This window comes from Bacillus sp. AK031, from assembly GCF_053903065.1.
Window position 1 is genome coordinate 2349648 of record NZ_CP096424.1, and the last position, 115343, is coordinate 2464990.

The 115343-nt window shown below is 38.8% G+C and carries 98 protein-coding genes and 2 pseudogenes (1 of these 100 only partly in view); 6 read left to right on the plus strand and 94 right to left on the minus strand.

Annotated features, from left to right (window positions below; translation table 11 throughout):
• Positions 1-1239: 1239 nt before the first annotated feature.
• The 23 genes and pseudogenes from M1E09_RS12160 to M1E09_RS12270 form a co-directional block, all read right to left on the minus strand.
• A complete protein-coding gene (locus tag M1E09_RS12160; protein WP_456271136.1) occupies positions 1240-1566 on the minus strand; it encodes an L-rhamnose mutarotase in 327 nt (108 codons plus the stop codon).
• A gap of 86 nt (positions 1567-1652) precedes the next feature.
• A complete protein-coding gene (rhaS, locus tag M1E09_RS12165; protein WP_456271137.1) occupies positions 1653-2699 on the minus strand; it encodes a rhamnose ABC transporter substrate-binding protein in 1047 nt (348 codons plus the stop codon).
• A 68-nt stretch (positions 2700-2767) separates the two neighbouring features.
• Positions 2768-3793, minus strand: coding sequence for an ABC transporter permease (locus M1E09_RS12170; RefSeq protein ID WP_456271138.1), 1026 nt, complete (start codon positions 3791-3793; stop codon positions 2768-2770).
• Positions 3794-3796: 3 nt separating this feature from the next.
• The gene (locus tag M1E09_RS12175) at positions 3797-4831 is read right to left on the minus strand and encodes an ABC transporter permease (protein ID WP_456271139.1); all 1035 of its coding nucleotides are present in this window, start codon (positions 4829-4831) and stop codon (positions 3797-3799) included.
• Positions 4832-4858: 27 nt separating this feature from the next.
• A complete protein-coding gene (locus M1E09_RS12180; protein ID WP_456271140.1) occupies positions 4859-6370 on the minus strand; it encodes a sugar ABC transporter ATP-binding protein in 1512 nt (503 codons plus the stop codon).
• A gap of 273 nt (positions 6371-6643) precedes the next feature.
• Complete coding sequence (locus tag M1E09_RS12185; protein WP_456271141.1) at positions 6644-8287, minus strand: response regulator transcription factor; 1644 nt, start codon at positions 8285-8287, stop codon at positions 6644-6646.
• Positions 8272-10059 carry a cache domain-containing sensor histidine kinase gene (locus tag M1E09_RS12190; protein ID WP_456271142.1) on the minus strand — a complete coding sequence of 596 codons (1788 nt, stop codon included), beginning with the start codon at positions 10057-10059 and terminating at the stop codon, positions 8272-8274. Before M1E09_RS12190 ends, M1E09_RS12185 begins: the two co-directional genes overlap by 16 nt.
• A 28-nt stretch (positions 10060-10087) precedes the next feature.
• Entirely contained in the window at positions 10088-11125 is a 1038-nt protein-coding gene (locus M1E09_RS12195; protein WP_456271143.1) for an autoinducer 2 ABC transporter substrate-binding protein, read from the minus strand.
• 189 nt (positions 11126-11314) lie between these two features.
• A complete protein-coding gene (locus M1E09_RS12200; RefSeq protein WP_456271144.1) occupies positions 11315-12820 on the minus strand; it encodes an L-arabinose isomerase family protein in 1506 nt (501 codons plus the stop codon).
• A 70-nt stretch (positions 12821-12890) separates the two neighbouring features.
• Positions 12891-14159 (minus strand): L-rhamnose isomerase, encoded by a 1269-nt coding sequence (gene rhaA, locus M1E09_RS12205; protein ID WP_456271145.1) that lies wholly within the window; start codon positions 14157-14159, stop codon positions 12891-12893.
• A 5-nt stretch (positions 14160-14164) separates the two neighbouring features.
• Positions 14165-15580 (minus strand): rhamnulokinase, encoded by a 1416-nt coding sequence (gene rhaB, locus M1E09_RS12210; RefSeq protein WP_456271146.1) that lies wholly within the window; start codon positions 15578-15580, stop codon positions 14165-14167.
• 160 nt (positions 15581-15740) lie between these two features.
• A complete protein-coding gene (locus M1E09_RS12215) occupies positions 15741-16703 on the minus strand; it encodes an AraC family transcriptional regulator (protein ID WP_456271147.1) in 963 nt (320 codons plus the stop codon).
• Between the two features lie 54 nt (positions 16704-16757).
• Positions 16758-17528, minus strand: a complete 771-nt coding sequence (locus M1E09_RS12220) for a DeoR/GlpR family DNA-binding transcription regulator (protein WP_456271148.1) — start codon at positions 17526-17528, stop codon at positions 16758-16760.
• A 171-nt stretch (positions 17529-17699) separates the two neighbouring features.
• Positions 17700-19769 (minus strand): bifunctional aldolase/short-chain dehydrogenase, encoded by a 2070-nt coding sequence (locus M1E09_RS12225; protein WP_456271149.1) that lies wholly within the window; start codon positions 19767-19769, stop codon positions 17700-17702.
• Positions 19770-19870: 101 nt separating this feature from the next.
• Positions 19871-20584: a LutC/YkgG family protein gene (locus M1E09_RS12230; RefSeq protein WP_456271150.1), complete on the minus strand. Its 714-nt coding sequence runs from the start codon at positions 20582-20584 to the stop codon at positions 19871-19873.
• Positions 20585-20587: 3 nt separating this feature from the next.
• Positions 20588-22003, minus strand: a complete 1416-nt coding sequence (locus M1E09_RS12235; protein ID WP_456271151.1) for a LutB/LldF family L-lactate oxidation iron-sulfur protein — start codon at positions 22001-22003, stop codon at positions 20588-20590.
• Positions 22004-22006: 3 nt separating this feature from the next.
• On the minus strand, positions 22007-22729 hold the full coding sequence (locus M1E09_RS12240) for a (Fe-S)-binding protein (protein WP_456271152.1): 723 nt from the start codon (positions 22727-22729) through the stop codon (positions 22007-22009).
• A 437-nt stretch (positions 22730-23166) separates the two neighbouring features.
• Positions 23167-23530 (minus strand): annotated as a pseudogene (gene mgsA / locus M1E09_RS12245) (methylglyoxal synthase).
• Between the two features lie 79 nt (positions 23531-23609).
• Positions 23610-25952, minus strand: a complete 2343-nt coding sequence (locus tag M1E09_RS12250; RefSeq protein ID WP_456271153.1) for a beta-glucosidase — start codon at positions 25950-25952, stop codon at positions 23610-23612.
• Positions 25953-26027: 75 nt separating this feature from the next.
• Positions 26028-28778, minus strand: a complete 2751-nt coding sequence (locus tag M1E09_RS12255; RefSeq protein WP_456271154.1) for a glycoside hydrolase family 3 N-terminal domain-containing protein — start codon at positions 28776-28778, stop codon at positions 26028-26030.
• Positions 28779-29238: 460 nt separating this feature from the next.
• Entirely contained in the window at positions 29239-31743 is a 2505-nt protein-coding gene (locus tag M1E09_RS12260) for a GH39 family glycosyl hydrolase (RefSeq protein WP_456271155.1), read from the minus strand.
• 165 nt (positions 31744-31908) lie between these two features.
• Complete coding sequence (locus M1E09_RS12265) at positions 31909-32304, minus strand: YbaN family protein (RefSeq protein ID WP_456271156.1); 396 nt, start codon at positions 32302-32304, stop codon at positions 31909-31911.
• A gap of 139 nt (positions 32305-32443) precedes the next feature.
• Positions 32444-33085: an NAD(P)-dependent oxidoreductase gene (locus M1E09_RS12270; protein WP_456271157.1), complete on the minus strand. Its 642-nt coding sequence runs from the start codon at positions 33083-33085 to the stop codon at positions 32444-32446.
• A 331-nt stretch (positions 33086-33416) separates the two neighbouring features.
• On the opposite strand from M1E09_RS12270, the gene M1E09_RS12275 reads away from it, so the two are divergent.
• Positions 33417-34046, plus strand: coding sequence for a helix-turn-helix transcriptional regulator (locus M1E09_RS12275; protein WP_456271158.1), 630 nt, complete (start codon positions 33417-33419; stop codon positions 34044-34046).
• A gap of 57 nt (positions 34047-34103) precedes the next feature.
• Here the strand turns inward: M1E09_RS12275 and M1E09_RS12280 are convergent, their stop codons facing one another.
• The 20 genes from M1E09_RS12280 to M1E09_RS12375 all read right to left on the minus strand — a co-directional run bounded on the left by M1E09_RS12280 (position 34104) and on the right by M1E09_RS12375 (position 52695).
• On the minus strand, positions 34104-34715 hold the full coding sequence (locus M1E09_RS12280) for a superoxide dismutase (RefSeq protein WP_456271159.1): 612 nt from the start codon (positions 34713-34715) through the stop codon (positions 34104-34106).
• 157 nt (positions 34716-34872) lie between these two features.
• On the minus strand, positions 34873-35145 hold the full coding sequence (locus tag M1E09_RS12285; protein ID WP_456271160.1) for a DUF1450 domain-containing protein: 273 nt from the start codon (positions 35143-35145) through the stop codon (positions 34873-34875).
• Positions 35146-35184: 39 nt separating this feature from the next.
• Positions 35185-35418, minus strand: coding sequence for an indolepyruvate ferredoxin oxidoreductase subunit alpha (locus M1E09_RS12290; protein WP_456271161.1), 234 nt, complete (start codon positions 35416-35418; stop codon positions 35185-35187).
• Positions 35419-35538: 120 nt separating this feature from the next.
• A complete protein-coding gene (locus M1E09_RS12295) occupies positions 35539-36057 on the minus strand; it encodes a YwhD family protein (protein WP_456271162.1) in 519 nt (172 codons plus the stop codon).
• A gap of 128 nt (positions 36058-36185) precedes the next feature.
• Positions 36186-37172, minus strand: a complete 987-nt coding sequence (locus M1E09_RS12300; protein WP_456271163.1) for an NAD(P)/FAD-dependent oxidoreductase — start codon at positions 37170-37172, stop codon at positions 36186-36188.
• Between the two features lie 166 nt (positions 37173-37338).
• Complete coding sequence (locus M1E09_RS12305; RefSeq protein WP_456271164.1) at positions 37339-37686, minus strand: hypothetical protein; 348 nt, start codon at positions 37684-37686, stop codon at positions 37339-37341.
• A 170-nt stretch (positions 37687-37856) separates the two neighbouring features.
• Positions 37857-38258 (minus strand): MarR family winged helix-turn-helix transcriptional regulator, encoded by a 402-nt coding sequence (locus M1E09_RS12310; protein WP_456274974.1) that lies wholly within the window; start codon positions 38256-38258, stop codon positions 37857-37859.
• A 113-nt stretch (positions 38259-38371) separates the two neighbouring features.
• Positions 38372-38671: a HesB/YadR/YfhF family protein gene (locus tag M1E09_RS12315; protein WP_456271165.1), complete on the minus strand. Its 300-nt coding sequence runs from the start codon at positions 38669-38671 to the stop codon at positions 38372-38374.
• A gap of 445 nt (positions 38672-39116) precedes the next feature.
• Positions 39117-40223 carry a glycosyltransferase family 2 protein gene (locus tag M1E09_RS12320; protein ID WP_456271166.1) on the minus strand — a complete coding sequence of 369 codons (1107 nt, stop codon included), beginning with the start codon at positions 40221-40223 and terminating at the stop codon, positions 39117-39119.
• Between the two features lie 87 nt (positions 40224-40310).
• A complete protein-coding gene (locus tag M1E09_RS12325; RefSeq protein ID WP_456271167.1) occupies positions 40311-41837 on the minus strand; it encodes a phytoene desaturase family protein in 1527 nt (508 codons plus the stop codon).
• A gap of 158 nt (positions 41838-41995) precedes the next feature.
• Positions 41996-43387 (minus strand): aldehyde dehydrogenase family protein, encoded by a 1392-nt coding sequence (locus tag M1E09_RS12330; protein ID WP_456271168.1) that lies wholly within the window; start codon positions 43385-43387, stop codon positions 41996-41998.
• Positions 43380-44876, minus strand: a complete 1497-nt coding sequence (locus M1E09_RS12335; RefSeq protein WP_456271169.1) for a phytoene desaturase family protein — start codon at positions 44874-44876, stop codon at positions 43380-43382. The genes M1E09_RS12330 and M1E09_RS12335 overlap by 8 nt, the downstream gene beginning before the upstream one ends.
• Positions 44866-45762: a phytoene/squalene synthase family protein gene (locus tag M1E09_RS12340; protein ID WP_456271170.1), complete on the minus strand. Its 897-nt coding sequence runs from the start codon at positions 45760-45762 to the stop codon at positions 44866-44868. The genes M1E09_RS12335 and M1E09_RS12340 overlap by 11 nt, the downstream gene beginning before the upstream one ends.
• Positions 45763-45953: 191 nt before the next feature.
• Positions 45954-46754: an alpha/beta hydrolase gene (locus M1E09_RS12345; protein ID WP_456271171.1), complete on the minus strand. Its 801-nt coding sequence runs from the start codon at positions 46752-46754 to the stop codon at positions 45954-45956.
• A gap of 1072 nt (positions 46755-47826) precedes the next feature.
• Complete coding sequence (locus tag M1E09_RS12350; RefSeq protein WP_456271172.1) at positions 47827-48693, minus strand: aldo/keto reductase; 867 nt, start codon at positions 48691-48693, stop codon at positions 47827-47829.
• A gap of 77 nt (positions 48694-48770) precedes the next feature.
• Positions 48771-49178 (minus strand): cupin domain-containing protein, encoded by a 408-nt coding sequence (locus M1E09_RS12355; RefSeq protein ID WP_456271173.1) that lies wholly within the window; start codon positions 49176-49178, stop codon positions 48771-48773.
• Between the two features lie 113 nt (positions 49179-49291).
• Positions 49292-50014, minus strand: coding sequence for an ATP-binding protein (locus M1E09_RS12360; RefSeq protein WP_456271174.1), 723 nt, complete (start codon positions 50012-50014; stop codon positions 49292-49294).
• Positions 50015-50057: 43 nt separating this feature from the next.
• Positions 50058-50807, minus strand: a complete 750-nt coding sequence (locus M1E09_RS12365; RefSeq protein WP_456271175.1) for a cytochrome P460 family protein — start codon at positions 50805-50807, stop codon at positions 50058-50060.
• Between the two features lie 122 nt (positions 50808-50929).
• Positions 50930-52093, minus strand: coding sequence for a PQQ-dependent sugar dehydrogenase (locus tag M1E09_RS12370; RefSeq protein ID WP_456271176.1), 1164 nt, complete (start codon positions 52091-52093; stop codon positions 50930-50932).
• A 227-nt stretch (positions 52094-52320) separates the two neighbouring features.
• Entirely contained in the window at positions 52321-52695 is a 375-nt protein-coding gene (locus M1E09_RS12375) for a cyclophilin-like fold protein (RefSeq protein ID WP_456271177.1), read from the minus strand.
• A 219-nt stretch (positions 52696-52914) separates the two neighbouring features.
• Here M1E09_RS12375 and M1E09_RS12380 point away from each other — a divergent pair, with 219 nt between their 5' ends.
• A complete protein-coding gene (locus tag M1E09_RS12380; RefSeq protein WP_456271178.1) occupies positions 52915-53295 on the plus strand; it encodes a DUF2255 family protein in 381 nt (126 codons plus the stop codon).
• A gap of 353 nt (positions 53296-53648) precedes the next feature.
• Here the strand turns inward: M1E09_RS12380 and M1E09_RS12385 are convergent, their stop codons facing one another.
• The 14 genes and pseudogenes from M1E09_RS12385 to M1E09_RS12450 all read right to left on the minus strand — a co-directional run bounded on the left by M1E09_RS12385 (position 53649) and on the right by M1E09_RS12450 (position 66350).
• A complete protein-coding gene (locus tag M1E09_RS12385) occupies positions 53649-54707 on the minus strand; it encodes an alpha/beta hydrolase (RefSeq protein ID WP_456271179.1) in 1059 nt (352 codons plus the stop codon).
• 23 nt (positions 54708-54730) lie between these two features.
• Positions 54731-55351 carry a LysE family translocator gene (locus M1E09_RS12390; RefSeq protein ID WP_456271180.1) on the minus strand — a complete coding sequence of 207 codons (621 nt, stop codon included), beginning with the start codon at positions 55349-55351 and terminating at the stop codon, positions 54731-54733.
• A gap of 33 nt (positions 55352-55384) precedes the next feature.
• On the minus strand, positions 55385-56803 hold the full coding sequence (locus tag M1E09_RS12395; RefSeq protein WP_456271181.1) for a phenylacetate--CoA ligase family protein: 1419 nt from the start codon (positions 56801-56803) through the stop codon (positions 55385-55387).
• Between the two features lie 247 nt (positions 56804-57050).
• Entirely contained in the window at positions 57051-57218 is a 168-nt protein-coding gene (locus M1E09_RS12400; RefSeq protein WP_456271182.1) for a hypothetical protein, read from the minus strand.
• A 156-nt stretch (positions 57219-57374) separates the two neighbouring features.
• Positions 57375-58523 carry a MalY/PatB family protein gene (locus M1E09_RS12405; RefSeq protein WP_456274975.1) on the minus strand — a complete coding sequence of 383 codons (1149 nt, stop codon included), beginning with the start codon at positions 58521-58523 and terminating at the stop codon, positions 57375-57377.
• 10 nt (positions 58524-58533) lie between these two features.
• Positions 58534-59282 (minus strand): annotated as a pseudogene (locus M1E09_RS12410) (DUF3737 family protein).
• A 220-nt stretch (positions 59283-59502) separates the two neighbouring features.
• Positions 59503-60222, minus strand: coding sequence for an alpha/beta hydrolase (locus M1E09_RS12415; RefSeq protein WP_456271183.1), 720 nt, complete (start codon positions 60220-60222; stop codon positions 59503-59505).
• 146 nt (positions 60223-60368) lie between these two features.
• On the minus strand, positions 60369-60827 hold the full coding sequence (locus M1E09_RS12420; RefSeq protein ID WP_456271184.1) for a MerR family transcriptional regulator: 459 nt from the start codon (positions 60825-60827) through the stop codon (positions 60369-60371).
• A 250-nt stretch (positions 60828-61077) separates the two neighbouring features.
• Positions 61078-62040 carry a cupin domain-containing protein gene (locus tag M1E09_RS12425; protein ID WP_456271185.1) on the minus strand — a complete coding sequence of 321 codons (963 nt, stop codon included), beginning with the start codon at positions 62038-62040 and terminating at the stop codon, positions 61078-61080.
• A 180-nt stretch (positions 62041-62220) separates the two neighbouring features.
• Positions 62221-63126 (minus strand): aldo/keto reductase, encoded by a 906-nt coding sequence (locus M1E09_RS12430; protein ID WP_456271186.1) that lies wholly within the window; start codon positions 63124-63126, stop codon positions 62221-62223.
• 231 nt (positions 63127-63357) lie between these two features.
• Positions 63358-64461 (minus strand): MBL fold metallo-hydrolase, encoded by a 1104-nt coding sequence (locus M1E09_RS12435; protein WP_456274976.1) that lies wholly within the window; start codon positions 64459-64461, stop codon positions 63358-63360.
• Between the two features lie 306 nt (positions 64462-64767).
• On the minus strand, positions 64768-65346 hold the full coding sequence (locus M1E09_RS12440) for a sugar O-acetyltransferase (RefSeq protein ID WP_456271187.1): 579 nt from the start codon (positions 65344-65346) through the stop codon (positions 64768-64770).
• Positions 65347-65390: 44 nt separating this feature from the next.
• Positions 65391-65810: a MerR family transcriptional regulator gene (locus M1E09_RS12445; protein ID WP_456271188.1), complete on the minus strand. Its 420-nt coding sequence runs from the start codon at positions 65808-65810 to the stop codon at positions 65391-65393.
• A 144-nt stretch (positions 65811-65954) separates the two neighbouring features.
• Positions 65955-66350 carry a MerR family transcriptional regulator gene (locus tag M1E09_RS12450; protein WP_456271189.1) on the minus strand — a complete coding sequence of 132 codons (396 nt, stop codon included), beginning with the start codon at positions 66348-66350 and terminating at the stop codon, positions 65955-65957.
• Between the two features lie 258 nt (positions 66351-66608).
• On the opposite strand from M1E09_RS12450, the gene M1E09_RS12455 reads away from it, so the two are divergent.
• A complete protein-coding gene (locus tag M1E09_RS12455; RefSeq protein WP_456271190.1) occupies positions 66609-66929 on the plus strand; it encodes a carboxymuconolactone decarboxylase family protein in 321 nt (106 codons plus the stop codon).
• A gap of 1163 nt (positions 66930-68092) precedes the next feature.
• Here M1E09_RS12455 and M1E09_RS12460 read toward each other — a convergent pair.
• The 27 genes from M1E09_RS12460 to ahpC form a co-directional block, all read right to left on the minus strand.
• Positions 68093-68731, minus strand: coding sequence for a YesL family protein (locus M1E09_RS12460; RefSeq protein WP_456271191.1), 639 nt, complete (start codon positions 68729-68731; stop codon positions 68093-68095).
• A gap of 96 nt (positions 68732-68827) precedes the next feature.
• On the minus strand, positions 68828-69469 hold the full coding sequence (locus M1E09_RS12465) for a bifunctional 2-keto-4-hydroxyglutarate aldolase/2-keto-3-deoxy-6-phosphogluconate aldolase (protein WP_456271192.1): 642 nt from the start codon (positions 69467-69469) through the stop codon (positions 68828-68830).
• A 6-nt stretch (positions 69470-69475) separates the two neighbouring features.
• Positions 69476-70426 (minus strand): sugar kinase, encoded by a 951-nt coding sequence (locus M1E09_RS12470; RefSeq protein WP_456271193.1) that lies wholly within the window; start codon positions 70424-70426, stop codon positions 69476-69478.
• Positions 70427-70525: 99 nt separating this feature from the next.
• Positions 70526-71572 carry a mannonate dehydratase gene (locus M1E09_RS12475; protein WP_456271194.1) on the minus strand — a complete coding sequence of 349 codons (1047 nt, stop codon included), beginning with the start codon at positions 71570-71572 and terminating at the stop codon, positions 70526-70528.
• Positions 71573-71703: 131 nt separating this feature from the next.
• A complete protein-coding gene (locus M1E09_RS12480; protein WP_456271195.1) occupies positions 71704-72021 on the minus strand; it encodes a cupin domain-containing protein in 318 nt (105 codons plus the stop codon).
• Positions 72022-72041: 20 nt separating this feature from the next.
• Positions 72042-74339 carry a DUF4962 domain-containing protein gene (locus tag M1E09_RS12485; RefSeq protein WP_456271196.1) on the minus strand — a complete coding sequence of 766 codons (2298 nt, stop codon included), beginning with the start codon at positions 74337-74339 and terminating at the stop codon, positions 72042-72044.
• Positions 74340-74392: 53 nt separating this feature from the next.
• On the minus strand, positions 74393-75157 hold the full coding sequence (locus M1E09_RS12490) for an SDR family NAD(P)-dependent oxidoreductase (protein WP_456271197.1): 765 nt from the start codon (positions 75155-75157) through the stop codon (positions 74393-74395).
• Positions 75158-75574: 417 nt separating this feature from the next.
• On the minus strand, positions 75575-77407 hold the full coding sequence (locus M1E09_RS12495) for a cache domain-containing sensor histidine kinase (protein ID WP_456271198.1): 1833 nt from the start codon (positions 77405-77407) through the stop codon (positions 75575-75577).
• Positions 77404-78444, minus strand: a complete 1041-nt coding sequence (locus M1E09_RS12500; protein WP_456271199.1) for a helix-turn-helix domain-containing protein — start codon at positions 78442-78444, stop codon at positions 77404-77406. Before M1E09_RS12500 ends, M1E09_RS12495 begins: the two co-directional genes overlap by 4 nt.
• Positions 78445-78794: 350 nt before the next feature.
• Positions 78795-80381, minus strand: a complete 1587-nt coding sequence (locus tag M1E09_RS12505) for an extracellular solute-binding protein (RefSeq protein ID WP_456271200.1) — start codon at positions 80379-80381, stop codon at positions 78795-78797.
• Positions 80382-80492: 111 nt separating this feature from the next.
• Complete coding sequence (locus tag M1E09_RS12510; protein WP_456271201.1) at positions 80493-81371, minus strand: carbohydrate ABC transporter permease; 879 nt, start codon at positions 81369-81371, stop codon at positions 80493-80495.
• A 12-nt stretch (positions 81372-81383) separates the two neighbouring features.
• The gene (locus tag M1E09_RS12515) at positions 81384-82355 is read right to left on the minus strand and encodes an ABC transporter permease (protein ID WP_456271202.1); all 972 of its coding nucleotides are present in this window, start codon (positions 82353-82355) and stop codon (positions 81384-81386) included.
• A 188-nt stretch (positions 82356-82543) separates the two neighbouring features.
• Positions 82544-83782 carry an MFS transporter gene (locus M1E09_RS12520; RefSeq protein ID WP_456271203.1) on the minus strand — a complete coding sequence of 413 codons (1239 nt, stop codon included), beginning with the start codon at positions 83780-83782 and terminating at the stop codon, positions 82544-82546.
• Positions 83783-84008: 226 nt separating this feature from the next.
• A complete protein-coding gene (kduI, locus tag M1E09_RS12525; protein WP_456271204.1) occupies positions 84009-84839 on the minus strand; it encodes a 5-dehydro-4-deoxy-D-glucuronate isomerase in 831 nt (276 codons plus the stop codon).
• A 47-nt stretch (positions 84840-84886) separates the two neighbouring features.
• Complete coding sequence (kduD, locus tag M1E09_RS12530; RefSeq protein WP_456271205.1) at positions 84887-85642, minus strand: 2-dehydro-3-deoxy-D-gluconate 5-dehydrogenase KduD; 756 nt, start codon at positions 85640-85642, stop codon at positions 84887-84889.
• A 126-nt stretch (positions 85643-85768) separates the two neighbouring features.
• Complete coding sequence (locus M1E09_RS12535; RefSeq protein WP_456271206.1) at positions 85769-86536, minus strand: DeoR/GlpR family DNA-binding transcription regulator; 768 nt, start codon at positions 86534-86536, stop codon at positions 85769-85771.
• Positions 86537-87195: 659 nt separating this feature from the next.
• Positions 87196-89820 carry a heavy metal translocating P-type ATPase gene (locus tag M1E09_RS12540; RefSeq protein WP_456271207.1) on the minus strand — a complete coding sequence of 875 codons (2625 nt, stop codon included), beginning with the start codon at positions 89818-89820 and terminating at the stop codon, positions 87196-87198.
• A gap of 12 nt (positions 89821-89832) precedes the next feature.
• Complete coding sequence (locus tag M1E09_RS12545) at positions 89833-90156, minus strand: ArsR/SmtB family transcription factor (protein ID WP_456271208.1); 324 nt, start codon at positions 90154-90156, stop codon at positions 89833-89835.
• A 199-nt stretch (positions 90157-90355) separates the two neighbouring features.
• Entirely contained in the window at positions 90356-90760 is a 405-nt protein-coding gene (locus M1E09_RS12550; protein WP_456271209.1) for a disulfide oxidoreductase, read from the minus strand.
• Positions 90760-91428 carry a thioredoxin domain-containing protein gene (locus M1E09_RS12555; RefSeq protein ID WP_456271210.1) on the minus strand — a complete coding sequence of 223 codons (669 nt, stop codon included), beginning with the start codon at positions 91426-91428 and terminating at the stop codon, positions 90760-90762. The genes M1E09_RS12550 and M1E09_RS12555 overlap by 1 nt, the downstream gene beginning before the upstream one ends.
• Before the next feature lie 648 nt (positions 91429-92076).
• Entirely contained in the window at positions 92077-93612 is a 1536-nt protein-coding gene (locus M1E09_RS12560) for a BCCT family transporter (RefSeq protein WP_456271211.1), read from the minus strand.
• A 496-nt stretch (positions 93613-94108) separates the two neighbouring features.
• Positions 94109-94456: a hypothetical protein gene (locus M1E09_RS12565; protein WP_456271212.1), complete on the minus strand. Its 348-nt coding sequence runs from the start codon at positions 94454-94456 to the stop codon at positions 94109-94111.
• A 188-nt stretch (positions 94457-94644) separates the two neighbouring features.
• Positions 94645-96594, minus strand: a complete 1950-nt coding sequence (locus M1E09_RS12570) for an LTA synthase family protein (RefSeq protein ID WP_456271213.1) — start codon at positions 96592-96594, stop codon at positions 94645-94647.
• Positions 96595-96817: 223 nt separating this feature from the next.
• Entirely contained in the window at positions 96818-97777 is a 960-nt protein-coding gene (locus M1E09_RS12575; protein WP_456271214.1) for a tRNA dihydrouridine synthase, read from the minus strand.
• A gap of 417 nt (positions 97778-98194) precedes the next feature.
• Positions 98195-99463 (minus strand): mechanosensitive ion channel family protein, encoded by a 1269-nt coding sequence (locus tag M1E09_RS12580; protein WP_456271215.1) that lies wholly within the window; start codon positions 99461-99463, stop codon positions 98195-98197.
• 358 nt (positions 99464-99821) lie between these two features.
• Complete coding sequence (gene ahpF / locus M1E09_RS12585) at positions 99822-101348, minus strand: alkyl hydroperoxide reductase subunit F (protein WP_456271216.1); 1527 nt, start codon at positions 101346-101348, stop codon at positions 99822-99824.
• A gap of 15 nt (positions 101349-101363) precedes the next feature.
• The gene (gene ahpC, locus M1E09_RS12590) at positions 101364-101927 is read right to left on the minus strand and encodes an alkyl hydroperoxide reductase subunit C (RefSeq protein WP_456271217.1); all 564 of its coding nucleotides are present in this window, start codon (positions 101925-101927) and stop codon (positions 101364-101366) included.
• 457 nt (positions 101928-102384) lie between these two features.
• Here ahpC and M1E09_RS12595 point away from each other — a divergent pair, with 457 nt between their 5' ends.
• Positions 102385-103686: an MFS transporter gene (locus M1E09_RS12595; protein ID WP_456271218.1), complete on the plus strand. Its 1302-nt coding sequence runs from the start codon at positions 102385-102387 to the stop codon at positions 103684-103686.
• Positions 103687-103780: 94 nt separating this feature from the next.
• Here the strand turns inward: M1E09_RS12595 and M1E09_RS12600 are convergent, their stop codons facing one another.
• Positions 103781-104077, minus strand: coding sequence for a multicopper oxidase domain-containing protein (locus M1E09_RS12600; RefSeq protein WP_456274977.1), 297 nt, complete (start codon positions 104075-104077; stop codon positions 103781-103783).
• Between the two features lie 351 nt (positions 104078-104428).
• On the opposite strand from M1E09_RS12600, the gene M1E09_RS12605 reads away from it, so the two are divergent.
• Together M1E09_RS12605 and M1E09_RS12610 are read left to right on the plus strand one after the other, a co-directional pair.
• Positions 104429-105955, plus strand: coding sequence for an FAD-dependent oxidoreductase (locus M1E09_RS12605; RefSeq protein ID WP_456271219.1), 1527 nt, complete (start codon positions 104429-104431; stop codon positions 105953-105955).
• A 246-nt stretch (positions 105956-106201) separates the two neighbouring features.
• On the plus strand, positions 106202-106756 hold the full coding sequence (locus tag M1E09_RS12610; RefSeq protein WP_456271220.1) for a TVP38/TMEM64 family protein: 555 nt from the start codon (positions 106202-106204) through the stop codon (positions 106754-106756).
• Positions 106757-106883: 127 nt separating this feature from the next.
• Here M1E09_RS12610 and M1E09_RS12615 read toward each other — a convergent pair whose 3' ends face one another.
• From M1E09_RS12615 to M1E09_RS12655, 9 genes are all read right to left on the minus strand, one after another.
• Entirely contained in the window at positions 106884-107081 is a 198-nt protein-coding gene (locus M1E09_RS12615; protein ID WP_456271221.1) for a hypothetical protein, read from the minus strand.
• Positions 107047-107514, minus strand: a complete 468-nt coding sequence (locus tag M1E09_RS12620; RefSeq protein WP_456271222.1) for a PH domain-containing protein — start codon at positions 107512-107514, stop codon at positions 107047-107049. The genes M1E09_RS12615 and M1E09_RS12620 overlap by 35 nt, the downstream gene beginning before the upstream one ends.
• A gap of 82 nt (positions 107515-107596) precedes the next feature.
• Entirely contained in the window at positions 107597-108061 is a 465-nt protein-coding gene (locus tag M1E09_RS12625) for a staygreen family protein (protein ID WP_456271223.1), read from the minus strand.
• 79 nt (positions 108062-108140) lie between these two features.
• Positions 108141-108896 carry a hypothetical protein gene (locus M1E09_RS12630; RefSeq protein WP_456271224.1) on the minus strand — a complete coding sequence of 252 codons (756 nt, stop codon included), beginning with the start codon at positions 108894-108896 and terminating at the stop codon, positions 108141-108143.
• A 174-nt stretch (positions 108897-109070) separates the two neighbouring features.
• Positions 109071-111500 (minus strand): DNA topoisomerase IV subunit A, encoded by a 2430-nt coding sequence (gene parC, locus M1E09_RS12635; protein WP_456271225.1) that lies wholly within the window; start codon positions 111498-111500, stop codon positions 109071-109073.
• The gene (gene parE, locus M1E09_RS12640) at positions 111497-113452 is read right to left on the minus strand and encodes a DNA topoisomerase IV subunit B (protein ID WP_456274978.1); all 1956 of its coding nucleotides are present in this window, start codon (positions 113450-113452) and stop codon (positions 111497-111499) included. The genes parC and parE overlap by 4 nt, the downstream gene beginning before the upstream one ends.
• 268 nt (positions 113453-113720) lie before the next feature.
• Positions 113721-114128: a CoA-binding protein gene (locus M1E09_RS12645; RefSeq protein ID WP_456271226.1), complete on the minus strand. Its 408-nt coding sequence runs from the start codon at positions 114126-114128 to the stop codon at positions 113721-113723.
• 109 nt (positions 114129-114237) lie between these two features.
• On the minus strand, positions 114238-115131 hold the full coding sequence (locus M1E09_RS12650; protein WP_456271227.1) for a glycine betaine ABC transporter substrate-binding protein: 894 nt from the start codon (positions 115129-115131) through the stop codon (positions 114238-114240).
• A gap of 17 nt (positions 115132-115148) precedes the next feature.
• Positions 115149-115343, minus strand: the 3' end of a protein-coding gene (locus M1E09_RS12655; RefSeq protein WP_456271228.1) for an ABC transporter permease. It continues 465 nt past the right edge of the window; only the last 195 of its 660 coding nucleotides appear in the window; its start codon lies beyond the right edge, outside the window; the stop codon is at positions 115149-115151.

Consider the following 115343-nt stretch of genomic DNA (forward strand, 5'->3'; position numbering starts at 1 on the left):
AGACATAACATATATTATAGGAAGTTATATAAAAATCGTTAACATTATCTCATAACCAAAGAATACTATTAATATTGAGACGTAATAAAGATTTTTATCTCATTATATAACAATCCCCCAAATTACTTTGTTTGTGACTTCTCATGAATATTTTTATATTCCTGTGATCTTTAAACAATTAAATTATGCTAACCCTCCAAATCCATAATGTTTATATTGATTTAAAATGAGTTCTTCAACTAAGCTCACTCCAATAAATTTAACACAGCTATTTTTACATTACTGCCTCTCTTTTAATTCCTCACTTGAAGTTTACATAATATCATTATGAAACTTTACACTTAACCACTTTAACTAACAGCATACGAAAAAAATCTAAAAACTCTCTTTCCTATTTTTATTTTTTAGGTTGATTTCCGCTTATATAGGCTTAATTATCTTTAAAACAATTACTCCCCCCCTCTTTTCGTTACGAAGTACCTTCCAAGTTTCCATTGAATCTTTTTATCTTCTTACATTTCTCAGTGTCTTCATCACTTTGAGTCTTTTCTTGTCTTGATGTTCTCATTTATAACTTCTGAGAACCGGTTTTATAAAATCTGGAATATGATGTGGAACTGGTGAATTTTGGTGAATCTGGTTACACATCCAATAATCTTTTAAAAGATGTCTTAAACAATTCAAGTGTCCAATTAGAAATCAAAGAAGCATAAATAATACCACTAGATATAGGTGCCAATGATGTGTTAGGCCGGACTTAGATTAGGCCCAGAGCAGGCTCAATTGCTGCGGTAGCTTTGAATTTATCCGGTATATTAGCAAAAAGCCGCTCACGGGGACGTTTTGTTCCAACTGCTGATGTAATCGCTAAAAATCCGACTTTATACATCCCAAATCCAAATGATATTCATTTAAGTCATGAAGGTGACAAGAGAATAGAAAAAGAGTTCTGGAAGCACTTAGATAAATCAAACGATTAATTCACATTATTCACACAAAATAAAATCGAAAAGACACAGATGCATTAGTTATGCTTCTGTGTCTTCAATAACTAATTTAGGAACCAATGAGGATTTCCTATTTTTATTTTCATAAGTAAATACATAATAAACCCCTGAAACTTCATACCATTCTAGAGTTTTACTATCTTTTATAATTAATTTAATTATTTTCGTTTATAACATAAAGAATGTCCTTCTTTAATAATCCTTCCTCATATAATAATTGGGTTATATTTTATTACTTAAGATAAAAAATTTCACCCATAGGACTAATTGGTTCTTCTTCATTAAAATCAAACGACCCTTCAACCATCTTTGATGTTATTAAATTCCATCTATTGCAAATATCACTTTGTGCAATATAATCAAATGCAGCCTCGACATCTTCGCATTCGAAACAATAAAAAAATTGATTCCCATTTTGAAAGATGGAATAGTTTTTGATTCCAGCATTACTATGCTCTTCCATGATTTCCGGCCATGGTTCCATATGCATTTTAACATATTCCTCTAACTTTTCCTCTTTGATTTTCCAAGTCCATGCAAACTTATTGCTGTTGTTCATTTTTTCACCCTCCAAAATGATGATTATCAAAAACCGAGCCGCTCATAGATTATGAAAGGCCCGGTTTCTATTAGGTCATCGTATTCTTAATAAACATCTTTCCATTCACCGATATTTTCAGCATCAAATTTGAATGGATCGCCAAGCATAATTTGTGTTCCGTCACCATCTTCAACAACTTCTTGAGCGCCAAGCTCTCCCGCTTCAAAAGTTTCGCCGATTTCTCCGGAAATTTCACCTTCTACTAGTGCATGGGCAGTGTACCCAGCCGCTTTACCTACGTCAATTGGATTCCATAAATACATCCAAGGAGATACTCCGCTTTCAATATAACTTGCCATTTCACTTGGTAAACCTAAACCAGTAAGGGCTACTTTCCCTTTAAGGCCTTTATCCGTTAACACTTTACCTGCAGCAGCAATTCCTACAGTAGTTGGAGCTATGATTGCTTTAAGGTCTGGATAAGATTTCAACAATGCTTCCGTTTCAGACACACTCTTATCTCTTAAGTCATCACCGTAAGCTACTTTTACAAGTTCAACGTTTGCATATTCAGGTTTTTCAAGTTCTTTTTTCATCCATTCGATCCAAAGGTTTTGGTTTGTGGCTTGTGAAGTTGCACTTAGTACAGCAATCTGGCCTTCTCCGCCAATCATTTCAGAAGCCGCTTCGATTTGCACGCGCCCGATTCTTTCAGGATTCGCCTGGTTAACATGGAGGATACGGCTGTCAGCATTAACAGCAGAGTCCACCGAGATGACTTTGATTCCTTGATCCATTGCTTTCTTTAATACAGGTTCCAATGCATCCTGATCGTTGGCAGCGATAGCGATTGCAGCTACCTTTTGTGTAATAAGCTGTTCAATGATTTGAATTTGCCCTTCAGCAGTCGGCTGATCAGGAGAACGCAAAATGACTTCTCCGCCAAGTTCTTCTACCGCTGTTTGAAAACCATCCATCATTTTTTCCCCATATGGATTTCCTGTGTTTTTAAAGACGAATGCATACTTGTTAGAACCGCCCTCATCTCCCTCACTTGCACTTCCGCTTGTCTCTGGAGCCCCTTGACTGCAGGCTGCTAACAATGAAGAGATTAAAGCAACTGTTAACAATAATGATAAGAACTTTTTCATCTTTCTTTTCTCCCCTTTGATTTTAAATTTTTATACATAACAGTTTTGATAAACTGAAGTATACAAAATCATGATTTCCTCTTAATAAAATTCGGCAGTTTTACCTTTGGAACAGCAACAGCGAGGATGAGCAATGCTCCCACAATGATAAGAAGTGTCTGAGCAGGGATATTGATAAGCCCAAGTCCATACTGTAGATAACCGATGATAAAGACTGCAATCACTGTTCCGATGATCTTTCCTTTTCCTCCCGCTGTGCTTACTCCCCCCAAGGCTGCCATTGCAATGACATCCAATTCATACATATTGGCAACATTCGGTCTCGTACTACCCATTCTGGAAGCCAAGAAGATCGCTGTAACCGCTGCCATAATTCCAGCCAGGGTAAAAACAATAATTCTGATCTTATCTACCTTTACTCCAGAGAAACGGCTTGCTGTAGGGTTTTTGCCCATTGCGAAAATTTGGCGGCCAAACGTTGTTTTATGAAGAACTACACCAAAAACCAGTGCTGCCGCTATAAACAGAATCAGAATAAAAGGGATTCCAAAGACATAACCCCATCCGAAGAATCCAAACCATTCAGGAAAATTACCAGAGGATTGATTCTCCAATATTACGTAAGCAATACCGCGATATAAAATCATCGTTCCCAAAGTTACGATTACAGCCGATAATTCCTTAAACTTTACAATCAATAACCCATTGATCAATCCACAGGCCGCTCCAACTACCAGGCAGATGACAATAGCAAGGCCCATGGGTATTCCCATGCTGTTATACATTGTCGCCATCACGACAGATGATAGCGCAACGGTCGAGCCAACAGAGATATCAATATCCCGCAGGATCATGATCATGGCCATTGGGAAAACAATAAAGGCTTTATCTAAGAAAATCATCGTTCCATCTCTCAAACTCGGATAATTGAAGAAGTAAGGAGATAAGCTGGCGTTGATGATCATGACAGCAATTAGAATCAGAACCAGCATCCATTCCCATTGAAGAAAGAAACCTTTATAGGTAAAGTCTCTCTTATCATGGAGTGTTCGTTGTATATAACCATTATCATTAAGTACCGGTCTTTGTTCCATGGCTTATATTTTCCTCCTCATGAGATTGTTTCTGTCTACACCTCTTTTAACTAAGGTATTGATTATAACGGCAACAAGGATAATGAGGCCTTGAATTGCTGTTTGCCAAAACGGTGAAACATTCAGCAGAGGAAGTGCATTATTTAATAGTCCAAGTAGAACCGCTCCAAGAATTACTCCGGATATCTTTCCGGACCCTCCGGCAATGCTGACACCACCCAGGATACATGCAGCTATTACGGTTAATTCATAGCCGGATGCAGTATCTCCTTGAGCAGAGGCGAATTTAGATACCCAGAGGACTCCTGAAAGACCTGCAAATCCCCCCATAATTGTATAAACAAGCATTAGGATCCTTCCTTCTTTAATCCCACTTACTTTAGCTGATTCTGGATTACTTCCGACTGCATAAATTTGCCGTCCTGTTCTTGTATGGTTGATGATATAGAAAAACAATAGATAGATGACAATAGCAATCATAATAAGGTTATTGATACCAAGCGTCGTACCAGTTGCGATTGAAACAAAACTCTCCGGCATTTGATAAGAACTGATCCATTCACCGCCGCTGACCCTAAAAGTTAATCCCCTGAAAATGTTCATCATTGCAAGTGTTGCGATGATTGGTAAAATACCAATTTTAGAGATTAATACTCCGTTTATGGCTCCACAGGCCATCCCGATAACAATCCCAAGGAGTATAACAAGTAGGGGATTCAATCCTTGGTAAGTACTTACCACCTGTGCAGATACCATACCTGACAGCGCTATAATCGATCCGATTGATAAATCAATTCCTCTGGTAACTAAAACAAGCATCATTCCTAAAGCTAAAATACTTAAGATTGCTGTGTTCGTTATCATGTCATTGATATTTTCCCCGCTCAGGAAGCTAGGGTTTCGCATCTGAACAACAGTTGATAGAATGACGATGAAACCCAGTAAACCCAGTTCTCTGAATTTGTAGATATTTGCTAACTTGGAAGCTTTTTTTTCTTTAGCTGGCAAGTCATTGGTCTGCAAGACATTCTCGGGCATGCTTTTCACCTCGTTTATAAAAATCTGTTAAACTGCTTCTTTTCCCTTTGTTTCACTCATCGCTGCTTCCAAGATTAATTCTTGAGTAGCTTCTTCTCTACTCAAAACCTTTGTTACCCTTCCTTCCCTCATCACAACGATTCTGTCACTCATTCCGAGAATCTCCGGCATTTCTGATGAAATCATAATGACTCCATACCCTTGAGAAGCCAGATCATTGATAATTTCATAGATAGCCGATTTAGCGCCTACATCTACACCCTTTGTAGGTTCATCCAGGATGATAATATCAAGGTCTTTTGTAAGCAGCTTTGCTACTGCCACTTTTTGCTGATTACCTCCTGAAAGAGAACTGACAAGGTCATAAATACTGTTTGCTTTTACATGCACCTTTTCTGCCAGTTTTTTTGCCATCGAAGCTTCTTTTTTATTATTCAGCCACCCCTTAGTTGATAGTTCATTTATTGTGGGGAGGGTGATATTTCTGCCTATTCCCCAATCTAATACCAGTCCTTGTAACTGGCGGTCTTCAGGCAAGTAGCCGATCCCCAGATTCATCGCATCTTTGGGATTCCTGATTGAAACCTTCTCAGCATTTAGGTGTATTTCTCCTTCATCGAATGAGGTAATGCCAAATAGAGACTGACAAACTTCTGTTCTCCCGGCACCAACAAGTCCGGTTAATCCCAGAATTTCTCCTCTCTTCAAGGTGAAAGAAATGTCTGAGTAATAACCCATTTTTCCGAGGTTTTTCACCTCTAATAATGTCTCTCCAATCTTATTATGTTTATCAGGATAGACTTGGGTGATTTCACGGCCCACCATTGCCACTATCAGTTTCTCGTTCGTAATCTCGCTGACTCCCCATGAGCCAATGTATTTGGAATCACGAAAAACGGTAACCTCGCTTGCCAAGCGATACATATCCTCAAATCTGTGTGAAATGAAAATGATGGATGCGCCTTGGTCTCTTAACTGATCAGTAATCTTATATAAATCTTCACTCTCTCTGGCTGTTAGAGCAGCTGTGGGCTCATCCATGATAATGATTTTTGCGTTGGTTGAAATTGCTTTGGCAATTTCTACAATCTGCTGCTGTGCTACACTTAAAGCACCCATCTCTGTTTTAGGATCTATAGAAGACCCTAACTCTCTTAATATCCTTTCAGCCTCTGAATGCATCTCTTTCCATAACAATCTTTTTGTTCTTTTTTGAACTTTTTCATGACCCATAAAGATATTTTCTGTAACACTTAAATCAGGATAATTTGTAACATGTTGATATATGGCAGCAATCCCCATCTTTTGAGCATCTTTAGGATTATCAAACTCCACTTTTTCTCCATTCAGATACATTTCTCCAGCATTAGGGGAATGAACACCGGTAATAACTTTTATAAAGGTAGATTTTCCTGCACCATTTTCTCCCATTAGTGCATGGATTTCTCCTTTTCTCAGTTTAAAATGAACATTATCAAGTGCGGTAACTCCTGGGAATTCTTTTGTGATCCCTCTCAATTCAAGAACATATTCGGACAATAATCTCACTCCTTACCCCTGCTTTTTAACATCCAATACGGTTTATATATAAATAACAATATGATCTACTTCCAATAAGTGAATGCGCTTACATATATCTTAAGTAATAGGAGTTTACGGGAGTAGGAGACAAATCTCGGATTAGGGTGATAATTTTCTGATGTTTCTAAAAATAATGCGATTTCCGCTATTAGAACAGAGTATTTTGCTTTCAAATCCAAAAAAATAACTCCCTCGATGGGAGTTATGATCTGACCGATCTCTATATTAATTTTATAAACCTTTATATTTCATCCTTTCCTTATATTTTGAGGGAACCTCACCGTAATGCTTTTTAAATAATCTGCTGAAATACTTGGTATCTGAATATCCAACTTTTACCGAGATATCATAAATTTTAAAATCGGTGGTCAAGAGAAGCCCTTTCGCTTTTTCGATGCGGATACGTGTAACATAATCTAATACCGTTTCTCCTGTATGACTTTTGAAATATTCACTGAAATATGTAGGATTCATGTAGACTTGTTCTGCGATTTTGTGAATGGTTATATTCTGATCAACATTTTCACTTATCCAATTCTTCGCACTTTGGATATGATCGATATTTTGGGAATTGTGTTTTTTTTCTACCATAAATAATACCTTCTTGACCCAATCATATACTTCGTTTCTAAGTTCACTTAAATTAGCGGTCCTCCTGGTTGTGTCGAAAATTTCTTTTAATAATGGAAAGCCGTCTTTCTCCTTGGTTTTACCAACAAGATGATTAACAACTCGAATTCCCAATAAATGTATTGCTCGCTCAATCTCCACAGGAGAATGCAAGGAACCTATGGTAGAAAAAAAGCTTGTAATCTCTCTTTTAGTCGCATTAGGGTTATGGTTGTTTAAATAAAATATTACTTTATCGATTTTATGATTTATTTCCGGATGTTCTTTTCGATCTATATTCGCTTCCACATTTTCGATGGCCTCATTGGAAAAGATTTTATCCCCCCCATACAATAACCGGAATTGAAGGCAGGTATTTAACTCTTGAATTAAATTTGGCAATAGTGAAAGGTCTTTAATCAGCTTACTCAAAGCGATTGAACAGGTGAACGGCGTGAATTTCTTAATGTTCGATTTTATTCCCTCCGCATGGAGAAACCCTTCTTCCTCTATGGAATCACTATTTTCATTATGAACATTCAGTAAGATCCAAAATGATAAATCCTGTCCTTTCCATTTCCATACCTTGAAGGAAGAGCTTAAAAAACCGCTTATCATTTCATCTAAGATATTTTCGATTGCAAATGTCCATGCTTTCCAATCCACTTTCTCGAATGATTTAGATTTACTAACGAGATTATCCGGACTTACATACATCAATAAATAATTGCCTTCAGGAAATTCTTTCGTCCATTCGAGAAGTGATAAATCAACATCCTGTTTCCATATCATTTCACTGAGAAGTTGGGTTTGCTTAATATGTGGGACTAGAGCTGCTCTCGATTCAATTTCATCAAAATGCTTCTCTTTATGCCGTCTCTTTACAATGTCCTCTTTGATTTTTCCTATTCTTTCCTGAAACTCTTCCCGGTCAATTGGTTTAATCAAATAGTCACTTGCCCCTTCACGGATGGCCGTCTGTAAGAACTGAAAGTCATCGAACCCGCTGATAACGATGGCATGAAAGTGTGTTTCTTTCTTTAACTCTTTTATCAATGACAAGCCGTCTATCCCAGGCATCTTTACATCTGTAATTAATAAGTCAAAGGGAAAGGGAGACTGCTGATAAGCTTCCAGGCATTCTGTGCCGCTGCCATAACTCCCAACCACTTCCCATTCCTCTCCGCATGCTGCCAACAACCTTTCGATTCCCCGCCTGAGCCTCGCTTCATCATCTACAATCAATGCTTTTATTTTCCCTGCCATGTTGAGTTCACCCCCCTTATCAAATCTTCTTGGATAGGAGTTGTTAACATAGGTATTCTAATGATTACTTCTGTACCTTTATGATTTTCACTTTTCAATTGCAGGCCATATTCTTCACCGAAGATCATGGCAATTCTTGCATTCACATTGACCAGACCAAACTTTGCATCTCTTTTTGCCATTGGATTTGTTTTAAAGGTTTCATTCAGCTCTATTAATTTCTTTTCTTTAATCCCCGGGCCATTGTCCTTTAGAGTTAAGATAATTTCACCATCAGCACTCCTGTTGATGAAAATTTCTATCAATGTTTTATTATGTTGCTCAAGACCATACTTGATAGCATTTTCTATAATCGGTTGTAAAATGAATTTTGGAGTATAGTAGAGTCGTGTTTCGATTTCTTCATGGATCTCAAAGTCAATCCGGTCTTCAAACCTGAACTTTTGAATTGTTAAATAATCCTTAACATGAGTGACTTCTAGAGAAATTGGAACTACTTTGTCCTTATTATTAAGTGAGTAGCGAAGCATTCTCCCAAGCAGTGTGACGGTCTTGACAACTGTATCTTTTTCCCCTTCTTCCACAGCATAGCCGATCGTTTCTAAAGTATTATACATAAAATGAGGGTTTATTTGTGATTGCAAAGCATACAACTCTGCATCTTTCTGTCTAAGCTCTATTTGATAATTTTTTTTGATTAAATGGTTTATTTGCTGAATCATTGAATTAAAGCTGTTTGTCAGCATACCTACTTCATCTTTAGAATTTACAGGAAGATCCACATTGAAATTACCCTTTTCAACTTGCTTCATCAATTTAGTAAGTTTATTCAGGGGGCTTGAAACATTCCATGCGAGAATAATGGAGAAAATAGTACTGAGCAGCACCAGTATAATAAATGCAGCAATGGTACCGATTCGAACAGCATCTGTTTCTTTTGTGAGAAAACTGACTGGAATGCTGTGAAACAAATACCAATCAGAGTTTTGAAACTTGTCTGTACTGATTAACAAATTATTTTCTAGTCCGTTTGTCTTGAAACTGCCGTTAATTCTAGGATACCCCCCAAACTTCTTGTCGACAGAACCTATCCTCCCGGGGGCGGTATGATAAATAATTCTTCCTTCAGAGTCAGTCATCCAGATGGTTGAATTGTCTCTTTGTAATAAACTTTGAAGCGATTTCTCAAAGAAATTTAAATCTACTGCTATAAATATGGTCCCGATATTTTCCTGGTTTTCATAATCCCTTAGTTGTCTCATTAACAATATAAATGGCGGGTTATCTTTAAACTTCAGATTGGTTTCATACGGAAGAATGATTTCCTCTTCTCCCTGCAGTTCCAGATCTTGACCATATGGGAGGGAAGAAGTTTCTATGTCAAAACCTGAATATGTTGTTTTAGTACTGCTGAACAGTCTGTTTTTGGAGTGCAGAAACACTCCCAAAATATCCGGATCGCCTCCATTAGTATAAGTTCTAGATAAATAACTGTTTACCATGAACTTATCTTGCAACATGTTCGAATTACTTTGATAAGAATCTTTCCTTAACACTTCAATAACTTGTGAAGAATTATAGAGTGAATCGGGAAGACGCTTTAACTCTTTTATCTGGTTATCTATGTTTTCATTTGACTGCTCTAATAATTGAGGGATATATTCACCCGCTTGGTTTTCTATGGATTTTGCATACTGGCTGTAAGCAATATAGCCCAGCAGGGTAATTGGGATAACGGTAAGAATTAGATAGGTGATAATCAGTTTCGTCATTAAATTGTAGTTTCTGAATTTATTATTCCTAAAAATCATACTGATCAACATTTTCCTTTGTAAAATCGATGGGTTCCCCCATGATGACCATGTCATCAATAACGCGAACTTTCCCTACCCTGGGAACCTGCTGATTATCATATGGCAATGAGCTGTTAGTAATATTTTTGCTGAGTGCCACAGTTAGATATCCTAATTTTTTCGGGCTCCATAACGTAATTATCTGTGCAGTTCCCTCTTTTAAAAATTCATTCATGGGGTTGGGAGGGGATAATCCCACAACAACCACTTCCCCAGATTTCCCACTCTCCTTGACAGCGTGAGCTGCAGCGGGAGGGCCGACTGATGAATTTCCGAGAATCCCTATAAGATCAGGGTAATCCTTTAGGAGTTGCTGGGCAATTGTATAAGCTTTATGAGGATCATCATCAGTGGCAGCTACTTCCACAAGTTTCATATCGGGGTAATACTCCTTCTGATGAATTTTAATCCATTCCAGCCATTCATTTAAGTTCGAAGCAGATTTTGAGCCGGTCATAATAGCAAATTCACCTGTCTCTCCTACATTCCAGGCAAGTGTATCCATTAGGTGCCTTCCCAATGTTTCCGGATGTACCATATTAATAAAAAACTCCCTCGCATCCGGCAAGGTATCTGCGTCCCATGTGATGACCTTAATATGATTGTTGCGTGCCTTCTTTAAAACCGGAACCAGTTTTTCCGGATCGTTGGCAGAAACGGCTATAACATCGACTTCATTATCTTCTATCAGGTCATTGATAATTTCTATTTGCTGTACAGCACTGGCAACTGTCGGCCCTTTGAAGATGACATTAACATCCAAATCCTTTGCTGCCTCCATTGCACCTTCTTCTACTGCATTGAAATATGGGATATTTATTACTTTTGGCACTACAGCAATAGTGTACTCCATATTCTCACTTGTCTCATTCTCTGAGGGAAAAGCATCACTGGTATAAACAACCTCGTAAACATCGCTATTTTCCGCGCAACCGCTTACAATAATTGAGAGGAGCATATAGAAGTATAGTAATCTCTTGAACATACTTTACCACCTTAAACAGTTTCTCCAGATCATTGGATAACGATCAGGTTATTAAGTATTATTTTCACTTAGAATACCATACTTTCTAGTTATTAGAATACTCAATATTTTCTTAAAACCATTTTTCAGAAGTTGAACCATGGTAATGGATAAAAAGTTCCCCTGCAAACAATTGCAGGAGAACTAACCTTATTTTAAAGTAACAGTTTTTATGTTTAATAGCTTTCCGACTTTTTCAAAGAGTGAGGCATTATGCCCACTGGACATTGCGCAATGATGGGTAGGGGCTTGAGCAAACCATTGTGACATATAATCATCAGGATGCTTGTTGAATTTAACAGGTGTCATGGTATTGCCGATTTTCATCGTCGGACCGTCTGTTGATTCCGCTTCACTAATGATCAGCTTCAGTCTACCTTCTCCGGTTTGTGTGACATTCAATGTAGTAAGCGGTCCTGTTTTTACTTTTGCTTCTACAGATACACCGGTTCCCTGTTTTCCATGATATAACCCCATTCCGCGCAGAATTGGCTTCCCCTCTGATATGGCAATATGAAACGGTCCGTCATGTCCTAAGAGAATCGTTTCATCAATATAATCCACCACTACAATTTCAGAGAAACTGCCGCCAGTTCCTAAAATATCACAGATTTTCATAGCCAGAGCCGTTTTCAAATCACCCTCACCAGCACAAGGAATCCCTCTCGCAGTAAGAAGAGAATGTCCAACAATGAAGCCGCTTTGCAGTTTTTCATATTCTCCGCCTGAAGTACCATGGTAATAATAAGATAAAGCATCCAAGTCATATTCTCTTACAAGCTTTTCCTGTGCTGCCGCTACTCTGCAGGCCCATTCCATTTGTTCTGTTGTCGGCTGCTTAGCAATCGGATCAGAAGGAGAATCCCCGCTGATTTCAAACATCTCATAGACTTCAGCTAATTTTTCATTTACTTCTTCAGTAGTTACCTCTTTTAATAAACGATCTAGGTCACACATTTCCAATACCTCTAAGTGGATACCTGTCTGAGCTTGTACCATGGTAAAATCACTGTACATATCGAGCATTCCGCTATAAGTATTTCCAAGAAATCCAAATCTGCTGTATTGCAGTGTACGGGGGACAGATGCAGCTCGAATCCACTCTTCTATCTCTATCCATGCACGTTTGGCTTCTTTCTTTTTATCCGTCACTTCATTTGTCAACGAGATTTCAGGTGTATGATTCATTCCCAGGAGCCCATTGATAACTTCAAACTGAATATTGGCTCGATTAAAGGCATTTGCAAATTCGGGTACAGGGCATGCACCGCAATGAGCAAGCCACTCACCTGTAGTGGATTCACCATAATTGATACGCTCTGTCGGCTGTAAATTCAGGAAAACAACAGGCGCTTTGCAGATCTGATGGACCGGGAGGACAGTTGAGCTTGTAGAATATGTTGCCGCATGGCAGAAGACTAAATCAATGTTCTTTCCTTTCAGCCATTCACCTGCTTTTCTGCCTTCGCTCTCCGAATCTACTAATCCGTAATAAAAGATTTCTCCCCATCGACTCATTTTCTTTTCAATAAACCTTCCATATTCGGTCAATCGTCCTTTAAGACCGGGAAACTGATCCCAGTAAGCTTCCAACCCTACTGAATATAGACCGATTCGTGGTTTTTTGCTGTTTTTTATCGGTGTTAAAGATGGCATTGCCATCACCCCCTGAATGAGATAATGTTCATCTTTCCTATATCTTTTAAAAATTCTTGTTTTTACCTTATTAACCCAACATAGGTTCTCGCTGGGACAGTACTTCATTCTCATAATGATTTACCACTTCCAGCCAGCTTTCCTTAACTGGTACACCCATTTGTTCACAGTAAAAATCCCAAATTGCCCCGAATGGGTAAGTTTTAAATTCCTCCATGAGTGCTAACCTTTCTGTAAAGTTTCCTTCATCCTGAAGTTTTTTAAAATGATCACTTGGCATGAGCATGGCATACAATAGAGACTTAATCATATTTCTGGTTCCAATCGTCCATGCAGCAACGCGGTTAATACTGGCATCAAAGAAATCCAGACCAATCATAACTTTATCCAAAGCATCATTTCGCACAATTTCGAGAGCGATTTCTTTGAGTTCATCATCCAGAGTTACCACATGATCGCTGTCCCATCGTACTGGTCTTGATACATGTAAAGCAAGCTTATCACTATACAACAGCATGGAAGAAATTTTATTTGAAACCATTTCGGTTGGATGATAATGCCCCGTATCCAATAGGCACAACTTGTTATTCTTCAGTGCGTAACCCAAATAGAATTCATGTGAACCAACCACAAAGGATTCAGACCCTATACCGAATAACTTGCTTTCCACTGCATCAATATTGTATTTCTCATCAATATTTACAGCGAAGATCTTATCCAGAGAATCTTTCAGCCTTAATCGTGGGGTCAACCGATCACTTGGAGTATCTTTGTACCCATCTGGAATCCATATATTTGTTAAGGCAGGTGTGCCAAGTTCTTGACCAAAGTAGGCAGCAATTTTACGACTTGCGATACAATGGTTAATCCAATACTCTCTGATCTCTTCATCCGGATGGGATAGTGTCAATCCGTCTGCTGCATTCTCATGCGAGAATAAAGTTGGGTTAAAATCAAGTCCCAATCCACTTTCCTTCGCCCAATTTACCCAGTTTTCAAAGTGCTTTGGTTCCAATTGATCCCTCTCAACGACTTCATCATTTGTTTCGGCATAAATCGCGTGTAGATTAACCCGGTGTTTTCCAGGTATTAGCGAAAGTGCTTTTTCCAGGTCGCTTCTTAATTCTTGTGGTGTTCTTGCTTTTCCCGGATAATTTCCTGTTACATCAATTCCTCCCGAAAGCTCTCCTTTTTTCACTTCAAAACCACCGACATCATCTCCCTGCCAGCAATGGATTGAAATAGGAACCGTTTTTAACTTTTCAAGAACTGCCTCAACATCTATACCCCATCTTTCATATTCTTTCTTTGCCAGCCCGTAACTCTCTCTGATTGACATTTTTTTCATCCTTTCACGTAGGTTTGTTTAAATGACTTCACTTCAAAAGACTTCTTTATTATTGTTCTTGCTTCTGTGATATCCTTTATTTCTCCTAATGCTATTAACTGTGACACAATGTTCCCAATTGCTGTCGCTTCAACTGGACCAGCTGCAACCTCTTTATGTGTCTCATCGGCAATCAACTGGTTGAGCATTTCATTTTGACAGCCGCCGCCTATCACATTCACTTTAGGAAAAGTTTTCTCGAATATTTCTTCAATTTGACTAATGGCTATTTTATAGCTTTGTACTAAACTATCATAAACGCATTTCGCAACCTGCCCTGGTGTGTTCGGTACTTGCTGATTGGTTTCTTTACAGTACTCCTGGATTTCTTCAATCATATTTTCCGGTTTCAAAAACCTGTCATCATCTACATTTACGATGGATTGAAACTCTTTTTCGTTACGGGCAAGTTCCACTAAATCAGAGAATGAATATTTATCATTGTAATTTCTCTTCACTTCCTGAATCATCCACAGTCCCATGATGTTTTTTAAGAATCTGAATCTGTAATCGATGCCGCCTTCATTTGTAAAATTATATTGAAGGGCTTTCGGAACGCAAATCGGGAATGAATTTTCTACTCCGATTAATGACCAGGTACCTGAACTTATATAAATCGTATTTTCCAATTCTGGAACCGAGATGACTGCTGAACCCGTATCATGTGTAGCCGGCAATATTACTTTCATATCAAACCCAAACTCAGAAATAAGATCTTCCGACAGGGTTCCCAACACTGTATTAGGAGGTTTTATGTCCAGAAACATTTCCTTGTTGATTCCCAAACAATCTAAAATTTCTTCATCCCAATTCTTCGTAAATGCATTTACTAACTGGGTTGAAGTTGCATTCGTGTATTCGTTCACCTTTTTTCCTGTAAGCAGAAAATTTAAATAGTCCGGAATCATTAAGAATCCCCGAGCTTCGTGAATCACTTCGGGAGACTTTTGCTTCAATGAATATAACTGGTAAATGGTATTGAATTTTTGGAATTGAATGCCTGTTTCCAGATATAATTTTTCTTTTGGAATAATGCTGAAAACTTCATCCATTATTCCATCTGTTCTGGGATCACGATAGGAAACGGCATCTGTCAATGGTTTATCATTCTTATCCAGTAACACATAGTCGACCGCCCATGTATCAATTCCAATACTCTCTGGTTTGATACCTAAACCGTTACATTTCTGTATTCCTGCCTTTATCTCTTTAAAAAGCATTTCTGTATCCCAGCAATATTGACCATCTTTTTTCACAATATTATTTTCAAACCTATGAATTTCATTTAATGTGAACTTCCTGTTCTCGAGGTGCCCAAGAATCAACCTGCCGCTTGATGCACCAATATCTACAGCTAAAGTATACTTACCCATTTTTCCACCCCTCTCATGAAAACGCTTCCTTCCTTTTCTATCTTAAGATACATTTTCAGAATATTCTATATCGTGATTCACTAATTTATTGTCCTTATTTGCCAGTGAAAAAAACAAAAAAAGTCATGATTCTTTTTAATAAACCTAAGAACCATGACTTTCATTTGAATTTTTGTTCTCTAAATTGTTTCGGAGTATAACCATATTTGCTTTTAAACACTCGATAAAAGTAACTGATATTGTCATATCCAACTTCTTCAATAACAGATGTAACAGGCAGAGAGGTGTTTTCTAATAAATCTCTTGCAACATTCAACCTTTTTTCTTGCAGTAACTCTTTAAATGTAAAACTTGTCGCTCTTTTTATTTTCTTACTTATAAAGTAGTGCGGTTGATTTAACCTGCCGGCCAGTTCATATAAGGAGGCACACTTGTAATACTCATCTATATACTTTAAAGAATCGACAACAACCTGATGTTTTTCAAAATCCTCTTTGTATTTCACCTTATCTGAGTACTTGATAAGTTCTACAATTAACAAACCCATGTATAACTTAATCGTCGCCTCGGACATTAGGGCAGGTTTCATGATTTCGGAAATAATCTTCATTATCAGTTCTTGAATAGACTCTATTTCTGAAACAGCAAAATAAAGATACTGGCCATTTTGTGTCTGGTTAAACAAACTATTTACCAAAAAGTTACTTATCATATTTTCTGTTGTTAAATAGGAGAAAATAAAAGAGAAGAATTCAGGCTGGATGATAAAGTTGATGACGATATCCTCTTCCCCGCAAGCCTTAATCTCATGTTCAATATGCTGATTTAAAAACAATAATTCGCCCTTCTTTAACGTAAGCTGCTCTTTCCCTACTGTTTGATTAAGCTGTCCATTAAAGACATAGTTAAATTCGATATAGTTATGTTTGTGCTTGGGGAAATCTACGAAACGGGTATGTTTGCGGACCATAATCATTGTATTTTTCCTTAGGAACTTTTCACCTTCCACTACGAAATGTTCCTGGCTGGTATATATGTCCTTCTTTATCTCATTCTTTTGCTGCAACACCATTTCTTCTTCTTCGTTAAGTTGCAGCAATTCCTGCAAAAATTCAGAATGCATAATGTCACTCCTTTTCATCTGAAAAAATCGGAACAAATGCACCACTATTCCGACTTATGCCTTCTTGCTTACAAGAGAAACGGTAACACCTTTTTCTTCTAAGATTGAACTAAAGGTTTCTTCTATTTCAGAATCGGTTATTACATGACTAATATCAGTGATTTCTGCGATTTGAGCAAACGCTCTCATTCCGAATTTTGAAGAATCCGCCATCAAGATTGTCCTGTCAGCAATCCCCATCATTTGCCGTTTCAATAATGCCTGCCATTCATTAGAATCACTCAATCCCAAATCCACATGAACACCCTTACAAGAAATAAATGCTTTGCTGACATGATACATGTTTAATGACCTCTCAGCTAAAGGTCCGACAAATGATAAAGATTTAGGTAAAAGCATGCCGCCGGTAGAGACCACTTTGACTTGATCTTTTCTGCTTAACTCTACCGCAACCTTTATTGAATTGGTTATAACAGTTAACGGCAAATCCGGCATTTCTTTAGCCATATACCATGCCGTCGTACTCGCATCCAGAACAATTTGATCGCCGGGTTTAATCAACTTCACTGCTTCTAATGCGATCGCATTTTTTTTATAAGCATTTGTAATCTCTCTTTCTGCATAAGAAGTTTCTGCTTGTTCATCCTGGATACTAATTGCCCCTCCATGACTTCTTCGAATCAAATTTTCTTTTTCTAATTTCTCAAGATCTCTTCTAATAGTTTCTTCGGTTACATTGAAGAGCCTACTCAATTCTGTAACTCTTACACTTAATTTCTCATTTACAACTTCGACTATTTTTCGGTGTCTTTCTGCTACAAGCATTTATAAATACCCTCCGTTTGTCTTTGAGGAAAGATAAAATTGAAAAACATATCCTTTTATTAACTCTTCGAATCAAGAAATTAACAATTTATCCAATAAACTTTACTATATAGCTCCATTATACATGATAATTTAAGGTGCAGCAGATTCCCTCTCTGCTGCACCTTAATATTATCTAGTAAATGCTGCAGGCACACCGCCATCAACTGTCAGCATGCACCCAGTCGTTCTATCGGACTTCGATGAAGCGAAGAATAAAATGGACTGTGCAATATCCTTTGGGTAGATGTTCACTAACAAAGTAGTACGTTTACGATAATGATCTTCTAACTGATCAGGTTCAATTCCGTAAGCTTTAGCACGTTCTTCCCTCCAGCTGGAGCCCCAAATTGCCGATCCTTGAAGTACAGCATCAGGAAGTACTGAGTTTACACGGATTCCAAATTCCCCGCCTTCTGCAGCAATACATCTGGCAAGATGAGTTTCCATGGCTTTTACTGAACTATATGCCGCTGCATTTTTACCAGCATAAACAGAGTTTTTTGACCCGACGAAGACCATATTTCCACCAGTACCCTGGCTCTTCATCTGCTTGAATGCTTCCCTAGCAACAAGGAAATAGCCCGTGCCCAATACATTCATATTCAAGTTCCACTCTTTTAGGGTTGTTTCATCAAATGGGCTTGAAGTCGCCAATCCTGCATTATTAACGATGATGTCAACACCACCGTAAGTTAAAGCAGATTTTTCGAATGCTGCTCTTACTGCCTCTTCACTAGTTACATCCATTTTAACTGCGATGGCCCGTCCCTCACCGTATTGCTCGTTAATTTCAGCCGCTACCTTTTCTCCTCCTTCAAGATTTAGGTCAGCGATAACAACATGTGCTCCGTCTGCAACAAACTGTCGGCATGTTTCACTGCCAATCCCTCCTGCACCGCCTGTTACAAATGCTACATGTCTTGAGAATTCGGCTTCAGCAGGAGCTAATGATAACTTATAAAGTTCTAGCGGCCAGTACTCAATATTGAATGATTCATTCTCATTCAAAGACACGAAGTTCCCAAGAGTCGTTGCCCCTTTCATTACAGCAATTGCACGGTGATACAATGCCCCGCTTACATTAGCCATTGCAACATTTTTTCCTGTGTTAACCATTCCGATTCCAGGAATAAGAATGACTCGAGGTGCGGTTTCTGAGATTTGATCACCATCGTTTTTGTTACTCTCAAAATAGGCTTTGTATTCGTCCTTAAAGCTTGCTATTCCGGATTTCACTTTTTCTATTAAAATTTCAATATCATTAGACTCAGGATTCCAATCAATAAACAATGGTGTCATTTTTGTATGAACCAAGTGATCTGGACAAGCTGCGCCAATTTGCGATAATTCAGGTCCGTTATGGCTGTTCACAAATTGCAGAACATCCTCTGCATCATCATATGTAAGCAGCATTTTCTTTTCTGAACTAACAGAACCACGAATGACCGGCATCACTTGTGCCAAGGCATTCACACGGTTCTCCCTTGAAAGTGCCTCATATTTTTGGCCTCCAAAGAGCTCTACTTCATTAATTCTTTCCTTGATGTACTGTTCCGCTTCATTGATAACGGAAATGGTTTTTTCGTAGCTTTCTTCTGCTGTATCTCCCCAAACAACCAAGCCGTGCTTTTCCATTAATACCAAATCTGCTTCCGGGTTATTTTTAACTCCTTCTGCAATCATTTTGGATAGAGTAAACCCAGGGCGGACATATGGCACCCAAACAAAGCGGTCCCCGTAAATCTCTTCAGCAACCTGCCGGCCATTATCAGCAGTACAGATTGAAATAATAGCATCAGGATGCGTGTGATCCACATGTTTAAACGGCAAGAAAGCGTGTAGTAGAGTTTCAATGGATGGTCGCGGATCTTTGCTGTCAATCATGCAGTACCCAAGATATTCGACCATCTCTTCATCCGACATTTCTTCTCGTTCAATTAATGGTCTTATATCATCCATCTTTAATCCGGTAAAATTACTAGCCTTCATAGTAGCAAGATCTGAACCGCTTCCTTTTACATACATTACTTCAACATCACGGCCTCGAAAATCCTGTACCACGGTTTTCATGGAAGTGTTTCCTCCACCCCAGTTACATACTGAACGGTCAGAGCCAATCAGGTTTGACCTATATACAAGCTCATCTGAACCTGGAGCTAATTCTGCTGCCTTTTCTTTGTTCCATAAACTTTGAACCATTTTATTTTCTCCTCCATCGAATTCCTTTTTTGTTTGTTTTTGTTTGTTTTATAATAAAACGCATTATTTTATTTTGAATAGTGTTTGTTTATTTTTGTGCTTTATTTGTCGTTTACAAGTATATACGTTGCCTCTATTGGTCCATGCACTCCAACAACTAAATTCAACTCAATGTCTGCACTATTGCTTGGACCTGTAATAAAGTCTATACAAGAGGAAATATGTTTTCCTTCCTTTACTTCCTTGCTTATTAAAGCCGCTGCCTGTGTCATTCTTGGGACCAGTGTGCTCTTAGGAATAACCGCAATATAAGTCTTAGGCAGTAAGCTGACCGACCTGCCTTTATTTTTACCGCTGAACAAAACGACTGTACCCGATTCCGTAAGGGTGATATCACTGTAAGTAATGCCAACATCCGCTTTTTCCGCAGCTTCAATATTCTTTTCTTTCATATCCGGATCCCAAAAATGTATATCAATCTCTTGTTGAGGCCAATATCTTTTCAATGCATCATCCAACCCAAATGTGGAATGACGTTCATCTTTCCATGTCACAGCACTCTTGATTCCAGTTTGTTCAAAAATCCCCTGGATTGCCGGTACGAGCCCATCAGTATCCGTTTCAATATATCGGGTATGGATAGCCTTACATTGATTCTTCAGTACTCCAGCTAACTCATCTTGTGAAGCATCCTTAAAAACCTCCCATTGCGGAGTTGTGGTCCATTCCGGTTTTACGACATCTGTTTTTCTCGTGCGTCCAAGTTTGGAAGCGATATTTTCCAAAAAAGGTGCTTGATTATGAATCTCGCCCAATGATTATTCCTCCCTCTTGTTATACCAATCTCTGAACCTCTCTTTATTTGGTGCTGGAAAATCGCGCACATCTGTCCAAGGCTTCATTGGACCTGGGCCTTTTTGAATTTTATCCGAATGTGTAAACGGAGACATTACCGTTGATGCTGACTTTGTTCCCGCTTTATATAGTTTTGGGGAACTCGCTGCCATCTGAAACCCTTTCATGGCAAGCTTCTCGGCAAAAGGCGTTTTTTTCTCATCCTCTACAATTTTTCTGCGATGCTTGATAAGCAGTTCATGAAGGGGAATTTTGACTGGACATGCTTCCGTACAGGCTGCACATAAAGAAGATGCATACGGCAGTTCTTTATATTCCTCATAACCTCCAAGCAGGGGTGATAACACTGCTCCTATCGGTCCGGCATAAATTGACCCATATGAATGACCGCCTATATGGCGATAAACAGGGCAGACATTCACACAGGCGGCGCAGCGGATACAGTGTAGTGCACTTTGGAATTCTGTTCCCAATATATTGGAACGTCCGTTATCGACTATAACGAGGTGGAACTCTTCCGGTCCATCTACATCCCCATCATCTTTTGGGCCTGTCAGTCCAGTAATATAACTTGTAAGTTTTTGCCCCACAGAGCTTCTGCACAATAAACTTACTAGGATGTCTAATTCTTCCCAAGTCGGTACAATTCGTTCCATCCCCATAACCGTTATCTGAGTTTTTGGTAAAGCCGTTACAAGACCTGCATTTCCTTCGTTAGTCACCAGGCTGATAGAGCCAGATTCCGCTACAGCAAAATTGCAACCTGTTATTCCTAAATCTGCGCTAAGAAACTCTTGTCTAAGCTGCTCCCTTGCAAATAAAGCAAGTTCCTCAGGAATTTCCGACTTTACATACCCGCGTTTCTCCTTGAAGGTATCTCTTATTTGTTCTTTATTCTTATGAAGTGCCGGAACCACGATATGCGATGGAGGGTCATGGTCATCCAGTTGAAGAATATACTCACCAAGATCTGTTTCTACAACTTCACATCCCGCCTCTTCCAAGGCAGCATTCAAGTTGATTTCCTCCGTTACCATTGACTTTGACTTCACAACTTTCTTGGCATTCTTTTTCTTCGCAACATTCGAAATATATTCATTTGCTTCTTCTTTTGTAGTAGCAAAGAAAACGTTTCCGCCCCGCTTCTTTACGTTTTCACTTAGTTGCTCCAGATAATAATCTAGATATTCAAGAGTATGGGACCTGATTTCTTCTCCCAGGTTACGCCATTCCTCCCAGTTCCCCAGCTCTTCGGTTGCAGCCAGCCGTTTCCCTTGCATCCTTTCCTGTGCTGATGCGACGGCGTTTCGCATAAAACTGTTTTTGACACCTTTATCCACACGATCAAAAAACTTCTCTTCTCCAATCTTCATTGACATCTTTTACTTCACCTCACTATTAAGTACTTCTGCAATATGCATGACCCTGATTTGCTTTTCTTGTCTGTTGATCCTTCCACCGATATTCATCAAACATCCACAGTCAGCCCCAATAAGAGTATCAGCTCCTGTTTCCTCTACATGGCGTACTTTTTCATCCACCATTTGCTCTGAAATCGGTACCATTTTCACTGAGAAGGTACCCCCGAATCCACAGCAATCATGACTATTTGACAAAGGTTTCATTTCCAGATTTTCTACTTGATCCAATAGCTTTCCAGGTGCATCCTTTACTCCGAGCAGCCGGGTCATATGACAGGACTTATGATATGTGGCACATGCAGGGAGGCGGGCTTTTACCTTTTCCACTTTTAATACATCTACAATGAACTGGGTCAATTCAAACGATTTTCCAGCTAATTTTTCTGCTCTTGCTCTCCACTGTGGTTCCTTTTCGAACATATGGACATATTCATGAAGCATTGCAATACAAGAGCCTGAAGGTCCTACTACATAATCTGAATGTTCAAATGTGCGGATCATATGTTTTGCCACTTCTTTTGTTTCTTTGTGATAACCACTGTTATAAGCCGGTTGCCCGCAACAGGTCTGTTGTTCTGGGAATTCGACAACACAGCCCAGTTTTTCTAATAGCTCCACTGTATGTCTTCCCACGTTGGAGTAAAAAACATCCGCTAAACAGGTAATAAATAAAGAGACCTTCATATTAACCCTCCAAATATTCTTACAATTCTCTTTTTATTAGTATACTACTAATTTTTCAATTTTAACACCCGTTTATTTTTATTTATGTTTGTTTGTGTTTGTTTTATTATAAAAATAAGTGAAAAGTTAGTTTTGATTGCTAAAAGTTTTATGTGTTTGCTTAAAAAGACTAAATTTGTACAGATATGGTATTGATTAATTTTAAGGAATTTGTGTTTGATTAATTACTTTCTTCTAAATCACTTAATTGAATATTTTTAGCTCACTCTGTTTAAGGCATGCAATTCTCACTAAACTAGTTCTATTGTTTTTAAAGTTGGTTAAACAAAAAAAGTTATGTCATTTATAGATGAACATAACTCCAGGACGTTTCTCCATTGATCATATATCCCGATCTTATAATTATAGGAAGTAATCCAAGAAACACTAAATATGTATCATAACCAAAATTTACTATTTTTAAGTTCATGGATAAAAATTTCCGCTGTACCCATGTTCGTTGCCAGCTGTATGTTATAGACATCACATAACCTCAATAGCGCTATAATGTCCGGTTCATGAGGCTGTGCAGTCAGCGGATCTCGAAAAAAGATGACCATGTCCTTTTCGTTATTGGCGACTAATGCACCTATCTGCTGGTCGCCACCGAGAGGACCGGACTGAAAGCATCTTACCAACACCCCTGTTGCCTCGATAATCTTCTGTCCTGTCGTTCCAGTGGCAAATAGCTCATGTTTTTTTAATATTGGTTGGTATGCTTAAGTAAAATTTATTATCGTCCGCTATTAATGCAAGTTTCATTAGTTGAGCCCCGTTTTAAATAAAAATAGTGCGTGATTTATGTATTAAATCACGCACCTTTATACGTTAAAGCTTTTTCCTACCCAATATTAATAACCTTTAATATTCGGTCTAACATTTTGGGACTGATTTTCCCGTTAGTGAATCGAGGAATTTGTCGGAACGGCATGTTCATAACGAACATGACATTGTTTGCTTGTAACGGCTTATTGAGCAAGAAAAGAACCTTTTTTGTTGCCAATACAGTTAGATAAAGTAATTTACCCAGCCCCTTCTTATTCCTGCATTGGGCTATGGTATCATTGTAGCCAAGCTTATTCTCAGGGTTCCACAATGGACTTGGCGGCGTGTATCCCAGAAGGTTGTGGAACTCTTCATTTCCAATATGATGTACATCCGCTTGATAATAATGCTTAAGCAATTCTTTGTCATAGTGATGCTTACCGTTATCCCCTTCCACATTCAGGGTTTCTGCAATATGGATATCCTGAATTGAGCTTCCAACTTGCAGCTCGTACTGGCCGCTCTCGACGGACCATCCATTGGCAAATGTGTTGTAGTAAGCAAAGGCATGATCATCCAACTCTATAGTTACTTGTTTAGACTCTCCAGGTTCCAAGTATACTTTTGCAAAGCTCTTTAGTTCCTTGTTTGCTCGGAACACACTTGAAGATAGCGGCTTGATATAGACTTGAGCAACCTCTTCCCCCGCAACTTCGCCGATATTTTTAATAGAAAAGGAAACAGATTGTTTGCTAACTTGTAAGTCGTTATATTCAAACTCCGTATAAGACAGACCATGGCCGAATGGAAACAGAACAGGTATTTTTCTCGTATCAAAATACCGATATCCTATATAGATACTCTCTCTATGTTCCGCAGTAGCCTCCAAACCCGGATAATATGGTGCAGAAGATACATCTTCGTATTTCAGCGGATATGTCTCTGCAAGTTTTCCACTTGGATTATAGTCCCCAACTAAAATATCCCGGACAGCAGCAGCTCCACCTTGTCCACCTAAATAACCATGTAAAATTGCCTTCACATTACTCACAAAAGGCATTTCAATTACTGATCCACCAGATAAAACAACCACTATGTTGTCATGCACTTCCGATAATGCTCCCACAAGTTCCAATTGATTTTCTCTTAGTTTCATGTCTTCTCGATCGACACCTTCTGCTTCACTGCCTTCATCAAGGCCTAGAAATAATAGGACTACATCTGCTTGGGCCGCAAGTTTCATCGCGCTATTCTTTAATGACTCACTTTTACCCCCAAAACGTTTGAAACCTTGCTCGTATCCTACAATTGATAAGTCTGTCTCCTCAATTTGATTCAAGAAATTATCTACTTTAGTAGGATTAATAAGCGAACTCCCAGCACCTTGATAACGGGGATTTTTCGCAAAGTCACCAATAACAGCCACGCGCTGGCCTTTTTTTAACGGTAAAGTCTTTTCTTCATTTTTAAGCAGGACCATCGAGCGTCTTGCTGCATCAACAGCCTTTTTGTGATGTTCATTAAAATCAACCTCTACCGTTTGCTTCAAAGCCTCTTTTGTGTCAAAAATTAATGTAAGCATTCGTTCCACAGAATCATCCAGAACGGCTTCGTCCAACTTTCCTTCCTTGACAGCGTCTACGATTTCTTTATCTGTAATCCCGCCTGCTGAAGGCATTTCGAGTTGATTTCCCGCTTTTAGACCTTCAACACGGTCATTGTTACCGCCCCAGTCAGTTACGACAATCCCTTGATAGTTCCACTCCCCATATAAAATATCATTCATGAGGTGTTTGTTTTCATTGGCATATTCACCATTCACTCTATTATAGGAAGACATCAACGTTTTAGGCTGTCCTTCCTCTACCGCAAATCTGAAACCCTCAAGGTAGAGTTCTCTTAACGCCCGCTCGTCCACCACTTCATCAATGGTCATCCGCATATGCTCTTGGCTATTGACCGCATAGTGTTTTGGACATGCAGAAATCCCATGAGACTGAATCCCTTTAACCATATCAGCTGCCAGTTTTCCACTCAGATACGGGTCCTCCGAAAAATATTCAAAGTTCCTTCCGCAAAGCGGATTTCGTTTAATATTTAAACCAGGTCCAAGTAGTACACTGACTTCTTCATTAGCAGCTTCTTTTCCTAAATACCAACCTACTTCGTGGATTAATTCTAAGTCCCAGCTATTTGCCAAAGTTGCTGCCGGCGGAAAACAAGTAGCCGGAATACTTTTATTCAGTCCTAAATGATCCGCTTTCCCCCCTTGTTTACGCAGTCCATGCGGTCCGTCGGTCAGCATAATGGAAGGAATACCGAGACGTTCGATTGCCTTTGTATTCCAAAAATTTTGTCCGGACATAAGAGAAGCCTTTTCTTCCAATGTCATTTGTTCAATTATATTTTTATATTTCATTCTGCACCGCCTCAAAATTCTCAATTGATAAGAAGGCGGACATAGTCCGCCTTCTTACTCTATCAAGTAGTATTATTAGTTAAAAATGTGTGTTTTAAGTGTTGCATAGAGTGAATTATGCATGCTATTCCGCAGTGCATCTGTAATTGCTTCTGGATGCTCCTCATACGCTTCCTCTAAAAGCTCCTTTTGTTTTGGAACAGATAAAATATCTAACATTAAGTCATTACCAGATGTAATGGCTTGTGGTGCTTTCATAAATCCGAACACCGCATCTGAAGATACTACACCTTCGAATCCCCACTCATCTCTTAGCATTCCATTTAATAATTCCGGGTTTGCCCATTTTCCATCAATGTAAGAGAAACTGGACATTGCACCTGTTACACCAGCATTTTTTACAGTCATTTCAAAAGGACGCAGATGGATTTCCCTCATCGCTTGTTCATTAGACCATACCAGAAGCCCCGAGCGTGCGTTGGTCTCTTGCTCATTCATGATAAAGTGTTTCATGAATACAATAACACCTTGATCCGATGCACCTTTCGCCATTCCGGAACCAATCATGCCATTTAAAATGGGATCTTCTGACATATACTCAAAGTTTCTTCCACCAAGCGGCGAACGATGAATATTAAGAGCTGGTGCGTACCATCCGTGAATTCCGTAAGCTTGTGCTTCTTGACCGATCATTTCACCCATCTCATATGCTAAGTCTTTATTCCAAGTGGAGGCCACGACGATCTCTGTTGGGTAAGCGCCGGCTTCAAACTTTTTGAATCCGAAGAAACTAAATCCGGCAGGCCCATCCATTAAAACTGTATTTGGAATACCAAGTTCATCAATCTCTTTTGTATGGTAAGCAGCTTCTGTCACGTAATCAATCATTTGATCAGCAGTGAGCTGGTCTAAGAATTCATTCCATTTAGGATCATCATAATCCAACCCTTTCAGGTCTTCTAATTCAATCCCATTATCAGCACCTGTTACAGGCATTTCCATATTGTTATTGAACTCATGTCCCTGGACTCTTTTAATAACTTTGTCTGAAGCAATTTTTGAGTCATCTTCAGTTGAAGGGTATGTCCCTTCCCAATCGTTACGAGAAAGAACGGTTAATTCGTTTTCAGATTGAGTAAAACGATTTTTGTATTCTGTTCCTGTATCGGCATCTGTTTGATAAACAATATCTTCAGCTAATACTAGCTCTACTGTACTGTCGGTCTCATGGACATTCTTACCCAGTTTGATTTCGTATGTTCCATTTTCTAAAGTATAATTTTCATTTTTCATATCATACGATGCCATTACTCTTGTATCATAATTGATTGTTAAAACTTCAGACTCGCCTGGTTCCAATGATTTTGTTTTTGCAAAAGTTGCGAGGTTAATAGCAGACTTCTCAATCCCGCCGGGTGTGTATGGAGAAGAGTAGTATACTTGAACTACGTCTTTACCAGCTGCTTCACCAGTATTTTTCACTTCTACTTTTAATTCGATAGTATCATTATTTAATTGTTGATCTATTATATTCCAATCAAATGTTGTATAGCTTAGACCTGAACCGAAAGGAAATTGAACCTTTTGTCTGTATCCTTCTTCATTTCCTTGATAGTAAGTTTCATAAAATCTGTAGCCTACATATATTCCTTCTTCATAATTTAGGAAAGCTTCATCTAAATTCTCATACTCATAATCTCCGAAATTCTCACTAGATGGTGAAGATCCAACATCATATGCATACGTATCTGTAATACGTCCAGAAGGATTTAATTCACCTGATAAAGCTTTAGCAAGGGAATTAGTTCCAAATGGTCCAGGTGTTCCAACCCAAATAACAGACTGAATACTTGGGAAATCCTCAACAAATCCAAGTTCTAACGTGTTACCAGCATTTACTACAACCGTAACGTTGCTAAAGTTTCCAGATACTTTTTCAACTAAATTATGCATTGCATCTGATAGCTTTAATTGATCTTCACTTACATCAGAAGCTTCGACAGCATCACTTTGAACAATAATCATCGCATTTTCAGAGTACTGTTTCGCTTGAGTTATTGCAGCATCCGTTACATCCGGTTCACCAGCTGGCTCATCATTACTTAACATTCCTTTAACGACTTGAACAAGACCAGTGTCTGAATTTCCTGTCGTTTCTTCTACCTCTGGCAGCTCCGCATAGTAATCATATAATTCCTTATTATATTCAACACCTGCATTTGTAAGGGCATCAAATAAATTCACAGCACGAGACAGATCAGAAGCGCCAGAACCACCACCGCCATATTTAAAAGTAAAGGCTGTAGAACCAAAGACATTAACTTTTTTATCTGCTAATGGTAGGGAGTTATTCTCATTCTTTAGTAAAACTAAACCTTCATCCGAAATCTTTTCTGAAACAATATCAGCAGCTTCCCTTGCTCGATCAGCCTCTGCACTTGTAGTATCAATCGTAATATGTTTACCACTCATGTTTTCAACTACGCTTGTGATTGTCGGTCCTACTGTTCCACCAATGCTTAATATCAATACAGCAAAAACAGCCCATCCTGTGAAACGTCGAGGTCTATTTTTAATTTTTTTGTACATCTTAGCATCTTTTTTCTCTACTTTTCTTTCTTTTCGGCTTAATGATTTCAATTCTTCTTTTCTATTATTTTTCTGTTCTTTGCGCAATTTTTTATCACTTGCAATGGCTGTTTTCCGCTCTTCTTTTGGTAAATCTGCAATTTCCTTCTTTCTCTCTTTACGCATTGCTTTATCCTCTTTGACACGTTGAATTATTTCTTGTTTCTTGGCTTTTCTCTTTTTAAAGTATTCAAACATGATGGTAACCCCCATTTTTCAGTGTATTTTAACTCATAAACTACTCAGCAATTTTCAATTAGCAAGAGAGCGTTTTCATTTTTGATTGCACATCGCTCACTCTATATTTGCGGGCCTTGACTATATGTCTTTCACTTCCCTTATATATTTTGTAGTTTTATCAAGGTAAAAAGAAAACGTTATCAAATTATTGGATCATCTTTTCTAGATGGTAAGTCCACTATATATGGTTTGATGCCAAACATCATTCCAATTCTATAGAATTCCAGTTCCAATTATTGACCCTTAAGAAAAGCGCCAGGAAAATAAATCCTTTCATTAGCCCATGAATTTTGCTGTAAGTTACGATTTTTGACATATGCCTGTATTCAACCAATAAGAGCTCTCTTTTGCTTAATTAACATCCACAGAAAAAAGCCATCCGCTATCATTCTTGCGGATGGCTCCAATTCATATTGAGTTAGTACCTCTTTTTAAGCTCAATGAGTTGAATCTCATGAGGTTGTAACTCTGTCGTTATTGTATAGGTTTGATTGACCGCTGATTCTTCTGTCAAAATTCCAGGTTCCGCTTTTCCTTTCAAATAACGAATGCCCTGGTCATCCAAATCAGTTGGTGACCCCATTTCAACCCAAGAATCAAAAGATGATCCTTGTTCCCGATTAACGTATTGTTTTTTAACACGGTAGTTACCATTGATCCCATTTAAAGTGATTTGGAAAGTCTGAATTTTTTGGTTCTCAAAAACGGTATAACGATTATTCAGTGATAATTGAGAGTAGTCAAAATTTCGGTACAGATTGTTGGGATGACTATAATTAAAAACTAATATTTGATAATCTTCGCTCTTCTTAGTCACAATCATATATTCATTTTTAACTACTAGTTCATCTCCCAATTGACTCAAAAAATGGAAAGCATGATAACCAGCTTTTTTAATACCGTTATAAGTCATCAGACCGAATCCGCCATGAAATAGATGCTTCTCTTGTCTGAATTCCTCGAATAAATCAGTAAAGGTCCAATATCCCATTCCGTTTACTTTCAGGAAATTTCCAATGGCATTTTTGACGATAAAAGCTGCCATATAGCAGGTATCGTGAAGCAGATCCTGAGAATCACTATTTCCGTTCCATTCCGTTATCCAGATTTCTTTAGAATCCTCGTGAAGTTCCCTACTCTTTTCCAGAATTGTATCAATTGTATTGGAAAGGTTTAGTTCATCGCCAATCATAATACTTTTAAATTGAGTAACACTATTGATTTCTTTCTTTGAAGAATCGTTTAAGGAATGTCCCTCAATTTTCGGTTTTCTTGCCAAATTATAAACATGAAAAGTAAAAAATTCTAAAGCAATACCTTTTTTTTCAGCAATAATATCAAAATCCCTTATCCAAGTATGGTAATCAGCAAAATTAATATTACTAAATCCACCCAGCTTTACCTGTGAATCAATTGATTTAATAGAACGATACGTCTCAGCATATAGGTTAAAAAATGCCTCTCTTGTTCCTTTCCAGAAATAGTCTACTTCCGGCTCGTTCCAAAATTCAAAATACCAAGTTCTAACCTCTTCAATTCCATATCGATTAATTAAGTGCCTGATAAATGCTTCAACTAACTCTTTCCATCGTTCTATTTGCTTAGGTGGTGATACGGCGGCTTCCCATAAGAAAACCGTATCTTCTGTTGTTGCTAAATCTTTTGGCATAAAACCTAACTCGATAAAAGGCTTGATTTCTTCTTCAAGAAGATTGTCCAATACCACATCAATATTATTAAAATTGAAGTAATAGGATCCGTCTGCATTTTCATTGTAAACAAGCAGCTGGTCTGCAAATATTCCATGGAATCGAACGAATTTAAACCCTATCTCCTTCTGAATCTGATGTAATTGTGCTTTAAAATCAGTTCTCATCGCCAACGGAGCATAGCCAAACGTAAGCAAATTCGTAAATGTATGTTCCATCTTTTTATGAGTATGACCCAGATTGACTGTAAAATGCTTCGGTTCACTTTTCAATATTTCTTTATGTTGTTTTGTCCGCTCAAGGTACTTAAATAAATTGGTTAATGAGTCACTGCTATTTATACTGAGATAATCCTTTGAAATAGTATTCTCTGCTTCCAATTGATAGTTATCTCTATATTCTCTAGGAGTGATCCCCAACACATCTTTGAACACCCTGTAATACGCTTTACTATCAGGAAACCCATATTGTAAGGCAATTTCCGTTACTGTTTCATCCGTAGTCTGCAATGTAAATAATGATTTATTTAATCGCATGTTATCTAGTTTCTTTTTTAAGGACACGCCAACTTTTTCTTTGAAGTATCTCGATAGATATTGGGGATTCAGAGAAAATTCATCCGCGATATCCTTAAGCCCCAGTCCAGATTTTATACAGTGTTTGTTCATAAACTTTAATATTTCTAACAGCCTTTGATCCTTACTATGCTGCTTTTGATCTACTTTAATCGGCACCTCAAAATTCTCCATGAGAATCACAATAAGTTCTAACAGCCATTTTTTCATTTTTATATCCGGTAGAGTCTTTTTGTTAATGATTACATCCATCATATTAGCAAGTATATATTTCAATTCATCCATCAGGAATGAAGAAGTATTGTTTGTATCTCTGGAATTTATATAAAACCGTTTTTCTTCCAACCCAATTCCTTGTTCTTTAAGATATTTGCTTTCAATTTGCAACACTAATAATTGCGTTTCCCCGTAGCTGGTCAGTGAATTAATAAAATGAAGCTCATTTCCATTAACAAGAAAAATGTCTCCACTTTCCAGCCTATAGCTTTTTCGGTCAATACGAATTTCTAATTCTCCATCTAGGACAAAGAGGATTTCAGGGTCTTCATGCCAATGATAAGGAAAGCGTTCCACAATCTGGGTGAATATATTAACCGGTAAGTTAGCTTTGTAGTCAATCTGTTCATATTGGTACTGCATGGTATTCTCCCCTTAGTATTAATCAATACATTCTCATAGTTGAAATTATACAATACTTTCTTCCTGGTTAATTACTAAAGGGGAAAGAATCCACCACTTACTAGTTATTAATCCATTATTTAGATTTGTCTGTTTTACAGCTGTAATCTTCATAAAAACACCATATTAGCTGTTCTTAAAAACATTCGGTTCAATTGTCTTGATTTTCTTTATGAAATAATAATGTTTATAGATGGCTAATAGTAAGAATAGAGCTTTAACCCATAGGAAGTCTATATAAAATATAGAAAATAAAATAAAGCTGTCAGCAATTACATTTATTCTAATTTTCTCTTTTCTGGTCATCCCTTTTTTCTTAAGAAATGATTCAACATATTTTTCATATATCGAAGTATTCTTAAACCAATTTTCAAATTTTTTTGAACTTTTTGCAAAGCAAAAGGCTGCTAAGAGATAAAAAGGACCTCCCGGTAAGACAGGTAGAACCGTACCGACAACTCCAATTGCCAGGGAGAGAATTCCGAGTAGCAAAAAAACAAAACTTATGATTTTTTTTAACATATACATATTACCTCACACAGTTTTTTGTACCACACGAAAACTGAAGTTATTTTTCACCAGAGTAAAATCTTATTAAAGAAGAATTTATTGATAATTGTCCATAACCTCAATAAATTCGTTTATTGATATTAAAATAATTTTAATATGAAATATCAACAAATCCTCTATAGGAAGAAGAATTATTTATTAGTTTCACTATACAATCAGCTAAATCAGCTCGGGATATTCCTCTGACACCCTTTGCCTTTTTCATAGGCTCATTGATGGTTATTCTATAATCCAGCGTTTTAGGTCCATCTGTTAAACGTGGAGGACGTATGACTGTCCAGTCAAGCGTTGAGCGCTTTACTATTCGTTCCATTTGCTCCATATCCTGATAAAGATTTTTATAGATTTGCTTGATTGTCAGGTTAATGAACAGTTTAGCAAGGTGTGGAGTATCAGGAGGAAGGGCAATGGTACCAGATGATAAACAGATGATTCTCTGTATCCCGCTGGACTCCATTACATTTAGTATATTTTCTGTTCCCTCTGAATAAACTGTAGTAGGATTTCGGTGATTTACCCCAAGTGCTGAAATCACAACATCCTTTCCGTTTATATACTCCTCAAATGATTCCCGTTCTAATACATCTCCCTTAACTGCTTTCAAGTTTGGATGATTTAATTGAAATCTACTTAATTCTCGAACGACAACCGTTACTTCGTGTCCCTCAGCTAATAACTGATTCACAACCTGGTTTCCCGTACCACCTGTTGCACCAAAAACAATGATATTCAAGTCTTTTCCTCCTTCATGTGCTGAACGTTGGTTACTAGTGACTATATCAGCAACTCGATAATATTTTGGGCTTTTCCTTAAAAATATGGACTTCAAGTCCTAGTAAGTTTTGAAACTAGATAAAGATATTGAAAAAGTGATCTAATCTCAAATCCTTTGGATTTCAAAACACCACAATCCCCTTTGGCCTTATCGATCACTTTATCTTTTTTATCCTATATAATATAATAATATTATTATTAATAGACAGATGACTAGCAGTGCCGAAGTATGTGCACTTTTTTTATTTTCATGTAACAAATTCTCTTCCAATTGAAATGAGGGAGCAACATTGAAAAAAAACAATTCTAAAAGAGAAGATATTCTGACATTCTTGAAAAGAGAAGCCTCATTATCAGTGAATGAACTAACGGAACGAATAAATATTACACACATGGGTGTTAGAAAACACCTTACTGCATTAGAGAACGATGGATTAGTTACATCCCATTCAGTTAAACAAGAGGTAGGCAGACCCCTCCAAGTTTACTCATTAACATCAAAAGGTGAAGATTATTTCCCTAGGAATTACGAAGGCATTACAGTTGAGTTCATCAAGGATATCCAAGAGCTCCATGGTCAAGAATCCGTAAACTATCTCTTCACCAAAAGAGAAGATCGCTTAACGAAAGAGTATACGGAAAGAATGTTGAATAAAAATCCAGAAGAAAGAATGAAGGAAATTTACCACATCCAGAATGAGAAAGGCTATATGGCCGATGTTTCTAAAATTGATGATAAAACCTATGAGCTTACTGAAAATAACTGCCCAATCTATGCCGTAGCCAATGAATTTAAAATGGCTTGTACTTGTGAAACCAGTATGCTGAAAAACGTTCTTAAAACAAAACAAGTCAGTCGCACTAATTGCAGAACTGATGGTGACAACCATTGTAAGTTTTTAATAAAGTTTAATGAGTGACAAATAGTTTCGATATAAAAAACACTTCCTGGGTATGGAAGTGTTTTTTATATTTAATTATTTTGCTGCTGCAAAACGGGTATTTACTTCATCCCAGTTGATTACATTGAAGAAGGCAGCAATATAATCAGGGCGCTTGTTTTGATAGTTAAGGTAATATGCGTGCTCCCAAACATCAAGGCCGAGGATAGGTGTTTGTCCTTCCATTAATGGACTGTCCTGATTTAGTGTGCTTGTTACTTTAAGTTCGCCATTATCGACAACTAACCAAGCCCAGCCAGATCCAAAACGGGTAGCAGCCGCAGCTGAGAACTCTTCCTTGAACTTGTCGTAGCTTCCAAATGCTGAGTTGATTGCATCTGCTACTTCACCTGTCGGCTCACCGCCTCCGTTTGGAGATAATACTTGCCAGAATAGGCTGTGGTTAGCATGTCCGCCACCGTTATTACGTACTGCTGTACGAATATTTTCAGGAACAGCATCCAGGTTTGCTACTAACTCTTCAATGCTTTTGCTTGAAAGATCCTCATGTCCTTCCAGCGCTGCATTTACTTTGCTTACATATGCAGCATGATGCTTATCATGATGAATTTCCATCGTTTTTGCATCAATGTGTGGTTCTAACGCATTAAATTCATATGGTAGTGCTGGTAATTCGTATTTTGCCATTTTGGTAGTTCCTCCTTAATTTTCCTTAAGTACAATGTTAATTGTAGAATATTTTTCCTTATTTTTCAACCAAAAGGTTTAAAAAGTCATTGTGAAGAAAACTTAATGCTTTGAATACGTTTGAATGAGTTTGAGAGAAAAAAATTTCGTTTAAATATCATCCCTCTAGGACCTTTTGTTCTATTTTGCTTACTAATTCCCTACAATCCTCGGCAGTTATTAGTTCCCCGTTAATCATCCCATAAGGGGAAGACTTACATATCTTACAATGATTTTGACACTTGTATTCCTTATAATAAACACCATTTTGGTTAAAGACCGCTCCAAATCTCGATTCATCCTCTTCCTTTAAGAAACGATCTAAATTTTTTGAGCATAATTCAACGGTTATCGATCTTTTCTTCGGAAATAACTTTGCAATAAGATTCATCTCTCTGACAACCTTGTGGGAGAATGAGAAATTATATTATCATTGGAAAAATTTTTTTGCTTTTTCAAGGAAAATAGCTTCTTCATCCAATAAATCTTCTTCATGAAAGATAGCCTCAACTGGACATGCTGTCAAGCAAGCTCCACAATCGATGCAACGTGAAGGGTCAATGAAGTATTGATCCTCGCCCTGCTCGATACAGTCTGCAGGACATACCATGACACAATCTGCTGCTTTTTCTTTTCTGCAAGGTTCTGTAATAACAAATGCCACTTACATACACTCCTCTATATCTTAAATCTGGTAAGCTTTCATAAAAGGCAAAAGCTTATTGAATATATACTAGTTGCCGATAAACCCGATTTTGATCCCTCCTTTTGATTTTAGAGCCTTCTACAACTCAAGTTCTTCTTTTAAATTAACACTTGAACGTTCCCAAAAGCCTGTATCATACCCTTTCAAGAAATTTTTTAACAACCGTTTCGAGAGAGGATCCAGGTTTGTTAGAATAAACTTGTTTTTTAATGCTTTATCTAAAGAATTCACATGCTCAGGCATTGATTTATATCCATATTTTATCCGGCGCTCTTCACGTGATATTAATACTTCACAAGCTGTACACCCTGAATAATACGGACCCGATTTAGAAGATGTTAACGCTATCCAAACAATCCAGTATCGTTTTGGATTTTCTCCCGCATGATTTTTCTCAGGTTTAAATTTCACACGCTTTTCGACCGTACTTCTCCCATGCAAAGCATCCATATCTATGAAAATATCTTCATCCTCAGGGCTAACGATAATGGGTGTAACATTATTAAGGTCAATCGTTCCTGCACCATACCCACCGTCCCCTTTGGTAGCATCCGAACTTAATATTGTAAAATGTTTATTTTGCTCCTTGTTTTGCAATTCATTTCCTCCTTTCCATTAATCCATCCTGACATCTACTCTCCCTGTTTAGAAAGAAAAACCTGTACCCAGGGAAAAATCCCCTCTTCAGGATTTCTACAAAAGCAACAAACATTACGAAAACAGCCTTATTTAAAAACACTTGTACTATGAAGCGGTTGTACTCTTGATTTTGGATCAATGAATCGTTTTGCATTATTTACAGCGATAGGCGCCTCACCCAGACCTACTGCAATCAACTTCACTTTTCCTTCATACGTTGCTATGTCACCCGCTGCATAAATCCCCTCTATATTCGTTTCCATCTTCGAATTAACGATAATTGAATTTTTCTCCATGTCTATTCCCCAGTTTTTTATTGGGCCAAGAGAAGTAATATGCCCATAGTTGACTATGACATGATCTACATCTATTTTTTCTTCTTGACCATCCTTATTACTGACCAAGACTTGTTGAATCCGTTCATCATTACCTATTAGTTCGTTGATAAAGTATGGAGTTTTCAACTGTACACTTGATTCTTGCAACTGTTTTATGCTATGTTCATGTGCTCGAAACTCATTTCTTCTATGGCACAAAATGACTTCCTCCGCTATACCTTCAAGCATTAACGACCAATCAACAGCTGAATCACCGCCACCGGCAACAAGAACTTTCTCACCTTTAAACTCATTGAGATCTTTAACAGAATAATGGAGGTTTTTCCCTTCATATTTCCCTGCGTTTTCATGAGGCAGCTTCCTTGGTTCAAAGGCGCCAATGCCACCTGTAATGAGAACTGATTTTGTTAAGTGCTCGCCTTTATTTGTTACCAATGTAAAAATCCCTTCAGACTTTCCAACTTCTTTTACCGTTTCACTTAAACAAATTGCCGGGTTAGCATAATTTGCTTGATCAATCATGCTTTTAATGAAATCTTTTCCCAACACTTTTGGAAACCCGCCTACATCATAAATATATTTATCAGGATATAATTCAGCTACTTGCCCACCCATTTGATCTAAGCTGTCGATAATCTTTACTTTCATATTTCTCATGCCAGCATAGAAGGAAGAAAACAACCCTGCAGGACCACCGCCAATTATTGTGATATCATAAATTTCTTGATTTGACATAAATGTTACTCCTTAAATTTTATAGTTGATAAATTAAATGAACCAAACTTTAAATATAAAAACATTGACTAGCTGTTCTTGTTGCATATTCAAGATATAATCCACGAATTCGTTATTAAACCAAAAGGTATAAAAACACCGCAAATTTTTTTCCTGCATCCTTTTGTCAATTTACAGTTTTCCTTATAAGGTCAATAATTTTATCGGGTGACGTATATACGTTGAAAAAGTTAATCTTATATTCATTTAGTATTTTGTTTATTTCTGAGGAGTCTCTAGAATGACTGTATAAAAGAACTTTGTGTCTGTTCGCATATTTTCCAAGAAAATTATTAATTTCAGGAAACTCAATATCTACTATTATTACCCGATGCCTCAAAGACAGATAATCGTCTGCGACATCTGAAATATCCTCTGTAACGGAGATGACATATAAATCATCCTCAGCATTTATTAAAGCAGTTAAACTTTTAGTTACATGAGTAATTCCAGATAGTATGACCACTTCATACATATAAACACCTTCTCCTCATGTATAAACTAATTTTCCCGTAAAGATATCTCAACCAAGCTTCTCAACAACATGGCCAATAAGAAGGTACAAGAATCATTCTTTTACACTAAAACAAAGATTTCTATTCTTTATTGAAATCAACAAGCTCACTTATATTTCTATTAAACAATCTATTCTTGTACCTTTCTAAGCAAATATAACAATTGTTTCTTTTCTTCCTGTGTTAAATTTGAGAAATAATTGAATTGGAAGTCTCTCAGGAATGGAGTTATTTTGTCATATAACTCTTTTCCTTCAACAGTAAGCGAAATGTAATTTGTTTTCCATTCTTTTTCTTTCTTTATTAACTTCATTTGTTCAAGTTTTTGCAGCAACTGAGTGATGTTTCCTTTTGTTACCAAGAGTTTCTCTGCTAATTCCTGTTGCGACAGTACTCCGGATTCAGCCACTCTGCTAATGACATCAAATTGAGCATTAGACAAATTCAGTTCACTTAACAAAAGATTGGTTGCTTTTGTGTTATTTTTGTAAATCTTGACAATTCTATGCCATAGCAGACCGCTATATTTCATATCCCTATCAGTATTATATTTATTAGGTTCTTCGTTCAAAGTTTCTCCTCCAACTAATATATTTTAGAATAAGGAGTCGAATCAGAGGCACGACACCTTTTTATAAGAATTGATCAATCTTCTGATTTTATGAAAATATAATCAACTTCACCGTTGCTTATTTTAATGTTCAAGTTATACTCATCCAGAAGCCACTCGTCACCATTAGAAATATAAAAAGTGATATTTTCAACTTCTGTTTTCAAACTTGCACCTTCATCTGTTTTTCCCACTGACATTCCTAAAAAATAATCAGGATACACTGTCGGAATCCCTCCGTATATTTTCGTGAAGATTTCAACATGATCGCCTGGTGACAAATCACACTCGTATATAAACCATTGGGCTGCCTCGTTGCTAACTGAAAATTTCATACCCCACTCTGACCTCCTTTCCCCCTATTTTCTCTAAGAACGGAAAAGCATATCTCTTCCTAGCTTAATGATAGTGTAACCGAGAAAACTTATTTAAGTTTCATTTTTAATAGTTAAAAGGGAAAATTTTTATGTATCAGTTTAACACTAAACTGATTTCTCTGTTAGTTTATTGCTAAACTGAAAAAATGTCAACTTGTAACAAGCAGATTTTCGGCAATTTATTATGAACACTTTTAAAACTCCTATTTTTCTATCAAACATACTATAAAACAAAGAAAAGAGCAGAATTTTCTGCTCTTTTCTTTGTTGATAATGCTATTGTTAATTAATATAATGGTCCCAGTAACCGACTATTTCACCTTCCCGCCCAATACAGGCATTACACTTGTAATGGCTGTGTCATAGTACCTTTCCCCCATGATCCGCACAGGGACTAAAGCCATCAAACCTTAATCTTCCGCCCTTTCCACTTCACCGAATGAAATACATTCACTCGGATGAAGGAGTACAGATAGATTCCTGCGAAAAATAGAAACAACACCGGATAAAAAGGGAATCCCTCCCACCTGAAATCACCGACCCTGCGGGCAAACCATGCCGTCTGAATCGTATAAAGGATATACAAAACTCCACTCAACATCATGGCAGCTGCATCCAATTCAATAGTGGAAGAGATCAATGCTCCTGCAGTGGTCAAGCTACCGGAAATCCAGAGGATGACCATCAGCATGACCACTGGGTGAGTTGATTTGGAACCGACGGCAAAACTTTTGCACCATCCTTCAATCAGGCTCCCCATACCTTCCGGGTACATGCGCAGGGAGATGATCCCTTTGCCACCCAGGCAGCGGACTGGGAGATTTTTATCAAGAAATGCTTCTCCCAGTGCGAGATCATCCATGATGGCTCCCTCGATTCCTTTATGACCCCCGGTCAAAAAATAATCGTCCCTATCGCATAGGATGCAAGGACCAAACGATCCGGCGGTCTTAAACCGCGATCCCCAGACCGTAAACAGATTCATCCCCACCACGACAATGATATTAAATACAACCGAAAGGTGTTCATACCACCGTTCCACTGTATGAAAAGGCTGCAAGGCCACGATCCCCCTGGCTCCTTTTTCCTGATAGAAATGCAGTAGATTGCTTATCCCATCCCCACAGGTGAACCTCGTATCTGCATCTAAAAACAACAGCCAGCTCCCTTTTGCATGCTCGGCACCGAGCCAGCAGGCCGAAGACTTTCCTGCCCCATTATTCCGCAGGACCGTCGCACCGTAACTTTCCGCTACAGCAGCCGTATTATCTGATGAATCGTCATCCACAACGAGGATTTCTAATTGTTTGAAATGCTGCTCCTGCAGTGATTGCAATAACGGTGAGATCCTGCCTTCTTCATTCCTGGCAGGGATAATGATGGACAGAAACGGGAGACCGGCCGCATTTCTCGAGGTGAACCCCGGAACCGGCAAGGACCAGAACATGATAATGCCGATCACCACTGCCAGAAACCCAATTGCGAGATTAACCGTTTCTGATACTGTCACAAAACCCGCCTCCTTTCTCCGCATGTAAGCATACACCTATTCCCGACCAGCACTTATTTACGTGTTCACACACAACTCACTCAGGCCCTATTTTACTGAGTAATCATGCAAGATTCCTGTATCATCCTGTATCAGTTCCTGTGCTGTAATTCTGGCCGATAACAGCACAATCGGGACACCGGCCCCGGGATGTGTACTGCTGCCTGTGAAATATAAATTCTCACAATGAGTGGCCTTGCTTTGCGGACGATAATGATTGCTTTGGTCAAGGGTTGGCTGCAGACCAAACGTGGCGCCATTATAGGCATTGAATTTCGACTCAAAGTCGAGGGGGGTTGTATGAGTTTCGGTAACAATCTCCTCTTCAATGTTTTCGAAACCACGGATTTTCTTTAACTCATTTAAAATGTAGCTTCGATAATACGAAACGGTTTCCTCATCCCATGTATAATCTGCTGCTGCGACATTAGAGACCGGCATCAGGATATACAATCCATCCTTCCCCTCGGGTGCAAGGGATGGATCCATTTTCGAAGCAATGTAAACATAAAAGGAAGCATTAGTCAGTTTTTTTCCATCAAATATATCTTCCAGATTTTGATTCAGTTTTTCGTTGAAAATAAAATTATGTACATGGTCGATTTCTTCGTATTTCCGGTCCATACCGAGATATAAGAGAAAACATGAACAGGAGTATTTCATGCTGTCGATTTTTTTATCGTGGAATTTCCCTTTGGCCTTCTTGTCTTTGACCAGGTGTTTCATGGCATACGGGAAATCTGCATTACAGACGACATAATCCGAAGGGATTGTTTGGCCGTCCACGATGATCCCGTCCGCCTTCTTATGGTTAATGCTTATTTCCTGCACAGCCTTGCCATAGTGTATGTTTCCTCCAAGTTCCTTAAAGAGCCTCTCCATGGCGAGGGCCATCGTAAACATGCCGCCTTTAATGAACCATACTCCATATAAAAATTGAATCATTGGGATCATGGTATAAAAAGATGGACTTTTAAGAGGGGAAATTCCGATGTACAGCGTTTGGAAACTGATCAACTGTTTCAACCGTTCATCCTTAATGAATTTTCCTATAAACGTGTCTGCCGTATCGTATGGTTTCAGTTTCAACGCTTTTTTCAACATGGGGAGGTTATAAAAATCAGACCTCTTGCGGAACGGTCGCTGAAGGATGTGCTGCTTTGCGATGACAAAACGCTTGTAAATTTCATGCAGATATTGAAAAAATCCTTCTGTGTCTTCTTCGCTGATCGACTCTATCGTCTTTGTCAATTCGGTTAGGTCCGAGGAAATATCAAAAGGCTTGTCAGGAATATCACTGAAATATGCCCGATAAATCGGGTCTAATTTTTGCATGGGAATATACTCATCAGGGTCGCGGCCGCATAGTTCAAAGATTTCTCGATACAGTTCCGGCATCATGACGATACTCGGCCCCAAATCAAATGTGTAGCCATCCAGTTCAATTCGATTCATTTTGCCCCCGGGGTTTGACCCTTTTTCATAGATTTCCACCTCGTACCCCGCATGCTGCAGCCTGATGGCACTGGCCATCCCTGCGACACCTGCCCCGACGACAATGACTTTCTTACTCATGTGAACCCCTCATTTCCTTACAATATGCTGCATCAATTCTTTTCAAACCAAAGGGGCAGGCAAAAACACATTCATGATAATGATCCTAGTGATCAGGAAGTGAAACAACCATGGTACCCCCCTGTTTTAAAAATACTACCGTGTCCATACTCTTCCTATTACAACAACCACTTCCTGAACTTTTTCAATGCCTTCATATTTCGATTGGAATAGGGCGGGAATTTCCCCCGCATACGGATAAAATGATGCGCTCTGTAATCTGTTTTCTCATAACTAAAGGCCAGAAATCCGGCTTTCCCGTGATAAGCACCGTATCCGCTTCTCCCCTTCCCGCCAAATGCGATTTGGGGACTCGCAGCATGATGTATCACTTGATTGACGCTGATGGTCGGTGACTGCATGTGGTCCTTGAACAGCCGGATACCTTTCTTATCTTTACTGAACATATATCCCGTAAGTGCATCCCGTTGAATCATTCTACTGGATAACAATGTGTTTAAATCCTTATAGGGTATCACGGGAAGGACCGGTCCGAAGATCTCTTTGTGCATAATCGGACTTCCCGGTTCCAAATCCGTCACCACGGTCGGGGCGATGAACCGATCGTTCCGATCATATGCACCGCCGTGCGAGACATCCCCCTGCCCGATAAACTCAACCACCTTTTGAAAATGGGCATCCGTACAGATCCTGCCATAGTCAACGTTCTCCTGTGGACGTTCCCCGTAGAAAGCGGTGATTGAAGCAGAAAGTTCCAAAAGCGTTTTTTCATAAATTGATTCCTGGACAAACAAGGTGTCCGGTGCAATGCAGGTTTGGCCGGCATTGAGGAATTTCCCCCAGACGATGTCCCGGATGGCGGCTTCTGAAAAGCCTGTTTCATCGAGGATGCAGGGGTTTTTCCCGCCGAGCTCTAGGATCACCGGTATGAGCTGTCCTGCTGCCTGCTCAGCCACAAGTTTTCCGGTATCGCCGCTTCCTGTGAAAAAAATCAGGTCAAATGGGGAAGAAGTCAACAGGCTCGCAGTCTCTGAATCCCCCGTCACAACAATTCCTTGTTCGGGAGGAAATGCATGATTCAAGACCTCTTTCAGCAGTTGTGCCGTTGCCGGTGCATGCTCGGATGGTTTGATCACGTACCGGTTTCCGGCGGCGATTGCCCCGATAGCCGGCATCAAGGAAAGCTGGAGGGGATAGTTCCATGAACCAATGATGAGCACACTCCCGAATGGATGCCTCTTTCTGTTGATTGTTTCCACATATCCCATTTTCAGATGCCGGGAACGGATCGGGCGCATCCATCTGGCCAGATGCCTATAAATATAATCGATTTCATTTAATAAGACGGCGATTTCAGATGAAAAAGCCTCGAATGCCGGTTTTCCCAAATCGGATCGGAGGGCACCGATAAATGCCTTTTCATGCTCCAAAAGAATGTTCTTTAGCTTCAACAGCTGTTGTTTTCGCATTTCAAGTGAGGGGCTTCCCCTGGAAAGTAGATCCTCCCTCTGCCTTTCCGGTAGTGCCTTCAGAAAAGCCTCGTCAGGCATGGGTTGAATCCTTTTCCACAATCTTTCTGCCTACAAGCTGGCCGCTTAACGTAACCATCGGCATTCCGCCGCCCGGGTTCACCGTCCCGCCGACGAAATAGAGATTGTTATAGCGTTCACTCTGTTTCGGATGCTTGAATCCTTTGTTCTTCTTGTTGTCTGAAACAGTTCCATAAATCGCGCCGCGGTCAGAGCCATACGTCCTTCTTATATCTTCCGGTGTCCACATATCCTTTGTGACGATATGTTTCCGTAAGTCATCGAGGCCCATTTTTTCCAATTTGATCAGCACCCGCTCTGCGAATTGTTCATAGTCCTGCTGCGTAAATGGCTTTTCATCCCGGATAAAAGGAATATGCGGCAGCACTTTTATATTTTCATGCCCTGGAGGAGCTTGCGTCGGATCGGTCTTATTGACATTCACCAGATAAATGACCGGGTCATCCGGCAGTTCACGGCGATGGAAGATCGATTGCATTTGCTCCTTCATATTTTCTGCAAAAAAGAAATTATGATGGCGCAGCTTCGGATAGCTTTTTTTCACGCCCAGATGCATCACGAGTCCGGAAGAGGCCGGCTCGAATTTCCTTTTCAACTTTTTAATATAATGGCTCTCTTCCTGCAACAATCGTTCGTAAACCGGGATGACTTCCATATTGGAAACAAAGTAGTCTGCCTTCAGTGTTGTCCCGTCTTCCAAAACGGCTCCTGTGATTTCGCCATCCTTCTTTTCAAGTTTGACGATCTGCCTTCCGAGGTGGAAGTTAACACCCACCTCTTCAGCCAGTTTCACCAGACCGTCCGCCAGTTTATTCAAACCGCCGGGTACATACCATACACCCTGGTCATGCTGCATGTAGATCATCATATTCAGCACGGCAGGTGCATCGTAAGGGGACGAACCGACGTATTTGATAAAATAAGAAAGCATATCGCGGAACTGGTCATTGCTGATCCGTTTATCAATCCCGCTGTGAACCGTTGAAAACAGATCAAAGTTCTTTATCGCACTGAACAGACCCGTATGCTTCATGATTTCTCTCGCCCTGTCGACACCATGCTGAAAATAGGTTTTATCCGTCATGTCATAAAGCGTTTTTGAATAGTCCAGCAGTTTTTGATATTCATGGATATCCTTTTCACTCAAGGACTCATTTTTCTCTTGCATGTCTTTCAAATCTTCATATAAGTCTATGACATTTCCATCGGGGAAAAAAGAGCGCCACTGATGATTCAGCTTCTCGATTTTGACGTAGTCCTTCATGGATTTCCCACTGGCCGCAAACAATCTTTCAAAAATCTGCGGCATCGTCAAGATAGATGGTCCAAGATCAAAGCCAAAACCATCTTGATCAAGGCGGTTCAATTTTCCGCCGATGTGATTGTTTTTTTCATATAATGAGACATCGTATCCGGCCTGTGCCAGTGAGATCGCAGCCGACAGACCTCCGAGTCCGGCTCCAATGACGAGTACGGTTTTATTTTTCAACTGTTAATGCATCTCCTTCCCGCAAATCAAGGATTCTGTAAGCTGCAGCGTTGATTTGGGTCATTTTTTCTTTTGTCACAAAGTTCCGTTTGGTTAGGCACTGATAGCCATTGTTTCGCACAGCGTCCAGTATGCCTTTATAAATATGGGCAGACAGGTAGATGGGGAGTCGGCTATCAGTATCGAACAGCTCTATATTGAGTAAAAACTCGCTGTACAATGATTCAGCACGTGCCGCAAGTTTCTCCCATAGGTTTATGAATTCTTCATTGATCATGCCCTTATGTAGATTACTTTGTGAATATTGAAAATAGCTTAGTTCATCTTTGGGTAGATAAATGCGGTTCTTCTCATGGTAATCCTCACCGATATCACGCAGTATATTCGTTAGTTGCATGGCCACGCCAAGACTGACCGCGGGTGAATGTAAATCCGCTGAAGATGTTGAAGCGATGACAGGCAGGAGCATTAAACCGACAGACCCAGCTACATAGTAACTGTACCGTTCCAGCTCCTTCATCGTGTTCGGGGCTGAGAATGTTATATCCATTGATTGGCCGGTCAGTTGGTCATAGAACGGACCGGTATCCATCTCATACCTATTAAATACGTGTCTGAGTGCCCGCCACAGTGGTTTATCCAATTCCTCATGATCGTTGAACAAATCAAGTTCTTTCTTTAGTTGTTTCAGGAGCTGAACCTTTTTAATGGATGAATGGTTTCCATCTGCACACTCATCTGCGGTCCTGCAAAAAGCATAGATAGCATAAACGGCATGTGCTTTTTCACGTGGCAGTTGTGAAAATGCATAGTAAAAGCTTTTGGAATGTTTTTTTATAATCCTTTCACAGTAATCAAAATCCGCTTGCCTTTGCACTTTATCCATATCCATCTCCTTTTGATCCAAGTACAGATCATTGATATATCGTTATACCATCAAGAGGCTTGATCATCTTTTTTCTACTGCCGCCAAGTCAGTAACCTTCGCACTTATTTTATACCCTGTTTTATCCCCGAAAAACTTTGGATGTGCTGAGAAACACATTATAGGAAGAAAGGAATAACGAAGAGGGAGTTTCAACTTTGATCCAAGTCTGCCACTGCTTTGATTTTCATTGCAATCAACTGCCAGGCCTCTTCAGCTCTTTCTCTTGGCCCCAGATGGGTAAATGCATGCGAACAGCCTTCGAACAATTCATCCTGAACGCTTACGCTTGCTGTTTTTAATTTTTCAGCATAATATTCTGCTTCGGGTCTGAATGCGTCAAACTCCGCTATGAGGATAAGGGCAGGGGCTATGCTGCCGCTCACCTCTGCTTGAACCGGGGAAGCAAGAGGATGCCCAGCTTGTCCTTTTAAAGGTACGTAACACATGTTTAGAAAATGGGCCACTTGAGGATAGCGGGCACGCCACTTATCCGGTTCCGGTTTATCCCCATGCGGTGTGACAAAATCCAGCATCGGGCAGGATAGCACTTGGAGCAGCGGCTGGTCGTCCCCTTTCTCATCAAGGTAGAGACAGAGGGCTGCTGCGATATTCCCACCTGAACTCTGTCCGCCCACCATGATTTTTTCCGCATCAATATTCAACTCATCGGCTCTCCCCTTCACCCATTGCAGAATGTCATAGACCTGTTCAATTGGTTTCGGAAAAGTATACTCCGGTGCTTTCGCATAATCGACATTCAGCACAACACATCCTGCCTCATTGGCCAGGAAGCGGCAATAGGGATCATCCATCTCCTTTTCATTCATGATAAATGCCCCACCATGGAGATTGATATAGACAGGGAGCTTTTTCTGTTTAACTCCAAGAGGATAATAGAGGGATACGGGAGTAGGTTGCACAGATGTTTCCACTACCACGTCTTTTTTCATTTCTACCTCCTTCAGAGGAAGCATCGGTCTTTTTTTTGCTTGGTTTGGGAGGAGACGCAGTACTTTTGCAATGATACCTTTGAACATGAGTGTCACCTCGCTTTTACTAGTTTAGATGTTTAATTCGAAAAGGTTAAAATTTTAATTGTCTTTAACACATGCTTCTTTTCATTCTAATGGGTCCTGGGTAATAGGATTTATGTCAATATGTATTTATAATCTCTAAGTTCTTTATGCCATTAACTATCTTTTCCACTAAAAGAGCTGCTTCCCTGCATTGGATTACGTCTTGATAATCTGGAATTTCCGATTCGGGGCCTGATTCCCCGTATGATATAGCCTTAACCTCGCCGGGGGCAAGTGCCCAACCTCAACCATTCATAGCACCTCTCCCACTTATCCAATGATTATTCGCCAAGTTGGGTGTTAGTAAAGAAAAGTTGCATGTACCGCACTGCCACTCTCTTTCTTTCCTCCTATAAGTTTACAAGTATGCATTCTGCGATTACATCTTTCTTTATACCTCAGTCTCAATCAACCAAACAATCTTTCAACATAATTAAACATTTTTTATAATATACAATTTATTATTGATATACATGGGATTGTTCTATTCGACTCTTTAAGCCTATTTCAAAATAAAAAAGAGGCTGGGACATATGTTGAAAACTAATTGATTTAAGCAGAAATAATCGAAAAAAAAACCGCATGAGATCAAGGTTATATACTCTTGACTTCATGCGGTTCATTCATGTTATTAGGCTCTTATCTTAAAGAGGTTACTTTTAAGGTTATTTACCGCTGCTTCCTTAACGTAAGCGGATTGGAGCGGAAGGTGCGCGACCTCCTGCGGGACTAGCGGGACAGGTGAGACCAAGGTTACGTACCCACTGGAACGTAACCCCGCAGGCAAAGCCGAGGAGGCTCACCGCCCGCCCCTCGGTGTCGTGCACCTGCAGCGGAAATCCATTCTTTTTACTCAGACACATTCTTTGCGAAAAGAGCCTTTTTTAAGGTTTTGTCCCAGCCTCTTTTAATTCATGTTATTTACAGTAAATGTACCTGTTACGGACTACTTCAGCTTCCCGCCAAATACCGGCATTACGCTTGCCTCACCGTAATCTTTGATTTGTTCCAGGTTCTTCAAGAACTCCATATCCTCTTCGGAAATTTCAAAATCCACTTCTGCGTTATTCCTCATATGATTTGGATTTGCCGTTTTAGGCAGCGGAAGAAGACCAAGCTGCAAATCATAGCGGATACTTAATTGAGGTACAGAAACCCCGTATTTTTCTGCGAGTTCTACAACTTTTTGATTCTTCATCAATTCTCCATGGGCGATCGGTGAATAAGCCTCTACAAGAATGCCCTGTTCTTGAGTGTATTGAATCAATTCTTCTGGTGTATTGCTAATATGAGCCAGAATCTGGTTGACCATCGGTTTGACCGTACAAGCACTTAGAATGTTATCCAGGTCCTCTTTTTGGAAGTTGGATAAACCTATTGCACGAAGTTTTCCAGCATTATATGCTTCTTCAAGAGCTCTCCATGCTTCACGATTTCCTTCAAAGAAACGGTCTTCTTCACCGAATTCCATCCAAGGCTGCGGGCTGTGGATGATCATCATATCAATATAATCAAGACCCATCGCCTCAAGGGATTGATCAATTGCTGAAACCGCTTCTTCATATGACTTTGCTTCGGCTGCAAGTTTTGTTGTGATAAACAAATCTTCCCTGTTCACACCACATGCTCTGATTCCTTCACCAACACCGTTCTCATTCATATATGCCTGTGCTGTATCTATATGGCGATAACCGATTTTCACTGCATCCACCACTGCTTGTGCCACAACATCATTTTCTATCATCCATGTTCCAAGTCCTAATTTAGGAATCTCAAGTCCATTAGATAAAGTATAGTTTTCTTTTAAAATCATATTTAACCTCTCCTTTTTTATTGGTTGATTGCAGCTTGCCTTGTCATTTTCCTGCTGATTTAGTGATACACAGCTTTTTATAAATTGTTGTAGGTTTCATCATCAACTGGCTCCAGCCATTCCGCCTTACCTGAAGTGATGGCAATGTGTTCAAACCAGCTGTCTTTTGCAGCACCATGCCAGTGTTTCACACCGTCATGCGTGATAATAACATCACCAGCTTTTAAGAATTGAGCTGGGTTACCTTCTTCTTGGTACCAGCCTTCGCCTCCAGTCACTAATAAGATCTGGAATCCCTCACGATGAATATGCCAGTTATTTCTGCACCCTGGTTCGAATGTCACATTCCCGACTCCTACACTCACATTGGGGTCAGCAGCTAATAACTTCAGATAACTTTGTCCAACAAAATATTGTGAAAATGCTTCATTTTTTTCTCCGGCCGGGAAAATAACACCATTCTTCACATCTTCATGTTTAGCCATTTTAAATCCTCCAATTTTTGATATTTAATTATTTCGTTTCTCAGTCTATCCCTTAAAGTGCACTCTAGGTCAAGAGGTAAATCTTATTTTTTTGAAACTCTACATTTGCTCTCTTAGAATAAACCTTGGGATAAAGGTAATGTAACCTCAATAGTTGTACCGCTGTTTACTTCACTCAAGACACTGACTTCACCAGAGTGGGTTTCTATTATTTTTTTACTTATTATGTAACCTAACCCTGTGCCTTTTTCTTTTGTCGTAAAAAATGGTTTGCCTAAATTAGAGAGGACCTCTTCAGCCATTCCAACCCCTTCATCAATGAAAAGAATACTTACTGCCTCAACCCCTGATTCCCTTACTTTGATGATTAGCTTCCCCCCATCGGACATGGATTCTACCGAATTTTTGATATAATTTATAAAAACTTGCTTTAATTGATTTTCATCACATTCTATTAATACATCCTTAGTATGGAAATCTTTAATGATTTCTACATTATAAAGAAGAGCATGAGGATTAAGCAGGGTGATTACCTGATTTAACAATCTCATAATTTCGATATGTTCAAATTTAGTTTCTTGCGGTTTGGAAAGTATCAAAAGCTCGCTAAGGATCTGTTCTATCCTTTCAATTTCAGAAGAAATGATCGTAAAGTATTCATTCTTCTCATTGGAATTCAATAGTTGGATAAATCCCTTGATTACAGTAATAGGGTTACGGATTTCATGAGCAATTCCTGCAGCTAATTGTCCGGCAATGGATAATTTCTCTGCATTTTCTACTTTTAGATCAGGGGTTATCAATCCTGTTATTTCTCCTGCACCATTATTATCCAAAAAGAATTCACCTCTCCCAGGGTATAAGGTTTTTAATAAAACTTTAATGTTGCTTTAAGTACATCGTTAAAAGAATTTCATGGGCTTTTTCAACTTTTTCTTCATTTTCCATTTCATAGCCAACGTGAACACTTGCGAATTTATTATCCGGTGAATTTTCTTGATTGGCTGGTATCACGTTGATATTCCAGTTATCCACTCCAGAACTTTCAGACACGTAATCACCAGTATTACTAAATGCAGATTGATTTCCTAATTCATATTCCCTCATTTCATCTAACGTATTTACATAGTCACTTTCTTCCAAACTAGCATGGCAGGAAAGGCAACTATTGATGTTTTGCTCATCATTCAATGTTCCTTCAGGGGTGAAAGCTTGATATTCCCAATCGCCATTGCGTAAATCTTCCGGGTAGTGTGCCCCTCCGCCATCTCGCTTTTCCATGACAAAAACATTATTTAGTGTGTCATCGCTATACATCAAGAGGGTTATGACAGTACCTTGTGGAATTGGTTGCCCCTTTTGTACAGCTTCAATGGTTTCTCTGCTCGTATAGATTTCTTCATAAATACTTCCGCGGTTAACAGTCGTATAGAGAACTCCTTCTTTATAGTCAGGAAAATCAATAGGCTCAGTCTCTGATCCAGGCTCATACATCTCTTCCGTATTCTCAGGCGGACTTAACTGCTCAGATTCCTTGCTGCCATTTCCTATCTCATTTGTGTCATTTTGACAAGCTACGATAAGCAGGAGCATCATCAACACAAGAACCAACTGAAGATATTTTTTCATTTTGTTTCCTCCCCATGTTCCAACTTAATTATTTGCCTGATTTTGCTTAAGAAAAGTGATTGTTTAATATCCAGTTAACTTGAAAGATGCATTCAACAACCAGCAACCTCGAAACCATTTTGTTATTGCACCGGACTAATCCTGAATAAACGATCTTTATTTCCCGGATTATCCGCTCTTGGTGATGTATTCGTTGTAATTAAATACAAATCACCTTGATACGGAAACACATTTCTAAGTCTTTCGTTCGAACTAAATATAGGATCTAATGAGCTCGCTGATTCATTGTAAGCATATAAGCTTTCCCCTTTTAATCCTGTAACCAATAAATTCCCTTCAGAAAAGGCTATACCTGATGGAGCCCATGTATCATTACCAGAGTGAAGAACCGGCTCAGTTATTCCCTCTCGTTCATCATCACCCGTAACATCCGGCCAGCCATAATTATTCCCGGGTTCAATGATATTGATTTCATCTTGACCACTCGAACCGTGCTCAGAGCTATATAAAATTGTTCCATCCTCATTCCAAGCCAGGCCTTGAGGGTTACGGTGTCCATATGAATACACATACGAGTTTTCAAAAGGATTACCTTCTGGAATAGAACCGTCCAGATTCATTCTTAAGATTTTCCCTCCTAAACTATCAAGATCTTGCGCGTATTCTTCTACGTGGGCCCATCCTGTGGCCACATACAAATATCCGTCAGGACCAATAGCCATTCGGCCGCCATTATAAAGTTCATGACCGGGTATTCCACCAATTAGTACGTCAGTTTCCTGCCACGCATTTCCATCGTAAACCACCCGCGCTACTTTATTCGCCAATCCGAAATCTGATCTATAGGAATAATAGATGTAACCTATTCCACTTTCTTGAAAGTCTTCTGCCAGCTCCAGACCAAGAAGACCACTTCCTCCTTCTTGCACAATCGGATCAGACGTTTGAACTTCAAACCGTTCCAATTGTCCGTCCTGAAGCACCAGCATGTTTCCTACAACTTCAGGCATGACAATTAAGTTATCCATTACATGAAGATCCCATGGATAAGTCAATTCATCAGCTAGTACTTCCATTTCCCAGTCTTCAGTAGACATATTTAACAAACTCAATTCTGAACCAACCTCTGCTGGGTTACTATCTTCTTGATTCATATCATCTTTATCAACATTTCCAGGAGCACCATCTTCCTGGGAAACTTCCTCTTGTTCCATACTTTCAGTTCCGCTTTGGCATCCTGACAAAACAAGACCAGCAGCCATCACTAAAATTAGGTAATTCCTCATGAACTCTCTCCTTTTTCACATAAAAATTTTCATCCATTTAATTGATTAATTTTTAAAAAGTAGTATTTATTCTACTTATCAATCGTAACTGTAAAGTCACCAGTCATATTTGCAAATTCTTCTATCCTCTTTAAATGTAAAGGTTAAGGGAAGTAAGGAAAGAAAATCTATGCCGGGAGATTATCGTACAGTCTTTTACATATCTTGTTAATATAAAGGAAAAGGATTTATTCCATTTTTTCAATGGTAACTTTAAAATCTCCAGTCATAACCATTAGCTTTTCTATTCCAGATTCAATTTGGCCTAATTTAACAAGTCCATTTGCAAAGCCAAAGTCTTTATAAAATATCGCCAAGTTCCCCCAAGGTGAATAATAAGTGAAGTCACCAGCAGATGGTTTTGTGCCTGATGGAGTGTCGGTAATAGATAATCTTTTAGGCAGATTACTTATTTTCTCTGTATTGGCATAATCCTCCAACGTTAGAGTCAAGGGGAGTAATGCAAGAAAATCTCTGCTTGCTGAATGATCCTCCAGTTTCACTGTTAACTCATTGTCTTTAAATTTTAATCTTATTCTTGCGGCTTCTACTTTGTTATTCACCACTTTTTCATCTCCTTTAGAAATAAATGTTCATCTACCAATAGCAAAACGAACCAGAACATTATGACCATTCTACAACCTGGAGTTAACTCTAAGTCAATAATTACACAATTTTTCAGAAATTTACGATAGTTTTTAAGAAGTCCTACCTCTTGCGTTAAAGTACACTCTAAGTTATAGAATTTATCATGAAAGACTAATCGTTGAGGAGGATTTACTATGACAACATGGTCAAAAGAAGAGCTAAGTGAAATCAAAGCAGCTGATGATCTGCATATCTCACCTTTTCGTGAGGATGGGGTAACTTACGGTACACCAACCTGGATATGGTCAGTCGTGGTCGGAGAAAGCCTTTATGTCCGGGCATACAACGGCCAAAACTCTCGTTGGTATAATGCTGCCATCCATCAGAAAGCAGGAAGAGTCACTGTAGCAGGAATGACGAAGGAAGTAAGTTTTGAACCAGTTGATGATTCTTTGAACGACCTTATTGACAAAGCCTATAGGGAAAAATATAATACAAGTCCCTATCTTAAACCAATGATCAGCGATCGGGCTCGTTCTGCCACGGTCATGGTGCTTCCACGGGATTCCAAATAGTTACTCATTAGCGATCGGTTTCTTCCAAAATAGTATTTCTGTAAAATACCAGGAATAGAAAAAACAAGATTTCTCCTGAATGATAGGGGAATCTTGTTTTTTCTACTTTCTTTTAGACTGTTATCCTAAGGGTATGTTTAAAATAATGCCTATCTACAACCTTTTAAATAATCTTCTCTCAGCATATTCCTTACATAATGGACATACTTCAATTTTTTCTTGTTTATCATTTTCATAAGTGGTGAATGGTTTAACTTTTTTCTTACAAAAGAAACATTGCTTAGAGCTAAACAGCTTTGAAAGGATATTCATCTCGGCTTCTCCCTATTTAAGAGTCTGCTATATCATAAAGGCTAGTCACCAAAAAAATATGGTAACGCATTATAGATATAGTCGTTCATGTATGCGTAGGTATGTGCACCATTCTCCGCAATACTGTAATGGAGATTAACCTCAGCAGGATCATCACCATAAATAAAGGTATCTTCAAATGATTTCATTGCTTCAATTTGAGATGTTAAAGTATCGTATGCAATATCAGCCGTTCCTGTCGCCGCATAAATGAAATAATCATCCTCATCATAATTTGAATTTTCCACTACATCACTCAGATATTCAGCAGTTTCTGAAGCATGTTCATGTCCACCCATCATACCAAGAATCCAACTATCACCACTCATTGGCAAATAGTACTTATAGTAATCCAAGTTATAAATAAAAGTATACCAAGTCGTTACTGATCCCATTGAAAAACCTCCAAATGCCCTATGCTCCCTGGATTCACGAAACCCATTTGTATCTATAGAAGGAGCATATGTGTGGTATGTACCTTCTACAGCAGGCATCAAGGCATTTAATAGTTCTTTATGAAAATCATGAGTTAATTCCACATCGTCTGAACTTCCAGCATTATAGTAAGTAGGAGTAACTACTATTAGCGGCTCAATATCACCCTTTTCAATCATATGATCCAATATATTTTTTAAACTTGAGGTTTTCCCCTCGCCACCAAAAAATGTTTCTGCTCTTCCTGAGCCTCCATGCATCAAGTAAAAAATATCATAGACTGTTTCACCAGAAGCATCATAGCCAGCTGGCAGATATACATAGGCATGTTTGTCATAAATTACATTGTCATAGGTCGCTGCATAATCTATTTTTTCAATCGTACCACCACTATCCATATAATCTTTGTATTCTGAGGGTGTCGACCTATATTCTGCTATCCCGTCATATGTTGAAACTTTAATTGTTTTATTTTCTTCACTGCCAATAGAACTGTTTTTCTTTTCTCTTACCTGGTGATTACGATTTTCTGAGTCAGTTGGTATGCTTTCATTAACGCCGCCTTCACATGCAGCCAGCATCGCTGATATAGAAAGAAGAAAAACCAGCATTGAGATCCTTATCATTTACCTTTTCTCCTCTTTAAAGATCATATTATACTAATAAAGACAGCCGCACTTAATAGAAGCAAAATACTTCCAAATATCTTGTTTGAATTCTTAAAACTGTACTTTATTGTTTTGTTTTTCATCATACTTACACCGTTCACCAAAGCACCCCACCATAACAGCGTTCCGATAAATATGCCGAAAACAAGTTGAATACCTTTCACAAAATCCAGCTGTCCTGTAATACCGAAAAAGGAGAAGGCAAAAAGGAAGGTGAGGACAGCCGCTGGATTTGTGATTCCTACTGCAAATGAAGACAAAAACATTTTGGTGTTACTCACTGCTGTTGACTGACTTATCCCAGCTTCATTTGGTTTCACTATCATGTTGATCCCCATAAGAAGAATTAAGGTTCCACCCAAAAGGTTTATTATCTTCTGGTGATCCAAGAGAAAATCGGAAATGAATGTCAAACCAAATGAACCGATACATGCGTAAAATAGGTCCGCTGCGGATGACCCCATACCAGATACGAATCCTGCCCATGAACCGTGGAGCAATGTTCTTTGTACGGTCACTGCTCCAACAGCGCCAACCGGCAGTCCGAAAAGGATCCCGATAATAAGCCCCTTTAGCAAGAAGCTCTCCATAGTTTTTTTCACCTTCCTCCCGTAACAGCCGAAACACATAGATATTCACCCTGAAAGATTTTGTGAATATCCTATCTTTTTTTCAGTATCATTTTCATTCACAGACCGCTTATTCTCAGTATAGTTTATTATTAGACGCTTTTTACCCGTCTGCGGGTCGGGTGTTATCGCTTCTACAAATTGCACATAAAATTTCACATTATCAAGGTGTTTTTCGCGCAGAATCATTCTCATCTGGCGGAGCATTTCCTGCCGAACTTCCACCTGTATATCTTTATTTGTTACCTCTGCAAGCATCTCAAAAGAATGAATATCAATTTGTTGGAACTGATAATCCAGCAGTCCTTCAATACAAAAGCCCTCAACAGCAAGAGGGTGGAGAAACTCTTTGATTCCTTTTCCATTCTCAAACCACATTATATCTTCGTTTCGACCTATAAGACCTTCCGCTTTGATAAAGGGATAGTGGCTCTTCTCATCTGCTGCTGTCAGCTTAAGCTGGTCGGAAAGCCGATACCGAATCAAAGGCTGGGCCAAATTGTAAAGAGAGGTAAGATACATGGTGTTGTTTTCCACTTCGATATAATTCATATCGTCAAACAGTATCATTCCCTCTCCTTCTTCAGTCTCCACACCTAATGCCAACGACTCACTAGCTCCATATATGTTCACAACCTTGGTGCCAAATGCCTTTTCAAGATAATTGCGCATGTTGGTTCCAAGAGGTTCACCACAGGAAATCAGCCGAAGAACATCGAGTTGAACTTCTCCATTTTCTAAAAGTTCTCCTAGAATTTTGATTGCTGATGGGTAGCCTATCACCACATTGGGCTTGAACCGCTTCACATTATCAATCCATTCGGCGAGGGGTGTATTGATGTCCAGGAACAGTTGATTTGCATGCACACCTTCAATACCGGCGCCGACAGCCATTGCACCACCGTAGCGTCCGTCGGTTGCAGCGATATATAATACCCTTGGTTTTTTCAAAAGAAACATAATAATCTCGGTCATGGTCATATTCCAGAATGCAGCACGGATAGTGCTGACCAGCATTTCCTTCCAAGCTGCCTCATCATATATAAAATATCCTGGTTTTCCAGTGCTGCCTGAAGAGTGTACCACGTGGTAATTTCCCTTGAATGTTTTCTGCTCAATGGTTTCTTCTTCATCAAATTTGCGTAGTTCTTCCTGGTTCAAATCATTCACTGTGATTAATTCATCAAAATGTTCCAAAACGAGCGTTTTATCAATGGTTGGAAAAGAGGAAAGAGGCAGTTCATGAATTTCCTCTCTAGTAATATTTGCTTCTCTAAAGGTTCTATTGTAGTAGGACGAATTGTCATAGGCGTATTCCAGGACACGCCGTAACTTTTTGTCCTGCAATGACTGTATCTGGGCTTTTGTCTTTGTTGAATTCCTTTTCAATTTGTACAAATTCCATAATAAGTGCAGATAGTTCATTTCAACCTCCTATTTATCCCATATATTATGGGTCTATTCAGTTTTACAATCAATTTCCTTAAGTGCTTTTCAGGGAGAGTACTGCGTTTTCAAGATTTAAGAACTTACAATGATAAATGGAGTTGCAACAGGTGCTTGTGTGGTGTCATGATGCAACGGGGACATACAATGCAACATAGAGAAATAATTCAGTGAAAACACAATTGATAATGGTGTTTTCTATAAGAGGTCAGATTAGTTGATATTTCTAAAATTTATTATTCAATTCATTGTTATTTACTTCTTCATTTCGGATCATTTGTTCCAGTTTAGCTATTAACCGACTATTGATTTCGGGAGTTTTTTTAAAGAAGGATACTCTCTTCTGCTTCTTTAAGAGAACTAATAAGTACTTCTTTTCTTCATAAGTAAACATTACATTGTCACCTCTTTATTTTTCACTTTACTTAATTTAGTTGTAACTAGATGGGTGTGATCATTAAGAGGATAGTATACAGATTAGGTACACGAGACTTCTTTTACAACATAAAATAATGTGTAAGAAGAATTCCAGTCTCATTATTTTATTTGGTTAGATAAAAAGCTGAAATGCTTCGATCCCTCTTTTGAAACGGTCTAATCCGTCTCTAAGTCTTTCTTTAGGACATGCATAGTTTAATCTAATGAAGTTATTTCCATTACCTCCAAAGATAGCTCCATCTGAAACATATAATCCTGTTTCTTTTCTAATGAACTCGCTTAACTGTTTCGTATCATTCGTCACTGCACTACAATCAATCCAAGCCAAATAGGTCGCTTCTGAATGAATGACTTGAAGCTGAGGCAAAACACTTGCAATAAAATCTTCTATTAATTTCTTATTTTCCATAAGATAATCCAATAGCCCGAAAAGCCAGGTTTCTCCTGCTGTAAACGCTGAAATTGCAGCTTCTACGGCAAAAACATTGGGTTCTGCCACCTCATCAGTATTGATCCCGCGATTCACGAGTTTCCTTATCACTGGATTGGGCACAATAATACACGAGGTTTGTATTCCAGCGAGGTTAAACGTTTTTGTTGGAGCGACACATGTAATGGAATTTTCAGCAATGTTTTCTGATATTGAAGCAAATGGTACATAACGATATCCCGGATGTGTTAAATCACAATGAATTTCATCTGAGAGGATAAGAACATTATATTCGATACATAGGTTGCCTATTTGCTCAAGAGTTTCTCTTTTCCACACTTTGCCTATCGGGTTGTGTGGATTGCAGAATATCATGAGCTTAGTATCTGGGTCAGCAATCTTCTTTTCTAAATCGTCAAAATCAATGAAATACTGATTTTCTTTATAAATCAACTCACTTGTTAACACCTTTCGTTGATTGTTGAGAATAGAGTTATAAAAAATATTGTAGACAGGTGAAAATACCAACACATTTTCCCCAACATTGGTCATTTTACGAACAATCGAAGATATTGCTGGCACTACACCGGTACAAAACATGATCCAATCTTTTTCCACATGGAATTGATGTCTGGTCTTCCACCACTGTGAAACTGCACTGTAATAAATGTCTGGAACACTTGTATAACCAAAAATCCGATGGTTCAATCTTTCCTCCATTGCCTTAACGATAGCGGGTGATGTTTCAAAGTCCATATCTGCTACCCACATCGGAAGTTCCTCGGACCCAACTGTCCATTTATAGGAATTCGTGTTAAATCGATCCGTCATTTCACTAAAATTAAATGTCACAGGTTTCACCCGCTTTATCTAATTCAAGTTGGGTATTGGAGGAATCGATTTCCTTGTCATCGAATATTAATTCATTTATGTCTTTCACTTTAATCCTTCCGGCAATTGGGTTTTTGACGCTGTCAATCACCGTTTCTGCTTCTATATCAACTTTTGAATATTCAAATGCTAAATCTGTATTTATAATTTTCCCTTCCTTGATAACCAGATGATCCATGTAGCACATGCCTTGGTTGCTTTCAATGGTACAGTTAATAAATGTTATATTTTTTGAATTCCAACCAAGATACTCTCCGACAATGATTGAGTCGTATACAGTAACATTTTCACAGTTCCATAAAGCATCTTTTGAGATTAACCTGGCATTTCGGATTTCAATATTTTTCGCTCGTCCCAAAAGGACTCTTGCGCATTTACCATATCAACATTTTCCAGGTAAATATCGCTTGAACGGCGGAATATCTTTGGTGCTTCGATGGTGCTGTCAGTGATTGAAATATGATGAGTGTACCATATTCCCGAACGAGCCATTTCTAGAAAACTCGTATTTTTAACACTGATATTATTACAATACCAAAGAGGGTATTTCCATTTAAAAATGCTATTATCAATGGAAATAACACTGCTTTCTTTTAGTGGGGATTCTCCATTTGCAAAAACAGAATCTTTTATGATAAGATCTTGGCTTTTAAAAAGTGCTCGTTCCCCTGTCAACATCTTTTGATTAATTTCTTTCATTATTTTCCCCTCCACTGAAAATAAGTTTGCATATTTCAATTATTTTAATCCTTAGAGTTAACACAAAGTCAAGGCCTTAAATTTATTCATCCTCTGCTTTATAACGGAAGTCAATTAGATACTGTACTGTCAATTTCTGAACCAGTCTCCTCCAAAGGCAGCCAGTCCAAAACATTTTTAATATAGCGATTCCAAAAATCCCAATCATGACCCCCAGACCCTACTTCAAAGACAACCCTGACACCTTTTCTTCCAGGTAATCTGTGAAATCAATATTGACCCCTAATAACTGATCATCATTACCACAGGCCATATAAATTTTGGGTATAGTTGATTTTTGTTCGACTATACGATCAATAAGCCATTTTGGGTTTTTATCACTTTCCTCAACTTTTGACAAGTCGCCAAAACATGCTTCTAAATATGCGCGACTATTCATGAGAAACTCAGAATCAAATGGCCTTTTGTCAATATTCTCTGTGATAAGACCCGAAGATAAACCGGCGATATACCCAAATGTCTCATGGTATTTAAGCCCATTCCGAATAGCGCCATACCCGCCCATAGAAAGACCTGCAATGTAAGTATCTTCTCGTTTTTCGGATAGAGGGAACATTTTCCGTGTTATCTCAACCAATTCCTCACCTATAAATTTCCCGTAGTTGTTGTTTGCTCCAGGATTATCTATATAAGCCATGTTCTCTCCAGATGGCATTATAACAACAAGGTCTTTTTCTACAGCCAGTCTTTGAATGTTCGTTTCAGACACCCAGTCAGTATAATTTCCGAACATTCCGTGTAGAAGAAATAATGTCTTATATGGTTTATCCTCTCTTGCAGGCATCCCTGGGAATGCCGTCTTATCCACCGGCAATATGACATTCATCGGGACCGTTCTCATTAAAGATTTTGACATGAAATTAACTTGCAGCAATGCCATATATTCACCTCTTCGTTCGTTTTAATTGTTGAAACTTTATGAACAAAAGATCCACTTTTCAAGAAACTAAAGGGGATTATTTCCACCTTCTCATCAAGCGCGTATTATTGTGTGAATATTCCGAAAAAAGACTGTACTCCAAAGATTTATAGTTGATTCATTTGTTTCTTTTTTTCTAATGCCCTTGCTTTATCGCGCAATTTGCTTTCCAGATCACTTTCCATGGCTTTTCTGGTAAAAAAGATGAATTTTTCCAGTTCATTAAGAGCAGCATCCAACTCTGCACGCTTTTCATTCAAAATTCTCTTTTGGTCTATAAGAATATCTTGCCTCTTTTGTAATGTGGATTGCCCTTCTATAAATAAATCCATATAACGTTTAATATCTCTAATCTGCATTCCTGATTTTTTGAAACACTCTATTGTTTTAATCGTTTCTAAATCCATTTCATAAAAAACTCTATATCCTGAATCCTTCCTTTTAAGATTGGGCAATAGGCCTTCTTTGTCATAATATCTCAACGTATCAATGGATAATCCAGTCATTTCCGACGCCTCTTTAATTGAATACCCCATAACTTCACCTATGCTTTCTGTAAATTTCATAATAAGTATAACCCTCGAGCCAACTCGAGAATCAAGGGTTTTTGTTACCTTCATGATGAATAAAAACAACTGTATGCCGGAGAATCAAAAGTAAAATGAATGTCTGATCTTCGAATATGAGGCTTTTCGCTAAAAAAAAGCGCTTCAACAGAAACGCTTTTTTATTAGGAGTAAACAACACTTCTTACGGCTCCAGTGTTGGTCGCAGACTTGTTAATCCCTACCAAAATAGTAGTTAAACTATTGTTTACTATAGTTGTTCCTCAACAGGTTCATACCAGTTTACAGCCGCACGTTCAGGATTGGCATCAATCAAAATATGAGAAAACCAACTTTCGGAGTCGGCACCGTACCAGTATTTGATTCCAGGCTCTAGCATGACCACATCTCCTGCCTTCATGGTAACAACAGATTCACCCTCTATCTGACTAACCCCTTCTCCACCAAGGGCAATTAAAATCTGTCCACCATCAGTGCTGTGCCAATCTGTTCGAGATCCAGGTTCAAAAGTTATGCTGGAGGTTTCCGGGAAATTAAACACATCCTCATTAGGAATTAATGTCTCCATATATATCCCCCCTGCTGCATGACCTGAATAGTCATAAGGTTCACCCAAAGGGAATAAGGCCCCATCTCCTAAACCAGCAAGTGCTTCCTGCGGGAACCCTAATGGGCCTCGCTCAGTGTATTCCACAACTTCCCCTTCCAAAGCACTATAATACTCATCGGTAATATCTTCTAAAAAATGTGATTCCCCTCCACCAGGATTAGTGATGGCTATATGTGAAAACCAGCCATCCGCTCCGGCTCCATGCCAGTGTTTCACATCTGGATCAATCAATACAACATCGCCTTCTCTCACTATTTGAGGGGTTCCACCTTCTACTTGATAATAGCCGCTGCCATATGTACCTAAAAGTATCTGTCCACTATCATGTGTATGCCATCTTGTACGGGCACTCGGTTCAAAAGAGATATTAAGCATACTTGGAACATTGAAGGTATCATCATTACCGACAACATTGCTTACATAACCGTTTCCTTCAAAAGCTATAAAAGAAATGGGATTAAAAAATCCTACATCGAACAACATATCATCTGTTTCTTCACCTGGTCGAACACTGATCAGAAACACAGTTACTGATAGAACAATAACGGCCACTACAGCCAATACTATTTTGAGTCCTCTTCTTTTCTTACTCCTTTTTTTCATCTCCAATTCCTCCATTTTTTAAGAACATTTCTTGTGATTTTTTTAAAACTCTCAACCTCAAAACATGTATAGCAAATAAGGGGAGATATACACGTGATATATATAATATTTCACCAAAGGGGCTAAGAGCTAGGCCAAAGCAGTTCTAGCTGCAAAGTTTTATCTACAAGACATTACTCTCTAACTACGACCAGAACGCATCATTGAAAATATTGATTTCAGACTCAACTTACCTCCATATACGGGCATCATGCTGGCACTTCCATAGTCCTTGATTTTTTTCATATTCTTCAGGAATTCCATATCTTCTTCAGAGATAACAAAATTGACATTTGCATTATTCTTCATATGATCCGGATTTGTAGTCTTAGGTAACGGAAGAAGTCCAAGCTGCAAATCATATCGAATACATAATTGCGGCACAGAAACCTTATATTTTTTTGCAATCTCTATAATTTCCGTATTTTTCAATAATTCACCATGTCCAATTGGGGAATATGCTTCTACTAAAATACCATTATCTTGTGAATATTGAATCAGCTCAGAAGGTGTATTGCTTATATGTGCAAGAATCTGATTTACCATTGGTTTGACGGAGCAGGATTCAAGGATGTTCCCGATGTCCGGTTTATCAAAGTTAGAAAGTCCAATGGCACGAAGCTTTCCGGCTTTATAAGCTTCCTCAAGTGCTTTCCATGCCTCGCGGTTTCCTTCCGAGTAACGTTCTTCCCCACCGAATTTTGTCCAAGGCTGCGGGCTGTGGATGATCATCATGTCAATATAATCCAGCCCCGTAGTCTTAAGTGATTTATCTATCGATGAAACAGCCTTCTTATAAGACTTTACTCCTGCAGCAAGTTTTGTGGTCACAAACATCTCCCCTCTTGTCACTCCACATGCTCTGATTCCATCTCCAACTCCGGCTTCATTACGATAGGCTTGTGCTGTGTCAATATGACGGTATCCGATTTGTGCAGCATCCTTCACTGCCTTAGCAACATCTTTATTTCTTATAAACCATGTTCCAAGACCCAGTTTTGGAATTTCCACGCCATTCGATAGAGAATATTTTTCTTCTAGAATCATAAATGATCTCTCCCTTTTAGTGATATTCATCTACTTATACCTTTAGCTAATTGAAAAAACTGAAGCCCTATATGTGTTTCACGTATAGATTCATTGATACTAAGTTGCTTAAAGTTAACATACTCTCTTGAGTCAACTCTAAGTCAACAACATCCTCAAGAATATTTTAAATTTAATTCATTTTTTTTAATGTTGAAATATCAAATGACTTCCAGATTCTTTATCCAACACCTATAACTCCCACCATGAAGAGATAGGAAGGGGTAAATCTGAATTTATCTGTACCGTTTGACCGATCTCCGGGGCAATTAGATTAGCTTCCCTTTCTTTTTCCGCTGCCGCTTTTAATGCTCGTTCAATCGGTTCTGTCCAACCATGATAAGCAAGTGTAAATCCCCCCCAATGCATTAACATCATGGTATTTCCGTTAACATCTTCATTCGCCTGAACTGATTCTTCAGGTGTCATATGGACCCAACGCCAACGCCTGTCGTATTGACCACCTTCAATCAAAGCGATGTCAAACGGTCCGTATTTTTTTCCAATCTCTTTAAAATGGTCACCATAGCCTCCATCCCCACTTGTGTATAAACGTGTTTGTTTTCCAATAATCACCCAGCCTCCCCATAAGGTAGTATTACGATTAGCCGGCCCTCGTCCAGAAAAGTGTTGGGCAGGAGTCAATACTACAGTTAAACCCTTATACTCTGTTTCATCCCACCAATTGAGCTCAGTGATTTTTTCTTCTGGGATTCCCCAGTTGATCAAATGAGTACTTACTCCGATAGGAACAAAAAAATGGCTTACCTTTTCCCTGAGCTTTCGTATGGATGGATAATCCAAGTGATCGTAGTGATCATGGGTTATAAAAACTGCATCAATAGAAGGCATTTCATCAATAATATGCAAAAGTTCACCCGTGTACCGTTTGCTTCCTGCGAATGAAACAGGTGAAGCTATTGGACCAAGCATAGGATCTACGAGTATCTTTTTATTATCAATACTGAGCAAAAATGTGGAGTGTCCAAACCAAGTCAAACTATCTTCTTCACTATTAATTTTATTCCAATCAATCTCGGAAACAGGTATCCGCCCGGCAGGAGTGCGATCTGTACCGCCAGAAATGGAATCCTTCATCATAGAGACGTTTTCAGATATGCTCATATCCAACTTTGTAGACACAGGATTTACAAATTTTCCGTTAACATAATTATCAAACTGACTATATTCTTCTTGTTGTTCTTTACTTGGATTTCCACCGAATACAGGTGCCAGATTTATAAACAAGATGATTGCTGCGCATAACCCAACAATAAAAACGAATACATATATCATGATTTTTCTTATGATTCCTTTCCTGATTAATTTTTTAGCACTTCCGTTAACTCCTTGTAATGGAATGGGGTCTTTTGAATTTTGCATTTTCTTCCTCCTTTCATTTGGATTATTTAATACTCAGATACAGTCTGAATACTCTCGCAATATTGTGCTTATTTTACACTCTGAAGTGAACTCCAGGTCAAATAAAAAAAGGCGTAATGGAAGCTTTTTTAGTAATGCTTCCATTACGCCTTGCTTTTCCAATTGATATGTACCTGTACTTTCTCATTCTCCGGAATCTTTGAATGCGACTTATTCGCGCTATTCCTGACTGCTATTTATTTTGTTCAATACTTTAGCTGGTACGCCTCCGGCAATGACATTAGGAGGTACATCCTTGGTCACAACTGCACCAGCGGCAATAATAGCACCATCACCTATTGTCACACCTGGAACGACTGTAGCATTCGCACCAATCCAGACGTTTTCACCTATTTTAATAGGTGCAGGATGTAAAGTGCTGCGCTTTTTGGGATCCATGTCGTGATTAAGGGTAGCCAAAACGACATTGTGCCCAATAAGAACCCCATCACCAATTTCAATGCCTCCCTGGTCTTGAAAGCGGCACCCTGAGTTGATAAAGACATTCTTACCTACATCTATGTTTTTTCCACAATCGGTAGAAAAAGGAGGGAACATGGAAAATGTCTTATCCACCGGCTTTCCAATCAATCGGGAAAACAGGTCCTGAATTTCTTCTGGAGTATGGTATTGTCCGTTCAATTCTGCTGTCAACTTCAGGGCTTCCTGAGAGAGCTTGTGCATCAGCTGGTGCATCTCTGAACCGCCCTCAACAACTTGCCCTCGCTTCAGATGTGCTAAGAATTCTTGTATATCCATTGGTCTCCTCCTTATCAAAAAAATTTAATGACAATCAAGTTATGTTAAAGTTCTTCTTCCGCTTTCTTTTTATCAATAAACTTCTCATACAGATTAGCAGCTTTATTTTTCTCTAAACTGCTTTGATAAAAATCGATCTTAGTGTTTAATAACTCCAGATTTTTTTTATAAGTTTCTAACTGTTTCATCACTTTCTCCCGGTGATTAATTAAGATTTCCACTAACCCTTCGGTGCCTTCTTCCCCTGATTCCCATAACTGAGTATACTTTTTCAAATCTTCCACCGACATTCCCGTTTCTTTCATATGCAGGATAAATTCGGACCATAACTTATTTTCTTCAGAGTAGTAACGAATATTGTTTTTATCCCGGGCGGGTACTACTAAACCCTCTTTTTCGTAAAACCTTAAAGTATGTTCGCTTATACCGATTAATTTTGAAAGTTCCCCGATACGATATTTCATCTTCTAGACCTCCTTTATGTAGATAGCTTCCTATTACGATTAATGTTACACCTTAAAGTTAACTCTAAGTCAAACAATAAAGGCTAGTGAAAACTTATTGTATAAAAAGTTTTCACTAGCCTTTCTGTTTATACAGGTTACTGATCATTGTTCATTTGGATAAAGGATGAAATCGTATTTATTCCCGTTCAGCTGATCTTTATAGAATACTACTTTGCGATCCAGGATATCCAAGTTTTTTTGTAATTCCTGAATTTCTTTCCTTACGAGAGTCTGACGTTTTTCAAGTAACTCCATCCGATTATGGATTGTTTCATCCCCCATTGAACGCCATTTTGTGTATTGCTTCAGCTCTGCCATAGACATCCCTGAGTCTTTTAAATGGAGCAAAAAATGAAGCCATCCAACATCTGCATTCGAATAGATTCGAATATTATTATGATCCCGCTCAGGTGCAAGCAGACCTTCATTTTCATAATATCTAAGTGTACTTGTTGATACACCAACGATACGTGCGAATTCTCCAATAGAATAAGTCATGTACATCACCTTATATTCATTATTGTTATACTGCTAAATTACACTTAAAACCATCCAAAATAAAATGTATAGTTTTTTAATAGTATTAGCTAGAATGGTCATGGTCTTTTCATTTGTATATTAAATCTATCACTTAAAGTCCACTATAAGTCAAGGAAAATGAATACGGTCCCTTTCAAGTGAATTGTCTTGCCTTAAAGTGTACTTTAGGGTCTATACTTTCTCGTGTAACCAAAATATTGAATGGAGGAGTTAGTAGTGGCTCAAAAGCAAACTGCTGGACGTAACTTTTTAGGAGATTTCGCACCTAAATTTGCTGAACTAAATGATGATGTCTTATTCGGAGAAGTTTGGTCAAGGGAGGATGAACTCTCTCCCCGTGATCGCAGCATGATTACAATTTCAGCGCTAATGGCAGGGGGGAATATTGAACAGTTAACTCCACACTTTCACAAAGCGAAAGAAAATGGGTTAACAAAAGATGAAGTGGCAGAAATAATCACTCATCTGGCATTCTATGCTGGTTGGCCAAAAGCTTGGTCAGCATTTAACATTGCGAAAGAAATTTTTAAGGACTGAGAGATTTGCAATGGAGGGCTAAATAATAACCTCTTATTCCGCTATGGGAAGTCGTCCTCTTCTTATTAAAACTGGAATTTTGCGATTAAAACCAGTTATTAAAGAATCGAACATCCAATAAGGTCAATCAGTAATAACCGTTTGACCTTATTGATTAAGTATTCCCTTAGAGAAACATATATAAAATTTTACACGTATATTTTAGTTTTTTATATAAATATACGAGAACTATATGTAGAATAATTCTTTTCAAATTTGGAAAAGCCTATATTAAGCTAAACTCACAAACAAGACATAACTACCACGGATGTAATCCAATAACAACCTATCCCGTCCACTTAATTATAGGAACAAAACGATAATCTAAATTTCTCAAACTTCTAACATATATTATAGGAAGCGATTGATAAACGTTATTTAGAAGTAATTATTAAGTTACTTCCCCATAATTCTGGCGTTTAACTGTGGTTAACTTCCAGAAAACGTTCCGATATGTTCCTATACCCATCAGGTCTTGATGCTATCTGTGGGTACGGATATATAATAATTACAGCATTGAAATCTACACAATTTAAATGTTTACTGCTATATCAGATATTAATCAAAATTGTTCTAAAAAACTTTTTTAGTTATGAATGCGATTTAACACTCTCCCCCTTTCCATATAAGAACAATCGTTCCGTTAACGCTAATTCCTTCATCATGTCCAGCAGCAACCCCTGCATCACTATTCAAAAGCGAAGTCAGTTCGCCGGCGGATCTCAGATCTTAAATTGTACCGGTTTATAAGAACAACAAAAAAGGATGAATTCAGGCTTTACGCCGGCATTCAACCACTCTTCCGCTTACACGCTACCTGGAAAAGGAAGAACGCCCCCTCACTTCCCTACATTGGCCTGAGACGACATGAACCAATCTATTTCCCCTGGCAGCAAATTGACTTAATTTGTGTATGGAAAAGGGAAAAAGGAGCGCCTCCTCCCCCTTCACTGCGTTAAGACACCACTATTAGTAAAGTAACGGAACATAGACTCACTGACTCGAACCCGTAAAAAAACTTTAGTTACCTTATCGAGACGAAAAAATTCTCAGCTTAATTGGAGGTTTAATTTTACTTCCTAAATGCTCTCCCACCATAGCAAGTATTAGTTCCTTTTCAAGCCTTAATTGTCAGTTGCCAATAACCTGGCAGATTTGTCCATACGTTGAAATATTTTGAAGCTACACCACATACTAAGGTATGCAAAAAGTGCAATTGAAAAAAATGGGACAAGTCCTGGCAGAAAAGCTAATACCTTAAAAAGAATAAAATATCCAATAATAATTATTAACGTAAAACCAGGTGATGCTAAACTAAAGAGAAAGCTATTTTTAATATATTCCTTAAAGGAAAACGAATAATGTACATACACTGGAAAGAAGAACAATAACGTTAACCCGTATATAAATAGAAAGCTTATCACCATGACACGGATTAATGCAGATAATCCATTTTCACCAAAATTAAAAATCATAAGATCCACTAATAAAATGAATCCAATGACAGCCAGCAGCCAGCCTAATCCATTAATTTTCCAAAAATCTTTTTTATAGGCTGATTTAAAAGTAGCAAAGATTGAAATATCATGCTCACCCATAACCCACTTTCGAATAACAGTAAAGAGAGCTGAGGTTGCCGGAAAGGCCCCCAAAAAGACAGCCCCGGCTATGGTAAATATGAACCACAAGAATTGGACATATGCTAATCTCATTATCCATTCAGAAATTCGATATAATCCACCAGATATACCATGCATTTCCATAACACTCTCCCCTTTCTTTGGATTTATGACTAGTTCTTTTAGATAATAACTATTGGGTTATAGATTCTAAAGTATTCAGTCTAAATTTATGATATTTCAGTGTCTTCTTAACGCGTTTAAATAGGATTCAACTTTTAACTTAATGGAAGATAAATCTCCAGAAATTGAAGCCTGTTTGGTTAAATCACTTCCGATACCTATGGCAAATGCTCCTGCCTCCACCCACTCGTTAATGTTCTCCAAGCTTACCCCTCCAGTGGGCATCACTTCCAATTGCGGTAATGGTCCTTTTAAATGGTTTATCATGGAGGGTTGAAATATATCTCCAGGAAAAAGTTTTACAATAGGACAGTCCGCTTCCAAAGCAGCAACTGCTTCATTTACAGTCATGACACCTGGTAATATAGGTACCTGGTATAAATGACATTGTCGTACGACTCCTTGATCAAATGATGGACTTACGATAAATTCAGCACCGTTTAAGATTGCAAGTCTAGCAGTCACAGAATCTAATACAGACCCCGCCCCAATGATTACCTGCTTGTCTTCCTTATATTTGATTGTCATTTCCTTAATTATGTCCAGTGCAAATGGAGTTGTCATCGTTACTTCAATAAGCTTAATGCCTCCGGCTATAATCTCCTCGATATATTGTAAAGCCTTGGTGGAACAATCCGAACGAACAACAGCAATTAATTTTTGCACTTGAATCTGCTGAATAACTTCTATTTTTCTCATATGTTGTTACCTCTCTATCTTCCTATAATCCACATCAAAGTACTGTATCTGCCTTTTAGTCGGCAGACCTTCTACATCACCTTTGAATTGAATAACATGAGCTCCGACAGCATTCGCAAACTGGGCAGCTTCTTCCACGGATTTTCCGTTAGTGATAGAATAGAGAAACCCTGCACAAAAGCCATCCCCTGCACCGATGGTATCTACCACTCTCTCAACAGTTTTCCCTTGAATGATCTTGGTTTTTTCCTCGTGTACGATCATACAACCATCCTTACCAAGCTTTATTATCATTGTTGGTACATTCAATTTTTGTACTTCTTGAAGCAACTGGTTTCTGTCGTTTGAATTAAACAGTAATGCTAACTCTTCTATCCCTGGCAAAAAGTAATCACTTAACATTGCAAGCTCTAATACTTTCTTTTTTAATTTTTCAAATGAGAGCAGTTTCAATCGAATGTTCGGATCAAAACAAACTTTTAAGCCATGTTTTTTTGCCATTTTTATCGCTTCTTTAATGGTTGCATAGCAACTCTCGCTTAAAGCTGGTGTGATCCCTGTGATATGTAGAATTTTTGCCTGTTTTATATACTCCTCATCTAAATCTTCGGGCGTGAGGTGACTGGCAGCAGAATGCTTTCGATAATAATATACATTGGGATTACCGATCCCAGTTATTTCTTTAAACATCACACCAGTTGGATGCTCTTCATCAATTTTCACCCTGGATACATCTACGCCTTCTCCGCGTATAGCGTTCATAATATACTCGCCAAAGGGGTCATCCCCTAAACGGGAAAACCATCCGACCTTAGCCCCTAGACGAGCAAGGCCTATTGCTACGTTAGATTCTGCTCCTCCAAAAGATTGCTCAAACAAATGTGAATGATTGAGTAAACCGTCTTTATGTGGAGTAAATAACATCATACTTTCGCCAAATGTAATTATATCGTTCAATTTCCTTCCCCCTATCCTAATATCTCTTTCATGCTGTTGAGACCTATTTTATACCTTTATAAGATTACACTTCTTTGAAGGAAGTGCTATGCCATTTCCTTATCGTCTCGATTTTTGAACAGCTTCATATAGTCCGTTTAAGTAAACAGCCCCTAATGCACGGTCATATAACCCATAACCTGGTCTCCCTGTTTCACCCCAAATCATTCTTCCATGATCAGGTCGTACAGGACCCATGAAACCAATGTCGTGGAACGCCTTCATTACTTCATACATATCTATAGATCCGCTTTCTGATAGATGTGAGGACTCTTGAAAAGATTTATTCCCAACCCGTTTAATGTTTCGTATGTGGGCAAAATGAATTCGTCCTTGCTTCCCAAAGTGACGAATGAGATCTGGAATATCATTCTCTTCGCTTGCCCCTAGAGAGCCTGCACACATAGTGATTCCATGATTCTGACTATCGACTAATCCGATAAATCGGTCCAGATTTTCTTTGTTTATCATAATCCGTGGCAGTCCAAATATTGGCCAAGGCGGATCATCGGGATGAATCGCCATTTTCACATTAGCATCATCTGCCGCTGCAATTACCCTCGTTACGAAGTATTGCAAGTTTCCCCACAGATCCTCTTCTGTAACAGATTGATATTGGACTAAAAGATATTGTAAATCGTCAGGATGATAGCTTTTATCCCAACCTGGCAAATCAAGTTCTCCAATTAATGGATTCATTTTTTGAACAGTTTCTTCAATATAAGTTAATGTAGTCGAACCATCAGGCAGTTCATAATCTAACTGGGAACGAGTCCAGTCAAAAACAGGCATAAAGTTATAACAAACTAAATGAATCCCGGCATCTGCCAAATTCCGAATCGTTTGTTTATAATTCTCTATATATTTTTCACGAGTGGGCAGACCTAACTTGATGTCCTCATGGACCGGTACACTCTCAATTCCTTCCAATAGCAACCCTTTCGATTCGACTACCCTCTTCAATTCTATAATTTTGTCGACCGGCCAAACCTCACCAACGGGTACATCATAAATAGCAGAAATCACACCTGAAACACCAGGAATCTGTCGTATTTGATCTAACGTTACTTTGTCATCCACCCCATACCATCTTAACGTCATCTTCAATGTTAAATCCTCGTTTCAAGTAATTTGACTTAAACTGGTAAACAGGTTTTCCGTATGCTGAATACCCCTATGCTAGATAGGGGTATTACAACTCAAAACTGCTTTTAATACACTATGACAATCTCGCCAAATCACTTATTTAGCAAGTCATTTCGGAGAGGGGTAAAGGCATCGATAATGGCACCCGCTTGAAGTGCTTTAGCCCCGTGCTTTGAACCTCCTGGTATGAAAATCGTCTCACCAGAACCGATAATATGCTTTTCTTCATCAATGGTGAATTCAAATTCGCCTCTCAAACAATACGTAAACTGCTCGTGCGGATGACTATGCTCATATCCGACAGCTCCTTCTTCAAAGTGAACTTCCATCATCATGATGGAGTCACCTGGAGGAAAGATTTTTCTTTTTACACCTGGTTCCGCCTGTTCCCATTGTGTTTGAGTTTTCATCTAAATCCCCCTTACCAGTTTTAATACGCTTTCGTTACATCAACACAAAAAGTTTTCCCATTTTCAGTCAAATAGATATGCACTCCATGGTCTTGGTCATCCATAAAATAGGATACGTATTTGTTTTCTCCTTTACGGTTAGGAGTTAAAAGAGTAACAATACGATGACGTTTAGATTTTTTTGTAATCGCTTTCAAGTGAAACTCTTTTGGCAGACCTTCTACTTCGGCTGGATCTACGTCATTAAACTCATCAGATTGATCTAAAAACAAATCTCCAGAAGAACTATAAATGAACCGACCTTCAAGTTCAGCTTTTTCACCCGAAATTTTAAATACTTGATCGTTAATCTGCATTTCATGTAAGGAGTGTAATAACCAATTAACACTTCCTTCCTGAGTTAAATCAACACTGTCGACAATTACAAAATAGGACTGATTGATGAAATAGATTTCTCTCTCAAACTTTTCTAAATAAGGGACCGTTTCTGAATAAGCTTTTGTTGCATCTTCTCGCACATAACTATACTCATCATTTGAGGAAACCTCTATAACCTGTCCCTGAGCTGACTTGTTGAGTACTTTATTAGAATCTGAGTACTGTCCTACTCCATCAATCAATAATGTATTATGTGATTGAGTCTGTCTTCTCCACTTTTTGTGCATAGTACTATTAAATCCAATATAATAACCAGATTTAATAGCAAGCGGTTCACCAAATGCATGGAGGAGAATACTATTTTGGTCTCCGTGACTATGACTTAATGACCCAAAAGGGCTGCTTTTTGTTAATAGCATAATATGTTCTTCTGGTTGGTCCATCTTATGATGAAACGCAACCCACCCAACATCTTTGAACCATTTTATTGGCTCTGCCTCTGTTGGTGGAGCAGCATTCACATGAGGAAAATCATGCAAATACAGCATATCGTCAAACGGGAAGTCCCACCATCCGTAATTAAAAAACTTTTGATCTGCATCAGTGTCCCAAGCCTTGACCTGTTCATAATACCACTGATAAAAGCCATTTCCTGTTACACCAGCAAACTGCCGGATATTAAATGCAGTTTTTAATCCTGGTCGCTCACCAAGGTTAGACTGATCACCAAAGCTTGCTCGTCTAGTATCTTGACTATAACAATACAATGGGAAATCTCCTGTTTTTTGAAAGAACGGTCGTTGATAGAAATCTATATTCATATAATTTTTAACAAGATTTAATGCGTCAATAAGGTAGGCCATTCCTGTCGTCCAATACATGCCGCCTTCAGCCCATCCACCCTCCTTACCTCCCCATGGAGTATAGATGCAAGCATAATATTCTAATGTATAATCAAGCCATTCCTTTGCTTCTTCTGCATCGTCCAATAGTGCAATGGAACACGGGATAAGGACAGAGGATAAGGAACGAACCGCATGACTATCATAGGGTACTTGATGTATTTTTGAACGCTTAATGTTATGATCAGCTACCTGTTCCGTTCTTCTAAGAAGAGAATGACGGACCAATCCTTTTTCTTCAGGTGTTAGATGATTGTAAAGCCAATCATACCCCCAAGCTAGTCCGGCAACAATACGGAAAGCGCATTCATCATTGTAATCTCTAGATGTTGTCCCTTCCGTGTCCCATTTGGCGACGTGAAGCAGCCAATCCTTAGCACGATTAATGATTTGCTCATCTTCCAGGATGACACCAGCAACACTTAAGTGACGAATAGCATATAGAGTTTCTTGACAGTCCATATACATTTGTCTCCAAAGCTTAATGACACGTTTGTTTTCAGGGTATGGACTCGGTTCAGAAATTAGCTCGCGTTCCAACCATGGTAAAACGGATTTTTCATAGAATACATTCCAATTACAATGTGCAGGGTCTTTCTTAATATTTTCTTTGAATTTTCCCAGTTGCTCTGGGCCCAACCATAACCTAGGGCGGGCAAGGCTAACTTCTTCATATCGTTCTTCTCGACTAGGAAGTGACGTATCAGGAAGATTTTCCGGAATATCAAATCTCCTTGTTTCACTCCAAGTTGACAGCACTGCGTTTGTAGAAGAATCAATTTGGCAATAGCGCCAATAATACGTTCCAGGGGCTAATGCTCGATCTGGCGTATAAAAGTTATAAGGTATCGGTTGAATGGTTTCGGTTTCTTCGGCTGAAAAAGCTGGACTGCTAGAAATTTGAATGCAATATTGGTCGTCCTGTAATTGTACAGGCATCCACGTGAATCTAGGTGGATTTTCAATATGTTCTGTATTTTCATCCGGGGCATACTTAACATCCAGAATGCCGCTAGCTGGTTGATAAATTGATTGCATCTAATTTCCTCCCTTATTATTAGTAGTGAAGTAGTATATATTGGCTTGAAGCATTATTTCATAAAGAGACCACCGTTAATTTCCATTGTTTCTCCCGTAATATATGAAGCAGAAGGAGATGTTAGGAATAGTACTGCGCCACTTATATCCTGAGGAACTCCCCCTCGGCCAAGTGGAACTTTAGCAGCTGTAGCTTTTCTTCCTTCTTCCGTATTGAACGTAGAATGAAATTTCGTTTGATCAATAAAACCTGGTGATATGGCATTCACTCTAATTCCAAATGGAGCTAATTCCTTTGCCAATCCCTTTGTAAATGTAATAATAGCCCCTTTTGATGTAGCATAAGGTACCGCTCCCGGGCCGCCTCCGTCATGTGCTGCAAGTGAGCTTAAATTAATTATGGAACCGCTTCCTTTTTCTTTCATACCAGGGATAACGGCTTTACTCATAAATGCCGCTGATGTTACATTTACATCAAATACTTTCTGCCATAAATCAACCGTCATTTCAGCGATTGGTCTTCTCTCTACTAAATGACCTGCATTATTTACTAAGATATCAACTGTTCCCAGTTTCTCTTCTACTTCAGAAACGAGCGATTCAATTTGTGAAAGGTCGGTTACATCTGCTTGGATCATAACAGCCTCTCCACCCTTTTCCTTGATGACCCTGACCGTTTCCTCTGCGCCCTGACTGTTACTTAAGTAATTTACAGCTACCTTAGCACCACTTGCAGCCAGTTCAATCGCAATGGATTGCCCAATACCTCCGCTTGCTCCTGTAACTAATACGACTTTGTCTTTCAGATCAATATTCATATATGCCCCCTATTCTGATAACAGATGCTACCGTGTAATAATGCTATTTTAACACCGGGCTCACCCTCCAATCGTCGGAATAGTTTTAGACTCAATTGTCTTTTTTTTAGAATGTATTATCATTTATTCCTGTTTCATGAATGTTAGATCATCCAGGGATTTTGATAACAAAAAAAATAGCCCACCTTTTTCAGGAAGAACTATAAAAATTACATATAGATTTGTTGGGGTAAATAAAATGATTACCTGTATAAACATATAAAAATCGCTCTTACCAGCCTTCCCATCATCAAACTCTCACAACATATTTGTGTTTTATTTTTCACTAAAAAAGAAACTAAAAACTCTTTCAGTCACCCCGATTTGTTGGAGCGTTATCATCAAGCGGTTTAGTGAGCCTTGTTTCTTTGAATATTTTTATACAGGGATACTTGTAGGTTCAATATGCTTTTCTTGAAGCGGTATCGTAATTGTCACAGTTGTTCCCATATTTTCTTGACTTCTAATGGTTACCCCGTATTCATCTCCAAATAATAGCTGAATACGTCTGTTTACATTCGCAATTCCAATTCCTAAATGACTGCCCAGCTTAGATTCTTTCATTCTGTTTTGTTTCAAGTGCTCCATTATTTCATCTACCCTTGCACTTGTCATCCCCTTCCCATTATCTATGACACAGACTTTTAAAGAAGATCCGGAGATATTGGTCCTTATCTTAATCGTCATGTCTTTCATTAATCGTTTTATCCCATGCTCAATAGCATTCTCTACTAGAGGCTGCAAGCTTAACTTTACCATTGGAACATCATAAAATTCAGGCTCAATTTCTAGCTTTAGATGAATCGCCTTTTTGTTTCTGTGTTCATGAATGACAAGGTAATTCTTAATATGTTCTATTTCATCTCCTATAGTAACGAGCTCTAAATTTCGTACAGAATAGCGAAACATTGTTGCTAAACTATCTCCCATTTCCGAGATCTCATCTATCCCATTGATCATTCCGTAGGCTCCCATTGTCTCAAGTGTATTATATAAGAAGTGCGGGTTTATTTGTGATTGTAGTGCTTGAATCTCTACCTTTTGCTTCTCAAGCTCCCTCTCTCGTAATTCAATTTCTATTTGCTTATGATCTATCTCAACTTTATAAACTTGATCAACAAGGGTGGATAATCTGTCTACCATATTATTATAACTAGTTAATAGACTACTGATCTCATCGTTTCGGGCTAAATCAGGTAATTTCATCCACTTTCCATCTTCAACACTTTTCATTGTTTTCTCTACCAATCGGATAGGCTGAACAATCTGTTTGATAAAATTAATCGATATACTAAAGGCAAGAAGTAAAACAAAAATAGCGGATAAAAAAACCGTTAATCGAACACCTGTAATGGGTATGAAAAGTTGCGACTCTGGAACTGCTGCAATCAGCTTCCAATTTGTATACTCAGATGTAGAAAAATGAAAGAATGTAGACTCGTTATCCCATTGGTCAAAGAAGCTCCCTTGTTTATTTTGGCTAAGCTGACTTCTTCCGAGTTCATCCAGTTGGTGTCCGATAAACTTGAAATCCGGATGATATATGACTTTCCCCGTCTCATCAGCAATCATAAAGAATCCTTCATTTCCCAGGTTTGCTTCTTTCCACATTTGTCCTAAATGCGAAGCGCTAATCTCGATTGCTAATATACCATTAGGGACAAATGACTCCATTCCTCTTATTTTTCTTGCTAATGTAATAGCTATATCACCAGATTGATTGGAGGGTTGAATGATAATTTTTCCACTTTCCGGTATTTTACTCCATAAATTTTTGTATTTCTCTAACCTTTGAGAAGTTATTCCCTCATTTCGCAAGGATATATTTTTCCCATTATCCCCAATAATATATATTTGATCGATTTCAGGTTTTTGCACAACGATATTTTCCATCATCGTCCAAATTTCTTGATAGTATTGGTAACGAATGTGCTCCTCAACTTTCTCATCCTTCAAATCTAGAAAGTACTTAACATTTGGGTTTGAAACAAGCGGTAAAGTCGCTAGTTCAAAGTCCTTAATAAAGCGGTCAGACTGAAAAGAAAGATTAGTAACATTCAGTTCAAGGAAATCTTCCGCTTGCTGCTCAAGAAGCTTTGCTGATTGCATATAAATGATACTAGCAACAATAATGAGTGGTAAAATCATAATGATTGCAAAATATAGCAGTAGCCTTTGGAATAAATTCAAACGGTGAATCCATCTTCTCATGCGTCAATTCCTAATGATTTCCTATATTCAGTAGGGGAAAAACCAGTGTATTTTCTAAATGTTTTCGTGAAATGTGGAGCATCATCGTAGCCAATTTCACTGCATATATCGATGATTCTCATTTCATTACGCTCAAGAAGCTTTTTTGCCATTTCCATTCTTAAGTTAATTCTATACTCTACGAATGTTTGACCTGTTTCTCGTTTGAATAATTGACTGAAATAAGAGGCATTGAATCCAAGTCTATCAGCAACGTCATCTAAATTTACTTTTGCACCGATATTACTTATCATATACTCTTTCGCAGCTTCAATAGGGTCTATCATTTTACCCTTTCTTTGTAACCTGATGGCTTCAATGATTGTTTGACAGTGAGCAATAAATACACTTGTGATCTCTTTAAATGTTTTCCCTTTAATATCAAAGGTTAAGTCAAGATTAATACTCCCTTTCTGATCAATCCGTTCAACTAATGTTTGTAATAGATGGTTCAATACATGCTGATAATAAGATTGATGGAGCTGCTTTTTCTCTAAATTACTTGCCCAAACAGTCATTGTATCTTTCACCAGTTCTTCATTCAATACCCACAGCGCTCCCTCTAGAATATCTAAGATTTCATCCATCTCATTTACTTCAATGAAATCATATTGTCTTTCTTTATAGTTAGCGACTAAGCGTTCGAATGCCTTAGATAACTTTTTTCTTGTAACCGGTTTCAAAAGATAGTCTCTTGCACCATGGATTATAGCCTTCTGCGCATAATGAAAAGAATCATGACCAGAGATAATCACCCATTGTGTGTTTGGATGAGACATTTTCCACTTCCCCAGAAGAGTTAAGCCATCCATATCAGGCATGTTAATATCCGTAAAAACAATATCAAAAGTGTGAGAGACTAAGAGTTCATCAGCTTCTATTCCATCCTCTGCCTCCCATATGTTATCAATCTGAAAGTCTTCCAAGTCCATATTTTCCAATTGATGACGGATACCTTTACGAATCATATTTTCATCTTCAATAAGTAATATCTTCATCCGCGTTTCTCCTCATAAGAAAGTAATCAAACTTTTCTAAAATTAATAAAATTATAGCATAATTCTAAATTTTACAGGGAAATAATAGAACTTTTTTCCATTCATAGAGAAAATGAAAAGGAACTTTTCTTGTACTAATTCCTTTTTAAATATGAATCACATAAAACATAGCCTTAATCCAATGAAATATTTTAATAAGCAAGAGAGAAAAAGAGCTGTCTTCCCTGCTCAAAGAGAGAACCAGGGGAAAAATCCCTGTACCAGAGATTTTTCAGAAAGCATCAAATTATACGAAAAACCAAATGAAAAGAGGCTGTCCTCCATGCAGCATGCAGGACAGCCATCTATTACTATTTTCTTGGAGCTTGAAAGTCCCCTTCTTTATAACGTTTTGCAGCCTCTTCTAGTGCTTTATTGCCTCCTCTTTCTTTCCATTCTTCCACTACTTTCGGCCAATTACTTATAGGTTCAACACCTGTAATCATCTTAGCCATATGTCCCATAAGAAGTTTAGGCGGAACGTCGGAACCTGGCTGCAGATCTGGTAAAGTATCTAATGCCTCTAATGGTGGATCAAAACGTATACCATCTCGTCCTTCATTCGTAAGAATATTATCATATACTTTAATAAGATCTTGACCCTCTTCAGTCAATTCCAGCAGCCCTTCAATATAGGTTGTATCCTGAACCATCCATAAGAAGGCTGTACGGTAACGCTCAATGTTTATATCATCGATTGATTGAGGTATATTATAATTAATCTGACCGTTACTTTCTGTGTAATCTTTTCCTTCAATTCCATAAGTAAAGTACTTTTGAGCTTCTTCAGATAGCATCCAATCAAAGAATTTCACAATTCTTTCTGGATCTTGAGCGTCTTTATTAATTGCGTATGCACGTGTGACATCTCCGTAAAGATAATACCCGCCTCCGCCATCCGGCCCAGTTGGAGATGGAATAAGTGCTAGTTCAGCATCAGGAACATTTTCCTTTAATTGCTGCTCCCATTGTAATAGTTCGTTTGCATTCATGACCCACATACCAATATTTCCGTTCACTGCCTCGTTCTTATATTGCTTGGAATCGATTGTTAAGAATTCTTTATGCAATAAACCTTCTTCGTACATCGTTTTATAAGTTTCAAGGGCAGCTTGCATATTTTTTGAATCAAAGAATTTCGGTACTGGGTTTCCATTTTCATCTAATTCCCACATACTTACATATGGTTGAACATCATATGAGCCAAAAAATGTATCAGAGTATTTGAATTCTGCACGTCCTCCATATGGCTGTGGTACACCCATTTTTTTGAACTCACGTAATACATTTAATGTTTCATCCACAGTTTTAGGTACCTCAAGTCCAGCCTTATCCAGCAAGTCTTTTCGAATCCAGGTAGCACGGCGGGATGGATTCGACAAAAATTCAGGAATGGAGTAAATTTTACCATCTGTATACCTTTGCTGCTCCCAAGCCTCTTCAGGAATATACTTTTTTAAATTGGGACCATGCTTTTCAATTAAGTCATCAAGTGGAAGGAACACTCCAGCTTCAACCGCTTGCTGCAGGGATTGCCCACTTCCTTCACCAAAACCACCAGAAGTTTGCACTACGTCAGGTATGTCACCTGAAGCAAACATTAAATCCATTTTTGTTGAGTACTCTTTATGAGGTAATAACCGAATGTCTAAATCTACATTTGTTAGTTTTTCCAGTTCTAGTACATATTCATCCTGATTTATATCAGGAGAATTTTCTACATGTGTAAATGCTAGAGTTCTCATAGAGATTGACATTTTTAATGGATCCTTATCACCATCATTTAAGGTTTCATTCTCAGTTTCTTCTTGCACAGGTTCTGCTTGACATCCCACGACTACCACCAGTGACATTAACACGACAAATAAAAGCTGAAGTACTTTCTTAAAATCTCTCATATACTATCCCCCTTATAATTTAAGCGCTTACAAAAGATTCAATTCATTATATTCTGAATTTTCGCAACTCTGATATAGGTTAACTTTAGTTCACTTGTCATTTTTTTGATTTTATTCTTTTATCGATCCAATCATGGAACCTTTAACAAAATGCTTTTGTAAAAATGGATATAATAACAATATTGGCAGAGTTGCCACCACAACTGTAGCCATTTGAATACCCTCAGGTGAATTAAGTGCCATCGAAGAAAATACCGAATTAGCTTCAACTGACATTTCATCGTTTACAATCATTTGACGTAATTTTACCTGTAGTGGGTATAATTTAGGATCATTTAGAAAATACAAAGCTGATTGATAGTTATTCCAGTGACTTACACCGTAAAAAATACCGATGGTAGCTAAGACAGGCTTTGAAAGCGGTAAAACAATCCTAAATAATATTCCTAATTCCCCCAGCCCATCGATTCGTGCAGCATCAATCAGCGTGCTGGGAATATTTTGAAAGAAAGATCTCATTACAAAAAAGTTAAAGGCACTAATCATACCTGGAATAACCAAAGCCCAAAGTGTGTCGATCATCCCAAAGCTTTTCACAACTAGATAAGATGGAATCAATGGTGCTGAAAAAATCATGGTAAATAATACGAGAAAGAGGATTACCTTTTTCCCTTTATATTCTGGCCTTGATAGTGGGTACGCAAGCGAAGTCGTCGCCAGTAGATTAATCAAAGTCCCTCCCACAGTAATCAGTACTGAAATGAAAAATGCTCTCCAAATGGAAGCGTCATGGAAGACATATTCATAGTTAATAAGAGTAAACTCAATGGGCCAAAAGTATACCTCGCCTTTCGATATGGCTTCTGAACTACTAAACGACTTAGCAATAACAGAAATAAGTGGAAGGAGCATACTTAATCCCAACAGCGCTAAAAATAGGATATTAAATAAATCAAATAATTTTGAGGAAAGGCTTACATTTTTTTTCATTAAGTTCAACTCCTAATAAAGACTATTACCTGAGATTTTTTTACTCATAAAATTAGCAAAGACCAGCAATACAAGCCCAACGATAGATTTAAAAATTCCAATAGCTGTCGTGAAGCTATATTGAGCATTTTGCAAACCTACCTCAAAAATGTACGTATCCAATATATCACCGTTCGCTTGGTTTAACGGATTTAGGAATACGTATACCCTTTCAAACCCGAAGTCAAGAAAATGTCCGATATGAAGGAGGAATAAAATACTAAACGTAGGCAGTATAGCTGGAATAGTTACATGTAACATTTGGTGGAATCGATTCGCTCCATCGACTTTTGCTGCTTCATAAAGTTCAGGATTAATCCCTGCAAGAGCAGCCATGTAGATAATGGTGCCCCAGCCTACACTCTGCCATAGGTAGGTAAATACAAGAATAGGTCTAATAAACTCTTCTGATCCCATAAAATAAATGGGCTCATGTCCTAACCATTCTATAAAATGATTAACAACACCGGTCGTAGGAGAAAGTATGCCAATAAATAATCCACTTATAATGACCCATGATAGAAAGTGCGGCATATAAACAATTGTTTGTATTAAACGCTTATAGATCACTAATCTCAATTCATTTAGTAACAGAGCTAACAATAAAGGTGTTGGAAAAACCAAAATATCATAAAAGCTAAGTAGCAGCGTATTTTTCAGTACACGTATGGAATCAGGGTTTACAAACAGTGCTTCAAAATGCTTGAAGCCCACCCAGGGACTGTCCATAATTCCCGCGAAGATATTGTAATCTTTAAACGCAATGACAGAGCCCATTAGTGGTATATATTTGAAGATAATAAAATAAAGAATACCTGGAATTGAAATCAAGTATAGCATCTTATATTTGTTAAGTTGACCTATTTTTTGACGAAACGGCGTTTTTTTATGAAGTATGGCTGATTTATCAGGATCTACTTTTTCTGTTACAACTAAAGCTTTCATACCTCTTCACTCCCCTTTTGAAAATCTTTTATCTATCTTTCGTTTTGTTTATAAAATGCTGACCTCCTTAGCAAGTTTTGTTCATTTTTTCAGCTGTTTTGTAAAAATATTCTCAATTTTTGTAATCTCATTTTATCAATAGAGTCTAATAAGTTCTTCGGTTACATTTTAGTTGCTTTGTGTTTTTTTTAGGTTTTGAGATTTAATGGAGGGGTGTTTTTTTCGGTTGATCCATCTATAAAAAAACGGAAAGAGATCACACAGCTTAATATAAACAAAATAATCCAAGGGGTGAATGTAAAATTCTCTTGTAACTTAAAATAATCATGAAGAAATCCTCCACCGGTATTCCCCAGTAATCCACCTATGGCAAAGCTCCAACCAGTAAACCCAAAATAAGTTGCAAAAGATTGAGAGTCAGCATAACGAGAGATTAAGTGGTTCATTGTAGGGACCACCATCATTTGGCCCATAGTAAATAGCAGGACCGCAAATAGCATGGACCATAAGCCTTGAGAAAAACCAAACATCAACATACTTGTACCTAGAATAATCGTCCCTAAAGCCATCACATGTAGTTGTTCAATCTTTTTCGATAATATTTCAATTAAGGGAATCTGAAACACCACCATAAAAATGGCTCCTGCCATATATAAGTAGGCTACTTGTTCAACATTATTTAATAACACCTCAGCTCTTACTGGAACTGCAAGGTAAAGTTGTACGTTTAAAGACCATACACCAATGATTAATAAACACAATACTAAAAAACGTGAATTTTTCCCGATTTTCTTTAAGATGGGTAGGAATTCTTGCTTCATCGGCGAACTACCCTTCATTTCAGGCAATAAAAGCCAAGATAAAAGAAAAGCTAAGATAAACATAAAGGCTGAACAAAAACTCACTAAGGTAAAGTCAAATTGCAGTAAAAACATCCCAATGACCGGGCCTAATATAAAACCAATATTACTTAGAGTTTCACGGATACTAAATATCTTTGTCTTCATTTCCTCCGACGTTATTCTGGCGTATGCGCCAAAACTTGCTGGATGAAAAAAGGCTCCTCCTATACCTGAAATGAAGGCAGCAATTGCAAAACCTATAGGATGACTTACTAATCCATACAGGACAAAACCTATAACACGGATGCCCACCCCTAATAATATCGCTCGCTTATAGCCGATTTGGTCTGCTAATATTCCACAAAAGAAACGCAAACCATTTTGTGAAATACCGCTAACAGCAAGGATCAAACCAGTGAGAGAAATACTCCAATGTAAATGATTGATAAAGTAAACACTTAATAATGGTACAAGCATATAAAATCCAATAGCCATTAAGAGTGTATCAACATACATTGCTATCAAGCCAGGACTAAAATATCCTTGAACAAGATCCACCTTCTTGGTCTTCAAAGTTTTTAGCATTTGTGCCACCCACTTTCGTTTCTATGCATGAATGCATAAATCCTGATTATCCTAAATACTACTCCTTGCATCAGATTATGGATATTGGTCTATGTTAGGTTGGTTTCGCTTTTTTTTATGGTGCTGCCATATGTGATACATAAGCTCTTCTCATCCTGATAATAAAAACAAAAAGTGCTCTATTTCCTCTTAAAAGGAATAAAGCACTTTCTTGAAGTTACTGCGGTTATCTCAATTCATCCATCTTTACTAAGTCCATATCATTAAACGTATAGTTTTCACCCGCCATGGCCCATATAAATGTATAATTGCTTGTTCCCACACCTGAATGGATAGACCAGGGAGGTGAAAGAACCGCTTGTTCATTTTGTACAACCAAATGTCGTGTTTCCTTCGGTTCTCCCATAAAATGGAACACTCGTGAATTTTGTTCTATATCAAAATATAGATAAACCTCCATTCGACGATCATGTAGGTGCGGAGGCATTGTATTCCAAATATTATTTGGTTCGAATAAAGTCATTCCCATCATGAGTTGACAGCTTTGTATTCCATCAGCATGTATATATTTATAAATCGTCCGTTTGTTTGATTCACTATTAGATCCCAAGTGAGTTGGCTCAGCATCCTCTATTGTTACTTTCTTTGTTGGATATTGTTTATGTGCAGGTGTTGATACAAAATAAAATTTTGCTGGTTCTGAAGCCTTGATGCTTTTAAATGATACTTCCTTATTTCCTAATCCAACATATAAACAATCTCGCTTGTTTAATGTATAAGACTGACCATTCACTGCAACGATTCCTTCATCCCCAATGTTAATAATGCCTACCTCACGTCTCTCTAAAAAATAGTCTGTTTTTAAAGTGTCTGGATCTTCTATTTTAAGTTCTTGATTTGTTGGAATTGCACCACCCACTACAACTCGATCATAGTGAGAATAAGTCATATTTATATGCCCATTACAAAATAGTGAATCTATTAAAAACTCATTTCTTAACCTCTCTGTTGTATAAGATTGAAAATCTACTGGATTTGTTGTATGTCTAATTTCCATGGTAACTTCCCCTTTCTATTAATGTTTTCCTTATATATTAATTTCATTTAAGAACTCATCCATCCACCATCAACACATAAAATATGGCCATTTACATAGTTTGAAGCATTTGATGCCAGGTAGACCACTGCACCTTTTAGATCTTCCGGCGTTCCCCATCTTCCTTGAGGAATTCTTGATGTTATATATTTATTCCGTTCTTGATTTGCTCGTAGCTGAGCTGTATTATCTGTTTCCATATATCCAGGGGCAATTCCGTTTACATTTATGCCCCGCGCCCCCCATTCATTCGCTAAAGATTTTGTTAAACCTGCTATAGCATGCTTGCTGGCTGTATAGGCAGGCACTCTTGATCCTCCCTGAAAAGAAAGCATAGAGGCGACGTTCACAATTTTTCCTGATTTGTTTTCAAGCATATGCTTACCTACCTCTCTACACAACTGAAAAACAGCGTGTTGATTTACCTTAATAACCTCATACCAGTCCTCATCAGAATAATTTTCCGCTTCTGACCTTCGAATGATACCAGCATTATTTACTAATATATCAATCTTATTTGTGGTTGCTAATGCCTCCAAAACCAGTTGTTGTGCCGCATCATCCCTTGATAAATCGACTTTCAGGTCATAGAAAGTTCCCCCAATGGCGTTTATTTTTTCCCGTGTTATGGACATATCACTCATTCCTGCACCAATTACCGTTGCTCCTGCCTCTGCCAGCCCTATCGCCATTCCTTGACCTAATCCTCTACTCGCACCTGTTAAAAGAGCTACTTTACCTTTCAATGAAAAAAGTGAGTTCAAAGTAATCCCCTCCAGTCTTAAAATGTTTGTTTTTGTTCATTTAAGTTCGATATGGTTTTATTATAACAAAAAAAAATAAGATAACAACGATAAATGGTTCGTTAATCATCTTATTTTTATAATATTCTATAATTTAGCCAATTGCAGGTTGATTTTATTTCTTTGTAATTTTTCTTTTGTCTTTTCACAAAGATTAGAATCTGTAACAATTACATCAATCTTTTCTATTGAGGCAAATTGGATAAGTGCCACTTTATCAAACTTAGTAGAATCTACTAATAGAGTTATATGGTCAGCAACGTCAATGATTTGTTTTTTCCAATCTGCGTGTATGCTATTAAAAACTGTTAATCCATGCTCAAGTGACACACCGGTTGTCCCGAAAAACAAACGATCAACTCTCATTCTATTTAGCATTTCTGTTGCCTGGCTGCCCATTAATGAGGATGACTGTCCAATCTTCGTCCCGCCCAAAACTAATAATTGTACATTATTCTTGGGTAGTAATACATTCGCTATTTTTAAATCATTTGTGATGACGGTTATTGGGAAATCACCTAAAAGCTTTGCTGCAGATAATGTAGTGCTTCCACCATCCATCAAGATGGTTTCATTTGGCTTTATTGATTTTATTGCCTCTTTCGCAATAGCAAGTTTTGCTTCACTATGCCCTAATTGACGATCAGCAATCGGGAGGATCCCTGCTGCCTCACCTTCTGCCAATACAGCTCCTCCATGTATTCGCTTTAATAGCCCACTTTGTTCTAATAACTCAAGGTCACCTCGAACTGTTTTCTCGGTTACTCCTAATAACAAACCAAGGTCTGATACTTTGACTATCTTATTGTTATCGAGTTGTTCGAGTATCCGCTCATGCCGTTCAATTGCAAGCATCCATGGTTCCTCCATTCACTTGAAGCTTATTTGTAATATCAATCCTGTCCAAACTTCCCTATGGTAATTTTATTTAAAGAAGTGTAAGCCCGCTGCTGTTCCTATAGCGATAAAAACATAGTGAATGCAGTGTTCTTGATAATTTTTAAGCTTCTTAAAATATCCTGACATCCTTGTGATTGTACTTTATTGTTTCTTTTTTTACCTTTTTGTTTGTTTCGTTATATTTAGTATAGTATTCATTAACTTATTTTTCTAGCCTTTTAGAAGATACTCATCATGAATTTGTTTTTTACATGCAATGAAGCCAAAAAAAATAAATCCTGATTTTAAATGTTTTGTCTTGTTTCCTCACGAAGATAACAGGATGGCTAAAGTGTTTGCTGCATTGGGTATACATAGAAACAAGAAAAGTTCCTCATGCTACTTATAATAAAAAGACTGTCTCATACTTTAGATATCCCCCAAGAAAATAAAGAATTTATTCTAGGGAAGAAATATATGGACTTAATTAAGAACTTTGACTGATCTCCATACAAAAATGACGGTAGTCTACATGCTGTTAGTTTTCTTATGCAGTTATCTGCATTTAAATAATAGCTTATCCCCTTCTTATAAAAAAGCCGCTCAGCAATAGCTGAACAGCTTATAAGGATAGGTTATTTAACTTTTAGAAGCCGCAACGCATTCAAGATGACAATTATCGCTGCTCCTGTATCACTTAATACTGCTAACCACAGTGTCAGCCAGCCTGGGAAGATCAACGCGAGGGCAATAAATTTTATGATTAGTGAGAACCAGATATTTTGTTTTATAATATTCAGTGCCTTTTTGCTCAAGTTGATCGTATGCGGCAGCTTTTCCAGATTATCCGCCATTAACACAATATCGGCCGTTTCCATCGCTGTGTCTGTTCCGGCACCACCCATGGCGATTCCCAAATCCGCTGTTGCGAGTGCTGGAGCATCGTTAATGCCATCACCTACCATAGCTACGTTATGACCTTCCATTTGTAATTGTTTGATCGCTTCAACTTTATCTTCCGGCAGAAGTTCTGCAAAATAGCGGTTGACACTTGTTTCTTTTGAAATCATCTTAGCTGTACCTTCATTGTCACCAGTAAGCATGACGACCTGTTTGACTCCTGCTCTCTTTAAACCTTTCAAGGCTTTGACGGTTGTTGACCTGATGGTGTCAGCTACCGCTATGACGCCCAGGATTTTATCTTTTGTACCGACGATAACAACGGTTTTTCCATTGGTTTGCAAATCTTCGACAATAGGCTTTGCTTCCCCGAGCGTGATTTCTATTTCATAAAAAAGTCTTGCATTTCCTGCATAGTATATTTTGTTTTCAATGGTGGCTTGAACACCTTTGCCTACAATACTCTTAAATGACTCACCCTGTTTAGGTTTAATTTTTTTCTCATTCGCATATTGAACAATCGTTTGTGCAATTGGATGAGTCGAATAATCTTCCAAAGTTAAGGCAATGGAAAGTAACTCTTCTTCATGAATGTTCAAGGGAGTGATTTTTGACACTTTCGGTTTACCTTCTGTTAGAGTACCCGTTTTATCAAAGGCGATGGCATTGATCACTCCAGCCTTTTCGAGGAATGTTCCCCCTTTGATCAAGACACCGTTCTTAGCTGCGTTTCCAATCGCTGAAACGATGGCAACAGGGGTTGATATCACTAATGCACAAGGGCAGGCAACAACCAATAATTCAAGGCCCTTATAGAACCATTCTCCCCATGTGCCTAATGCTAGCAGCGGCGGAATCACCATGACGACTAATGCGAGGACAAACACGATAGGTGTATAAATTGCCGCAAATTTATCAATAAATGCCTGGGTAGGCGCCTTTTGTTCTTGAGCTTCTTCTACAAGGTGAATGATTTTAGCTATCGTTGTATCCTCGACTAACTTGGTGACTTTAACTTCAAGTGAGCCATTTTCATTAATGGTGCCTGCATATACGGTATCGCCAGCTTGTTTATCGACAGGGATGGATTCTCCAGTGATTGGTGCTTGATTGACGCTGGATTCTCCTGTCAAAATCTCACCGTCCAAGGGTATTTTATCTCCTGGTTTTACAACCAGAATTTCACCGATGGATACCTCTTCTACGGATTTCTTTGTCAATTGGGAGCCCACTTTTATCCATGCTTCTGAGGGTGCTAGATTCATGAGATTCCGGATAGAGTCCCGTGTTTTTTCTATCGACATATTCTGAAGGGTGGTTCCAAGGGCAAACAACCAAACTACCGTTGCGCCTTCCAGCCATTCCCCAATGAGAGCCGCACCAATGGCAGCTGCTGACATCAATACATTCATATCCAATGAACGGCTTCTAATAGAATAATAGGCACTTTTCACCGGTTTATAACCACTGATGACCATGGCAATTGCGTACATAAACGTAGTAATGAAGGTGGAAACACCAGTAAAAGATCCGATAAATCCAAGTGCAATTAATATTCCAGAAGTGATGATCAACCCTAAGCCCTCATTGTTCTTAGGGGGTTCGGCAGCATTGTTTTTTGCAGGCAATGACGCTTTAAAACCAATTTTAGAAACTTCCGAGATGATATCTTCGACACTGTTTTCATGTTCTGATTTCATTTTTCCGGTTGAGAAATTAACACTTACACTTTTTACACCCTGAATTGTGTTTAAGTGGTTTTCAATACTTTTCGCGCAACTTCCGCAATCCATACCTTCAATATTGTATATTTTCACATTATTATTTTGCTGAAGAGGCTCAACCTTAAACCCGAGCTTTTGGACCTCATTTTCCACTCTTTCAAGATTAGTTCTCTCATGTCCTTTAAAGCGAAGTTTTCCTGTATTATAGTTTACCTTTACTTCTTCCACGTCTGTTAATTTACTTAAGCCTTTTTCGATTGATGCAGCGCATGAAGGGCAATCCATCCCGAATACCCGATATACAACCATTCCGGATTTCACAGAAGAATCATTGCTTTTACTTGATTTCACTTCAACTCTTGAGTCAGAACAGCAAGTACTATTTTCTTTTGCAGCCGTTTCAGCAGAGCAGCAAGTTTCGTTCTCCTTCACAGCTTCCCCAGTGCTGCAGCATGAATTAGTTTCCTGCACGAAAACTTCATTAGTACAGCAGGAAGCTTTTTCTTCGACAACGGAATCCCCGGAGCAACAAGATTGGTTCTCCTCTAAAGCTGCCTTGGTTCCGCTGCAACAGTCTGTAGACTTTTTTTCTATAAGATTTTCTGCAGTATTAGAACTGCAACAGTTTTCTGCCATTTCTTTCATCCCCTAAACAATGTGTTTATCACAGCAAGCAACGTCACTTTGTACTTCTTCAAGCACTACATCAAACATGGTTAATAAGTCTCTCACTTTTTGATTGCTTAAACTATAGTAGATGTACTTTCCTTCCTGTCTGCCAACAATCAAACCGCAGCCTTTTAAACAAGAAATATGTTGAGATATGCTGGACTGGCTGCCATCCAAATCGTGGACTATTTGAGATACCGTTTTTTCTTCTTCTTTGATACACTCCAAGATTTGAATTCTAATTCTATGGGCAAAGCCTTGCAGGAACTTAACTTTTGTTTCAATATCAATCTCATTTAACAACAGTAACCCCTCCACTATTCATATTAGATATCCCTAATATGTCTTATTGATAACATATTACCAATTCCTAATATGTGTGTCAAAATGTATACAAAAAAAAACACCTTAAAAGAAAAGGTGTTTTTAATAGTAGTCTATACTTTGGCCAACTTTTGCCACCTAATTAACTCCATTCTGGCAGTTCAGGTGATAATCCTGTTTACTTCTTGATCAATAAAGTAAAGATTGTAATAAGAGTGAATGCAGTCAATGCGAGAAACGGGATGGTGATAAACCCAAGCCAATTTATATACTCTGCACTGCAAGGCACTCCGCTGACACATTCCTTTATTCCTCCAAATCCCGGGACTTTTTGCTCCAAATAGTGAAAGAAAGAGATTATCCCCCCCACAATTGATAGTGGAAGAACTATCTTTTTCAAACCAATATCATTTTGGAATGTGGCAACCCCAAGAATAAGAGTGAGTGGATACATAGCGATTCGCTGATACCAGCATAATTCACAAGGTATGAATTCCCTGATTTCACTGAAATACAAGCTCCCTAAGGTAGCAATAACAGATACTAACCAGGCACTATACAAAAAAACTTGATTTTTTCCCATTACTCTTGGCCTTTTTCAATTAATGATTTAATTTTTTCATAATCATATGGGTCTTCGAGCATCGTGCCATTTATAATGATGGTTGGTGTTTTCTGTATATTGAACTCTTGAACAATTGAACTATCCGAATTTACTTCCTCCATAAACGTTTGTTGCTCAAGAGCCCGAACTAATTGATCTATATCAACATTTGTAGTGTCTTCTGCTACTTCCGCAAGTTTTTCCACTGTAATCCAAAGTGCATGATGGTCATCACCCGGCTGTTCTTCAAACAATTTCTTATGAAATTTCCAATAGGAATCAGGATCATTATCCCATATGAACTCAGCAGCTAAAGCACCTAACGTAGATTCCTTCCCATGAAATTCAGTATTAATGTAAGCAAAATTGGCTTTCTCTGTATCAATGAAGTCCGCTTTCAACTTAGGATAAATCATTTCTCCCCACGCTTTACAAGCAGGACATTTAAAGTCGCCGAATTCTACTACTGAGACAGGTGCTCCCTCTTCTCCAATCATAGGCTGATTTTCCGTCGGTGGATGTGACTCTAAAGTTTGATCAATGTCTTTGTCTTGATTAAGTAAGACTACTATGATGGCTAATAGTAGTGCAATTGCTACAGTGATCAGGACAAGATATTTCATTGGGGATGATTTCTTGTTATTCATTTTTTCACCTCAATATTATTTTTCAATATAACTATTACATGAACTATCAAGCTACCTTATTAAGGATTTCTCCTCATATAGGTATGAGACAGGATTGGCACAAATTATCATAGATTTGATAAACATCATTACAATTTGGCCGCCAGCGATAAGCTGATTATGAAAAACAATTTAATATTAACAAAACATATTAGAAATGTCTAATATGAATATTAGATAATCCTCATTTATCACACCATTTAAATTAGATTATTTATTAATAGAAACAGTGATTAGATTCACCTTTCAGTGTTTACTACGACAATTCCCTATTACTTTCAGCAGCAATCTATTTGCCAAGTCTGAGGATCCCATTAGTTTCGTGGTAAATATAGTAGCTGTTGTGTAAGTACATATGATACTTGGGCCTTTACCCTGAAAAAGTAATCTCGTTGCCTGTAATTATACCTCCTACACGATGTCCTTTTATGTGAGGTAAGAAAAATTAGTGACTAAAACCGCAAGATAGTGATTGCTGGATTCACCATTCATACATTCTATACACTTAACATCCGTCATTACGCACGCTGGGTGTAATCCTATTTCATTAATTTTTGTGAAATAAAAAACCTTGCATCCACAAAATTGGATACAAGGCTTTTATTATTATTATGGTGTTTTAATAGGTCTTTTCTTTTTTTCAGGAATCCTTATCTGGCCAAGTCCAAGCTCTTTGGCTTCCCGTTGTAAAGCTTTAAGCAAACTGATGACGATTAGTCCCAAGATGATGGAAAACGGCAGAGCTGCAATGATCATTGTATTCTGTAATGCCTGCAACCCACCGGAATACATGAGAACAAGAGCAGTTCCAGAAAGATAAATTCCCCATGTGATCTTGATTGGGTTACTTGGATTCTGTGAACCGTTGGATGTCATCATTCCCAGAACATACGTACCAGAGTCCGCTGAAGTAACAAAGAATGTCACAATGATTACAATGGCCAGTAATGATGAAATCATTGAAATCGGATAAGTTTCTAATAGACCAAATAGTGATTCTGGAGGTGATAAGCTAGAGATTGACAGTAATCCTGTTAACTCAGTTGTGATAGCAGCTCCTCCAAATGTCGTAAACCAGATGAAGCAAATGAGTGACGGAGCAAGCAGAACGTAGACGATAAACTCCCTGATTGTTCGCCCTTTGGATACCCTGGCAATAAACACGCCTACAAATGGAGACCAGGCAATCCACCATGCCCAATAGAAGATTGTCCATCCATTAATCCATCCGCGGGCTTCTTCATTCATTGGGGCAATTCGGAAACTCATATTGAGGAAGTTCTGGAAATAAGCTCCGATCGTGTCGACTAAAAGATTAAGTATGAAAAGAGTAGGTCCGAAAATAAACACAAAAAGGAAAAGAATTGCGGTAAGACCCATGTTCAAATTACTCAAAATCTTGATCCCTTTACCTAAGCCAGTTGAGGCAGAAATAATAAAGAGGATTGTCACAATCGTTACAATGATTGTCTGAACCAATATGTTGATCGGCACGCCAAACAGATAAGAAAGCCCCCCGTTTATTTGCGAAGCACCGAAGCCAAGTGTTGTTGCAACCCCTAAAATTGTAGCAACAACTGCAATGACATCAATCACTGTACCGACTGCTCCATCTACATGCTTTCCAATCAGCGGACGTAACGTTTTACTGATTAAGCTTCTTTCCCCTCTTCTGAAGGTGAAATATGCAAGGGCTAATGCAATGGAACCATAAATTGCCCATGCATGAATTCCATAGTGGAAGAATGTGAATCTCATTGCATCTTTGACACCTTGGTTGGTTCCAGTTTCCCCTGTAGGTGAACTGATGGCAAAATGGCTGATTGGCTCAAAAGTACCATAAAAAAGTAATCCTACTCCCAAACCTGCACTGAAAAGCATAGCCACCCAGGTTGGTCGTGTAAACTCAGGAACATCATCTTGCTTACCCAGCTTGATTCGGCCAATCGGGCTTAACAATAAATATACACACACCCCGACAAACACGGTCACAATCGCCAAGTAATACCAGCCAAAACTATCAAGGATAAAGCCTTGGGCGCTGCTGGTTACGCTCTCTAATAATTCCGGCATCAATACCCCCATAAGGACAAGACCTGTCATGATGGCTATTGATATATAAAAAACATTTGTAGCACTTTTCATATGTAATTAATAACTCCTAACTTTGATGCATTTTTTGGATGATTCGTAAAAAGGGCTTTACTTAGAATGGGTTAAGTGGGGACTCAAGTATAATATTTTTACATAGGGAGTAAAGTTTTTCTCGCACATCTACTCAATCAGTCTCAGCCGCGACCTTATAATTATATCCTTTTAATTACACTTGATTCAAAGTTGATATGTAACCATTCTCATCTATTTAAAGCTTTTACAATATAATAAAGATGGAAAATGTTCACTTATTAGAAGAATACTCTCATATTGTTCTGTTTTCACTACTAAAGTACCAATTTTTTTACTTTTCGAATGTTTTTCTTAAGCGATTGCAGCAACAAGGGCAAGATAAGGAGGGAATTAGTGAAGCTTGTGTAAGAGCCCTAGCGTAATTACTTTTTTCTCATAATACTCTAACTACTCTGACAACCTGCTCAATTCGAACAAAAACCGCCTTTCAATAGGCGGTTTCTTCCAAGTACCTTTATTTATAAACTGAAGCCAAATCAGTAGACTTCGTCCCTTCCTTCCGTTTAACTTCCTCAATCTTATCAACGAACATTTGGAACACTTTGCGCTTTTCTTCCAGTTCATGTATGTATTCTTTCAATTCATTGTATTTTTCTTCAAATGGCTTATGATACATCTGGCGGATATTTCTGATGATCTCATCGTTCACGGTTGATTGGATCACTTGCTTTGTAATTCCGTACTTATAAGAATAGACCCTGAGCTCTTTCTTCAATTCACCATATTCACTATTGATTTGATCCAACACTTCAGAAATGTCTGCTTTCCACTCATCCAGTGATTTTGCTAAGTATTCTTCCATTTTGGCCTCCCTCGTTTTTGCATAAGAAATTATGTAATTACTCCTGATTTTCAGTATAACGAAACTTGGTTACATCCTTCTTTCCAAACCATTACATTGTAATATCAAATGTTAACTGGGAATTAAAGAAATTCATTTTTATATACAAAAAAGCTGCCGAGCAATATGGCTCAACAGCTTTTTCTCTATTATTCCGTTTTGCTGCTATCTTGTTGAGTATTATCTGATTTCTCAGTCAGATAGTTATATTCCGAACGATCAACAGGGACAAAGCCATTAGGTGTGTAGAAACGTAAAAGATCACCTTCTACAACCCTATCAGAATAGTCCAGCTTTTTCTGTGTCATTTCTTTCAGTTCTTCTGCTTTTTCTGTTCCTTCAATCTCTTTACCAGTAGTTGAATCATAATACTTTCCATCAGTGAAGATTATTTCCGGGCTTACATAATCACCATTTCTAAACGGTACTAGTTCATCATGCTCCTCGGATAGTAAATCTGTACCAAATTGAAGGTATGGTTTTGTTTCAATTCCCAATAAATGCATAAGAGTTGGAAGTAAATCGACTTGCCCTCCATACTGATGCATTTCGCCGCCTTCCACTCCAGGTACATGAATCAGTAATGGCACCCGCTGAAGGCCGGCACTTTCAAATGGTGTAATTTCTTTATTTAATACTTTGGCCATTGCCTTGTTATGGTTTTCTGAAATCCCATAGTGATCACCATACATTACGACAACCGTATTGTCATACAATCCTGATTCCTTTAGATAGTCAAAGAATTCCTTAATGGCTTCATCTGCATATCGTGCAGTCTGGAAGTAGTTATCAACAGACGCATCTCCAGTTGAATGGGGAGCAATCGTTGTTTTTTCCTGATCCATCTTATAAGGAAAATGATGAGATACCGTCAGGAACTTTGTGTAAAATGGCTGCGGTAATGATTTGAGTAAAGGCTGAGATTGTTCAAAGAACGGCTTATCCATTAACCCATACTCCGCAAGCTCATCTGATTCTAAATCATAGTAGCTTGCATCATAGAATTTATCAAAACCGAATGATTTATAAATCTCGTTGCGATTCCAGAACGTTCCATTATTCCCATGGAACACTGCTGAAGAATAACCGTTTTGACCCAAGATGGCAGGTGCAGCCTGGTAGGTATTCATGCCTTTTAACGCGAAAGCTGAACCTTGCGGCAGCCCATACATGGAATTCTCCAATAGAAATTCTGCATCAGATGTTTTCCCTTGTGCTGTCTGATGAAAGAAATTATCAAAATACATGGTATTTTTATCACTCGCTAAAGAGTTTAAATACGGAGTGACTTCTTCACCATGAAGCTTATAATCAATCAGGAAATTCTGCATGGATTCCAGATGGAGGTAAACCACGTTCATCCCTTTTGCAGCACCGAAATATTCTTGGTTAGGTTTCGCATAGTTGGAGTTATTAAAGGCAAGAACCTCTGCCACATCATCCGAATCTGCGAGTGCACGTTTCGAAGAGACCCTAATACTCTGTACAGCATCATAAATCGTATAGTTATACATCCCTAAATACTTAACAATATAGTTTCGATCAAATGTTCTTGTCAATAATTGCGGACGGTCTTTTTCTGCCAGGTGAAGGTTCACTGCAAGGATTAAAACAGCTGATATAAGGATCGCACCGACATATCTGCCCTTAATTGTGACATTAGATTGTTTCTTTTTGTTTTTGAAAATCAATCCAACAGAGAGTAAAATAAATGTGTCTAAGAACAACAATAAGTCGTAAGGTTTTAAAAGTGAAGTAACACTCGTACTTACATCCCCAAAGTTATCCGTCTGCATCAAGGTTGGAATTGTAATGAAATCACTAAAGAAGCGATAATACACAACATTAGCAAACAATAAAAAGCTCAAGATAAAGTCAAACACAATGAGCCATAGAAACTTCCTCTTATTAGACAGTAGTGATAGCCCTAAAAATAACAGGATGGAACCTAATGGATTAATAAATAGGAGAAATTCCTGCAAACTATTATCCAAACCCAATTTAAATTCTATATTTTGTACTAAATACGTTTTTACCCATAATAAAACTACTGCTAAAAAGAAAAGGCTCAAGTGGTTTCTTTTGATTTTTTCAAACATCTTTACTATCACCCCTTGTGGTCTTTTTGCTAGTAAACTATTTAATAGTTGAAAGCATTCAACCATCTTATAACAAATACTTTAAAAAGTAAAGTAACTGAATTGTCTTACAGACTTTCCCAAAAATAAAAAACACCCACAAACATTGAAAAATAAATACTTGTGGGTGCTTTAACATTTATTGATATAGACCGATGGTTAGTTTCCCACCTGGTTACGATATTTAACCTTCAAATTGATCAAGCAACTCCCGCACTTCATCTGTTGTCTGTGTTTCCATCAATTGATTTCTTAATTCACTCGCACCGCGGAAGCCTTTAACATAGATCTTAAAGAACCTGCGAAGCGGCTTAAATGGACGCGGTTCAAATTCGTTTGTATATTTATCGAATAGATCAAGGTGCAGCCTTAAGAGATCCAGCAGTTCCTGGCTGCTATGCTCTTTCTTTTCTATTTCAAATGCGAACGGATTGCTAAAGATTCCTCGGCCGATCATAACCCCGTCGACACCGTATTTCTCTACGAGTTCCAAGCCTGTCTGGCGATCAGGAATATCTCCATTTATGGTCAAAAGTGTATCGGGTGCCACTTCATCACGAAGTTTCTTAATCTCAGGGATCAGCTCCCAATGAGCATCGACTTTACTCATTTCCTTTCTTGTACGGAGATGAATAGAGAGGTTCACGATGTCTTGTTCCAATAAGTGTCTAAGCCAGTCGTGCCATTCATCTACTTCTGTATAACCAAGCCTTGTCTTCACACTTACGGGCAATCCACCTGCTTTTGCAGCTTGAATCAGCTCGGCTGCAACTTCCGGACGGCGGATAAGGCCCGAGCCCTTCCCATTCCCTGCCACATTAGCTACAGGACAGCCCATATTGATATCTATACCGCGAAAACCTTCTTCTGCCATTCCGATACTCATTTCTCGGAAAAACTCGGGTTTATCTCCCCAAATATGGGCCACAATCGGCTGTTCATCTTCTGTATAAGTTAAACGTCCACGCACACTTTGGCGCCCGTTAGGATGACAATAACTTTCCGAGTTCGTAAACTCTGTAAAGAAAACATCAGGCCTTGCTGCTTCACTCACTACATGGCGGAAAACAACATCCGTGACATCTTCCATTGGTGCCAATATAAAAAATGGGCGTGGCAAATCACGCCAAAAATTGTCTGTCATGGTGTAAATTCAATCCTCTCATCAACGGGGACAGGAAAAACCCTGATAGCTCCCAAAAATAAAAAGCAAAGATATGTCTGCTCCCTTTACACTTATACCATGTTTAAGCACTTTTTTTCAACTATAGTATTTTTTTCGGATGCGAGGGGCAGTTATTTTGCCCTAATCCTTCCAATAAAGAAGGATTACACATTCTTCAAGAATGTATCCTAGAGGCACCTGATTGGGTGATATACTTCCTGGACTCATTAAAAAGAAGCATGAGAGACCCTCCTCATGCTTCCTATTTCACATCACCTGCATAAACATAAACATGCCCTTCAAGATTCCTGCCTCACGATAATATTTTTGATCATTTCCCCGTCCAACTCTTCTATCACATATTTACCTAGGATTGCCACTATGAACGATTGTTTACTAACCAACACTTTTATACCTGACTTTCTTTTTCCACTCCTCACCTGCAAGTTCCTTTACATCATTACCAGAAGGACTCTGGAACACTTTTAGTTCAAATTCATTCACTGCCGCTAATAAGTGGTCAAAGATATCTGATTGGATGGATTCATACACTTCCCATTCGGTATCCTTTGTAAAGGCATAAATTTCGATTGGCAAACCATGTTGACCAGGTGGCAGTTGGCGAACCAATAAGGTCATGTTCTGGTTAATACCCGGGTGATGTTTTAGATAACTAAGGATATACGTTCGAAATACTCCTATATTCGTAAGCGACATTTCGTTCATACGGTTTTCCTCGTACTTGTCAAACCCGGCATTGTACATAGAGATTTCTTTTTCTTTATTCGTGATAAACTCTTTTATTTGTTGAATCTGTTTATATTTCTCCAACATTGACTCAGTACAAATCGAAATACTGTTAGTGTCGATCAGGATTGAACGCTGGATTTGGCGCCCACCAGAATTCTTCATCCCTCTCCAGTTGATAAATGAGTCGGAGATGAGAGCATAACTCGGCACGCTCGTAATCGTTTTATTAAAGTTTTGAACCATTACTGTATTTAACGATATATCAATAATGTTCCCATTTGCTCCATACTTTGGCATTTCGATCCAATCTCCAACCCGGACCATATCATTGGCCGCCAACTGGATGCCTGCGACCAGCCCTAACAATGAATCCTTAAACACTAACATGAGCACAGCTGAAAGAGCACCAATCCCACTCAATAGAATTAAAGGGCTCTCTCCCATCATATTTGAAAGAACCAAAATGCCTCCTAGAGTTATAACTAAGACATTGACCACTTGAATATAACCCTTTATGGGCTTAATCTTCGATATTTCATAAGTTTGATAAATATCGTTTACAGTGGTTAATAAAGCATGAGTCACCATTAACCCTACGACAAGAATATAGGTAACTGCTCCTTTTTCCATTATCAGTTGATGGTCCGGAAAAGCTGCAGAAAAATAATAAAGGATCAACGCAGGGACTATGTGAGACAGCTTATCGAATACCTTTCTTTTCAAGACCATCGACGCTCGCGGGAATTTACTCTGTGTTATGTAATGGGTGATGAGTCTGATTACGACCTTCTTTGAAATAACATTCGCAATGAAACAAATGATCCCTATAAACAAAACCATAATTAAAAGTGAAAGATATTTTGCTATAATCGGAGCGATCTCCCACTCGATTAATAATTTCTGTATAGCTTCCATCTCTTTTCCCCCTCCATATGTTTTACTCTGGATGGCCCTGCAAAATAACAAGAGATGAATCAAATCATGGCCATCACTTGTCCAGTTCACTTTTCTTTAGGTATATGAAGCTAGTTGTGCAGTTATAACTCTTGTTAGAAGGAGAATAGGGGGGCATACATAAATCATTTCACTTTTTATGAAGCTTAAATCTTATTAAAAAAACATCTAAGCGTTTTTTTAATGAGATACTCGTACAAGGTTTCAGCAATTATTCGTTGAAAAAAATCGGGGGTTTTAGCCTTCTATACGTTTTCAACACGAAAAAAAGCAGCTCTATCGATTGATAGAGCTGCTTTTAGAAAATATTCATGTTCTTTTAGTTGCGAATCAGATAATCGAATGCGCCAAGAGCAGCAGTTGCTCCAGATCCCATTGAAATGATGATCTGATTAAAGGCACTGTCGGTACAATCTCCGGCAGCAAAGACACCAGGAATCGAGGTAGTACCACGCTTGTCCACGATGATTTCACCCATTTGGTTGCGTTCCAGTGTTCCCTCTAACCATTCTGTGTTTGGTACAAGTCCGATTTGGACAAATACACCTTGTAATTCAACATGATGGTCTTCACCTGTTTCACGATTTGTGTAAGTAAGACCGGTCACATTGTCAGTCCCGGTGATTTCTTTAGTTGCAGCATTCCGGATGACTGTCGCATTCGGCAGGCTGTTCAGGCGCTCTTGCAGGACTTGATCAGCTTTGAGCTCTGATCCGAATTCAAGAACAGTAACATGTTTGACGATACCTGCAAGGTCGATTGCCGCTTCGACGCCAGAGTTACCACCGCCAATGACAGCAACATCTTTTCCTTCAAATAACGGACCATCACAGTGAGGGCAATAGGCTACCCCTTTGTTCTTAAGCTCCTGCTCGCCAGGGACATTGATATTCCGCCAGCGTGCACCTGTTGAAAGGATGACGGATTTACTCTTAAGAACAGCACCGTTTTCAAGTTCGACTTCAAAAAGATCTTTCTTTTCTAATCGCTTGGCACGCTGCAGGTCCATGACATCAATTTTATAATCCTTTACATGCTCTTCAAGAGCCTGTGCAAGTTTTGGTCCTTCTGTAGCTTTTACGCTGATGAAGTTTTCAATACTCATGGTATCGAGAACCTGGCCGCCAAAGCGTTCCGCAACGATTCCTGTGCGGATTCCTTTACGTGCCGTGTAAATGGCCGCACTGGCACCAGCTGGGCCGCCGCCGACTACCAGGACATCATATGGATCTTTATCTGCAAAATCTTCCGCGCTTGGACCTTCGCCCAATTTAGCAAGAATTTCTTGGAGAGAGATACGGCCGCCATTCCAGAACTCACCATTCAGGAAAACAGCCGGTACTGCTCTGACATTTCTGCTTTCAGCCTCTTCCTTATATGCAGCACCATCAATCATTGTATGAGTAATGTTTGGATTTAAAACACTCATGATGTTAAGTGCTTGTACTACATCAGGACAGTTGTGGCAGCTTAAGCTGACAAAGGTTTCAAATCGATATTCTCCGCTGATATTTTTAATTTGATCAATAACACTTTGATCAACCTTAGGTGCTCTTCCACTTACTTGCAGTAGTGCCAATACAAGAGAAGTGAATTCATGGCCCAAAGGAATGCCGGCGAATACTACTCCAGAATCCTCCCCAACTCTATTTACACTAAAGCTGGGCGTGCGTTCTAATTCAGTTTCCTCAACTGAAATTCTTGAAGACATGGTGGCTATTTCATTAACAAGGTCCAGGATATCTTCCGAAACCTTATCTGAACCCGCACTAACCTTTAGAACAATGTCATTTTCCAAAAGTTCTAAGTATTGGTTTAATTGTGCTTTTATATCTTTATCAAGCATTTACGAATGCACTCCTTAGATTTTACCTACTAGGTCAATACTTGGCTTAAGCGTTTCGCTTCCTTCTTTCCATTTTGCCGGGCAAACTTCACCAGGATTGCTGTGTACATATTGTGCTGCTTTCAGCTTATCAACAAGTCCGCTTGCGTCACGGCCGATGCCTTCTGCATGGATTTCAGCAACTTGGATAACGCCATCCGGATCAATGATGTATGTTCCGCGGTCAGCAAGTCCTTGCTCTTCACGTAATACTTCAAAGTTTCTAGGAAGTGTTAATGAAGGATCCCCGATCATTGTATACGTTACTTTTCCAATTGCTTCTGAAGTTTCATGCCATGCTTTGTGAGTGAAATGAGTATCTGTTGAAGCAGAATAAACTTCTGCACCCAGTTCTTGAAGGTTAGCATACTCATTCTGAAGATCTTCAAGTTCTGTTGGGCATACGAAAGTGAAGTCTGCTGGATAGAAGCAAAGAACACTCCATTTACCTTTGAAGTTTTCTTCAGAGACCTCAACGAAATCTCCGTTTTTGTAAGCTTGAGCTGTGAATGGTTTAACTTTAGTACCGATTACTGACATAATACTATTCCTCCTAATATTTTAGTATGTAACCATTATCATTAGTGAAAGTGAAAATCATTCCCAAACGATAATAATTCTAATCACATAGTAATTATTATACAAGCGGGAAGGGTTTGTCAAGGAAAAGACCCCTCATTGATGAGAATGAAAGCCTCTTATATTCTTGCCCTTTTATTTAAAGAAAATGATATAACTTCTTTTTTTTATTATAGGTCTTCTTATTAACAGACTCAAATAATTGAACATTCTTCCTTGGACATTCATTGGACAGGCACATGCCTATTCTAAAGTAGTACTGTCAATTCTGTCTTTTTTATAATTAACTGCCGGCCAATAGGAAAACAGGCGGGTCCCTTTTGAAGCAGTTTAAATTAGATCCGAAATTTCAGTCTCATATCTTTTAGAAGTTAAGTAAAAGATAAATAAATCCTGGATTAATGATGGAGGGGGAAAAATGCCATTTTCTTCAGCAAATTCAAACAAGCTGCAATTAAGAATATTACTGTTTGGTGTCCTTCTTTCCCACTTAGGCACCTATATGGTGCTGCCCATTTTACCTATTTACTTAAAAACCCAAAAGGGAATTGACATCAGCAGTATTGGTTTAATATTAGCCGTCACACCATTTGCTTTTCAGATAGGAAGTCTTTCAGGTGGTGTATTAGCGGATCGAGTCGGAAGACGGACAGTCATTGCAGCCGGGGCTTGGATAAACGCTTTGGCACTTAGTGGTTATGCAATAGTAAATCAAGTTCCGTTTCTTATCTTGGTTGCCTTAATTAGTGGAATTGGAATCGGGTTGAATGCTCCTTCCACCAAAGCTGCCATTTCTGTTGTTGCTTCATCGGATGAAAATAAAACGACGGCTTTTTCCTTGAGGGGGATTGCTGCGAATATAGGCACAGCACTTGCGGGGTTATTAACCTACTTCATTCTTGGAGGATCATCTTCACTCGTATTTTTTTCAGCGTCCATTCTATATGTATTACTGGGTGTTATTACTTGGCTGTTTTTACAGAAAGGTTGTGGAGATGAAAAGTGTACTCCTATTGCAATAAAGGAATATAAGGAAATAGGAAAGAATCGGGCTTTCGTCTTATTTTCCATTGTCATGGTTTTTGTTTGGGCCTTATATACCCAACTATCCATCTCCCTGCCTCTTCGTGCGGAAGATATATTGCCGGACCCAGGTGCAGTAAGTTTAATTTGGACAATCAACAGTATCCTTGTTATTTTGTTACAAACACTCATCACCAGGAATGTTATCGATAAGATTCACCCGATGTTTTCATTGGCGTCAGGCATTCTCTTCATTGGTGCAGGTCTTGGAACGATTTATTTTTCCACTAATTTTTATTGGCTTATCTTAAGCGGGGCCATTTTCGTTATGGGTGAGATGCTCATCGTTCCGACAATGGACATTACCATTACAAGACTTGGTACAGCCAAAATGATAGGAGCGTTCTTTGGTTTATCTAACTTTGTTTCCGGACTCGGAGAAGGGGCAGGAAAGTTTCTGGGAGGGCAATTGCTAAGTTTAGGAACTTCTTCTGCAATCCCTTGGTTGTTATATGCGGTATATGGCCTGATTATAAGTCTTATCCTCGCAGCTCTTAGATACTGGAAGCCTTTACGAATGGCGCTTGGTGATAAAACAGATTTGTTGAGAGATGACCGAAACAAGTTCCATAACTTAGAGAATCAATTCACCAACTTTACTGATTGGTTTTTGGGAAGAAAAAAACATGTTAAATGATATGGATCTAAAAATGCGTAAGTAAATATTACCTCCGCTTAACTATAAAATTATTTACTCTGATCCCGCACTCCTTTATATAATAACTTTGTGATCATGCCTCCAGGTGAGGATCCATTATTCGTTTGATGAAAGGTTTTGTACCGTTTATTGGGAATGTTCCTGTATTATTTGAAAGAAATTCAATTTCTCTCCTTTGTACAGAAGCTTCATTTATTGTGTCATCATATATATTACACCTCGAAAATCCATTGACTTTTGTTACTTGAAAATCATGTCCATGAACATGTATCGAATGAGAGGCACGGGAGTTATTTATTAACCTGATAAGTATCTTTCTGCCATACTTTGTATACAATTCCACAGTTTCAGGAAACGCCTTTCCATTAATGGCGAAAGAGTTAGGGTTTGTATCAAAATTTTCCGGTCTATATGTTCCTGGTTACCTCTCCAAAGTGTTCTTGATGGATGTCCCATTGCTGGAGGACTAATACATAATCCCGATAAGGAACAGTTTCTTCTTCCATATTTGAGCCTTTGGTAAAACCACTAACGGACCATCCCCCTACCCCTCTATCGCAAGCTTACTCAGTATATGATGTTTACCTACTATTATATGTTTTGACATAACTGGTACTGGAACAAAATGATGAAATAACCGGGTAGTTTCTCATTCTGCCTCTTTGGGAAAAGGAACCATAAACCCCTTTATGGGTAATACTTTGTAATTGGAGGGAAAGAAGTGACTTTGAAAAACCTGCCGGACTACTCCAGCTCCTACTGGCTTGATTCTGCTGAACTTCCAACTTTTAAGCCGCTGAAGGAGGACTTCCAAACAGAAGCCATTGTTGTTGGAGCTGGCATTACCGGATTAACGACAGCCTATATGTTATCTCAGCAAGGGATTAAGGTGGCGGTTATTGAAGCAGAACAGGTCGCCAGCAGAACAACCGGAAATACAACCGCTAAGCTAACAGCACAACATGGTGTGATTTATGACCATTTAATCAACGAGTTTGGCGTGGAAAAAGCAAGACTATACTATAAGGCAAACCAGGAGGCAGTCGATTTCATTCGAAAGCTTGTAATGGAAGAACAGATCGATTGTGACTTCAGTACGCAGGATGCTTATATATATGCCTCCTCCCCTGAAAAGAAAAAAGAACTTGAGAAAGAATATGAAGCTTATCAAAAGCTCGGGATTAACGGAAGGTTTGAGACTAACCTTCCCCTAGGCTTAGATGACGCGACGGCGGTTGTCATGCATGAACAGGCCCAATTCCACCCGGTTAAATATTTGAAACACATGGTAAAGGAAATCCTGAAAGCAGGAGGACAAATTTTCGAAAATACCCGCGTGGCAGATATTCATCACGGCAAAGAACCTTCGGTGGAAACAACAAAGGGTTTTAAGGTTAAAAGCCGTTATGTTGCGATCTGCTCGCATTTCCCTTTTTATGATAAGGAAGGTTTCTACTTTGCCCGGATGGAAGTAAAGCGTTCCTATTTACTAGCGGCCAAGACAAAGAAAGACTTGCCGAACGGCATGTTCATCAGTGCTGAAAAACCCGGCTATTCTTTACGAGCCACAACCGAGAACAATGAACAGATTGTTTTCATCGGCGGTCAGGGTCATTCTGCCGGCCACAAAGAAAACACATTGGACAGCTATGAAAAGCTGTATAAGTTTGGAGAAGAGATGTTCGGAGTCGAAGACGTTTTAAATCGCTGGTCATCACAAGATCAAGTGACATTAGATAAAGTCCCATATATCGGAAAATACTCCATGCTTGATGATCAGGTGTTCGTAGCAACAGGATATCAGAAATGGGGAATGAGCACCGGGACTCTGGCTGGCATGATCATTCGTGATCTTATTATGGACCGGGACACCCCTTATTCCGACCTGTTCTCCCCCGGCAGGCATGATGTCGCCAACAACTTGAAGGAAACAGCCAAAATGGGAAAACATAGTGCGAAAATGCTGGTGAAAGGAAAATTGAAAAAGCCTGAGAAAACCATTGATGATCTCACCAGTGATGAGGGATCAGTTGTCAATGCAAATGGCAAGAGGGCCGGAGCTTATAAGGATAAACTGGGGAATACCCATCTTGTTGATACCACCTGCACCCACATGGGCTGCGAACTTGAATGGAATAACGGCGAGAGATCATGGGACTGCCCATGTCACGGCTCAAGATTCCAATATGATGGCCAGGTAATTGAAGGTCCTGCAACAAAGCCGTTAAAAAAATGGGATGATGATTAACTATTTGTGTTCATCCTGGATATTAAGAATGGCGATACAATCTAAAATATGATTATATTGAGGAACTCCGTTTGAATGGAGTTCCTTCTTCAATTTCAAAAAGGAACTTTTATGGTACAAGAATCCACTTTGAGACTGTCTGACAGCCATTCAATTCATTTCGTATCCAACTTTTATTAAGATTATGTTACTATTCAAACAAGTAAGTTGGATTTTATATTATTTGCAGAGTATAAGGAGATTAAATTGGAGTTTATATTAAGTGATTGGCTCGAATCGCATAACCGATATTATGCTATAGTGTTCAGCATCCTTTTAAATATCATCATCAGCACGCTTGGCGTTATCCCAAGTGCTTTTTTAACAGCTGCCAATATGACGATTTTCGGTTTTGGAGTTGGTTTAATTATATCCTTTATCGGAGAAGTACTGGGAGTGATCGTAAGTTTTTCCCTTTACCGAAAAGGGCTTAAAAAGTTTAATAGCACAAACCCCATCCATCATAAACATCTGGCAAGGCTGCAGAGATCACAAGGAACAGAGTCTTTTTTTCTTGTTCTTGCCCTCAGGCTGTTCCCTTTTGTTCCTTCAGGTTTAGTCACTTTATCAGGAGCATTCAGCAAAATGGGGATGATGAATTTTGCTCTTGCGAGTACTTTAGGTAAAATTCCTTCCATTTTGATTGAGGCGTATGCCATACAAGAAGTGATTATGATGAGTTGGAAAGGAAAAGTTGTCCTTTCGATAATCTCCTTGTTTATCATTATTTCTTTACTCAGAAGATATGGTAAATCAGTGTAGCTTTACCCGCAATGTAATTCATGTAATTGTATCCAGCTGCCCATATGAAGGGGATACTCAACCGTATCAACCTCAAATAAAATAAAAAAATGCCCCTGTGATAGGAGCACGAGCTTCATTGCATATATTATTCAACAATCAGCATAGCTGTCATTTCTTCATGGCATTCCCCGCAAGGAACTGCACATTTGATTGTATATTCACCTGCTTTAAGATTGACAGTAGCTTTTCCGTCCCCATTGATTTTAACATCTGTTCCGTCAATCTCTAATTCATGGTATCCTTCTGCATTAATTAAATCGAATTGTTCTATTCTTAACCTCAATGGCAGGATTTATCTTTACTAACTCTTCAATAAATCTTTCTTTATCCTTTGGAGATATCAACACTGTATTCCATTTATTATATTTGATTTCCAGCCTGTCGATGGATAGGGCCGGGCTTGATAATGGATTTCTCGTAGGCTTCACTGACTTGATTGATGTTATGTCAATCTTATAGCGAAGCGGTCCTGCTGCAACCTTTAGGACATTACCGTTAATTTCATAGTAAGTTGCAAACATAAGCCAGATGATTAATATTGCTGCGAGAACAGGAACGATGACACCAGCAAATGTCCCTTCCCCCTCTGGTTCACCGAGCAGATTAGTCACAAATTCGACTTCAACAAACTGGATTAAGGTCGTAAAGATCATGACAAGCAAGACCAGAATCAGTATAGGAAATAAAATTACTCCTTTTTTTGAATAAAACCTCAAGCCTCCCCCCTCCTTCCTCTTATATACGTAGACACCACTCTAAAAGTTTCACAAAGAGAAAAAAGCTGAAAGAAAATACCTCTCAGCTGTCCTTTAATAAATATTGCCTTGGAGTACCAAGGTATTTCACCTGATGATATTCAGGGAAAATGGATTCAAAACAGATATAAATCGGCACATCCAGAAGCCACGGAAAATAGGTGAAGAACCCGCTGTCTCCATTTACAATCGCTGACAATGCAAGCGGCAATTCTTTTTGAAAGATCATATAGCGCACTTTAGAAAGGTTTTCATCGAACTCTCCGCCGCTTATATATACCTTTCCTGATAAAGAATATTGACCCATAGCGCATACCCATTCAGCAAGCACCTCATCCCTCATCAGGGGATTCAGTTTTGCTGAATCATAATGGCATCCGATGCTCAAGAACAAGTCTCCAGTAGTGTCCGAGTGTGTTAGAGTATACTTTCTTCCCTCAAGCGGATAAAAAATCGATGCCGGCGGAAGATATGTCACAGAAAGTTTTTCAGGCTTAAACTCACTCATGTAAGCCACCTCACCATTTTTGGATACGTGTTAACTTACAATAAAATATGATGTTCGCCCAAAAAAGGTTCGCTCAGTTTTAGAGTTCCTCCCACAGGATATCGGTCAGGTTCCATTTTTCATTTTCATAGTACCAAAAGGAATATACATTTCCGATTGCATCGGCCTGATAGGCGCCGCTGATCCTCTGGACACCTCTTAATCCCAGCCCTTCTTTTCCTTTAATCTTTACCGGTTCGAACATGGCATAAGGGATGACCATCATTTCCATAGGCTCATTCAGCTTTCCATCCTGATAGATTCCTAATCGTTCATAATCATCCTTCCTGTCACTTAAATCGACAGTAAATGACTCATTCGTATCGTTGAACGTGATAACTCCCTTATATTCGTTTTCAAAAAAGGCATCAATTGATAATGCAGGAGGCATGCCGATATCTTTTTTTCTATTATCGGCCAATGTATATAAACTGTAGTTATAAAGTCCACCGCTACCACCTGTAGCTGATGACTGAAGCAGATCTTTTACTCTATCATGATTTAAATCATGAAACAGAATCTGCGGTTCATATCCACCTTCGTAGTCAATGCGAAATTCTTTTCCTTCAGAAGTCTTGATCTCTGCCCAGATCTCTTTATAAAATAATGCACCAGGTTCAAATGGTTTCCCCCACAAAGTTATGGTGTCTTTCGCTTTGTCTCCTGTTACGTCTTTTTCATAAGCCGTAATGGCCATAACATTTGGTTGGGTTTGCTCTTGCGTAAAAGTTCCGGCAATCGCATGAAGTGACATGAAAAAGAAAGCCGCAAATGCAAATAACAATTCCTTTCTCATCAAAACCTCTCCTTATAAAAATAGTTTTTCTTATCTTCTCCAGGAGTGGTAATTATATGTAACCTTGTCTGTCAATTGATCATTTTTAACATATATAAATAGAGGTACCAATCTTAGTGAGATTGGTACCTCTATTTAGTTTGTTATTTAAGGATAATCCATGTAAAAAGACTGTTATAAAGTCGGTCGCTGTTCCCGCCAAATCTTGATAACAGATCCGCTATCTCCCTGATCCAATACAAAGGATCCGTTTGAATAACGGTCGTTATTACGGAAGTTTACCGCCTGTATAGTTTCTATATTGCCTTTATCCGTTAACAGTGAAACTGAATCTATTTCTTCAACGATTTCCATGCCTGCCAATCGGTGAGGATTGGATTTCAATTCACGCAGCATTACTACACCGCGTTTGGCTCTCGTCGTCTTCTCAAACTCAGCAAGCTTCATCTTCTTAACTGCCCCCCGTTGAGTGGCAATTAATACTGTTTCGGCTGAAGGATTCGTGACTGTCTTCCCTGCAATGACATAATCGCCATCTTTTAGGTTGATGCCTTTCACGCCGGCTGCTCTTGGTCCGACAACATTCACTTCTTCTTCGTTGAACCACAATCCATATCCAAAGTGGGTGGCAAGGAAGAGATCCTGAGTGCCATCGGTTAAATGCACATCTATCAATTCGTCATCTTTTTTCAGGTTTAACGCAACAAGCGGCCTGGAGTAGCGTTGTGCTTTGTATTGACTTAACAATGACTTTTTCGTCATACCGTTCTTTGTGAAGAATAATAAATATTTATCTTCTTCAAATTCTTTTATCGGCATTGCCCCAATCAAGTTTTCATCTTTATCGATTGAGATGATATTCGCAACATGCTGCCCCAGGTCTTTCCACCTGATATCCGGCAGTTCATGGACAGGACAATACAGGTAACTTCCTTTATCGGTGAATAAAAGAAGAACATCCGTTGTATTCATCTCTTCTTGAATCAGAAGACGGTCCGTTTCTTTCATGGCAAGGTCCTGTCCGTTCGATGCTGCAAAGGAACGGAGGCTTGTACGTTTAATATATCCATCTTTCGTCACAGTCACCATAACATCTTCATTGGCAATCATGACTTCAAGATTCACTTTAATCTCTTCAATTTCAGCCTCAATGACAGAGCGCCTGTCATCAGCAAACTGCTTCTTGATTGCTCTCATTTCTTTTTTGATGACACTTAACAGCTTGCTTTCACTTTCAAGAATAGCCGTAAGCTCGCTGATACGGTTTGCAAGTTCTTCCGCTTCCTGCTTTAACGCTGTTATATCCGTATTTGTTAAACGATAAAGCTGTAAGGATACAATCGCTTCTGCCTGGGCTTCAGAGAAGTCAAATTGGGCAATCAAATTGTTCTTTGCATCACGTTTATCCTTGGAAGCACGGATAGATGCAATCACTTCATCAAGGATGGATAACGCCTTCATCAATCCTTCAACGATATGCTGCCTTTCCTGTGCTTTCCTCAAATCATGCTTGGACCTGTTTGTCACTACTTCTTTTTGATGGTTGATATAAGCATCCAGCAGCTGGCGGAGCCCCATCAGCTGTGGACGGCGGTTATGGATTGCGACCATATTGAAGTTGTATGCGACTTGAAGGTCTGTGTTTTTGTAGAGGAACATCAGGACACCATCTGCATCCGCATCTTTCTTCAATTCAATCACGATTCGAAGGCCGGTACGATCTGTCTCATCTCTTACTTCTGAGATTCCTTCCACTTTGCGGTCAAGCCTGTATTCGTCCATCTTCTTGACGAGGTTCGCCTTATTTACTTCATAAGGAATCTCGGTAATAACAATTTGCTGTTTGCCACCGCGAACAGACTCAACATCCGCTTTACCCCGGACGACGATTTTCCCTTTCCCTGTCTCATATGCCTTCCTGATTCCATCGACACCCTGGATAATTCCTCCTGTTGGAAAATCCGGTCCTTTAATGACAGTCATTAGATCATCTACAGTCGATTCCGGCTTGTCCATGCGCATAATGACTGCATCAATTACTTCACCTAAATGATGAGGAGGGATATCTGTTGCATACCCTGAAGATATTCCTGTCGATCCATTGACAAGAAGACTCGGGAAACGTGCAGGCAGCACTGTTGGTTCCTTCGAAGTATCATCGAAGTTCGGAACAAAATCGACGGTGTCCTTCTCAATATCCCGGAGAAGCTCAGTAGAAATCGCCGACAATCTTGCTTCGGTATAACGCATGGCTGCGGGCGGGTCTCCATCGACACTTCCGTTATTTCCATGCATTTCAACTAGAAGCTTCCGCAGCTTCCATTCCTGGCTCATCCTCACCATGGCATCATAAACAGATGTATCACCATGCGGATGGTAATTACCGATTACATTACCGACAGTTTTGGCAGACTTCCTGAAGCCTTTTTCATGCGTGTTTCCTTCAAAATGCATCGCATACAGGATACGGCGTTGAACCGGCTTTAAGCCGTCACGCGCATCCGGCAGGGCCCGCTCCTGGATAATATATTTACTGTATCGACCAAAACGATCGCCTATTACTTCTTCAAGCGGCAAGTCCTGGTAGCGCTCTTGTGTTGTCATTGATTGCCCTCCTCTGCGACCGATACATTTTCATTTTCGAGAATGCTTCCATCTTCTTCCAGTCCAAAGGCGACATTGCTTTCAATCCACTTTCTGCGCGGTTCGACTTTATCACCCATCAAGGTCGTGACGCGGCGTTCCGCTCTTGCTGCATCATCGATCTTTACACGGATAAGCGTTCGGGTTTCCGGATCCATAGTGGTTTCCCATAGCTGGTCCGCATTCATTTCTCCAAGACCTTTATAACGCTGGATCATATAGCCTTTTCCGATTTTCTTGATTGCTCCATCAAGCTCGTCATCCGTCCACGCATATTCAATAACTTCTTTCTTGCCTGTGCCTTTACTTACTTTGTAAAGCGGCGGAAGTGCGATATACACTCTGCCTGCTTCCAATAAAGGTTTCATATAACGGTAGAAGAACGTCAGCAGCAGCACCTGGATATGGGCTCCGTCTGTATCGGCATCGGTCATGATGACGATTTTATCATAATTGATATCCTCTATATTGAATTCGGGGCCAACACCCGCGCCGATTGCATGGATAATGGTATTGATCTCCTCATTTTTGAAAATATCCGCCAATTTTGCTTTTTCTGTATTGATGACTTTTCCGCGCAAAGGCAGGATTGCCTGGAATTTCCGGTCTCTGCCCTGCTTGGCTGAGCCGCCGGCTGAATCCCCCTCGACAAGATAGAGTTCATTCTTTTGCGGGTTTCGTGATTGAGCCGGCGTCAGCTTTCCTGAAAGAATCGTTTCAGAACGCTTTTTCTTTTTGCCGTTCCTTGCATCTTCACGTGCTTTCCGGGCTGCTTCTCTGGCCTGGGCCGCTTTGATAGATTTTTTGATCAACAGTGAACTCGTATCTGGATTTTCTTCAAGGAAATAGAGAAGATGTTCGGAAACGACTGCATCAACTGCCGACCTTGCTTCACTAGTTCCGAGCTTCCCTTTGGTCTGTCCTTCAAATTGAAGAAGTTCCTCGGGAATCCGAACAGACACAATTCCTGCGAGCCCTTCACGTATGTCCGTTCCCTCAAGATTCTTATCCTTATCACGCAGGATACCTGCCTTTCGGGCATACTCGTTGAATACACGGGTCATCGCCGTCCTCGCACCCGCTTCATGTGTACCGCCATCCTTTGTCCGGACATTGTTGACAAATGAAAGGATGTTTTCTGAAAAGCCGTCATTGAATTGAAAAGAAAATTCCACTTCAATATTATTATGGTCTCCTTCAAAGAACACAACAGGGTGAATGGAATCTTTCTCTTCATTTAAGTACTTTACAAATGCCTGAATACCGCTTTCATAATGGAAAACATCTTCTTGATCATGACGTTCGTCAATGATGGTGATTTTAAGTCCTTTGAGAAGAAAGGCTGATTCACGGAGACGTTCACATAATGTGTCATAATTATAGGAAGTCACACTGAATATGGAGGGATCGGGTTTGAAACTGATCTTTGTTCCGGTTTTTTTCGTTTTTCCTACTTTTTCAAGAGTTGTTTGCGGCTTTCCGCCATTCGCGAACAACTGTTCGTAAACAAAACCATCCCGCATGATGGTCACTTTGAGCCACTCTGACAGGGCATTTACGACAGATGCCCCTACTCCGTGAAGACCGCCGCTTGTTTTGTAGCCGCCTTGTCCGAATTTTCCTCCGGCATGAAGAACAGTCAATATGACTTCAGGAGTCGGCTTCCCGAGCTTATGCATTCCGGTAGGCATCCCACGTCCGCTGTCTTCCACACTTAAGCTGTTATCTTTATGTATCGTAACCTTGATTTCATCTCCATAGCCTGCTAACGCTTCATCTACAGAGTTATCAACGATTTCATAAACTAAATGGTGTAATCCTCTAGTATCTGTGGATCCGATATACATACCTGGTCTTTTTCTTACAGCCTCAAGACCTTCGAGTACCTGTATCGCATCATCATTATAATCCATGGTCTGATTTCTGTTGGCCACGAACATTCCCCTTTCAAAACTTATCTCTGTCTGCTTTTGATGATTTCTTATATAAAAAAGAACAATTGTTCGCACTTCTATTTTACCACAGTAACGCGAAACATCTATGCTTTATTGTATCGTTTTATTTTAATTTCGCAAATTTATTTTTAATGACGGACATAAAAAAACGGCGTTACAGACAGGTTTTTGTGCCATTTTCCATAAAAACAGACGATGAAAATATATTCATCGCCTGTTCGAAAAACTATCTTGTTAAAGCATGTTCAACCTTGATACAGCGGTCCATAATGACAGTATATCCTTTGCTTTTCAGAAAGTCATAGGCTTCTTCGTTGTGAACACCCAGTTGGGCCCAGAAAACATCAGCATCAATTTCGTCAAATTCCCTTGCAATCTCAGGCAGAAACTCGGAGCGGCGGAATACATTTACAATATCAACGTGTCTGCCAATATCTTTTAGAGTTGCCACTGCCTTTACTCCTAATGCGGAATCGATGGTCGGATTGACTGGTATGATTTCATATCCGTTATCCTGCATGGCTTTGGACACCATATAGGATGTCCTTTCAGGGTTGTCGCTCAATCCGATAACGGCAATCACTTTAGCCTTATCCAATATCGGCTTCATTTCATTTCTTGTCAAAACATCCATCCTGTTCATCTCCTTACTATCATTATTTCGATAAATCTCAAAAATATCCTGCAAAAAAAGCTGATCTATAGGTTTTTTACCCATTTAGATCAGCTTAAATCCTTTATAATTATTCTTCGATAAGACCTTTTGAGATTAAGAAGTCCCTGGCAACGTCTGCCGGTTCCTCTTTATCCATATCAACGCGGGCATTCAATTCGCTCATTTCTTCTTCGGTGATCGAACCAGCCAATTTGTTAATGACTTCCTCCAGTTCCGGATGTTCATCCAGCACTTCCTGCCTTACGATAGGAGCTGCATAGAATGGAGGGAAGAATCCTTTATCATCCTTTGTTGTCGCCAGATCATAACGCTGGATTCTGCCGTCCGTCGTAAACGCAGGAATCAAATCAACGTCTCCATTTTTGACAGCCTCATACATGATATTAGGGTCGTAACTTTCTGTTTCTTCAAAGTTGAAATCATATGCCTTTACCAGATCATCATAACCATCCCCGGGACGCTCATAAAACTGATGTGGTGCACCAAAAACCATGTTCTTAGAATATGGGATAAGGTCAGAATATGTTTCTGCGTCGATGTCTTCATCCTTACGATAGGCAAGTGTATACGTGTTTTCAAATCCAAGAGGTTCAAGCCACGTGACACCATACTTTTCTTCATAGCCTTCTTTTACCTGCTGATAAATTTCATCTGCACTTGCGCCTTCAGCCGCTTCCTCTTTCAACACGGCCTTCAAGCCTGTACCCGTATATTCTACATACATATCGATATCGCCTTTTTCAATGGCCGGTGTCAAGATTGATACTTCTCCCAGACCTTCTTCTCTTTCGACATTCAGGTCGGTATTCTCCTCAATGACCTGAGCAAGCATTTCTGTTAAAATATATTGCTCAGTCCACATTTTTCCTGATACTGTAACAGTATCACTTTCGCCGCCATTGCCACAAGCAGACAGGATAAGCAGCAATGCAGCAGCCAGTAACGCCAATTTTTTCTTCATAAATACAATCCCCTTTATTATTTTCTGGCCTTTAACCCTTTCGGTGTTGTGGCCTTTTCCAAAATCTTTAATAAATAATCAAAAAACAATGCAAGCAAGGCGGCTGGAAGCGCGCCGGCAAGTACCAAATAGTTATTCCAGGAAGATAATCCCCTGTAAATAATCTCACCAAGCCCGCCAGCGCCGACAAATGTCGCGAGTGTTGCAACCCC

Coding starts and splice junctions, on each gene's coding strand:
- M1E09_RS12260 (WP_456271155.1), bottom strand. CDS start 31,743: ATGCAGTACCAATATGAACAGATTGACTACAAAGCTAACTTACCGGTT.
- M1E09_RS12535 (WP_456271206.1), bottom strand. CDS start 86,536: ATGCTTGCAATTGAACGGCATGAGCGGATACTCGAACAACTCGATAAC.
- M1E09_RS12510 (WP_456271201.1), bottom strand. CDS start 81,371: ATGAAAAAAAATGTAAGCCTTTCCTCAAAATTATTTGATTTATTTAAT.
- M1E09_RS12175 (WP_456271139.1), bottom strand. CDS start 4,831: ATGCCCGAGAATGTCTTGCAGACCAATGACTTGCCAGCTAAAGAAAAA.
- M1E09_RS12435 (WP_456274976.1), bottom strand. CDS start 64,461: ATGATATATGTATTCGTTTTTATTGTTGGGTTATGCGCAGCAATCATC.
- M1E09_RS12305 (WP_456271164.1), bottom strand. CDS start 37,686: ATGTATGAAGTGGTCATACTATCTGGAATTACTCATGTAACTAAAAGT.
- M1E09_RS12325 (WP_456271167.1), bottom strand. CDS start 41,837: ATGAGTAAGAAAGTCATTGTCGTCGGGGCAGGTGTCGCAGGGATGGCC.
- M1E09_RS12265 (WP_456271156.1), bottom strand. CDS start 32,304: ATGTTAAAAAAAATCATAAGTTTTGTTTTTTTGCTACTCGGAATTCTC.
- M1E09_RS12645 (WP_456271226.1), bottom strand. CDS start 114,128: ATGGATGTTTTGACAAGAAATGAAATGAAGCCGATATTGGATAAGGCT.
- M1E09_RS12480 (WP_456271195.1), bottom strand. CDS start 72,021: ATGAAAACTCAAACACAATGGGAACAGGCGGAACCAGGTGTAAAAAGA.
- M1E09_RS12520 (WP_456271203.1), bottom strand. CDS start 83,782: ATGCTAAAAACTTTGAAGACCAAGAAGGTGGATCTTGTTCAAGGATAT.
- M1E09_RS12490 (WP_456271197.1), bottom strand. CDS start 75,157: ATGAATATTGATCTGAAAGACAAAGTCGTATTAGTTACAGGAGCAAGC.
- M1E09_RS12255 (WP_456271154.1), bottom strand. CDS start 28,778: ATGTTTGAATACTTTAAAAAGAGAAAAGCCAAGAAACAAGAAATAATT.
- M1E09_RS12430 (WP_456271186.1), bottom strand. CDS start 63,126: ATGATTCTAGAAGAAAAATATTCTCTATCGAATGGCGTGGAAATTCCA.
- M1E09_RS12315 (WP_456271165.1), bottom strand. CDS start 38,671: ATGAAATTTTCAGTTAGCAACGAGGCAGCCCAATGGTTTATATACGAG.
- ahpC (WP_456271217.1), bottom strand. CDS start 101,927: ATGTCAGTAATCGGTACTAAAGTTAAACCATTCACAGCTCAAGCTTAC.
- M1E09_RS12650 (WP_456271227.1), bottom strand. CDS start 115,131: ATGAAGAAAAAATTGGCGTTACTGGCTGCTGCATTGCTGCTTATCCTG.
- M1E09_RS12300 (WP_456271163.1), bottom strand. CDS start 37,172: ATGTCAAATCAAGAAATTTATGATATCACAATAATTGGCGGTGGTCCT.
- M1E09_RS12505 (WP_456271200.1), bottom strand. CDS start 80,381: ATGAGAGATTTTAAGAAAGTACTTCAGCTTTTATTTGTCGTGTTAATG.
- M1E09_RS12580 (WP_456271215.1), bottom strand. CDS start 99,463: ATGGAAGCTATACAGAAATTATTAATCGAGTGGGAGATCGCTCCGATT.
- M1E09_RS12350 (WP_456271172.1), bottom strand. CDS start 48,693: ATGATTTTAAAAGAAAACTATACTTTATCTAATGGACTTGAGATTCCT.
- M1E09_RS12400 (WP_456271182.1), bottom strand. CDS start 57,218: ATGTTTACTTATGAAGAAAAGAAGTACTTATTAGTTCTCTTAAAGAAG.
- M1E09_RS12515 (WP_456271202.1), bottom strand. CDS start 82,355: ATGAAAGCTTTAGTTGTAACAGAAAAAGTAGATCCTGATAAATCAGCC.
- parC (WP_456271225.1), bottom strand. CDS start 111,500: ATGACAACACAAGAGCGCTACCAGGACTTGCCGCTTGAAGAAGTAATA.
- M1E09_RS12380 (WP_456271178.1), top strand. CDS start 52,915: ATGACAACATGGTCAAAAGAAGAGCTAAGTGAAATCAAAGCAGCTGAT.
- M1E09_RS12330 (WP_456271168.1), bottom strand. CDS start 43,387: ATGCCTGACGAGGCTTTTCTGAAGGCACTACCGGAAAGGCAGAGGGAG.
- M1E09_RS12465 (WP_456271192.1), bottom strand. CDS start 69,469: ATGAGAAAAATAGAAGTTATTCAGCAGATTCAAGTGCAAAAATTAATT.
- M1E09_RS12285 (WP_456271160.1), bottom strand. CDS start 35,145: ATGAATCTTATTGCAAAGTTATTTCCGAAGAAAAGATCGATAACCGTT.
- rhaS (WP_456271137.1), bottom strand. CDS start 2,699: ATGAAAAAGTTCTTATCATTATTGTTAACAGTTGCTTTAATCTCTTCA.
- M1E09_RS12570 (WP_456271213.1), bottom strand. CDS start 96,594: ATGTTTGAAAAAATCAAAAGAAACCACTTGAGCCTTTTCTTTTTAGCA.
- M1E09_RS12550 (WP_456271209.1), bottom strand. CDS start 90,760: ATGGGAAAAAATCAAGTTTTTTTGTATAGTGCCTGGTTAGTATCTGTT.
- M1E09_RS12160 (WP_456271136.1), bottom strand. CDS start 1,566: ATGAACAACAGCAATAAGTTTGCATGGACTTGGAAAATCAAAGAGGAA.
- ahpF (WP_456271216.1), bottom strand. CDS start 101,348: ATGCTTGATAAAGATATAAAAGCACAATTAAACCAATACTTAGAACTT.
- M1E09_RS12440 (WP_456271187.1), bottom strand. CDS start 65,346: ATGGATATACAAGAATTCTTAGCACATCTGAAGCGAGGGCAAGTTGTT.
- M1E09_RS12500 (WP_456271199.1), bottom strand. CDS start 78,444: ATGAAGATATTACTTATTGAAGATGAAAATATGATTCGTAAAGGTATC.
- M1E09_RS12625 (WP_456271223.1), bottom strand. CDS start 108,061: ATGAGTGAGTTTAAGCCTGAAAAACTTTCTGTGACATATCTTCCGCCG.
- M1E09_RS12555 (WP_456271210.1), bottom strand. CDS start 91,428: ATGAATAACAAGAAATCATCCCCAATGAAATATCTTGTCCTGATCACT.
- M1E09_RS12405 (WP_456274975.1), bottom strand. CDS start 58,523: ATGACGGATCGATTTAACACGAATTCCTATAAATGGACAGTTGGGTCC.
- M1E09_RS12460 (WP_456271191.1), bottom strand. CDS start 68,731: ATGGAAATGCATGGTATATCTGGTGGATTATATCGAATTTCTGAATGG.
- rhaA (WP_456271145.1), bottom strand. CDS start 14,159: ATGTCAATCAGAGAGAGTTACGGGCTGGCAAAGAAAGAATATGAAAGA.
- M1E09_RS12495 (WP_456271198.1), bottom strand. CDS start 77,407: ATGAGAAGATGGATTCACCGTTTGAATTTATTCCAAAGGCTACTGCTA.
- rhaB (WP_456271146.1), bottom strand. CDS start 15,580: ATGGGTAAGTATACTTTAGCTGTAGATATTGGTGCATCAAGCGGCAGG.
- M1E09_RS12340 (WP_456271170.1), bottom strand. CDS start 45,762: ATGGATAAAGTGCAAAGGCAAGCGGATTTTGATTACTGTGAAAGGATT.
- M1E09_RS12170 (WP_456271138.1), bottom strand. CDS start 3,793: ATGGAACAAAGACCGGTACTTAATGATAATGGTTATATACAACGAACA.
- M1E09_RS12250 (WP_456271153.1), bottom strand. CDS start 25,952: ATGAAATATAAAAATATAATTGAACAAATGACATTGGAAGAAAAGGCT.
- M1E09_RS12280 (WP_456271159.1), bottom strand. CDS start 34,715: ATGGCAAAATACGAATTACCAGCACTACCATATGAATTTAATGCGTTA.
- M1E09_RS12540 (WP_456271207.1), bottom strand. CDS start 89,820: ATGGCAGAAAACTGTTGCAGTTCTAATACTGCAGAAAATCTTATAGAA.
- M1E09_RS12445 (WP_456271188.1), bottom strand. CDS start 65,810: ATGAAATATCGTATCGGGGAACTTTCAAAATTAATCGGTATAAGCGAA.
- parE (WP_456274978.1), bottom strand. CDS start 113,452: ATGGATTATAATGATGATGCGATACAGGTACTCGAAGGTCTTGAGGCT.
- M1E09_RS12425 (WP_456271185.1), bottom strand. CDS start 62,040: ATGAAAAAAAGGAGTAAGAAAAGAAGAGGACTCAAAATAGTATTGGCT.
- M1E09_RS12215 (WP_456271147.1), bottom strand. CDS start 16,703: ATGCATTCTGAATTTTTGCAGGAATTGCTGCAACTTAACGAAGAAGAA.
- M1E09_RS12200 (WP_456271144.1), bottom strand. CDS start 12,820: ATGCCATCTTTAACACCGATAAAAAACAGCAAAAAACCACGAATCGGT.
- M1E09_RS12565 (WP_456271212.1), bottom strand. CDS start 94,456: ATGGAAGAATACTTAGCAAAATCACTGGATGAGTGGAAAGCAGACATT.
- kduI (WP_456271204.1), bottom strand. CDS start 84,839: ATGGAAATTAGACATACAACAAATCCAGTAGATTTTCAATCTTATACA.
- M1E09_RS12345 (WP_456271171.1), bottom strand. CDS start 46,754: ATGAAAAAAGACGTGGTAGTGGAAACATCTGTGCAACCTACTCCCGTA.
- M1E09_RS12575 (WP_456271214.1), bottom strand. CDS start 97,777: ATGACAGACAATTTTTGGCGTGATTTGCCACGCCCATTTTTTATATTG.
- M1E09_RS12370 (WP_456271176.1), bottom strand. CDS start 52,093: ATGAGGAATTACCTAATTTTAGTGATGGCTGCTGGTCTTGTTTTGTCA.
- M1E09_RS12355 (WP_456271173.1), bottom strand. CDS start 49,178: ATGGCTAAACATGAAGATGTGAAGAATGGTGTTATTTTCCCGGCCGGA.
- M1E09_RS12450 (WP_456271189.1), bottom strand. CDS start 66,350: ATGACTTATTCTATTGGAGAATTCGCACGTATCGTTGGTGTATCAACA.
- M1E09_RS12630 (WP_456271224.1), bottom strand. CDS start 108,896: ATGAGAAAGGAATTGTTATTTGCATTTGCGGCTTTCTTTTTCATGTCA.
- M1E09_RS12235 (WP_456271151.1), bottom strand. CDS start 22,003: ATGTCAATGAAGATTGGAGAAGAGAAGTTTTTTGATCGTGTGGATAAA.
- M1E09_RS12595 (WP_456271218.1), top strand. CDS start 102,385: ATGCCATTTTCTTCAGCAAATTCAAACAAGCTGCAATTAAGAATATTA.
- M1E09_RS12485 (WP_456271196.1), bottom strand. CDS start 74,339: ATGCAATCAATTTATCAACCAGCTAGCGGCATTCTGGATGTTAAGTAT.
- M1E09_RS12365 (WP_456271175.1), bottom strand. CDS start 50,807: ATGAAAAAATATCTTCAGTTGGTTCTTGTGTTGATGATGCTCCTGCTT.
- M1E09_RS12195 (WP_456271143.1), bottom strand. CDS start 11,125: ATGTTCAAGAGATTACTATACTTCTATATGCTCCTCTCAATTATTGTA.
- M1E09_RS12220 (WP_456271148.1), bottom strand. CDS start 17,528: ATGCTTGTAGCAGAAAGACACCGAAAAATAGTCGAAGTTGTAAATGAG.
- M1E09_RS12420 (WP_456271184.1), bottom strand. CDS start 60,827: ATGAAATTTACAGAAAGCATAGGTGAAGTTATGGGGTATTCAATTAAA.
- M1E09_RS12310 (WP_456274974.1), bottom strand. CDS start 38,258: ATGAAATATAGCGGTCTGCTATGGCATAGAATTGTCAAGATTTACAAA.
- M1E09_RS12240 (WP_456271152.1), bottom strand. CDS start 22,729: ATGAAGGTCTCTTTATTTATTACCTGTTTAGCGGATGTTTTTTACTCC.
- M1E09_RS12415 (WP_456271183.1), bottom strand. CDS start 60,222: ATGGCATTGCTGCAAGTTAATTTCATGTCAAAATCTTTAATGAGAACG.
- M1E09_RS12225 (WP_456271149.1), bottom strand. CDS start 19,769: ATGGTTCAAAGTTTATGGAACAAAGAAAAGGCAGCAGAATTAGCTCCA.
- M1E09_RS12185 (WP_456271141.1), bottom strand. CDS start 8,287: ATGGCAGGGAAAATAAAAGCATTGATTGTAGATGATGAAGCGAGGCTC.
- M1E09_RS12190 (WP_456271142.1), bottom strand. CDS start 10,059: ATGACGAAACTGATTATCACCTATCTAATTCTTACCGTTATCCCAATT.
- M1E09_RS12385 (WP_456271179.1), bottom strand. CDS start 54,707: ATGATAAGGATCTCAATGCTGGTTTTTCTTCTTTCTATATCAGCGATG.
- M1E09_RS12560 (WP_456271211.1), bottom strand. CDS start 93,612: ATGAAAAGTGCTACAAATGTTTTTTATATATCAATAGCCATCATGACA.
- M1E09_RS12395 (WP_456271181.1), bottom strand. CDS start 56,803: ATGAACTATCTGCACTTATTATGGAATTTGTACAAATTGAAAAGGAAT.